99 protein-coding genes, 1 tRNA gene, 1 other RNA gene and 4 pseudogenes (2 of these 105 only partly in view) are annotated in these 115,343 nt (G+C 58.5%); 61 read left to right on the forward strand and 44 right to left on the reverse strand.

What is annotated here, in order from left to right:
- The 3 genes in view from QM780_RS11775 to QM780_RS11785 are tightly spaced (at most 50 nt apart) and all read left to right on the forward strand, a layout consistent with a single transcriptional unit that may run on beyond the window.
- Positions 1 to 187: the 3' portion of a DUF465 domain-containing protein gene (locus QM780_RS11775; protein WP_415070656.1), read on the forward strand. Its footprint begins 20 nt before the window's first position; the window shows 187 of its 207 coding nt (coding positions 21-207); its start codon lies beyond the left edge, outside the window; it ends in the stop codon at positions 185 to 187.
- A 50-nt stretch (positions 188 to 237) separates the two neighbouring features.
- Positions 238 to 1,257, forward strand: coding sequence for a ligase-associated DNA damage response exonuclease (locus tag QM780_RS11780; protein WP_415070657.1), 1,020 nt, complete (start codon positions 238 to 240; stop codon positions 1,255 to 1,257).
- Between the two features lie 2 nt (positions 1,258 to 1,259).
- Positions 1,260 to 3,209 carry a cisplatin damage response ATP-dependent DNA ligase gene (locus QM780_RS11785; protein WP_415070658.1) on the forward strand — a complete coding sequence of 650 codons (1,950 nt, stop codon included), beginning with the start codon at positions 1,260 to 1,262 and terminating at the stop codon, positions 3,207 to 3,209.
- A gap of 852 nt (positions 3,210 to 4,061) precedes the next feature.
- Here the strand turns inward: QM780_RS11785 and QM780_RS11790 are convergent.
- Positions 4,062 to 5,273: a pyridoxal-phosphate-dependent aminotransferase family protein gene (locus tag QM780_RS11790; protein WP_415070659.1), complete on the reverse strand. Its 1,212-nt coding sequence runs from the start codon at positions 5,271 to 5,273 to the stop codon at positions 4,062 to 4,064.
- Positions 5,274 to 5,496: 223 nt separating this feature from the next.
- Between QM780_RS11790 and QM780_RS11795 the strand changes: the two genes are divergently transcribed.
- Complete coding sequence (locus QM780_RS11795) at positions 5,497 to 6,849, forward strand: amidase (protein WP_415070660.1); 1,353 nt, start codon at positions 5,497 to 5,499, stop codon at positions 6,847 to 6,849.
- 162 nt (positions 6,850 to 7,011) lie between these two features.
- Here QM780_RS11795 and QM780_RS11800 read toward each other — a convergent pair whose 3' ends face one another.
- Positions 7,012 to 7,980 (reverse strand): 2-hydroxyacid dehydrogenase, encoded by a 969-nt coding sequence (locus QM780_RS11800; RefSeq protein ID WP_415070661.1) that lies wholly within the window; start codon positions 7,978 to 7,980, stop codon positions 7,012 to 7,014.
- Positions 7,981 to 8,168: 188 nt separating this feature from the next.
- Between QM780_RS11800 and QM780_RS11805 the strand changes: the two genes are divergently transcribed.
- The 9 genes from QM780_RS11805 to QM780_RS11845 all read left to right on the forward strand — a co-directional run bounded on the left by QM780_RS11805 (position 8,169) and on the right by QM780_RS11845 (position 17,577).
- On the forward strand, positions 8,169 to 8,543 hold the full coding sequence (locus QM780_RS11805) for a hypothetical protein (protein ID WP_415070662.1): 375 nt from the start codon (positions 8,169 to 8,171) through the stop codon (positions 8,541 to 8,543).
- 180 nt (positions 8,544 to 8,723) lie between these two features.
- Positions 8,724 to 10,346 (forward strand): Wzz/FepE/Etk N-terminal domain-containing protein, encoded by a 1,623-nt coding sequence (locus QM780_RS11810; protein ID WP_415070663.1) that lies wholly within the window; start codon positions 8,724 to 8,726, stop codon positions 10,344 to 10,346.
- A gap of 308 nt (positions 10,347 to 10,654) precedes the next feature.
- Positions 10,655 to 11,113, forward strand: a complete 459-nt coding sequence (locus tag QM780_RS11815) for a hypothetical protein (protein WP_415070664.1) — start codon at positions 10,655 to 10,657, stop codon at positions 11,111 to 11,113.
- Positions 11,114 to 11,117: 4 nt separating this feature from the next.
- The gene (locus QM780_RS11820) at positions 11,118 to 11,801 is read left to right on the forward strand and encodes a MotA/TolQ/ExbB proton channel family protein (RefSeq protein WP_415070665.1); all 684 of its coding nucleotides are present in this window, start codon (positions 11,118 to 11,120) and stop codon (positions 11,799 to 11,801) included.
- Positions 11,801 to 12,265, forward strand: a complete 465-nt coding sequence (locus QM780_RS11825; protein ID WP_415070666.1) for an ExbD/TolR family protein — start codon at positions 11,801 to 11,803, stop codon at positions 12,263 to 12,265. The genes QM780_RS11820 and QM780_RS11825 overlap by 1 nt, the downstream gene beginning before the upstream one ends.
- A gap of 18 nt (positions 12,266 to 12,283) precedes the next feature.
- A complete protein-coding gene (locus tag QM780_RS11830; RefSeq protein ID WP_415070667.1) occupies positions 12,284 to 13,006 on the forward strand; it encodes an energy transducer TonB family protein in 723 nt (240 codons plus the stop codon).
- 207 nt (positions 13,007 to 13,213) lie between these two features.
- On the forward strand, positions 13,214 to 14,056 hold the full coding sequence (locus QM780_RS11835; protein ID WP_415070668.1) for a sensor histidine kinase: 843 nt from the start codon (positions 13,214 to 13,216) through the stop codon (positions 14,054 to 14,056).
- Positions 14,057 to 14,070: 14 nt separating this feature from the next.
- Positions 14,071 to 15,990 carry an ATP-binding protein gene (locus QM780_RS11840; protein ID WP_415070669.1) on the forward strand — a complete coding sequence of 640 codons (1,920 nt, stop codon included), beginning with the start codon at positions 14,071 to 14,073 and terminating at the stop codon, positions 15,988 to 15,990.
- A gap of 141 nt (positions 15,991 to 16,131) precedes the next feature.
- Complete coding sequence (locus QM780_RS11845; protein WP_415070670.1) at positions 16,132 to 17,577, forward strand: mannose-1-phosphate guanylyltransferase/mannose-6-phosphate isomerase; 1,446 nt, start codon at positions 16,132 to 16,134, stop codon at positions 17,575 to 17,577.
- Between the two features lie 6 nt (positions 17,578 to 17,583).
- Here the strand turns inward: QM780_RS11845 and pssA are convergent, their stop codons facing one another.
- The 7 genes from pssA to QM780_RS11880 form a co-directional block, all read right to left on the reverse strand.
- The gene (gene pssA, locus QM780_RS11850; protein WP_415070671.1) at positions 17,584 to 18,495 is read right to left on the reverse strand and encodes a CDP-diacylglycerol--serine O-phosphatidyltransferase; all 912 of its coding nucleotides are present in this window, start codon (positions 18,493 to 18,495) and stop codon (positions 17,584 to 17,586) included.
- 75 nt (positions 18,496 to 18,570) lie between these two features.
- Positions 18,571 to 19,284: a phosphatidylserine decarboxylase gene (locus QM780_RS11855; RefSeq protein ID WP_415070672.1), complete on the reverse strand. Its 714-nt coding sequence runs from the start codon at positions 19,282 to 19,284 to the stop codon at positions 18,571 to 18,573.
- Between the two features lie 43 nt (positions 19,285 to 19,327).
- On the reverse strand, positions 19,328 to 20,791 hold the full coding sequence (locus QM780_RS11860) for a Do family serine endopeptidase (protein ID WP_415070673.1): 1,464 nt from the start codon (positions 20,789 to 20,791) through the stop codon (positions 19,328 to 19,330).
- 130 nt (positions 20,792 to 20,921) lie between these two features.
- Positions 20,922 to 21,107, reverse strand: coding sequence for a DUF2065 domain-containing protein (locus QM780_RS11865; protein ID WP_415070674.1), 186 nt, complete (start codon positions 21,105 to 21,107; stop codon positions 20,922 to 20,924).
- Positions 21,104 to 22,000, reverse strand: coding sequence for a protease modulator HflC (gene hflC / locus QM780_RS11870; protein WP_415070675.1), 897 nt, complete (start codon positions 21,998 to 22,000; stop codon positions 21,104 to 21,106). Before hflC ends, QM780_RS11865 begins: the two co-directional genes overlap by 4 nt.
- A 1-nt stretch (position 22,001) precedes the next feature.
- The gene (gene hflK / locus QM780_RS11875; RefSeq protein WP_415070676.1) at positions 22,002 to 23,201 is read right to left on the reverse strand and encodes an FtsH protease activity modulator HflK; all 1,200 of its coding nucleotides are present in this window, start codon (positions 23,199 to 23,201) and stop codon (positions 22,002 to 22,004) included.
- Positions 23,202 to 23,446: 245 nt separating this feature from the next.
- Complete coding sequence (locus QM780_RS11880) at positions 23,447 to 23,971, reverse strand: dihydrofolate reductase (protein WP_415070677.1); 525 nt, start codon at positions 23,969 to 23,971, stop codon at positions 23,447 to 23,449.
- A gap of 20 nt (positions 23,972 to 23,991) precedes the next feature.
- On the opposite strand from QM780_RS11880, the gene QM780_RS11885 reads away from it, so the two are divergent.
- Entirely contained in the window at positions 23,992 to 24,693 is a 702-nt protein-coding gene (locus QM780_RS11885; RefSeq protein ID WP_415070678.1) for a hypothetical protein, read from the forward strand.
- Here the strand turns inward: QM780_RS11885 and QM780_RS11890 are convergent.
- The gene (locus QM780_RS11890; protein ID WP_415070679.1) at positions 24,671 to 25,465 is read right to left on the reverse strand and encodes a thymidylate synthase; all 795 of its coding nucleotides are present in this window, start codon (positions 25,463 to 25,465) and stop codon (positions 24,671 to 24,673) included. The genes QM780_RS11885 and QM780_RS11890 overlap by 23 nt on opposite strands.
- 33 nt (positions 25,466 to 25,498) lie before the next feature.
- Positions 25,499 to 26,257 (reverse strand): lysostaphin resistance A-like protein, encoded by a 759-nt coding sequence (locus QM780_RS11895; protein WP_415070680.1) that lies wholly within the window; start codon positions 26,255 to 26,257, stop codon positions 25,499 to 25,501.
- Positions 26,258 to 26,387: 130 nt separating this feature from the next.
- On the opposite strand from QM780_RS11895, the gene ssrA reads away from it, so the two are divergent.
- The 7 genes from ssrA (at position 26,388) to QM780_RS11930 (ending at position 30,545) form a co-directional block, all read left to right on the forward strand.
- Positions 26,388 to 26,765, forward strand: a transfer-messenger RNA (tmRNA) gene (ssrA, locus tag QM780_RS11900).
- A gap of 88 nt (positions 26,766 to 26,853) precedes the next feature.
- Positions 26,854 to 27,516 carry an SspB family protein gene (locus tag QM780_RS11905; RefSeq protein ID WP_415070681.1) on the forward strand — a complete coding sequence of 221 codons (663 nt, stop codon included), beginning with the start codon at positions 26,854 to 26,856 and terminating at the stop codon, positions 27,514 to 27,516.
- Positions 27,517 to 27,533: 17 nt separating this feature from the next.
- Positions 27,534 to 27,959 carry a DUF1801 domain-containing protein gene (locus QM780_RS11910; RefSeq protein WP_415072030.1) on the forward strand — a complete coding sequence of 142 codons (426 nt, stop codon included), beginning with the start codon at positions 27,534 to 27,536 and terminating at the stop codon, positions 27,957 to 27,959.
- A 57-nt stretch (positions 27,960 to 28,016) separates the two neighbouring features.
- The gene (locus tag QM780_RS11915; RefSeq protein WP_415070682.1) at positions 28,017 to 28,445 is read left to right on the forward strand and encodes a DoxX family protein; all 429 of its coding nucleotides are present in this window, start codon (positions 28,017 to 28,019) and stop codon (positions 28,443 to 28,445) included.
- A gap of 104 nt (positions 28,446 to 28,549) precedes the next feature.
- On the forward strand, positions 28,550 to 29,941 hold the full coding sequence (fumC, locus tag QM780_RS11920; RefSeq protein WP_415070683.1) for a class II fumarate hydratase: 1,392 nt from the start codon (positions 28,550 to 28,552) through the stop codon (positions 29,939 to 29,941).
- A gap of 143 nt (positions 29,942 to 30,084) precedes the next feature.
- A complete protein-coding gene (locus QM780_RS11925) occupies positions 30,085 to 30,312 on the forward strand; it encodes a DUF4169 family protein (protein WP_415070684.1) in 228 nt (75 codons plus the stop codon).
- Positions 30,312 to 30,545: a ribbon-helix-helix domain-containing protein gene (locus QM780_RS11930; RefSeq protein WP_415070685.1), complete on the forward strand. Its 234-nt coding sequence runs from the start codon at positions 30,312 to 30,314 to the stop codon at positions 30,543 to 30,545. Before QM780_RS11925 ends, QM780_RS11930 begins: the two co-directional genes overlap by 1 nt.
- A gap of 11 nt (positions 30,546 to 30,556) precedes the next feature.
- Here QM780_RS11930 and QM780_RS11935 read toward each other — a convergent pair whose 3' ends face one another.
- Complete coding sequence (locus tag QM780_RS11935) at positions 30,557 to 30,802, reverse strand: hypothetical protein (RefSeq protein WP_415070686.1); 246 nt, start codon at positions 30,800 to 30,802, stop codon at positions 30,557 to 30,559.
- A 104-nt stretch (positions 30,803 to 30,906) separates the two neighbouring features.
- Entirely contained in the window at positions 30,907 to 31,362 is a 456-nt protein-coding gene (locus tag QM780_RS11940) for a hypothetical protein (RefSeq protein ID WP_415070687.1), read from the reverse strand.
- Positions 31,363 to 31,769: 407 nt separating this feature from the next.
- Here QM780_RS11940 and QM780_RS11945 point away from each other — a divergent pair, with 407 nt between their 5' ends.
- The 3 genes from QM780_RS11945 to infA all read left to right on the forward strand — a co-directional run bounded on the left by QM780_RS11945 (position 31,770) and on the right by infA (position 33,055).
- On the forward strand, positions 31,770 to 32,165 hold the full coding sequence (locus tag QM780_RS11945) for a YcbK family protein (RefSeq protein WP_415070688.1): 396 nt from the start codon (positions 31,770 to 31,772) through the stop codon (positions 32,163 to 32,165).
- A 295-nt stretch (positions 32,166 to 32,460) separates the two neighbouring features.
- The gene (locus QM780_RS11950) at positions 32,461 to 32,667 is read left to right on the forward strand and encodes a cold-shock protein (RefSeq protein WP_013214405.1); all 207 of its coding nucleotides are present in this window, start codon (positions 32,461 to 32,463) and stop codon (positions 32,665 to 32,667) included.
- A 91-nt stretch (positions 32,668 to 32,758) separates the two neighbouring features.
- Positions 32,759 to 33,055 (forward strand): translation initiation factor IF-1, encoded by a 297-nt coding sequence (gene infA, locus QM780_RS11955; RefSeq protein WP_415070689.1) that lies wholly within the window; start codon positions 32,759 to 32,761, stop codon positions 33,053 to 33,055.
- 66 nt (positions 33,056 to 33,121) lie between these two features.
- On the opposite strand, the gene QM780_RS11960 is transcribed toward infA, so the two are convergent.
- The gene (locus tag QM780_RS11960; RefSeq protein WP_415070690.1) at positions 33,122 to 34,423 is read right to left on the reverse strand and encodes an NTP/NDP exchange transporter; all 1,302 of its coding nucleotides are present in this window, start codon (positions 34,421 to 34,423) and stop codon (positions 33,122 to 33,124) included.
- Positions 34,424 to 34,709: 286 nt separating this feature from the next.
- Between QM780_RS11960 and QM780_RS11965 the strand changes: the two are divergent.
- Both QM780_RS11965 and QM780_RS11970 read left to right on the forward strand, forming a co-directional pair.
- Positions 34,710 to 36,096, forward strand: a pseudogene (locus QM780_RS11965) (polyhydroxyalkanoate depolymerase).
- 52 nt (positions 36,097 to 36,148) lie between these two features.
- Positions 36,149 to 36,622: an MgtC/SapB family protein gene (locus tag QM780_RS11970; protein WP_415070691.1), complete on the forward strand. Its 474-nt coding sequence runs from the start codon at positions 36,149 to 36,151 to the stop codon at positions 36,620 to 36,622.
- Between the two features lie 27 nt (positions 36,623 to 36,649).
- Here QM780_RS11970 and QM780_RS11975 read toward each other — a convergent pair whose 3' ends face one another.
- Positions 36,650 to 36,838: a hypothetical protein gene (locus QM780_RS11975; RefSeq protein ID WP_415070692.1), complete on the reverse strand. Its 189-nt coding sequence runs from the start codon at positions 36,836 to 36,838 to the stop codon at positions 36,650 to 36,652.
- 29 nt (positions 36,839 to 36,867) lie between these two features.
- Entirely contained in the window at positions 36,868 to 39,852 is a 2,985-nt protein-coding gene (gene polA, locus QM780_RS11980; protein ID WP_415070693.1) for a DNA polymerase I, read from the reverse strand.
- Between the two features lie 242 nt (positions 39,853 to 40,094).
- Here polA and QM780_RS11985 point away from each other — a divergent pair, with 242 nt between their 5' ends.
- Both QM780_RS11985 and QM780_RS11990 read left to right on the forward strand, forming a co-directional pair.
- On the forward strand, positions 40,095 to 40,412 hold the full coding sequence (locus QM780_RS11985; protein ID WP_415070694.1) for a hypothetical protein: 318 nt from the start codon (positions 40,095 to 40,097) through the stop codon (positions 40,410 to 40,412).
- 124 nt (positions 40,413 to 40,536) lie between these two features.
- Positions 40,537 to 40,613 (forward strand) — tRNA-Arg (locus QM780_RS11990).
- 401 nt (positions 40,614 to 41,014) lie between these two features.
- On the opposite strand, the gene QM780_RS11995 is transcribed toward QM780_RS11990, so the two are convergent.
- Positions 41,015 to 41,584, reverse strand: a complete 570-nt coding sequence (locus tag QM780_RS11995) for a sigma-70 family RNA polymerase sigma factor (protein ID WP_415070695.1) — start codon at positions 41,582 to 41,584, stop codon at positions 41,015 to 41,017.
- A gap of 251 nt (positions 41,585 to 41,835) precedes the next feature.
- On the opposite strand from QM780_RS11995, the gene QM780_RS12000 reads away from it, so the two are divergent.
- Positions 41,836 to 42,096, forward strand: coding sequence for a hypothetical protein (locus tag QM780_RS12000; RefSeq protein WP_415070696.1), 261 nt, complete (start codon positions 41,836 to 41,838; stop codon positions 42,094 to 42,096).
- 135 nt (positions 42,097 to 42,231) lie between these two features.
- Complete coding sequence (locus tag QM780_RS12005) at positions 42,232 to 42,927, forward strand: peroxiredoxin-like family protein (protein ID WP_415070697.1); 696 nt, start codon at positions 42,232 to 42,234, stop codon at positions 42,925 to 42,927.
- A 6-nt stretch (positions 42,928 to 42,933) separates the two neighbouring features.
- Here the strand turns inward: QM780_RS12005 and QM780_RS12010 are convergent, their stop codons facing one another.
- From QM780_RS12010 to QM780_RS12030, 5 genes are all read right to left on the reverse strand, one after another.
- Positions 42,934 to 44,172, reverse strand: a complete 1,239-nt coding sequence (locus QM780_RS12010; RefSeq protein ID WP_415070698.1) for a patatin-like phospholipase family protein — start codon at positions 44,170 to 44,172, stop codon at positions 42,934 to 42,936.
- A 30-nt stretch (positions 44,173 to 44,202) separates the two neighbouring features.
- Positions 44,203 to 44,706 carry a DUF302 domain-containing protein gene (locus QM780_RS12015; RefSeq protein ID WP_415070699.1) on the reverse strand — a complete coding sequence of 168 codons (504 nt, stop codon included), beginning with the start codon at positions 44,704 to 44,706 and terminating at the stop codon, positions 44,203 to 44,205.
- A 172-nt stretch (positions 44,707 to 44,878) separates the two neighbouring features.
- Complete coding sequence (locus tag QM780_RS12020) at positions 44,879 to 46,069, reverse strand: MFS transporter (protein WP_415072031.1); 1,191 nt, start codon at positions 46,067 to 46,069, stop codon at positions 44,879 to 44,881.
- Positions 46,070 to 46,208: 139 nt separating this feature from the next.
- Positions 46,209 to 46,694 (reverse strand): cupin domain-containing protein, encoded by a 486-nt coding sequence (locus QM780_RS12025; protein ID WP_415070700.1) that lies wholly within the window; start codon positions 46,692 to 46,694, stop codon positions 46,209 to 46,211.
- A gap of 197 nt (positions 46,695 to 46,891) precedes the next feature.
- Positions 46,892 to 47,728: a 3-hydroxybutyrate dehydrogenase gene (locus tag QM780_RS12030; RefSeq protein WP_415070701.1), complete on the reverse strand. Its 837-nt coding sequence runs from the start codon at positions 47,726 to 47,728 to the stop codon at positions 46,892 to 46,894.
- 274 nt (positions 47,729 to 48,002) lie between these two features.
- Here QM780_RS12030 and QM780_RS12035 point away from each other — a divergent pair, with 274 nt between their 5' ends.
- Positions 48,003 to 48,935, forward strand: coding sequence for a LysR family transcriptional regulator (locus QM780_RS12035; protein ID WP_415070702.1), 933 nt, complete (start codon positions 48,003 to 48,005; stop codon positions 48,933 to 48,935).
- Here the strand turns inward: QM780_RS12035 and QM780_RS12040 are convergent.
- Positions 48,928 to 49,638, reverse strand: a complete 711-nt coding sequence (locus QM780_RS12040; RefSeq protein ID WP_415070703.1) for a peroxiredoxin-like family protein — start codon at positions 49,636 to 49,638, stop codon at positions 48,928 to 48,930. The genes QM780_RS12035 and QM780_RS12040 overlap by 8 nt on opposite strands.
- Before the next feature lie 99 nt (positions 49,639 to 49,737).
- Positions 49,738 to 50,439, reverse strand: coding sequence for a peroxiredoxin-like family protein (locus tag QM780_RS12045; protein WP_415070704.1), 702 nt, complete (start codon positions 50,437 to 50,439; stop codon positions 49,738 to 49,740).
- Positions 50,440 to 51,355: 916 nt separating this feature from the next.
- On the opposite strand from QM780_RS12045, the gene QM780_RS12050 reads away from it, so the two are divergent.
- The gene (locus QM780_RS12050; protein ID WP_415070705.1) at positions 51,356 to 52,363 is read left to right on the forward strand and encodes an HAD family hydrolase; all 1,008 of its coding nucleotides are present in this window, start codon (positions 51,356 to 51,358) and stop codon (positions 52,361 to 52,363) included.
- A gap of 117 nt (positions 52,364 to 52,480) precedes the next feature.
- Here QM780_RS12050 and QM780_RS12055 read toward each other — a convergent pair whose 3' ends face one another.
- The 6 genes from QM780_RS12055 to QM780_RS12080 all read right to left on the reverse strand — a co-directional run bounded on the left by QM780_RS12055 (position 52,481) and on the right by QM780_RS12080 (position 62,536).
- Complete coding sequence (locus QM780_RS12055; RefSeq protein WP_415070706.1) at positions 52,481 to 55,618, reverse strand: efflux RND transporter permease subunit; 3,138 nt, start codon at positions 55,616 to 55,618, stop codon at positions 52,481 to 52,483.
- Between the two features lie 9 nt (positions 55,619 to 55,627).
- Positions 55,628 to 56,650, reverse strand: coding sequence for a hypothetical protein (locus QM780_RS12060; RefSeq protein ID WP_415070707.1), 1,023 nt, complete (start codon positions 56,648 to 56,650; stop codon positions 55,628 to 55,630).
- Positions 56,651 to 57,570: 920 nt separating this feature from the next.
- Positions 57,571 to 58,533 (reverse strand): ABC transporter permease, encoded by a 963-nt coding sequence (locus QM780_RS12065; RefSeq protein WP_415070708.1) that lies wholly within the window; start codon positions 58,531 to 58,533, stop codon positions 57,571 to 57,573.
- Positions 58,534 to 58,572: 39 nt separating this feature from the next.
- Positions 58,573 to 60,195, reverse strand: coding sequence for a sugar ABC transporter ATP-binding protein (locus QM780_RS12070; protein ID WP_415070709.1), 1,623 nt, complete (start codon positions 60,193 to 60,195; stop codon positions 58,573 to 58,575).
- Positions 60,171 to 61,241: a substrate-binding domain-containing protein gene (locus tag QM780_RS12075; protein ID WP_415070710.1), complete on the reverse strand. Its 1,071-nt coding sequence runs from the start codon at positions 61,239 to 61,241 to the stop codon at positions 60,171 to 60,173. Before QM780_RS12075 ends, QM780_RS12070 begins: the two co-directional genes overlap by 25 nt.
- 284 nt (positions 61,242 to 61,525) lie before the next feature.
- Positions 61,526 to 62,536, reverse strand: coding sequence for an extradiol dioxygenase (locus tag QM780_RS12080; protein ID WP_415070711.1), 1,011 nt, complete (start codon positions 62,534 to 62,536; stop codon positions 61,526 to 61,528).
- Between the two features lie 432 nt (positions 62,537 to 62,968).
- Between QM780_RS12080 and QM780_RS12085 the strand changes: the two genes are divergently transcribed.
- Entirely contained in the window at positions 62,969 to 64,084 is a 1,116-nt protein-coding gene (locus QM780_RS12085; RefSeq protein WP_415070712.1) for an FAD-dependent oxidoreductase, read from the forward strand.
- 51 nt (positions 64,085 to 64,135) lie between these two features.
- Here QM780_RS12085 and QM780_RS12090 read toward each other — a convergent pair whose 3' ends face one another.
- Both QM780_RS12090 and QM780_RS12095 read right to left on the reverse strand, forming a co-directional pair.
- Positions 64,136 to 65,035 carry a fumarylacetoacetate hydrolase family protein gene (locus tag QM780_RS12090; protein ID WP_415070713.1) on the reverse strand — a complete coding sequence of 300 codons (900 nt, stop codon included), beginning with the start codon at positions 65,033 to 65,035 and terminating at the stop codon, positions 64,136 to 64,138.
- Positions 65,036 to 65,086: 51 nt separating this feature from the next.
- A complete protein-coding gene (locus QM780_RS12095; protein ID WP_415070714.1) occupies positions 65,087 to 65,494 on the reverse strand; it encodes a Rid family hydrolase in 408 nt (135 codons plus the stop codon).
- Between the two features lie 266 nt (positions 65,495 to 65,760).
- Between QM780_RS12095 and QM780_RS12100 the strand changes: the two genes are divergently transcribed.
- Both QM780_RS12100 and QM780_RS12105 read left to right on the forward strand, forming a co-directional pair.
- Positions 65,761 to 66,600, forward strand: a complete 840-nt coding sequence (locus tag QM780_RS12100) for an IclR family transcriptional regulator (protein ID WP_415070715.1) — start codon at positions 65,761 to 65,763, stop codon at positions 66,598 to 66,600.
- A gap of 155 nt (positions 66,601 to 66,755) precedes the next feature.
- Positions 66,756 to 67,574: an alpha/beta fold hydrolase gene (locus QM780_RS12105; protein WP_415070716.1), complete on the forward strand. Its 819-nt coding sequence runs from the start codon at positions 66,756 to 66,758 to the stop codon at positions 67,572 to 67,574.
- 244 nt (positions 67,575 to 67,818) lie between these two features.
- Here QM780_RS12105 and QM780_RS12110 read toward each other — a convergent pair whose 3' ends face one another.
- The 7 genes and pseudogenes from QM780_RS12110 to QM780_RS12140 form a co-directional block, all read right to left on the reverse strand.
- Positions 67,819 to 68,739, reverse strand: a complete 921-nt coding sequence (locus tag QM780_RS12110; RefSeq protein WP_415070717.1) for a transporter — start codon at positions 68,737 to 68,739, stop codon at positions 67,819 to 67,821.
- 289 nt (positions 68,740 to 69,028) lie between these two features.
- Positions 69,029 to 69,351, reverse strand: a pseudogene (locus QM780_RS12115) (DDE-type integrase/transposase/recombinase); the annotation flags it as partial.
- 238 nt (positions 69,352 to 69,589) lie between these two features.
- Positions 69,590 to 72,964, reverse strand: a complete 3,375-nt coding sequence (locus tag QM780_RS12120) for an error-prone DNA polymerase (protein WP_415070718.1) — start codon at positions 72,962 to 72,964, stop codon at positions 69,590 to 69,592.
- A complete protein-coding gene (locus QM780_RS12125) occupies positions 72,961 to 74,505 on the reverse strand; it encodes a Y-family DNA polymerase (RefSeq protein WP_415070719.1) in 1,545 nt (514 codons plus the stop codon). Before QM780_RS12125 ends, QM780_RS12120 begins: the two co-directional genes overlap by 4 nt.
- The gene (locus tag QM780_RS12130; RefSeq protein WP_415072086.1) at positions 74,432 to 74,797 is read right to left on the reverse strand and encodes a hypothetical protein; all 366 of its coding nucleotides are present in this window, start codon (positions 74,795 to 74,797) and stop codon (positions 74,432 to 74,434) included. Before QM780_RS12130 ends, QM780_RS12125 begins: the two co-directional genes overlap by 74 nt.
- Positions 74,798 to 75,631: 834 nt before the next feature.
- Positions 75,632 to 76,873: an ATP-binding protein gene (locus tag QM780_RS12135; protein WP_415070720.1), complete on the reverse strand. Its 1,242-nt coding sequence runs from the start codon at positions 76,871 to 76,873 to the stop codon at positions 75,632 to 75,634.
- Positions 76,870 to 77,601: a response regulator gene (locus QM780_RS12140; protein ID WP_415070721.1), complete on the reverse strand. Its 732-nt coding sequence runs from the start codon at positions 77,599 to 77,601 to the stop codon at positions 76,870 to 76,872. Before QM780_RS12140 ends, QM780_RS12135 begins: the two co-directional genes overlap by 4 nt.
- 246 nt (positions 77,602 to 77,847) lie before the next feature.
- On the opposite strand from QM780_RS12140, the gene QM780_RS12145 reads away from it, so the two are divergent.
- The 7 genes and pseudogenes from QM780_RS12145 to QM780_RS12175 all read left to right on the forward strand — a co-directional run bounded on the left by QM780_RS12145 (position 77,848) and on the right by QM780_RS12175 (position 89,597).
- Positions 77,848 to 79,266, forward strand: a complete 1,419-nt coding sequence (locus QM780_RS12145; protein ID WP_415070722.1) for a TolC family outer membrane protein — start codon at positions 77,848 to 77,850, stop codon at positions 79,264 to 79,266.
- A 381-nt stretch (positions 79,267 to 79,647) separates the two neighbouring features.
- Entirely contained in the window at positions 79,648 to 80,922 is a 1,275-nt protein-coding gene (locus QM780_RS12150; RefSeq protein WP_415070723.1) for an efflux RND transporter periplasmic adaptor subunit, read from the forward strand.
- 11 nt (positions 80,923 to 80,933) lie between these two features.
- Positions 80,934 to 84,059: an efflux RND transporter permease subunit gene (locus tag QM780_RS12155; protein WP_415070724.1), complete on the forward strand. Its 3,126-nt coding sequence runs from the start codon at positions 80,934 to 80,936 to the stop codon at positions 84,057 to 84,059.
- A 46-nt stretch (positions 84,060 to 84,105) separates the two neighbouring features.
- Positions 84,106 to 85,599 carry an efflux transporter outer membrane subunit gene (locus QM780_RS12160; RefSeq protein ID WP_415070725.1) on the forward strand — a complete coding sequence of 498 codons (1,494 nt, stop codon included), beginning with the start codon at positions 84,106 to 84,108 and terminating at the stop codon, positions 85,597 to 85,599.
- On the forward strand, positions 85,538 to 86,845 hold the full coding sequence (locus QM780_RS12165) for an efflux RND transporter periplasmic adaptor subunit (protein ID WP_415070726.1): 1,308 nt from the start codon (positions 85,538 to 85,540) through the stop codon (positions 86,843 to 86,845). The genes QM780_RS12160 and QM780_RS12165 overlap by 62 nt, the downstream gene beginning before the upstream one ends.
- A 4-nt stretch (positions 86,846 to 86,849) precedes the next feature.
- Positions 86,850 to 88,827, forward strand: a pseudogene (locus QM780_RS12170) (MacB family efflux pump subunit).
- Positions 88,828 to 89,153: 326 nt separating this feature from the next.
- The gene (locus QM780_RS12175; protein WP_415070727.1) at positions 89,154 to 89,597 is read left to right on the forward strand and encodes an AAA family ATPase; all 444 of its coding nucleotides are present in this window, start codon (positions 89,154 to 89,156) and stop codon (positions 89,595 to 89,597) included.
- Positions 89,598 to 89,902: 305 nt separating this feature from the next.
- Here QM780_RS12175 and QM780_RS12180 read toward each other — a convergent pair whose 3' ends face one another.
- Entirely contained in the window at positions 89,903 to 92,083 is a 2,181-nt protein-coding gene (locus QM780_RS12180; RefSeq protein ID WP_415070728.1) for a TonB-dependent siderophore receptor, read from the reverse strand.
- Positions 92,084 to 92,327: 244 nt separating this feature from the next.
- Here QM780_RS12180 and QM780_RS12185 point away from each other — a divergent pair, with 244 nt between their 5' ends.
- The 4 genes from QM780_RS12185 to QM780_RS12200 all read left to right on the forward strand — a co-directional run bounded on the left by QM780_RS12185 (position 92,328) and on the right by QM780_RS12200 (position 96,212).
- Positions 92,328 to 94,034 (forward strand): PepSY-associated TM helix domain-containing protein, encoded by a 1,707-nt coding sequence (locus tag QM780_RS12185; protein ID WP_415070729.1) that lies wholly within the window; start codon positions 92,328 to 92,330, stop codon positions 94,032 to 94,034.
- 209 nt (positions 94,035 to 94,243) lie between these two features.
- Positions 94,244 to 95,236 (forward strand): Dyp-type peroxidase, encoded by a 993-nt coding sequence (locus QM780_RS12190; protein ID WP_415070730.1) that lies wholly within the window; start codon positions 94,244 to 94,246, stop codon positions 95,234 to 95,236.
- 130 nt (positions 95,237 to 95,366) lie between these two features.
- Positions 95,367 to 95,768, forward strand: a complete 402-nt coding sequence (locus QM780_RS12195) for a MarR family winged helix-turn-helix transcriptional regulator (protein ID WP_415070731.1) — start codon at positions 95,367 to 95,369, stop codon at positions 95,766 to 95,768.
- Between the two features lie 42 nt (positions 95,769 to 95,810).
- On the forward strand, positions 95,811 to 96,212 hold the full coding sequence (locus tag QM780_RS12200) for a DUF1398 domain-containing protein (RefSeq protein WP_415070732.1): 402 nt from the start codon (positions 95,811 to 95,813) through the stop codon (positions 96,210 to 96,212).
- A gap of 197 nt (positions 96,213 to 96,409) precedes the next feature.
- Here QM780_RS12200 and fae read toward each other — a convergent pair whose 3' ends face one another.
- The 3 genes from fae to QM780_RS12215 all read right to left on the reverse strand — a co-directional run bounded on the left by fae (position 96,410) and on the right by QM780_RS12215 (position 99,394).
- On the reverse strand, positions 96,410 to 96,949 hold the full coding sequence (fae, locus tag QM780_RS12205; RefSeq protein WP_415070733.1) for a formaldehyde-activating enzyme: 540 nt from the start codon (positions 96,947 to 96,949) through the stop codon (positions 96,410 to 96,412).
- Between the two features lie 143 nt (positions 96,950 to 97,092).
- Complete coding sequence (locus QM780_RS12210) at positions 97,093 to 98,289, reverse strand: iron-containing alcohol dehydrogenase (RefSeq protein WP_415070734.1); 1,197 nt, start codon at positions 98,287 to 98,289, stop codon at positions 97,093 to 97,095.
- Positions 98,276 to 99,394, reverse strand: a complete 1,119-nt coding sequence (locus tag QM780_RS12215; RefSeq protein ID WP_415070735.1) for an alpha/beta hydrolase — start codon at positions 99,392 to 99,394, stop codon at positions 98,276 to 98,278. The genes QM780_RS12210 and QM780_RS12215 overlap by 14 nt, the downstream gene beginning before the upstream one ends.
- Before the next feature lie 330 nt (positions 99,395 to 99,724).
- Here QM780_RS12215 and QM780_RS12220 point away from each other — a divergent pair, with 330 nt between their 5' ends.
- The 14 genes from QM780_RS12220 (at position 99,725) to QM780_RS12285 (ending at position 114,077) form a co-directional block, all read left to right on the forward strand.
- Positions 99,725 to 100,486 (forward strand): GntR family transcriptional regulator, encoded by a 762-nt coding sequence (locus QM780_RS12220; RefSeq protein ID WP_415070736.1) that lies wholly within the window; start codon positions 99,725 to 99,727, stop codon positions 100,484 to 100,486.
- A gap of 58 nt (positions 100,487 to 100,544) precedes the next feature.
- Positions 100,545 to 101,534 (forward strand): ABC transporter substrate-binding protein, encoded by a 990-nt coding sequence (locus tag QM780_RS12225; RefSeq protein ID WP_415070737.1) that lies wholly within the window; start codon positions 100,545 to 100,547, stop codon positions 101,532 to 101,534.
- A 76-nt stretch (positions 101,535 to 101,610) separates the two neighbouring features.
- Positions 101,611 to 102,702: an ABC transporter ATP-binding protein gene (locus QM780_RS12230; RefSeq protein WP_415070738.1), complete on the forward strand. Its 1,092-nt coding sequence runs from the start codon at positions 101,611 to 101,613 to the stop codon at positions 102,700 to 102,702.
- A 10-nt stretch (positions 102,703 to 102,712) separates the two neighbouring features.
- The gene (locus tag QM780_RS12235; protein WP_415070739.1) at positions 102,713 to 103,621 is read left to right on the forward strand and encodes an ABC transporter permease; all 909 of its coding nucleotides are present in this window, start codon (positions 102,713 to 102,715) and stop codon (positions 103,619 to 103,621) included.
- Between the two features lie 8 nt (positions 103,622 to 103,629).
- Positions 103,630 to 104,424, forward strand: coding sequence for an ABC transporter permease (locus tag QM780_RS12240; RefSeq protein ID WP_415070740.1), 795 nt, complete (start codon positions 103,630 to 103,632; stop codon positions 104,422 to 104,424).
- 1 nt (position 104,425) lies between these two features.
- Positions 104,426 to 105,757: a glutamine synthetase family protein gene (locus QM780_RS12245; protein ID WP_415070741.1), complete on the forward strand. Its 1,332-nt coding sequence runs from the start codon at positions 104,426 to 104,428 to the stop codon at positions 105,755 to 105,757.
- Between the two features lie 28 nt (positions 105,758 to 105,785).
- Positions 105,786 to 107,288, forward strand: coding sequence for a flavin-containing monooxygenase (locus tag QM780_RS12250; protein WP_415070742.1), 1,503 nt, complete (start codon positions 105,786 to 105,788; stop codon positions 107,286 to 107,288).
- A 262-nt stretch (positions 107,289 to 107,550) separates the two neighbouring features.
- Entirely contained in the window at positions 107,551 to 107,961 is a 411-nt protein-coding gene (locus tag QM780_RS12255; RefSeq protein WP_415070743.1) for a hypothetical protein, read from the forward strand.
- Positions 107,962 to 108,154: 193 nt separating this feature from the next.
- Complete coding sequence (locus QM780_RS12260; protein WP_415070744.1) at positions 108,155 to 109,438, forward strand: NAD(P)/FAD-dependent oxidoreductase; 1,284 nt, start codon at positions 108,155 to 108,157, stop codon at positions 109,436 to 109,438.
- Positions 109,439 to 109,502: 64 nt separating this feature from the next.
- Positions 109,503 to 110,399, forward strand: a complete 897-nt coding sequence (locus tag QM780_RS12265) for an ABC transporter permease (protein WP_415070745.1) — start codon at positions 109,503 to 109,505, stop codon at positions 110,397 to 110,399.
- Positions 110,396 to 111,232, forward strand: coding sequence for an ABC transporter permease (locus tag QM780_RS12270; protein ID WP_415070746.1), 837 nt, complete (start codon positions 110,396 to 110,398; stop codon positions 111,230 to 111,232). The genes QM780_RS12265 and QM780_RS12270 overlap by 4 nt, the downstream gene beginning before the upstream one ends.
- A 23-nt stretch (positions 111,233 to 111,255) precedes the next feature.
- Positions 111,256 to 112,320, forward strand: a complete 1,065-nt coding sequence (locus tag QM780_RS12275; RefSeq protein ID WP_415070747.1) for an ABC transporter substrate-binding protein — start codon at positions 111,256 to 111,258, stop codon at positions 112,318 to 112,320.
- 52 nt (positions 112,321 to 112,372) lie between these two features.
- The gene (locus QM780_RS12280) at positions 112,373 to 112,999 is read left to right on the forward strand and encodes a helix-turn-helix domain-containing protein (protein WP_415070748.1); all 627 of its coding nucleotides are present in this window, start codon (positions 112,373 to 112,375) and stop codon (positions 112,997 to 112,999) included.
- Positions 112,989 to 114,077: an ABC transporter ATP-binding protein gene (locus QM780_RS12285; RefSeq protein ID WP_415070749.1), complete on the forward strand. Its 1,089-nt coding sequence runs from the start codon at positions 112,989 to 112,991 to the stop codon at positions 114,075 to 114,077. Before QM780_RS12280 ends, QM780_RS12285 begins: the two co-directional genes overlap by 11 nt.
- Here QM780_RS12285 and QM780_RS12290 read toward each other — a convergent pair.
- Complete coding sequence (locus QM780_RS12290; RefSeq protein ID WP_415070750.1) at positions 114,074 to 114,874, reverse strand: DeoR/GlpR family DNA-binding transcription regulator; 801 nt, start codon at positions 114,872 to 114,874, stop codon at positions 114,074 to 114,076. The two genes, QM780_RS12285 and QM780_RS12290, sit on opposite strands and share 4 nt — an antisense overlap.
- 130 nt (positions 114,875 to 115,004) lie before the next feature.
- Here QM780_RS12290 and QM780_RS12295 point away from each other — a divergent pair.
- Positions 115,005 to 115,343: pseudogene (locus tag QM780_RS12295) on the forward strand (amino acid permease); it runs 1,246 nt beyond the window's last position.

Consider the following 115,343-nt stretch of genomic DNA (forward strand, 5'->3'; position numbering starts at 1 on the left):
CGAGCTCAGGGAAGAATTGGTGACGTTGCGTGCCGAGCACCGACAGCTCGACAGCGAGATCGTGGCCCTTGAAGGTAACCCCTCGGCTGACCAACTACTGATCAAGCGCCTGAAAAAGAAGAAGCTTGTTCTCAAGGATCGCATCACGCAGATCGAGGACAGGCTGCTTCCTGATATTATTGCGTGAACGTCGTTTCGCCGTAGCGGCGATCGCGGGTTTCGCGCGTTTAGTAGTTTATGACCTCACCATCCCCTGCCGTCGACACGTGGTTGTACCCGGTCGGATCCGGAATTTATTGCGAACCCGGCGATTTTTATATCGATCCCGGGCGCATGGTCGATCGCGCGATCATTACCCACGGCCATAGCGATCATGCCCGCGCCGGGCATGGCGCGGTGCTGGCGACCGCCGAGACGATTGCCATCATGAAAGTTCGCTACGGCGAAGACTGCGCGGGGTCGTTTCAGCCGCTGGCGCTTGGCGAGGCGATCTCGATCAATGGCGTCAGCGTACGGCTCGCACCGGCCGGACATATCCTCGGTTCGGCGCAGGTCGTGATCGAGTGGGCCGGCAAGCGCGCGGTGATCTCGGGCGACTACAAGCGCGCCGGCGATCCGACATGCGCGCCGTTCGAACTCGTAACGTGCGATGTGTTCGTCACCGAAGCGACGTTCGCGCTGCCGGTGTTCCGGCATGAGAAAGCTTCGCACGAGGCCGAGAAGCTGATCGCGTCACTCGCGGCGGAGCCCGATCGCACGCATCTCGTCGGGGCATATAACCTCGGCAAGTGCCAGCGGATGATCCGCGTGGTCCGCGATGCCGGATATGACAAGCCAATCTACCTGCATGGAGGTGTGATGGCGTTGTCGGAGCTTTATCAGAAGCTCGGCATCGATCTCGGCGAATTGCACGCCGTTTCCGAAACCGATCCGAAGTCGATGCGCGGCGGCATCGTGATGTGCCCGCCCTCGGCGCTCGGAGACCGCTGGTCGCGACGGTTCGGAGATCCGGTGACGGCGTTCGCGAGCGGCTGGATGCGCGTGCGCGGACGTGCGCGGCAGATGGGCATCGAACTGCCTCTCGTCGTTTCCGATCACGTCGACTGGCCGGAACTCATCCAGACGGTGATCGAAACGGAAGCGGAGGAAGTCTGGGTGACGCACGGGCGCGAGGACGCGCTGGTGCACTACCTAGGTTCGATCGGACGCAAGGCGCGGGCTCTGGCGCTCGTCGGATACGGAGAGGAGGCGGAATAGCGATGCGCGCGTTTGCCCGCCTGCTCGACTGCCTTGTCTATACGCAGAGCCGCAATCGCAAGGTGGCGCTGCTTGGGCATTACTTTCGCTCAGCTCCCGATCCGGACCGCGGCTGGGCGCTTGCGGCACTCACGGACGGCGTGCCGATCCGCATTCCGTTGCGGCGGATGTTGAGCGATTTGATCTCGCGCTTCATCGATCCGGTGCTCTATCGGCTTTCGCGCGATTACGTCGGCGATACGGCGGAGACGGTGTCGCTGCTCTGGCCGGATGAGCGGGCGGTCGTTTCTACGCCGAGCAAAGAGGATGCCGTGTCGCCCACTTCTCCCCTTTCGTTGGCGGGGAAGGGGCGCGGCGCCGGCAAAGGCGACAACTCAAAACAGCTGGTTTTCAATCTTACCCCCGCCCCTAACCCTGACCCTCTCCCCGCACGCGGCGAGAGGGAATCGGTGCATTCTCACCTCCCATCGACGGGTAGAGGTCGGGGGTGGGGTGATAATTCAGGGGAGGCGCCAGAGCTTTCGCTTGGCGCCGTCGTCGAAGCGATGAGCGACGGCACGACCGCGGAGCGGACCGAGCGGCTCGGCCATCTGCTCGATCAGCTCGATGCGACGGGACGATGGGCGCTTCTGAAGCTTATCGGCGGGGCGCCGCGCGTGGGTGTCTCGGCACGCCTGGCGCGGACGGCGCTGGCGGAAGCCTACGGCCGCGACGTCAGCGAGATCGAAGAAATCTGGCACGCGCTGACGCCACCTTACCTCGACTTGTTTCAATGGCTCGACGGCAACGCCGAGCGGCCCGACCCGGGCGCAAAGCCTGTTTTTCGCCCTGTCATGCTCGCGCATCCGATCGAACAAGAAGACTGGCCGCGGCTGTCACCGGAAGATTTCGCCGCCGAATGGAAGTGGGACGGCATTCGCGTGCAGATCGCGGCGCGCGGCGGCGAAGTCAAAATGTTCTCGCGCCAGGGCGACGACATTTCGGCAGCGTTTCCGGAAATTCGGAGCGCCTTCCACGGGCATGACTGCGTCGTCGATGGAGAACTGCTGGTAATGCGTGATGGCGAGATCGCGCCGTTCAACGACTTGCAGCAGCGCCTCAACCGCAAGACCGTGACGGCCAAGATGATGCAGATGTATCCGCCGCATGTGCGGCTTTACGACCTGCTGTTCGACGGGCACGAAGATTTGCGCGGCCTGTCGTTCGAAGAAAGGCGCGCGCGGCTTGAAGCTTGGCACGCGAAGCATCATCCGCGACTGACGGACGTATCGGCCCTCGTTCCTTTCAAGACTTTTGGAGAGCTTGGCGAGCTCTGGTCGTCGGCGCGCGCGGAAGGCATCGAAGGCTTGATGCTGAAGCGGCGTGCGAGCCCTTATCAGGCCGGACGCGTCAAAGGCGAATGGTTCAAGTGGAAGCGCGCGGCTCTGACGCTCGATTGCGTCCTGATGTATGCCCAGCGCGGATCGGGAAAGCGATCATCCTTCTATTCCGATTATACGTTCGGCGTGTGGAAGAGCGACGGCAACGGCGATACGCAGCTCGTGCCGGTCGGCAAGGCCTATTCCGGCTTCACGGACGAAGAGCTGCTCGAACTCGACAAGTGGATACGCGGGCACACGACGGAAGCGTTCGGTCCTGTGCGCGCCGTCGAGCCTCATATCGTGTTCGAGGTGGCGTTCGATTCCGTCCAGCCGTCGACGCGGCACAAATCAGGCGTCGCGATGCGCTTTCCGCGTATTCACCGCATTCGCTGGGACAAACCTGCGGCCGAAGCCGACACGCTGGACAGCGTCATGCGGCTTGTCGGGGGCGGAGCTATGAGGGCCGGCGGCGGCGACCAGCGGTCCTTTATCGGCGGCGAAAAGAGCAGCGACGAAAACCGCCAAGTCGATCCAGAGGGCGATTTGCCCGGGCTGGCCGATGAGGATCATTCGGACGGCATCGGGCAATGAAAGCACAAATCGTTCGAGGCCGCTGGAAATCGTTGGGCCGACACCCGGAATGAAGATCCAAATCGACATGATCTGACGAAACGCCAAAATCATGCTCAACCCGGTCGCCCACGCGGCGATCTTCCATGCGATGTCGCCGTCGCGGCAAGATGTCTCCTCGGTCTCGAAATTCGCGGCAAGCAGCGTAGCGAATGCAAGGAAGAACAGAAACGGTGCGGCTCCCAGGACGAAGCTTGAAACCTGGCCAGCGCTGAAGAAGATCGTGGTGACACAGAGATACGTAAACGATCCGATCAACCAAAAAGCCGCCGGCGCAAGCCAGCAACGGTTGAGGCTGGTGCCGCGGAGGCGATGCCACGAAGCGACCATCAGGCCGACGAGGACGATAGCGACGCCCGCAGGCTTCAGCGACGTCGCGACGCGAAATGCGGTTCCGAGGCAGGCCTCTTCTTCACATCGCGAAGCCGCGACAATGGCGAGAACCAGGAGCGGACAGACCAGGATAAATACGACGAGGGCAATCAGCCACGCGCGGATCGATCTGCGAAATTGCCAATAATGCATCGGTCTCACACCTTGCCGCGTGACGACCAATGCTACGAATACGGAGTAAACCGAGCCTGAACTCCTGGCCGTCGTCGCGCCACCAACGCGCCGGAAGCGTCAACTGAGGGCGGACCTGGTAAACTCCGGGTAAATGCCGAGCAGCGTCGGCGCGCTGCGGCCGGACGAGATATGATGGAAAACGCTGTCATGCTCGGGCTGGTCCCGAGCATCCATTTGGCAACCGCACCAGCTTCGGAATGGATCCTCGGCATGAAGCCGAGGATGACATTTGTCGGATGCGGTCTGTTATTCGGCAGCAGCTTTCGCAGCTTCTGCAGGGTTTGCCGTCTCGGCGATGTAGCTCATCGCAGCGGCGACGCCGCCCTTCTTATGCGGCACACCCGCAAGCTCGAAGCCCATCTCGACGCCCGTCAGGGCACCGAGAACCGTCAGCTCGTTGGTGTCGCCCAGATGGCCGATGCGGAACGCCTTGCCGGCGATCTTGTTCAAGCCCGTGCCGAGCGACATGTTGAAGTTGTCGAGCACGATCTTGCGATAGGCGTCGGCGTTATGGCCCTCCGGCATTTGCACGGTGGTGACGGCCGGCGAATAATACTTCGCGTCGCGGCACTGGGTTTCAAATCCCCAGGCACGGACCGCACGGCGCGTCGCTTCGGCCAGACGGGCGTGGCGTGCGAAGACATTCTCCAGGCCTTCCTCGTTGATCATGTCGATCGCTTCGGCGAGACCGTAGAGAAGGCCGGTCGCGGGCGTGTACGGGAAGTAGCCCGTGGCGTTGATCGCCAGCATGTCGTCCCAGGCGAAGTACGACTTCTTCAACTGAGCCGTCTTCGTCGCTTCGATGGCCTTGGCGCTGATCGCAGTGAACGACAGGCCCGGCGGCAGCATCATGCCTTTCTGCGATCCAGCGACCGTCACGTCGACGCCCCACTCGTCGTGGCGCAGGTCGGCGGCGGCGAGCGAAGAAATTGCGTCGGCCATCAGCAGCGCAGGATGCCCGGCCGCATCGATCGCCTTGCGGACTTCATCGAGGCGCGTCAGGCAACCCGTCGAGGTTTCGTTATGCACGACGCAGACGGCCTTGATCTTCCTGCCGGTGTCGGCGCGAAGCTTCTTCTCGATGGCGTTGGCGTCGGCTCCGATGCGCCAGTCGGTCGGGATGACATCGGTTTCGAGGCCGAGACGGCGCGCCATTGCTTCCCAGAGCACGGCGAACTGGCCGGTCTCGCACATCAGCACCTTGTCGCCGGGCGAGAGCGTGTTGGTAAGGCCCGCTTCCCAGGCGCCAGAACCAGACGACGGATAGATGATGACGTGGCCCTGGGTCTTGAACAGGCCCTTAATACCGCTCAGAACGCGGCGGCCAAGCTCGCCGAACTCAAGACCGCGATGATCGAGAATCTGGCGCGACATGGCGGCCAGGATGCGCTCCGGTACGGGGGTCGGCCCAGGGATCTGCAAAAAGTGGCGGCCCGGGCGGCGATGCTTTCTCGACATAGTTCGTGTCCTCAAGGGTCTTCTTATTGTTCGTCTCCGCGCGTGTCCTAGTACCGAACCGCGCCGGATACAATTGGCTCGGAGGCTTAATGAACGGCCTCTGCGGCGCTTTTTGTCTCGGGCGCAGGCTTGCTGAAGAAAAAATCGTTCCTCGCCATAACGAAACCCGGTTTCGTCCACATGCCACGTTGCAAGAGTTCGGCAGCCGCTGCATGTGACGGACATGGGAGCACATGAGTCGAAAAAACTTCTTCGGCTGACCGCCACGGAGGCACGCCGGGCGCTGGCAGCGGGCGACTTCACATCGGAACAGCTTGTCGGCGCTCATCTGGAGCGGATCGAAAAGCGCGATCCGGACGTGCACGCCTGGGTGCGCATCGATGCCGAACGGGCACTCGAGGCGGCACGCGAAAGCGACAGGCGGCGAGCGAGCGGCGAGGCCATGGGTGCACTCGCCGGGATTCCCGTCGGCGTCAAGGACATCATCGACACGAAGGACTTTCCGACCGAACTGGGCTCGCCCATTTTCGCGGGACGTCAACCTGCGGCGGATGCTTTCGTCGTCTCGTCGCTGAAGGCGGCGGGCGCGATCATTCTCGGCAAGACGGTGACGACCGAGTTCGCGTTCTTCGGTCCAGGTCCGACGCGCAATCCGCACGATCTCGAACGCACGCCGGGGGGATCGTCGTCCGGCTCGGCGGCGGCGGTCGCCGATTTCCAGGTGCCCCTGGCGCTCGGGACGCAAACGGCGGGCTCGATCATCCGGCCGGCCTCCTACTGTGGCGTCGTCGGGTTCAAGCCAACATTTGGATATGTCTCGCGCGCGGGAGTGTTCGCGCAATCGGCGCCTCTCGACACGATCGGCGGCTATGCGCGCTCCGTCGAAGACATTGCGTTGCTCATGGACAGCATCAGCCGTTTCGACGTCCGCGATCGCGACATGACGACGGGCGCCAAGCCGCTCCTGGCGCAGGCGGCCGCCATGGCGCGAGAGCGGCCGCCGCGCTTGGCGATCGTCAAGACGCCGGCGTGGCCGCAGGGCGACGATCAGATGCGGGCGTCGTTCGAGCTTTTCGCCTCGACCTTCAAAGGCACCGTCGAGGTGACGGAAGCGGATTTGCCGGCGGGCTTCAACAAGATCATCCGCCTGCAGCAGATCGTGCAGTTCTCCGATATTGCACGCAACTACGGTCCGATCGCGAAAGCCCATCCCGATCGCGTCTCCGCCCGGCTCAAGGAAATCATATCCGAGGGAAGCTCTTTTTCGGCGCAAAGCTACGAAGATGCGCGCATGAAGCAGGAAACGCTCTACGACGCGCTGCGGCCGATCCTCGTCAATCACGACGCCATTCTGACTCCGGCGGCGCAGGGGATCGCGCCGACAGGGCTTCAGGCTACCGGCAGCCCGATGTTCAATGGGCTGTGGACTTATCTCGGCATGCCGTGCATTTCGCTGCCGCTGCTATCGGTTCAGGCGATGCCGCTCGGCGTGCAGCTGGTCGGCGCGCGCGGCGACGATGCACGACTGCTCGGCATCGCCTCGTGGATGATGAGAGAGCGCGGGCGGAGGGGATAAGCCTATCCGTCGTCCTCGGTCGAGCGTGGCGGAGCCACGTCGTAGACCGGAGATCCAGCACAAGACTCCTCGAAGATCAGTATATTTGGAGCCTTCGGCAGTTTGCGCTGGATTCCCGAACGGCTCGGAGCCTCGCCGTTCGAGAATGACAAAACTGAGGCGTCACGCCAGTTTGAACGGCATGTCCTTGCCGGCGAAGAAGGCGTCGATGTTGTCGAGCGCTTCAAAGCCCATCTGATTGCGCGCCTCGATGGCGGCTGATCCCAGATGCGGGAAAAGGAACGTGTTCGGCAGGTCGTAGTAGCCTTCGTTGATCTTGGGCTCGCCGGCGAAAACATCGAGGCCGGCGTATCCGAGACGGCCCGACTTCAGCGCGGCGATCATGTCCTCGTCCTTGACGAGGTCGCCACGTGCCGTGTTCACGACGATGGCGCCCTGCGGCAGTTTCTCGATGACGTCCTTGTTGAAGAAGTAGCGCGTCTCCGGCGTCGACGGGGCATTGATCGAGAAGAACTGCGAGACCTTCAAGAGGCTGTCCAGGCTGTCGTGGTAGGTCGCGTTGTACTTCGCCTCGACCTCGGGCTTGGCGCGGTAAATGTCGTAATAATGGATTTCCATGTCGAAGCCGCGGGCGCGCTGCGCGAGCGCCTGACCGATCTTGCCGAAGCCGTAGATGCCGAGCTTCTTGTTATCGAGACGCTGGCCGACGAGTTGCAGCGGCTGCCAGCCCGGCCATGAGCGGGTGCGGATCATCTTCTCGCCTTCGGAGGCGCGGCGGGCGGAACCCAGAAGCAGCAGCATCGCGATCTCGGCGGTCGCGACGGTGACGCCGTGCGGGGCGTTGCCGACCTTGATGCCGCGCTTCTTGCAGGCTTCGAGATCGATGTGATCGAAGCCGATCGAGAACGTCGAGATGCACTTGATGTTCTCGGGGACCTTCTCGATCACCGGGGCCGGGCACTTCTCATTGAGCGTCAGCAGGATCGCATCGACCGATTTGGCGGTCTCGAGCATCTCCTCGACGGTGATCTTCGGGTTGTCCCCATGGGCGATGACGTCGTAGGTCGCACGCGCGCGGGCCATGGCAGCTTCAGGTAGAGGCCACGTGATCAGGATCTTCTTCTTGGACATGAGATGAGGGGTCTCCGGACATCGGACGTTGATCGCCGGACGCTTGTGCCCGACCAAACCGGGCCTGACAAGTACGGTTTGCGCCTGCGCTGCACCGCAACGTGCCGCAGGGCAACGTTTTTTTCACCATAAGCGGCGCAGGATCGAGCGTAACTACGACTTACGTTTTCGCGTCCGGAGCGGCGTCCATGCGGATGATCTTATTGGGGCTGGCCCTGCTCGCAGGGGGCAAGGTCTGGTATCACGACAACACTTATCGCACTGCGATGAGCGATGCCGTGGTCGAGGCCTATCGCGATCGCGCGATCGAAGTCTGCCGCCGGGCGGCTTTGAAGCGCGGTACATCGGGGCACGATGACGGCAACGTGTGGGGCGCGGGATCGAAGGCGGAAGCCGTCATCGGCAATCCCGACATCGGCGTGGCGATCTGGGACACGCAGAACCCGCTGTGGAACCAACGCTTCCGCGATCCGCAAGTAATCCTCATGGCGGCGAATGCGAAGGCTCGATGTGCCTACGACGTGCGCCAGGGCGGCGCGACGCTTACGGCCTTGGGCCACTAAGAGACCATTGACCCTCGTCCGACCGTCGAAACTCGGATGCAGATGCACTCGCTGGAGCCGCATCGACAACATCCTGTTCACTTTTGGTCGTGACAATAACCACTGAGTCGGCGGGATGCCGGCGAATGAGGTGCCGGGCATGTTCGCGTCGGCCGGCACCCGTGAGGATCACGCCGGGCCATGGGCGAAGACAGGGCAGTCGCGAACACACGCAAATTCGGGCTTGGGCTTGCCGGCGCCGGGTCGGCGATCGTCAGGCGCGCCAAGGCGATCGTGCTTCTGCCGCTTGCCGCCTCGCTGCTGGCTCTGCTGGCCGTCGCATTCGTCCCCGACCATTATTCTGCGTCGGCCATCATCCAAATCGATCCGCGGCCGAAACTTTCAACCGCTTCGCAAGCGGCGGATGCCACTGGCCCGGTCGGGCTGGAAGCGCAACGGATCGCGATCGAAAAAGAGATGCAGGCTTTGCGCTCGCCGTCCCTTCTCGATGACGTGGTGGAAGCGCTGCATCTCGGGCAAGACCCGGAATTCGCGACGCCGTCACTGATATGGCGGATGCTGCAGCCGTTTGCGAAGGCTGGACGCGAAACTTTCGCGCGCGAAACGCTCGCCTCGGGGCTGACGATCCGGCGGGTGCACAGTTCATCGCTGATCAACATCCGCGCCGAGTCGCGCGATCCGGTCAAAGCCGCAGCGATCGCCAATGCCGTCGCCGCTCGCTATATCGCTCAGGACCAGCCGGGCGCATCGCCGGACGAGGCAGCCCAGCAAGGAACGGCCGAGCCGACCGCTTCGGAAAAAGTCTTTCAATCCGTCCTCAACCAGTATGGGCTGACGCGCACGCTTGCCGCCGCGCGGGTGGTCGACAGCGCCCGGCCCGCTCGGCGACCGGCTGGTCCGCAGCGCCTGCGCATCGTCGCCGCAACCGGAATTTCGACGTTCCTTCTCATGCTGGCTCTGGCACTGGCGCTTGAACGGGACGCCCGCCAGCGCACACGGAAAGTCGAGAAAATGCTGGCGTGTCCGCATATGACGTCGCTGCCGTCGGTCAAGCAGACCGATGCACCGGAAATGCGGGCACGGCGCGCGCGCCTCATCATTGCGGAGCCCGGTTGCCGCTATGCCGAAGCCGTGCGGACGGCCTGCCAGGAACTGCTAGACCGCTCGAAGGATCGAGAAACGCGCGTCATCATGGTGGCGTCGGCGCTCGCGAACGAAGGCTCAGAGTCGTTTGCATCCAACATCGCACACCACTTCGCGATCGCGGGGCAAAAGGCGTTGCTCGTCGATTGCGATCTAGAGGGCAAGGGGCTGACGCGGCAACTCGCGCCCGGAGCCACGATGGGGCTGCTCGATCAGATCGCGGCGCATGGCCCGATCGAGAATGTCATTCTGCGGGACAACATGACGGGCGTGCACTTCCTTCCCGCTTGCGGTCCCGCGCCGATCCCACTTCCCGCGGCGGCGGCGCTGCGTTCGGTTGAGTTCGCGGCAGCTTTCCGGCACCTCAGGGCCCGGTTTCCGACGATCGTGATCTCGGCGCCACCGTTGCTCGAAGCGCCGGACGTGCGCGTGCTGGCCGATCTCGCCGACCAGATCGTGTTCCTGACAGCCTGGCACAGGACGCCGCGTGCGCTCGCGAAAAGGGCGGTCATGCTGCTCGAAGGACATCAGAGCAAGATCGTCGGTGCGGTTCTGGCCGACATCGCGGACGACCGCGAACCCGGTTTGATGAGTTTCGCGGCGATGTTCGACGAGATCCGGCGCGCCGCCCGCCTCCCGAAGCTCGACCGGGCAGCCTAGCGCCCCGCTCCGGCATTTCCTCCGAGTTGCCGAGCCGCAACCATGATCGGGAATTATTCTTGATCGTATTCGGGAAAAAGTCTTGATGCGCTGCGCTGGCAAAATCGGGGTTAAAAGCGCCAGCCTATCCCCTCGCAATAATTGGTCTAAATCAAAAATCCCCACCGGCGACGGATCTGCCTCGCCTTAACAATTTCACACTGGCAACGGCGAAACAAAGTAGCTACACGCGTTTTTGAAACCTCAATTCAAACGCCATGGAAAGTCTAAACGTGATCAGAACTCTGAAACGTTTCTCGATTTCTTGGATGCTTGTTCTTCCGGTCTGCCTGTGGGCAACATTGGCAAGCGCCGATCCGGATGATGACTCTCATTCGGACAAGGGACACGCGGCCGAGACTGCGGCGCCGCCGACCCCTGCGGGCCTGCACGTCGAATTGAACAAGCTCGAGCCTTCCGATAAGGGCTGCAGGGCCTATATCGTGGTCAACAACCTCGGCGATACGACGTACCAATCCTACAAGATCGACCTTGTCCTGTTCCAGACGGACGGCGTCATCGGCAAGCGGTTTTCGATCGATCTGGCGCCGCTGAAAGCGAAGAAGAAATCGGTCAAGCTGTTCGAGATCGACGCAATCCAGTGCGATAAAATCGGCTCGTTCCTCGTCAACGATGTGATGGAATGCAAGGCCGAGGGCGGGCCGGTTTCCGGCTGTCTCGATAATCTCAAAACGTCGACGCTGACCAACGTTCAACTTTCAAAGTAGTGCGATGAACCCGTTATTTTTGATGTCCGAAGAAATCGCCACGCGCGATCTCTCTATCCTTGGCCTTTTCCATCACGCCGACATCGTCGTGAAGTGCATCATCCTGGGGCTGCTCGCGGCCTCGGTGATCTGCTGGGCGATGGCGTTCGAGAAATTCGTCCGCGTCTGGATCCTCAATCGCGAAATCAGCAAGCTCGAGAAGAGCGGGCAAGCGGCGGCGCTGCCGCAGGCGCGCGCGAACAGCCTGATCGGAGCGGTTGGCGAAGCGGCGCGCACGGAATGGAGCGAGGCTGCGAGCGATGCGTCGACCGGCGAAGTGCGCGACCGGCTCGAGGTCGCGATGCGCGCCGCGGTCAAGCGCAAGCTCAAAAGCATCGAACAGGGCCTGCCGTTTCTGGCGACGCTTGGGTCGGCAGCGCCGTTCATCGGCCTGTTCGGAACGGTCTGGGGCATCATGAATTCGTTCACGGCAATCGCGCAGCAGAAGGACACGAGCCTTGCGGTCGTCGCGCCCGGCATCGCCGAAGCGCTATTTGCCACGGCCGTCGGTCTCGCTGCGGCCATTCCCGCCGTTATTTTCTATAACCAGATCACTGTCGCGCTCGGCCGCGCATCCGAACGTGTGATGCCCGCGATCGTCGGCATTGCCCGGACGATGTCGCGGCGCGGCCTGGAAGGTGCGAACTAATGGGAATGTCGGTCGGCAGCGGCTCGGGAGGTGATGACGACGACGGCTACAAGCCGCTCGCCGAAATCAACGTCACGCCCTTCGTCGACGTCATGCTGGTGCTGCTGATCATCTTCATGGTGGCGGCGCCTCTGATGGTGCAGGGCGTGCCGCTCGAGCTACCGAAAACGACCGCTTCCAAGGTCGGCGCACAGAAAAAGCCGATGGTCGTTTCGCTGGCACCGGACGGCAAGATCTACATTCGCGACGAAGAGGTGACGCGCGACACGCTCGTGCCCCGGCTCGAACAGATCAAGGCTCAGGAAGGCGATTCCGTCGTCTACGTCCGGGCCGACCGGAAGATCGCCTACGGCGATGTGATGGAGCTTCTGGGCCGGGTCGGTGATTCAGGATACGCCCGTGTCTCGCTGCTCTCTCAGCCGTCGCCGTCGTCGGCAAGTGCAGGGGCTACTGCCAACAACTAGAGACGAAAGCCGCCGGGAATGTACTTGCGAATTGCAGCCATTCTTCTGTCCCTGCTTGTTCACGGGACGATTGGCTACGCGATGCTTCCGCATTTGCAGGACACCGACATCCAAGCGATGGACGTCGGCAAAGGCATGGACGTCATGCTCGTTCAGGGCGCCAATGCGGATGTCGGCGTGACCAAGGGCGAAGCGGAAGCGGTGCACGAACAAGCCGAAATTACTCCGATGGTGGCAGCACCGCCGCCGCCGCCCGAAGAGAAGAAGCCGGATGAATTGCGCGACGTCATCGCGTCGGCGGAAAGCCCCGTCGAACAGACGGTCATCAAGGAGGACGAACCACCGCCGCCGCCCAATACGCCTCCACCGCCACCCGAGACCGCGAGGATGATCAATCAACCGGCGCAGGTCGCAGTGGTTGAGGCCGTTCAAAGCGCAGGGCAGGCTTCGGGCGGCGATGCGAAAGCATTCGGACGGTATATGAACGAGATCAACGAGCGTGTGCAGAAAGCCAAGCGGACCCCGGGCGTCGCCGCATCGGGCACGGTCGTGCTGCGCTATACGATCGGTCTCGACGGGCAGCTGCTGTCGAAAGAAATTGCTTCGAGTTCGGGTTCCAAGAGCCTCGACGAGGCGGCAGCCGCAGCGCTTGACCGGGCCGCACCGTTTCCGCCCATCCCGCCCGAAGTCAGCATCAAGCCGCTGGCCTTCACGCAGCCGTTCAAGTTCATCATGCGCTGAGACGCGACGCGGACCGCGGCAGTTCGTCAATCTGTGCCATTTTCGCGGAATTTTAAGGCGTTGCACGCCATAGTCGCCTGCTGCGCCGCGCTCGAAGATTAACCTCAGGTTAGGCAGTCACTCATAGATTACGGTGATTGCAGCCATCGCGTCGAGCGGCGTTTTATGATGTTTGGATCAGTTGGACAGGGAAAATCCAACTCCTTGATGGACGAGTACGCGTCGCTCCTGAGCGATGCCGTCTTGCGTCACCGCGCCCGAGTTGCCGAGCAAACCGCCCGCATCGAAGCCGAACTCGCGAGCAAGGTGAAATCCGAGTTCATCGCGAACATGAGCCATGAGCTCAGGACGCCCCTCAATACCGTTATCGGCTTTTCGAAGCTGTTGACGCAGCATAACGAACGACGTCTGCCCGACAAGGACATCGTCGAATACGCGGCACTTATCCATGACGCGGCCGAACACCTGCTTTCGGTCATCAACGACATCCTCGACATTTCGAAGATTCAAAGCGGGAAGTATACGCTCGATGCGCGGGAAGTGAACGTCGGCGAGATCCTTGCAGCGAGCGTCAACGCCTACAAGATGATGGCGAGCGAAGCACACGTCGATCTCAAATGCGAAATCGCCGCCGATCTGCCGGTGACGCGCGGCGATATGATGAAGTTGCGCCGGGTATTCATGAACATTATCTCCAATGCACTGAAGTTCACGCCGGCCGACGGCATCGTCGAAGTGATCGCACATCGCAGCGTCAGCGGCGGCACCATCGTCGCCATTCGCGACAGCGGTGTCGGCATGACCGCGCAGGAACTCGATGTGGCGATGACGCCGTTCGGACAAGTCGATGGCGGCCGCTCGCGATGGCGCGAAGGCGCGGGGCTCGGGCTTCCGATTGCCAAGGCGTTGATCGAGTTGCACGGCGGCCTGCTCGAAATCCGCTCGAAAAAAGGCAGCGGCACCGACGTCGTCATGGCTTTTCCGGCAAGCGAGAGCGTCACTGCAGCCTCATCGACACGCCGGTCTTCCGCAGGTGAACCCCTTTTTTGACATCCGGACCCTGAATGCAATCTGCCATCACACCGAACTTTGCGCATGAAGGCGCCGATGCTTCCATCGGCCGTATCGTGTCCGTCACCGGCTCGAAAGCCATCGTTCTTCTCGATGGCGGCAGCGGCAAGCTTGGCAGCGCATCCGACAGTCGGCCCGAAATGGGAACACTGCTCGCGATCGATACCGGGCGGACGACGGTACTCGCCATTGTCTCGGCTTTGAGCGTGCCGGTGCCGTCCCAGCGCGAAGGCGAGGGCGAAGTCTGGATCGCGGAACTGGGCCTTGTCGGAGAACTCGCCGGCGCTCAGGAAGGGACGCCATCCTTTAACCGCGGTGTCTCGGCCTATCCAGCGCTTGGCGATCGCGTGCGCCTTGCCCAGAAAGGCGAACTCGAAGCGACGTTCTGCGGCGATACGTCGGCGGCGGTCAGAGTTGGAACCATTCGTCAGGACGCAACGATCCCGGCGATGGTGCGCGTCGATGAACTGCTCGGCAAGCACTTCGCCATTCTTGGCACTACGGGCACAGGCAAATCCTGCACGACGGCGCTGATCCTGCGTTCGATCGTGGAAAAGAACCCGGCCGCGCACATCGTCCTGCTCGATCCGCACAATGAATACGCGACCGCGTTCAGCGAATGGGCGGAAGTCGTTTCCCCGCGCAACATGCAACTGCCCTATTGGCTGCTGACGTTCGAGGAGATCGTCGAAGTTCTGGTCGGCGACGGCGACCGCAAGGCGGAAATCGAAGTCCTTCAGGAACTCATCCCCGCCGCGAAAATCCGCTACAGCAACGGCCGCGCCGGAGAGCCCCCGCGGGCGCGGCGCGGGCTTGGCGATTCCAGCCGCTACACCGTCGATACACCCGTTCCCTATCGCATCTCGGATATCGTTTCGCTGATCGACGAGCGTATGGGCAAGCTCGAGAACAGACGCGATCTAGCGCCCTATCGCGCGCTCAAGAACCGCATCGAGACGATTTCGCAGGACGGCCGCTACGCCTTCATGTTCGGCTCGCGCACGGTCTACGACGGCATGGCGCAGGTTCTCGGGCGGCTGTTCCGAGTGCCGGTCAACAACAAGCCGATCACTATTCTCGAGCTGACCGGCATTCCTTCGGAAGTCGTCAACGTCGTCGTCTCGGTTCTTTGCCGCATGACGTTCGACTTCGCGCTGTGGAGCGAAGGCCAGGTTCCTGTCACGCTGGTGTGCGAAGAAGCCCACAGATACGTGCCGGTGAATGCGACGCTCGGTTTCGAGCCGTGCAAGCGCGCGATCGCCAAAATCGCCAAGGAAGGCCGCAAATACGGCGCCTCGCTTTGCATCGTGACGCAGCGCCCGGCGGAAATCGATCCGACGATCTTGTCTCAGTGCAACACCGTGTTCGCGTTGCGCATGTCGAACGACCGCGACCAGGCCATCGTTCAATCGGCCGTCGCCGATACGGGAGCCGGGCTTCTGGAATTCCTGCCGTCGCTTGGTCAGCGCGAAGCGATCGCGTTCGGTGACGGCATGGCCTTGCCGGTGCGGATCAAGTTCGACGAGCTGCCGAAGCGCGCGCTGCCGAGATCGTCGACCGCGAATTTCTCCGAGAAGTGGCAATCGTCGCTCAACGATGAAGGCTTCCTCGACCAAATCGTCGAGCGTTGGCGCGCCTCGGGTATCCCGGCGAATTCGGAAGGCGGCGCACAGCTGGCAATGATGGCCGATGCCATCGGGCTTCAGGCGGCTCAGACGGAAGCGGCGCCGGCTCACAGCTACGTTCCCGATGCGCCTGCCTATCGGCCGTCGAGCGCTCCGCCTTCGCCCTATCCGAACGCACCGGTCGGTGGCCGCCAAACGCATCCGGCAGCTTCGCCATCGGCCGCGGTGCCCAATGCGGTCGACACGCTCAGATCGTTGCGCGAACGGCTGTCGCGTTCATCGAACTGAGACAATCCACGCTATGACATTGCCCTGCTCCGAGCGTTTGCGGGTTCCCGGGCGCAGGTGCAGCTTCGCGTGCCGAACGCTCTCTTGCGCTGCAAACAGCCGGGCTCTAAACATAAATTTTGAGGTTTTGAGGGGCGGTTGATGGGCCAAATTTATCCAGTGATTTTGTCGGGCGGTTCGGGAACCCGGCTTTGGCCGCTGTCCCGCTCGATGTACCCTAAACAGTTCATTCGTTTCTTCAACGGACAAGATACGTCGTTCCTGGGATCGGCACTGGCGCGCCTGCCCGTCAAGTCGGGTTTCGAACGACCAATTCTTCTTTGCAATAACGATCATCGTTTTCTCGTTCGCGAGGAACTCGAGCGCGCCGATATCGAAGCTCGCGCCATTATCCTCGAACCGATCGCGCGCAACACGGCGCCCGCCATCGTCGTCGCGGCTTTGATCGCACTCAAGGATGATCCTGGCGCCATTCTCGCCGTCATGCCGTCCGATCACGTGATCGCCGACGAAGCGCGCTTTGCGGCGTGCATCCGCGAGGCTGCCGCCGTCGCCGATACGGGCAAGCTCGTGCTGTTCGGCATCACGCCGACGGAACCGCATACCGGATATGGCTACATCAAGCGCGGCGCGGCTTTGCCCGGCTTCGACGGCCACGCGTTCCAGGTCGACAGTTTTGCAGAAAAGCCCAACCGGGCGACAGCGGAGGGTTATCTCGCCGACGGCTCCTATCTCTGGAACAGCGGCATATTCGCGCTTCACGCCCGGACATTTCTGTCCGAGATCGAGCGCTATGAACCCAAGATTTTGGAAGCGGCGAAAGCAGCGCTGGCGGATGCGAGCGAGGACTTGGGCTTTCTGCGGCTCGACAAGACCGGATTTGCGATGTCGCCCAACATCTCGATCGACTATGCGGTGATGGAAAAAACGCAGAAGGCCGCGATCCTGCCGATCGACGTCGGCTGGAACGACGTCGGCTCGTGGTCTTCGCTGTGGGACATCGCGCCTCGGGACGACAAGGGAAACTTCATCAAGGGCGAAGCGGTGCTGGAGGATACCTCGGGCTGCTACGTCCATTCAGAAAAATCGATCGTGTCGACGATCGGCGTCAACGATCTCATCATTGTCAATACGCCGGACGCGCTGCTCGTCGCCGACAAAAGCCGCACGCAGGATGTTTCGAAAGTCGTGCAGCGGCTGAAGCAATCGAACCGCAAGGAGCAGGAGCAGCACCTCAGGAATTACCGGCCGTGGGGTTACTTCGAGACGCTCAACATCGGGCCGCGCTTTCAGGTGAAGCTTCTGCATGTGAAGCCCGGCGGCAAGCTGTCGATGCAAATGCACCACCATCGCTCCGAGCATTGGATCGTGGTGCAGGGCACGGCGCAGGTTTCGATCGGGGAGAAAGAGCAGCTCGTACGCGAAAACGAGAGCGTTTACATTTTCGCGACGCAGTGGCACCGGCTCGAAAACCCCGGCAAGGTGCCAGTCGAAATCATCGAGGTGCAGATCGGCTCGTATCTCGGCGAAGACGACATCATGCGCACCGACGACATTTATCATCGCCAGCCGGAAGAGACGAAATAAGCGATCTTACTTCGGAGGATCGGTCGGGCGAAACGCGAAGATGCGCCCGGTCGGCTGCGGTTGCGCGGACGTGTCGCCGGACGGCGTACCGGGAGGGACCGCTGCCGTGGCGGCGCCCTCACCTTCGCACTTGTCGCGGAACGCGCGCCAACTTACCGGGATGAAGGCGAGGTAGAGACACGTCAGCACGGTCAAGGTTTCGTAGGGATAGGTGAAAAGAAACGCGACGACGCCGATGGCGACGACGAAGATCGGCAGCACCCACTCGCGGCCGACGCGCTCGCCGAGCAGCTTGCCGGAGTACGTCGGAATGGTCGACACCATCATGAAGGCGACGAAGACGGTATAGACGAGGACGATTTTCAGCGCCCACTGATCCTTGGTCTGCTCAAATCCCAGCTGATAGAGGTAAAGCGGCAGCAGGACAGCGATGGCAGCGGCCGGAGTCGGCATGCCCATGAAATAGTTCGACTGCCATTTGGGCTTTTCGTCTTCGAGCGCGGCATTGAAGCGCGCGAGGCGCAGCGCGGAGGCCAGCGCGAAGATCATCACGCAGATCCAACCGGCGCTTTTCAAGTCGCCGAGGCCCCAATTGAAAATGAGGAAGGCGGGCGCAACGCCGAAGTTCACGAAATCGGCCAAGCTGTCGAGTTCGGCGCCGAAGCGCGACGACGCCTTAAGAAGACGGGCGATGCGGCCGTCAATGCCGTCCAAGCAGGCGGCGAAGACGATGGCGGCGACCGCGAGATCATAGCGGTCTTCGATTCCCATGCGGATCGACGTCAGACCGGCGCACAGTCCGAGGAGGGTGAAGAAATTGGGCACGAGCATGCGGACGGGAACGCGACGATGCCGGAACAGAGAACGGCGGCGGCGGCGGCGCGTTTCGGTTTCGATGAATGGTTCGTCGGTATCCATGGCAGCCTCCTTGCCCCATGCGAATGCGCTTCATTCCGATCTTGCGCCAGCAGCGGCGCCGTCTGCTCGAGACGTTCAGGCCCGGCGCGCCTCGCGTTCAGGCTCCGCAGACTGAAGATCCGCGAAAACCGTTTCACCCGCAACCGCGCGTTGGCCGACGCTGACAAGGGCCGTCTTTCCGGGCGGAAGATAGATGTCCACCCGCGATCCGAAACGGATCAAGCCGAATCGTTGGCCGACGCCGAGCGTGTCACCGATCTGCGAAAAGGTCACGATGCGGCGGGCCACGAGACCGGCGATTTGCACCACGCCGATATCGCCATCGGTTGGCGTCTCGATGACGATAACGCGGCGCTCGTTGTCTTCGCTGGCCTTGTCGAGGGCGGCGTTGAGGAACTTGCCCGGGATATAAAGCGAGCGGACGATGCGTCCGGCGACGGGCGCGCGGTTGATGTGGACATCGAAGACCGAAAGGAACGTCGAGATGCGCACGCGCTCTTGCGGGCCCATGCCGAGTTCGGCCGGCGGGACGACCTTGTCGATGCCCGAGATCTTGCCGTCGGCGGCGGAGACGACGAGGCCGGGACGGAGCGGCGTCACGCGCAACGGATCGCGGAAGAAGTAGATGACCCAAGCCGTCACGCCGGCGCAGACCCAGCCGAGCGGCGGATAGAGAAAAAAGAACAGCAGCGTGATCGCGGCTGCGATCGCTATGAACTTATGTCCATCGGGATGCACCGGCGAAAGCTGATCAAAAATCGTATCGAGTAAGCCGTGACCCTCGGACACCAATTCCTCCTGGCGTGAATTTCAGATGGCGTTAGCACGCCGGTTACGACACCGGTACGGCAACGAAGCGAAGGTCGCCCTTGGCGTCCTCTACCCGCAGCAGCACCGCCTTGCGGCCCGCCTTTTTCACCTTCTCGATGCTTTTTGCGACGTCGTCGGGATCGGAAACGGCGTCCTGCGCCGCCTCGACGATGACGTCGCCCGGCTTCAAACCCTTCCCGGCGGCAGGGCTTTGCGGATCGACGGATTCGACAACGACGCCTTTGACCGAGTCGTCGAAGCCGTATTTTTTGCGCAGCGCGTCGGTCAGAGGCGACAGCGACAGCCCGATGATGTCGGAGCCCTTCGGATCTTCGTCTTCGCTGTCGTCGTCGTTTTTCAGATCGCTGGCGTTGTCGTCGTCGTCCTGGAGACGGCCGACCGTCACCTGCATGGTCTGCTCTTTGCCCTTGCGCAGAAGCTCGACGTTGACCGCCTTGCCGATGGGCGCTTGCGCCACGATCTTCGGCAGACCACGCATGCTCGATACTTCCTTGCCATCGAATTTCAGGATGACGTCGCCCGGCTGCAGGCCGGACTTGGAAGCCGGGCCATCGGGGGTGACGGCGGCAACGAGGGCGCCTTCATTCTCCTGGAGGCCGAGGGTCTCGGCGATGTCGCCGGTTATGGATTGAATCTTGACGCCGAGCCAGCCGCGGCGGACCTCGCCGTACTGTTTCAGCTGGTCGATGACATTCGAGACGGTATCGGAAGGGACCGCGAAGCCGATGCCGATCGAACCGCCGGTCGGCGAGATGATCGCGGTGTTCACGCCGATCACGTCTCCATTCATGTTGAACAGAGGACCGCCGGAATTGCCTTTGTTGATGGCGGCATCGGTCTGGAGATAATCGTCGTAGGGGCCCGAATTGATGTCGCGGCTTTTCGCCGAGATGATGCCAACCGAGACCGATCCGCCGAGGCCGAACGGGTTGCCGATGGCCATGACCCAATCTCCGACCTCGATGGCATCGGAGGAACCGAACTTCACATCGACCAACGGCTTCTTCGGCGAAACCTTCAAGAGCGCGAGATCGGCCTTGGTATCGCGGCCGATGATCTTGTCGACGACGAGCTTGGAGCCGTCGTGGAAGTTGACGTCGATTTCCTCGGCGCCCTCGATGACGTGGTTGTTGGTGACAATCAGCCCTTCCTTGCCGTCGATGACGAAGCCGGAGCCGAGAGACGAAACCTTGCGGTCGCCGTGCGGGACGCCGCCCCGCTTGTTGAAGAAATCATCGAAGAAGTCTTCGAACGGCGCGCCTTTCGGCACCTTCGGCAACGGAGTGCCGGCGGGCCCCTTCACGGTCTGCGAGGTCGAGATGTTGACGACGGCATCGGAGAGCTTCTTGGCGAGTGGGGCAACCGAGGCGGGTCCATATTGGAACGTCTCCGCCCGGGCACCGACGGTCGCCAGCAGCAGACTCAATCCCAGGCCGATAAGAAGCGCCGAACCTGTCTTTAGCATTGCGAGGAACTCCAAGTCTGACCGGCACCGGTGGGATCGCCGCGGATCCATGCTAGCTCGCCCAACATCAAAGCGTGAACATGGCAAGGTAGCATACCGTGGAAGCGCGGGGATAACTTGGGGCTAGGGCTTATCCCCGGGCGAGCCAGACGACAAATACGCCAAGAGCCACTGCGGCGACGGCGCAGATTTGGATGCGGCCGGTCGAGAAAGTTGCAATCTCTTCAACGGCTCGCCGCGCCGTATGGGGCGCGGCGGCCCAAAGCAGGCCCTCCAGAACGAGGGCGATGCCGAGCCCGGCGAGGAGGTCGTTCATCTCTGCGCCGGGGCGCCCGAAGCAGCCGCCTTACCTGTAGGATCTTCAAAATACCGGAAGAATTCGCTGTTGGGCGACAGCAGCATGCGGGTGTCGTCCGGTTTCAGCGCCGTCGAATAGGCCTGCATCGAACGATAGAAGCGGAAGAAGTCGGGATCCTGACCGAAGGCTCCGGCGAAGATACGGCTGCGCTCGGCTTCGCCGTCGCCGCGAATTTCGTCCGACTTCTGCGTCGCGGTCGCCTTGATGATCGTCACGTCCTTGTCGGCGTTGGCGCGGACGCGATTGTTCTCGGCTTCGCCCTGGGCGCGAAGCTCGGTCGCCTCACGGACGCGGTCGGCGCGCATACGGTCATAGACCTTCACGAGGTTCTCCTGCGGAAGATCGGCGCGCTTGATGCGAACGTCGACGACTTCGAGGCCGTAGTCCTGGCCTTCCTTGTTCACCTTGGCGGCGATTTCCTTCATCAGGGCTTCGCGCTTGTCCTTCACGACTTCCTGAAGGGTGGCGGAGCCCAAGACGCGGCGGATTTCGGATTCGATCAGCGGTCCGACGACCTCGCGCACGCGTTCCTCGTTGCGGACGTTCTGATAGAACTTCAGCAAGTTGACGATGCGATAGCGCGCGTAGGCATCGACGATGAGACGCTGCTGATCGGCGGCGGTCACTTCCTGCTCGGTCGTATCGAGATCGAGGATGCGCTTGTCGAATTTCTCGACCGTATCGATGAACGGCACCTTCCACTTGAGGCCCGGCGTGGTGACGGCGGGAAGCGGCTCACCGAAGCGCAAGACGAGGGCCTGCTCGTTCTGGTGAACGATGAAGGCCGAGGAATAGAGCGCCAAAGCGCCAAGGCCCAAGATGGCCAGAATGAAAGCGAAGAACGAACGCATGTTATTTCGCTCCATCCGTATTATCGGTCGAGGGCTGATCGGTATTGCGCTTCTGCAGCTGCTCGAGCGGCAGGAACGGTACGACGCCCTGGCCATTGCTCTTCTGATCGATGATGATCTTATCGGCGCCAGTCAGCACCCGCTCCTGCATTTCGAGATAGAGCCGTTCGCGCGTAACGTCGGGCGCCTTCTTGTATTCGTCGTAGACCTTCAGGAAGCGCGCGGCCTGACCCGTCGCTTCGGCGACGGTCTGGTCGCGATAGCCTTCGGCGGCGGCGATGATGCGGTCGGCGTCGCCGTGGGCGCGCGGCACGACCTGATCGGCATAGGTCTGCGCCTGTTTGATCAGCGTCGCCTTTTCCTGAGCGGCGGCGGCGACGGCGCGGAACGAGCCGATGACTTCCTCGGGCGGATCTACTTCTTTCAACTGCACCTGATCGATCTTGATGCCGGCGCCGTAGTAATCGAGCGTCTTCTGCATCAACTGCTGAACGGCTTCCTGCGTCTTCTGGCGGCCGCCGGTCAGCAGCGGCTGCAGATCGGATTGGCCGACGACCTCGCGCATGGCGCTTTCGGCCACTTCGCGGACAGTCGTTTCAGGCTGAGCGATGTTGAACAGGAACTGCTTGACGCCGGTGTCGCCGTCGAGCGCGTCCTTGTCCTTTTCGAGCTTGATGCGCCAGAACACGACGAAACGGACATCGACGACGCTGCCGTCGCCTGTCAGCATCAAGCCGCTGTCGCGAGCGCCGATGACGCTGCGGCCGGCGCCGACCTCGATGGTGCGCTGCTGTGTGACTTTCGGCAGGCGGACTTCTTCGATCGGATAAGGCAGACGCCAGTGCAAGCCCGGTCCTTCCCAGCGATTGTACTCACCGAAGCGAAGAACGATGCCCTGCTCGTCGGGATTGACGCGGAAGAAGAAGCCGTAGAACGCGACGCCCGCCAACAGCAGCATCGCGATGAAGAAGATAAACGGTTTGGGCACGCCGCCTCCGAAGCCACTGCCGGTGCCGCCATTGCCACCGCCGCCACGCATTACCTGGCGCATGCGGTCCTGGCCGCGGCGCAGAATTTCATCGAGATCGGGAGGCTCCTTGCCGCCGCCACCTTGCGGTCCCCAAGGCCCTTGGCCCCACGGTCCGCCGCCTTTGCGGCCGCCGTTTCCCCCGCCACTACCGCCTTGACTACTCCAGGGCATAAATCAGGGCCTCTTTCGGATATGAGTTGAAAGTTGAGATCGTGCCCCCCTTGGCCTTTCGAGATGTCGTCGGCGCCGAGGTGACGCCCGATCTAAGAACACGCACTGCAAAGGCCTGAGCAACGTAGATAAAACCGGATTTGGCGGAGCTTATAGGGCAGCGCCCCTCGGATCGCAAATTCCCGTTCGTTTGGCTAATCGCAATTTGGGGCCTGGGCCCGCGCCTTCAAGGGCAACTTGGCCATTCAGGCGCCGGGCTTGCGGCGATCGTAAATAAAAAGGGTCGAGGGATGGTCGTCGCGCGGACCGTGCGAGAGCGTTTCCCGGCTTGTTTCCTGCCATTCGGCGGGATCGAGAGCCGGAAAATGGCGGTCGCCTTCGACATTGGCGTGAACACGGGTCAGATAAATCCTATCTGCAACGGGGAGCGTCGCATCGAAGACCGCGACGCCGCCGATAACCATGATCTCGTCGGCGCCACGCGTCTTGGCGAGGATGCGGGCCAGCGTCAGGGCATCGGTGATCGTTTCGCACGTCGAAACGCCTTCGACCTCGAACGCGGGATCGCGCGTGATGACGATGTTATCGCGGCGATCGAGCGGCTTGCCGATGGACTGAAAGGTCTTGCGGCCCATGATGATGGGCTTGTCGATCGTCAGCCTGCGAAAGGTCTTGAGATCGGAGGACAGGCGCCACGGCAGTCCGCCGTCGCGACCGATGACGCCGTTTTCGGAGACGGCAACGATGAGGGAAATGAGAAGCTCGTTCATGGCCGAGCGCATAGCATCTTTTGTTTGCGCTTTGCGACTCCCCTGCGAAGAACCGGCCGCAAAGTGCCGAAATCACAATTACCGTCATCCCGGCGAAGGCCGAGGATCCATCGGGCTGTTGGCGCGACGCTCGTCCGTTTGAGGATGACGCTCTCGCCCGGCTGCGGACAGCGACTCATGTTCTGAAACGTCGTGCTTCCGAGCGCTTCGCTTTAATCCAGAACCGAGATTCCAACATCTTTCTTGCGACCGTCATTGTGCGGAATGGAGAATCGCTGTCGGGATGTTCTCATAAAATAACTAAAGGGCTTTTTGCATCAATGATAACGAGAGCAACTATTTTAGGGATGGTGGTGTTATTCGTTTCTGCCTGCGCGAAATCTCCTGACAGCATTTCCCCGGCTTATGTAAGCGAAGTCGGCTACCAAAATTGGAGCTGTACTCAACTTGCTGAAGAAAGTTCGCGTCTTTCGACTGCGCTGGCGAGCGCCTCAGTTCAACAGGAAAATGCCCGAACCACCGACACCGTAGGCGTGATTTTGATCGGTCTTCCCGTTTCCAGCCTTTCGGGCGATAATATCGCTCCTGAAATCGCAAGGCTTAAAGGGGAAACTGAAGCCGTAAGAAAAGCTTCGCTGATTAAGTCATGCGGATCGCCTGCCGCTTCGACACGTGCGCCGCTTGTTACGTCCAGCATTTCTAAACCGCAACAGGCGCCTTGATGTGCGGGTGCGGATCGTAGCCTTGAAGCTCGAAGTCTTCGTATTTGAAATCGAAGATAGAGGTCACGGCGGGATTGATCTTCATCGTCGGTAGTGCGCGCGGCGTGCGCGAGAGTTGCAAGTCGGCCTGCTCGATGTGATTGAGATAAAGGTGCGCATCGCCGAAGGTATGCACGAACTCGCCGGGCGCGAGGTCGGTCACCTGCGCCATCATCATCGTCAGCAGCGCGTAGCTTGCGATGTTGAACGGAACCCCCAAGAAAATATCGGCGGAACGCTGATAAAGCTGGCACGACAGCTTGCCGTCGGCGACGTAGAATTGGAACAGGCAGTGGCAGGGGGCGAGCACCATCTTCGAGAGATCGCCGGGGTTCCAGGCCGTCACGATGATGCGGCGGGAATCGGGGTTGCGCTTCAGATCGGAAACAGCATTCGTGATCTGGTCGATGGTCGAGCCGTCGGCAGCTTCCCAGCTTCGCCATTGCTTGCCGTAAACGGGACCGAGATTGCCTTCGGAGTCGGCCCACTCGTCCCAGATGCTGACGCCGTGCTCCTTTAAATACTGGGTATTGGTCGCGCCGGCGAGAAACCAGAGCAGCTCAATGATGATCGATCTCACATGGAGCTTCTTCGTCGTGACGAGTGGAAAGCCCTCGGCCAGATCAAAGCGCATCTGGTGGCCGAAGACCGACAGCGTACCGGTGCCGGTGCGGTCGGATTTCGCCGTGCCGTGATTGCGCACGCGGCGCAGAAGATCGAGGTATTGCTGCATGGGGTCGAGACTTATGCGATTCTTCGGCGTCCACTAGCCCGCCGTTAGAGCGTTGTTGGGCGCCAACACCATAAGCAAAATGATAATCGAGTTGTAGACGCCATGGCAGATGACTGGCGTCAGCAGAGTGCCCGTCCGCTCGCGCAGCCAAGCGAGGTACAAGCCGATGAGCGCGATCGCGCCGAGGCCGTAAACCGAATAATTGGCGTGCAGGAGCGCCCATGACAGGGCGGTTACGATCGCAGCGCCGATAAATCCCAGCGGCGATGCTCTCAGCGCGCCGAAAATCAGACCGCGAAACAGCAGCTCTTCCGCCAATGGCGCGCCGATGCCTGCGGCCAGAAGGATGAGCCACCACGTCCGCGACTGCATCATCTCGGAAAACGGCTGAAGATCGTGGCGCAGCGCTTCGGGGTTGAAGACGAAAACAAGGGACGCGAAGCACGTCGCGAGCGAAATCAGGGCGAGCGCGGCGAGCGCGATCGTCGCGATCCCGCCGGGCGGCGCGGCGAAATTTATAATGCTCGCGCCGGTTGTGCGCCGCCGGTAGGCATCGATCAGCAGCACAGAAATGACCGTGACCGCCTGGAAAGCGAAAAGTGAGGCCGCAACTCTGCCCGTCAGCAGCGCTTCGATTTCGCCGGGCCGAAATGCTCTCGCCTCGTGGATCTGCGCCCAGCCGTCGAACAAAGACGCCGCGGCATAGCCCGCTGCCGTCGCGCCGAGGATGATTGCGCCTGCGAGAACCGCCGTGGCGATGACGCCTTTCCAGGCCTGAATTCCGTTTTCCACTGTGGTTTTACCTGGCGACTAGTCTCTGGTCCCGAGCGTACGCGATGCAACAGTTACCCTATACGGGCGCGCATTTATCGTCGCCGCCCGGTCACAGGTTTTTCGGGACCGGCAACGCTGCGCTGTCGAAACGCTTTTTTTCGTAACCGTTGCCCCCTATATTCCAAGGGCTGGCTTGCCAGCTATGGCGATAAACGCGGTCGTAATAAGCCGATCGGACCCGGGGGCGGTACCCGGCGCCTCCACCATATGCCGCCTTTCCTCGCGCATCAGGCGAACAAGGCGGCATCTGCTGGGGGCGAAATAGGATCGACGAAGGTGTAAAGGACTTTGCTTTTGCCCGGCATGATACCACCGTTATCGGGTCATTCAGAATAGTTGCCAATGACAACTATGCTGAGGCCGCTCTCGCTGCGTAATGCAGCGCGACTAGCCTGAACTTGAAGCCCTTATCCCTAGCAGGATAAGGCGCGGTCCGGAGGGCACCGGGCAACAGAAGCCCTCCACCTTGCATCTTCGAGCCGGCGCGGGCTTGACGGGGCGGCAAATCTGATTTCAGAGGTCAGATGGTTTTGAATGGAATTGAAGGCTGAGGCATGGCATCGGGGCCGTCCATAGACTACGCGAAGCTGCAGCAAGAGGCGATGCGCGGCGTCGTGCGCTCTGTTCTGCAACAGGTCATCAAGACGGGATTACCCGGCGACCATCACTTCTATATCTCCTTCCATACGCAGGCGCAGGGCGTGATCCTGTCGAAGCGTCTGAAGGAGAAATATCCAAACGAGATGACGATCGTGCTTCAGCATCGCTTCTGGGACCTGATCGTCTCGGAGGATCGGTTCGAGGTGAAGCTGACGTTCGATGGAATCCCTGAGCGCCTTGTCGTGCCTTTCTCGGCGATCAAAGTCTTCATCGATCCCTCCGTTCGCTACGGCCTGCAATTCGACGAAGAGGCGAGCGACCGCGAGAGCGCGCCGGCGCCGCGGGCGCTGACGGCGGATGCGACCTACGACGACAGTTCGGAAGCACCCCGCACACAGACGAAGAAACCGCGCACGCCACGAAAGCCGCGCGCAGACAAGGATGCGGCGAGCCGGTCTCCGCAGCTCGCGGCCGTCGAGACGTCGCAAGCCTTGCCGCCAAATCCGGAGCCAGCAACCAAAGCCGGCGAGGCGGTTGCAAAGGACGGCGATGACGCGGCGGAGAAGCAGCCCGAAGGCGCGAAGATTCTCAGTCTCGATCAGTTCAGGAAGAAATAGACCAGCGGGCTTCGATGATGAAGAAGCCGTCAAAAACCTCGAAGGAAGCGACGGCAGACGCCTCCCCGGCTCAACTCATCGACGCGCGCATCAAAGAGCTAGGCGACTGGCGTGGCACAGCGCTTGCGCGCGTTCGCGCTCTTATTCATCAAGCTTGTCCCGGCGTCGCAGAAACATGGAAGTGGCGTGGTGTTCCGGTCTGGGAGCGCGACGGCATCATCTGCACCGGCGAGACTTATAAAGCCATCGTAAAATTGACCTTTGCGAAGGGCGCTTCGCTGGCGGACCCTTCGGGCCTTTTCAACTCAAGCCTCGAAGGAAACGTTCGTCGCGCCATCGATATTCGTGAGGGCGATCAAATCAACGCGAAGGAGTTCAAGGCCCTCATTCGTGGAGCGGTGGCTCTCAATCGATCGAAGAAAGCAAAGAGCAAGAAACGATAAGCGGGCGGCTGAAGCCAGCGACGCGCGGTTCGCAAAGGCTAAACTCGGAAGGTTGCCATGAACGATATTTTCGCCTGTGAGAAGCTGAGGGATCCCCTCATCCTGTTGTCGCGCATTCTTCTGGCGCTTCTCTTCATCATTTTCGGATGGCAGAAGCTCGTTGGGTTTGGCGCGACGGAAGGATATTTCACCCAGCTCGGACTGCCGCTGCCGTTCGTCGCGACGATAATCGCAGTTGTCATGGAGTTCTTCGTTGGCGTCGCGATCGTGCTCGGGTTCTTTACGCGGCCACTTGCGATACTGCTCGCATTCTACACGCTGGCGACCGCGATCGTCGGTCACGCGTTCTGGACCATGACCGGGCAAGCCGCCATCGAGTCCGAGATCAACTTCTACAAGAACGTCGGCATCATTGGCGGGCTGTTCCTGCTCTACGTGACAGGTCCCGGCCGGTTCTCGTTGGACCGAATCTTGAAGCTCGCTTGAACAACGCAATGGAGTCGCGACGCTAAAAATGCTCGACAAAGCGGGTTCCATGCGCGACGAAGCTCGGAAAACCGGCATCCGCAAATGAAATGGGACCCGACGACATGAGCAAGACCCGCACCGAGACCGATACGTTCGGGCCCATCGAGGTCGAAGCCGACAAATACTGGGGGGCGCAGGCGCAGCGCAGTCTCGGCAATTTCAAGATCGGCTGGGAGAAGCAGCCGGCGGCGATCGTGCGGGCGCTCGGCGTCGTCAAGCGGGCGGCGGCCGAGACCAACTTCGCACTCGGTAAGCTCGATCCGAAAATCGCGGAAACGATCATCAAGGCGTCGCAGGAAGTGATCGAGGGCAAGCTCGATGCGCATTTCCCGCTCGTCGTCTGGCAGACGGGCTCGGGCACGCAATCGAACATGAACGCCAACGAGGTGATCTCGAACCGGGCGATCGAAATGCTCGGCGGCGAGATGGGCTCGAAGAAGCCAGTGCATCCCAACGATCACGTCAACATGAGCCAGTCGTCGAACGACACCTACCCGACGGCGATGCACATCGCCTGCTCCGAAGAGGTGGTTCACCGGCTTATTCCGGCTTTGCAGAAGCTGCGGAACGCCCTCAACGACAAGGCGCAGGCGTGGGCGAAGATCATCAAGATCGGGCGCACGCACACGCAGGACGCGACGCCGCTGACGCTCGGTCAGGAATTTTCCGGCTACACGACGCAGGTCGAGAACGGCATCGCGCGCATCGAGCAGACGCTGCCGAAACTGATGGAGCTGGCGCAGGGCGGCACGGCGGTCGGCACCGGCCTCAACGCACCGAAAGGTTTCGCCGAAATGGTCGCGGAGCGGATCGCGGCGATCACGCAGCTGCCGTTCAAGTCGGCGCCGAACAAGTTCGAAGCACTCGCGGCGCACGACGCGATGGTGTTCTCGCACGGCGCGATCAACACGGTGGCGGCGTCGTTGTTCAAGATCGCCAACGACATCCGGCTGCTCGGATCAGGCCCTCGTTCCGGTCTCGGCGAGCTGTCGCTGCCGGAAAACGAGCCGGGCTCGTCGATCATGCCGGGCAAGGTTAACCCGACACAGTGCGAGGCACTAACGCAGGTCTGCATTCAGATCTTCGGCAACAATGCGGCCATCTCGTTCGCAGGCAGCCAGGGCCATTTCGAACTCAACGTCTACAATCCTGTGATGGCCTACAATTTCCTGCAGTCGGTGCGCCTGATGAGCGATGCGGCGATTTCATTCACCGACAACTGCGTCGTCGGCATCGAGCCGCGTGAGGACAACATCAAGGCAGGGCTCGAGCGCTCGTTAATGCTTGTGACGGCGCTGGCTCCGAAGATTGGCTATGACAATGCCGCAAAAATCGCAAAAACCGCGCACAAGAAGGGCACGACGCTGCGCGAGGAAGCCGTCGGCGGCGGATACGTGACAGACAAAGAGTTCGATGAAATCGTGCGCCCCGAAAAGATGGTCGGACCGGAATGACGATCAGGCGACGCGCGTGTGATGTTGCGGCGGAACGGCGCTTGCCGCATAAAATGCACAGCGGCGTTTGACGGGTTTGTGCCGGTGCTCCTAAAGTAGCTGCGCATGGGGGAGCGATTTGCATCCGTTGCGGAGAGCATTTTATGACCGCCGAGATCATCAATCTCAACAAGGTCCGTAAAGCCCGCGAGCGCGCCGAGCGAGAGAAAGAGGCGCAGGAGAACAGGCTTAAGTTCGGACAATCGAAATCGGAACGCAGCATCTCCGACGCCCAGCGCCGCAAGACGCAGTCCGATCTCGACGGCGCGCGCCGCGACGAAAATCACCCGGCAGACACCGCCGACGACATCGATCCCAGCACCGCGTCGTAATGCGGCCGGAAAAGCGTTCATTCTCGATCCAGGGGCATCGGACGTCCGTTTCGCTCGAAAGCGCGTTCTGGGTGGCGCTTAAGGAAGCAGCGGCCGAAGACGGCGTCACGCTTGCCGGCTTGGTCAATTCGATCGACAAGACACGGGGAGAGGCCGGGCTTTCGAGCGCCGTGCGCGTCTGGTTGCTGGAGCGTCTCAAGTCGCGCGTGATCGGCAAAGCCGAGCCCGGCTAATTGCCAAGCGGCTAACGATTTTGCAGGCGGTGACGTTCCCGGAATTCGATATCGGGCGGGCGCGATGAGCCGGTATCGCACCATGGGTTGCCATAATAGCCGTAAGGTCCGTTGATCGGCACACAGTCGCGGTCGGCGCGGAGGCGCGGCTTCTGCCAAGTGTGCTTCGACTTGGCACGCGGCTGCTGGTTGGCCTCCAACGGCGTTACGATGCCCGAAGAGAGCGCGACGGCCAGCGCTAAAAGTAATCCTCGCATCCTCGGCCTTCAGTAAAATCTCACAGCGCCTCAGGCCATCGCCCTGGCGCCGTGACTGAAGTAGGTGCTGTCGGCGCGGACGACCATCCGCTGCGTGAAAATGCCTAAGGGAGACGGCCCCAGCTAAAGAGGCCGTAAAGCCATGCAGCAACCGCGCCGAAGCCGGCGGAGATGCAGAGGATCGGCACGATCTGGCTGACGTCGCCCTCGATCAAGGGAGATGCCTGGTGCGCGAGATAGGGCACAACGAGGAAGGACCCGATAAGCCCGGGACCGAACAATCCGAGGATGGCGCCGCGGATGGTCATCATCCCGATCGGCTTCCAGCCCAAGATCAGACCGAAGAGCGCGCCCCAGAGTCCTGCCGTAATGGAATTTGCCAGCAGCCAAGGCAGCACGAGCTGCGGAATGAGCAGGCTCGGCATCGGGCGCAGGCTCCAGGGCTCGGCGTTCCAGCCGGTCCAGTAGTGAACGAAGATCCAGCTGATCGCCTCTGAAACCGTTGCGGCCGCGACGACCCCTGCAACGAAGCCCAAAACCAGACTTTTCAAGGCATTCATGGCCGTGTCCCCTTCCCAATGTTCCCCTGATCCGTGCGACAAGTCCCCACGACTTTCTTGCTACTCCGCTTGGTCAAGCAAATCCATTGCCCGATGCTCGAAATACAGATTTCCGATGAGGGTTGTCCGCCTGCGGCAACGGTTCTGCTCGGCCTGATACGACCGGCCTCATTTTTGCCCAGCCGCTCGGGCTTTCAGTGCGCGCCGCACAATGGCGCCGTCCGTCAATCGGACCGGCGCCCCAAGCTCGCAGAGATCTTGGATCGTGGCGGCGCGTCGGGGGGCTGGCGCTCGCGGTCCCCTGCTTAACCCATCGACCGGACGTTCGAGCGTCTCAGCTCGCCGCCGATTTCCGGCATCGTCCGATCGGGCCAATTCCAAAATATCCAACAACACGAGGACTTCCCATGAGTAAGGGAATGATTGCTGCGCTTTCGCTTGTACTTATATCGACGGCGCCCACGATTGCAGATGCCCGATCGAACAGCGGGGATACATCGACTGCGTGTCTCACGTCATCGGCCCGCAACCTCCTGGCGCGCATTCGAGCGCAGTTCGGCAATGTCCAGATCGTCTCGACGTGTCGCCCGGGGGCGAGGATCGCCGGCACCAGCCATCCGTCCAGGCACGCTTCCGGGCAGGCGATCGACTTCAGGGTTCCGGGCCGCAAGGCGGAGGTGGTCCGCTGGCTTATCGCCAACCATCGCTCGGGAGGCACCATGACCTACCGCGATATGGACCACATCCATGTCGACGTGGGGCCGCGCTTCGTGTCGCTCGGTGCACCGAGCGGACGCACCTAAGGGTTGAGGGCGGCATTCAGGTGCCGCCTTCGATTTCATAGAGACGTCGTAAACGGCGCCTTGTCGAGATCGGAAACGGCCCGCATTTCAAGGCTATCCGGGGGGCGTCGGCGCCTCTTGAACGGCTGCGACGATCTTGCCTTTCTTACGGGACCAAGGCATATAAGTCGCCATCGAACACGCCTTGGCTCACTCTTCGACAGCGCTACCGCCTGCCCTAAGACGTCTCCATCGCGCGATTTGATTAGCCTCCGGCCGTGTGCCGGAGAACATGTGTTTGCTTTGGAGGCAATTGATGTCGAACGGGACTGTGAAGTGGTTTAATGGTCAGAAGGGCTACGGCTTCATCCAGCCGGAAGAAGGTGGGAACGACGTTTTCGTCCACATCTCTGCGGTTGAGCGTGCAGGTCTTCAGTCGCTTCGCGAAGGCCAGAAGATCTACTTCGAAACCGAACGTGGACGTAACGGCAAGATCGCTGCCGTGAACCTGCGTCCGCTCTAAGGATTTCGAGACCACTCCACTCTTGCGGGGAGCAGCTCGGCTGCTCTCCGCTTTTCTTATCCGGAATACAAAACAACGATCGGGAGACCGAATGGCAAAAGAAGAGATGCTCGAGTTCGAAGGCGTGGTGGACGAAGTTCTGCCTGACGCCCGCTGCCGCGTGAAACTCGACAATGGGCACGAAGTCATCGCCTACACGTCCGGCCGCATGAAGAAGAACCGTATCCGCATTCTCGCCGGCGACCGCGTGACGGTCGAGATGACGCCATATGACTTGACCAAGGGCCGCATCAACTTCCGGCACAAAGACGGACGCCCATCGGGCGGCGACGCAGCAGGCGGCGCGCAGCGCACCAGCGGCGGACCACCGCGCCGCGGCGGCCGATAATCGAGCCCGGCTCACAAACCTTCGAGGTTCGATTACGTCGCATTCAGATCTACCCGGCGCCGCGATTTAGGCGCGAGGCACGACCTCTGCAGCACGCCGCCGATGATCCGCACCAAGGCGCTGCGCGATCCAAATCCATAGGGCGACAAGCGGAACGGCGACGGCGCCCATCGAACCGGCGGCGAAGCCCAGGCCTCCACCCAAAATGGAATAAAGCCATCCGGACGCCGCGTCGCCACCGCGAAACACCACGGTGTCGATGAAGTTCTGGACCTTGTATTTCTCGGCCGGCGTCGCCAGCGTGTAGATGATCTTGATTGCGGGGTTGGCGAGCGCAAACGCGACGATACGCTCGGCGACCATTACGGTCGCGACAACGGCGAGCACGGCATCGAACGATAGGAGCACGGCTCCGATTGCGGCGGTGACGGGAAGCGCCAGCAACGCCACCGTAACGCCGAAGCGATTCAAGATGCGCGCCGTTCCGAAGACCTCGATCAGGAACGTCGCGATGCTGACGAGAAGATCGCGCCCGGAGAAAAACAGCACGCGGTCTTCGGCGGTGGTGATGGAGGTGGCGACGAGGCGGGCCTGCTCCAAATAAAAGAACGTGCCGATGACGTTGGCGATGAAGATGAAAAGCGCGATCCGCGCGAACATCGGCGTCGTGAACACCTTGATGGCGCCGTCGAGAATGCCGCCGCCGGTCGGCTCGCTTTCGCCATCGACCGCTTCCGCCGACTTTATGCGGCGCAAGCGCAAGCTGGCGGCCATGGAGGCCATCAATAGAGCGGCCGAGACGAGCATCAGATCGACTGGCGCGAAGATCCGGACGAGTCCTTGCGTCAGCAGCGGCCCGGCGAGCGCACCGGCCGTGCCGCCGGCCGAGATGAAGCCGTAGAGCCTCTTTGCCGCCTCGTGCGACCAGAGTTCCGACATCAGGCTCCAGAACAGCGAGACGACGAAGAGGTTGAAGACGCTTCCCCAAACGAAGAACGTCGCGAGCGCCCAATGGTTCTGCGGCGCGGCCCTGATCACAAACCAGAATGCTACGAGGTTCAGCGCGAAAAACGTGTAGATCGCCGGCAAAACATAGCGGCGGGGAAAGCGCGCCGCGACGTAGCCAAAGAGCGGCACAAGCAGCACCATGACGACGAAGACGACGGTGAACAGTTCGTGCAGCGAATCCTTGCCGAGCGTCACGCCGATCTCGTCGCGCACCGGGCGGACGATGTAGTAGGCCGAGAGAAGCGCAAAAAACATCGCGAACGAGGTTAAAAGCGCGGCGATCTCTCCGGCCTCGACATTTACATAGCGCTGGAACCAGTGAGCGGGGGGCGCCGAGGGCGCGGATTTTTCCGTTGGCATTGTTCCCCGCGGGACCGACAAGCGGCCCCGTCTTGGCCCAAACGGAACAATCGTTCAAGCGCGCGCGTCAGTCTTTGACGCGATGCAGCGACAATGATCGAGATCCGGCGAGTTATGCACAGTGTACCCTTCGTGCATACCCCTGCCTTTTCATTAGTCACGCGAACTATTTCTAGATTGTGACGATGTATAATCGTTCTATACTTATGCAATGCAGCAACAACATGCTGCTCTGCAATCTCGGGATTCTGGGAATGCGTAAATAAAACAAAGGCTTGGGGACGATATGAACTATTACGCCTATGAAATGGCCCACGCGTTCATGTCACCGGTTCGATTCGGCGTTCAGTCGCTTCGGCACACGCTCGGGTGGCCTCTTAACCCAATGGGCTATACGACAGCCGGAAAGAACATGATCGCGGCCTGCGAGGTGTTCGAGAACATCACCCGCCGGTACGGCAAGCCGGAATTCGGCATCAACAGCGTTAAGCTCGCCGGCCTCACGATCCCAGTCCGCGAAGAAATCGTTGCCTCCAAGCCGTTCTGTAACCTCGTCCACTTCGCGCGCGACGAAGCAGTGACGGGCAAGCGGTTCGATCCCAAAGTTCTCATCGTGGCGCCCATGTCGGGCCACTACGCGACGCTGCTGCGTGGAACGGTCGAGGCGATGCTTCCCGAGCACGACGTCTACATCACCGATTGGGCGGATGCGCGGAATGTCCCGATCGCGTCCGGACGATTTCGATTTCGACGACTTCGTCGACTATCTCGCCGACTTCATCCAGTTCATCGGCACGAACACGCACGTCATCGCGGTCTGCCAACCGGCGGTGCCGGCTCTCGTTGCAACGGCGGTCATGGCGGCCCGCAACGATCCGTGCCAGCCGGCATCACTGGTGCTGATGGGCGGCCCGATCGACACGCGGCGCAATCCGACCAAGGTCAACGACCTCGCAGCGGAAAAGTCGATCGCATGGTTCGAGAGCAACGTGATCTCGACGGTACCGTTCCCGCACGCGGGATTCATGCGCCCCGTCTATCCGGGATTCATGCAGTTGACGGGCTTCATGACGATGAACCTTGAGCGGCACATGAACGCTCACGTCGATCTCTTCAACAATCTCGTCAAAGGCGACTGCGACAGCGTCAAGCAGCACCAGACATTCTACGAGGAATATCTGTCGGTCATGGATCTGACCGCCGAGTTCTATCTGCAGACGGTCAAGACCGTATTCCAGGATCATCTGCTGCCCGACAAGAAGCTGATGCATCGCAATGAGCTCGTCGATTGCGCGGCGATCCGCAAGACCGCGCTGATGACGGTGGAGGGCGAGCGCGACGATATCTGTGGCCTCGGCCAGACCGAGGCGGCGCACGATCTGTGTATCGGCGTCGCAAACGACGAGCAGGTGCATTACGTGCAGCAGGGCGTCGGCCATTACGGTGTGTTCAACGGCACCCGTTGGCGCACGGAAATCCAGCCGCGGATTCGCGAGTTCATCCGCACCATCAATTACAAACGCCTGACCGGCAGCCAAGCAACCAAGATGCCGAAGCCCTACCGCGTGCTTAAGGATACGCCGGACGTTGCACCCGACTGGAGAGCGCCGAAAGCCAACGGCGCTTTGAACGGCGTCAACGGCAAGCACACTCCGTCAGCGGCGGGCGAATAAATCCTCCTCCCCGAGATGTTGCGCAAGCTTCGACTTTGCTAAGCTGACGCGCATGGACACTCCATCCGACTACGATGTCATTTGGCGTCTGGTAGTGGCTGTTCTGTGCGGCGGCCTCATCGGGCTCGAGCGCGATTTGCGTCGCATGCCGACCGGATTTCGCACGATGGCGATCGTCAGCCTCGGAGCCTGCGTGGCGACGTTGGCTGCCGTGCGGCATGGCGATACTGACGGTTTCAGCCGCGTCGCCCAAGGCGTCCTCACCGGCATCGGCTTTCTCGGCGCGGGAGTGATTTTGCAACATGGCAAAATTCGTCACGTCAAAGGTCTGACGACGGCCGCCGCGATCTGGCTGACTGCCGCAATCGGCTTGCTGTGCGGCATCGGCGAATTGAAGATCGCGGCCATCACGACCGTGCTTGCGATTATCGTGCTGGCGCTCGATTTCTTCGGCTCGCGACTCTGGTCGAAATTCGTAAAGGCGACCGGGGATCAAGACGAGTTCATCCCGCGCGATGGGGATTAATATAGAATCTAAAAGCCGGGCCGCGCTTTAAGGCAGTCCGTATTCTTTGCGGACAAAGTATCGCAAGAGGATCGCGACAAGCGCCCCGCAAACGGCACTCCCCACATAGGCCCATGAGCCGTTGACGATCCAGTCGCCGATATGGAAGTTCGCGCCGAAATAGATCGCGCCGACGCCGACGAAGGCGCCGATGAGTGCGGTGACTACATTCCCCATGGACCCAACTCCACTTCTCGACGGCCTCGTCAGTGCGCCTCGTCCCAGTTGTCCGCCGCCTTGGCATCGACGTGGATCGGCACAGACAGCTTGATTGCCGGCTCCGCCGCAGTCTCCATGACGTGGCGCGCGGTGGCGATGAGCTTGGAGGCATCGCCTTCCGCGACCTCGAAGACGAGTTCATCGTGAACCTGCAGCAGCATGCGAGCGGAGGAAAGCTTCGCAGCGTCGAGCGCGGATGGCATGCGGATCATCGCACGGCGGATAATGTCGGCCGCTGATCCCTGGATCGGCGCGTTGATCGCAGCGCGCTCGAGAAAGCCGCGCATCGACGGATTCTTGGTGTTGATCTCGGGATAATGAATGCGGCGGCCGAAAATCGTCTCGACGTGGCCATGCGCGTGCGCCTGCTTCTTCGTCGCGTCCATGTAATCGCGGATGCCCGGGAAGCGCTGGAAATAGGTCTTGATGTATTCACCCGCCTCTTCGCGGCTGATCGAAAGCTGGTTTGCAAGCCCGAACGCAGAGATGCCGTAGATGATGCCGAAGTTGATGGCCTTGGCGCGGCGGCGAACTTCGCCCGGCATATCCTTCACCGGCACGCCGAACATCTCGGATGCTGTCATCGCATGAATATCGAGGCCGTCGGCGAAGGCCTTCTTCAGCTGCGGGATATCGGCGACGTGCGCGAGCACGCGCAGTTCGATCTGCGAATAGTCGGCAGAGACGAGTTTCATGCCCTTGTCAGCAATGAAGGCGGTGCGGATTTCCCGGCCTTCTTTGGTGCGGATCGGAATATTCTGAAGATTGGGCTCGGAGGAAGCGAGGCGGCCCGTCGTCGTCGAAGCCAACGCGTAACTGGTGTGGATGCGGCCCGTATCCGGATTTAAGTAGGTCGGCAAGGCGTCGGTGTAGGTCGACTTGAGCTTCGTCAGCTGACGCCATTCCAGCATCGTATTGACGAGACGGCGGGCGTCACCGTGAAGTTCTTCGTTGGCGGCGAGATCGTCGAGGAGATTGGCGCGCGTCTCCCATTGACCGGTCTTGGTTTTCTTGCCGCCGGGAAGTTTGAGGCGATCGAACAACAACTCTCCGAGTTGCTTCGGCGAGCCGAGATTGAACTTATGGCCTACGAGACCGTAGATCTCTTCTTCGAGCTGGACCGTGCGCTGCGCGAACGTGCTCGACAGGCGCGAAAGAATATCGCGATCGACCTTGATGCCCGCGTGCTCCATGGCGACGATGACCGGAACGAGCGGACGTTCCAGCGTTTCGTAGACGGTTGCCATATGTTCGGCGGCAAGGCGCGGCTTCAGCGCCATCCAGAGCCGCAGCGTGATATCGGCATCCTCGGCGGCATATTCGGTCGCCTTGTCGATGGGAACGCCCGCAAACGATTTGTCGGCTTTCTTGGCGCCGGGCGCGTGCTCGATCACCTCTGAAAATGACAGGCAGGTATGGCCGAGGTGGCGTTCCGACAGAATGTCCATGCCGTGCTGGCCGCGACCGCCATCGAGCGCGTAGGACAACAGCAGCGTGTCGTCGAATGGTGCTATATCGACGCCGTACCGCTTCAGAACGAGGACATCGTATTTGATGTTCTGTCCGATCTTCAGAACGGAAGGGTCTTCAAGCAGTGGCTTGATCGCGGCGATTGCGTCTCTGACGGCGAGCTGAGGTGGCCCGTCGCTGCCGCCGCCGAAAAGATCGCCGCCTCCCGACTGGTGGCCGACAGGCACGTAACAGGCTTCTCCGGGCGTGACAGCTAAGGAAAATCCGACGAGATCGGCTTCGGTCGCGCTCAGCCTCGATGTTTCGGTGTCAAATGCCACGCGGCCGGCGCTCCGCGCTTTGGCGATCCATGCTTCCAACTCGGCGGGCGTCGTGACTGTCTGGTATCGCGAACGATCAACAGGAATGGCGCGGGCGAGAGCCGATCCGGCAGCGACGGCGGCGGCGGGGGTTGCATCTTCGGATGCCGCCTCGTCTTCCAACGTCTCGATCTTGGTTGCGAGGTCCTGCGGTTTGGACTTCAGGCTCGCGCCGACGGAGACGGCGAGTGGCGGCGGTGCCTCGGCACCCATTGCATCAGCGATGCGTTTGGTCAGCGTGTTGAATTCCATCGTGCGCAGGAAGCCCAAGAGCGGCTCGGCGTCCGGATCGCGGACACCCAGAGTTTCGATCGCGGTATCCAGCGGCACGTCGTCTTTAAGCAGCACGAGCTGACGCGAGATGCGAGCCTGCTCGGCGAACTCGACGAGTTTTTCGCGCCGCTTCGGCTGCTTGATTTCACCGGCCTGGGCGAGAAGCGTATCGAGATCGCCGTAACTGGTGATGAGTTCGGCAGCCGTCTTGATGCCGATGCCGGGAACGCCGGGGACGTTGTCGACAGAATCTCCAGCGAGCGCCTGGACGTCGATGACTTTCTCGGGCGGCACACCGAACTTCTCGATCACCTCGTCGCGGCCGATGCGCTTCGCTTTCATGCCGTCGAACATCGTGACGCCGGGGCGCACGAGTTGCATTAGGTCTTTATCGGAGGAGACGATCGTCACGTCGCCGCCGGCGTTGACGGCGAGCCTGGCGTAGGTCGCGATAAGGTCGTCGGCTTCGTAGCCCTCGCGCTCGATGCAGGCGACGTTGAAGGCTTTGACGGCATCGCGAATGAGAGGAAACTGCGGGACGAGTTCCTCCGGCGGCGGCGGCCGCTGCGCCTTGTATTTCGTATAAATGGCGTTGCGGAAAGTCTCGCGGCCGGCGTCGAAAATGACGGCGATGTGAGTGGGCGCTTCCGATACCTTGGTTTCGCGCAAGAGCTTCCAGAGCATGGCGCAAAAGCCGTGGACGGCACCGACCGGCAAGCCGTCGGAGGGGCGGGTCAGAGGCGGCAGCGCGTGAAAAGCACGAAAAATGTAGCCCGATCCGTCGATGAGGTAGACGTGGCTGCCCTTGATGACCGGGACATTTTCCGGCCGCGCGAGGTCTGAAGGAGATTCAATTTTCGTTTGCTGCATTGTTTTCACTATCGGCCGAGTCAAACGCGACCGGCTGCGGTTGCGTGCCGTTTATCGAAATGCCTCAGAGAGTGCGCACCGCGGCGAAATCGCGGCCATTTTCCCACGCTATCGGATCAATCTGTTCGTTGGGCCAGACGTCCGTTGACAGAGGGGCGCCCCCATGGCTGAAGTCCGCCCGTCGTTATGTAGGATGCCGGCCGGCAAAGTTGCAAATCGTCGCTCTCAGGAGAGTATTTGTCATGCGCACGACCGTCAAATTCGCTGCCCTCGCCCTGGCCACCGCGGCCACGGTCACCGGTTTTGCTGCCACCGAAGCCAACGCCCTGCCACGATGCCGGCCTCCGGTCGAGGGGCTCGCGTCCGCGACGGGCATTCTGGGCGCGGGAACGCAGAAGGCACGGATCGAGGCGCGGGAAAACTGGAGATTGACGGTGCGGCGGCTCTATGGCCCCCGCTATGCCGACTTCTACAATGCCCAGAATACCCAGTGGGATTGCAAGAAGGGCGCGATCCTGCTCGCCAAGTGCGTGGTGGTGGCCCGGCCCTGCCGGTATTGAGCAGAAAATCCCGAAGAAATTGCACTGGGGTGAGGCGGCGCGTCTCACCCTTTAGCTGTGACGCGACAGACGGGCGGTTGGCATTTGCGGCTGCCTCGCGAATGGGTTATCAGTCTCGGCCGAAGCACCCGTAGCTCAGCTGGATAGAGTGTCGCCCTCCGAAGGCGAAGGTCACAGGTTCGAATCCTGTCGGGTGCGCCAGCTCAACAAGTAATTGATATCGATAGAAAAATTCTCGCTTCACAAACGAGCTTAGCCATGCGTTTTGGGCTAGCGATGGTGGAAATTCGACACGTTTTCGACACGCGACATTCGACAAGTATTAGCGGTGCTTGTCTGTCTCAAAGCCAATGGCATACTCGGCCCGAAGACAGCACTCCAGATGCTCGAGCACCCAAGCAAGCCGGCAATCCAATATCGAACGGCGCCGGGTTGTCCCAATAGCCGATATGGCCCCTGCGGGATCGCGGAAGTCGCCGAAGTTCGGACCAACATCCGCTTTCGGAGGACAAACCGACGAAGTCGTCCAACTTCCAGCGTTGACCAGGAGTAGATTTTCGATGGCATCCATCGCGATCAGTGGGTATCACGCGACGCAATTTCTAGGCGGCCTCGGAACTCCATTGGGTCAGTATTTTAAGGCTTCGATGGAATACTACGCGCACTGCGACTTCGGTCATCCCCAGCCTGGTAGCGACCTCGCGAGCGGAATGGCCATCGATGCTCACCGACCGAACGATGTCTCGACTGCGGTCCGGCAACTTCTTCAGCACTATCACGAGATCATACGCGGCAATTGAACCTTGATGATCCTCTCTTCCGAGATCCAGATCGGTCAGATCGGCGGCAATTTCCGGGCGGCGACGGCGTCGACGCAAATCGTCGATCATCTTGTTGCGCGCGATTGCGGCGATCCAAGGCGTGAGCGGCATCGACGGGTCCCACGTGTGGCGCTTCAGGTGTATCGCCAGTAATATTTCCTGAACTACATCCTCGATGTCGTTGGGTGAGATTCCGACGCCGCCGAAACCTCGACGAACCATCTTTCGCAAAGCGTGCAGAAGCTCTTCAAGAAGTCTGCGATAAGCAGCCTGATCTCCGCCTATCGCCGCGCGCATCAAGCGCGACCATTCCAAGTCTCGAGCTTTGCGATCTAAAATAGCGCTTGCCATGGCGTCTTCCACTTCCGACGAAAGCCTTCAAATCCTCGCGCCGATGCTGTCGAGCACTATCCGTGTCACAGCTCATGCCGTCGTGTAGCCGGATCTGTTTTTGACAGAAGCTTTCTCGGCGAATTTACGCGCGTTGGCCAATACCTTTTGGCTATTACATCGAGAGCCCCCGAGCAGTGCCACTGGTGTTACGACCGCAGTCGCCGCGCGTTGCGCCCGGCAGAACTCACATTCTTCTTGGGAGGTAATTTATGATCAGCAAACAGATTGTCGCGGGCGTCGCTTTCATCTTGGTATCTGCGTTTCCTGCCTATGCAGGTTGCGACGAGGAGTTCGATGCGCTTTCAAAAGCGATCAGCGAGCCGGTAACGATGGCTGCTGGTCACCGAGCAGCTATGATGCGCATGGCGCTTTCAGGCTATGACAGTTGCATGGCAGGCGACAGCAAGTCATTCAGCGGTATCCGCGATCAAATAATGGCGCAGATCCGGCGGAGCCTCGGTGGCCAATAAAGGTTCGCATAATGGCGTCGACGTCGGCACCTACCTGATTATGATGCCGACGTCGCCCAAGACTTCAAACTGGACTGGTCTCGGTAGACGACGCTATCGTCGGATTGGACTTGGCCCTAGCGAACCTTCAATCCGATGAGCGATACAAATTTAGAAGACGCTTTCCGTCGAATTTGCGCGTCGGAAATTCCCCTCAGCGAGCGATTGAACGCTTTTTCGGAAGCCGTGAGGCGCTTTTCGCTGCCCTTCGCGAATGTTTACGATGATCTCGTCATCCGGATCCGCTCAGGAGACGCTGGGTTCTCTGTGCCGAAGACGGGAGAGAGAATGCCGCCGTTTGCACTTCCGGACCGTGAGAATCGGCTGCTCACTCTCGACGATTTACTTCGAGAAGGTCCTGCCGTCGTCAGCTTCAATCGCGGGCACTGGTGCGAATACTGTCTGATCGAGCTTGCGGCACTTCGCGGAACGTTGAATGAATTCGCGCGTCGAGGCGCCCGCGTGGTATCAATCATGCCGGAAATTCAGACTTATATTTCTGAAATGGCCGATCGAGACGCCTTTACGATTTTATCCGATATCGACAACGGCTACGCACTCGAATTGGGACTCGCGATATGGCTCGGAGACGATGTCCGCAAACTCTATTTGGAGCATGGCCTGGAACTGCAGAAGTATAATGCCAACGATACCTGGTTTCTTCCTATACCCGCCACGTTCGTCATCGGCGAGGATGGTATAATTATTGATCGCTTCGTCGATCCTGATTTTCGCAACCGCATGGAAATTGCGAATATCCTGTCGGCCCTAGATCACGCAGCCGCGAAATAAGAATGACTATTCATCGCAACGCGAGGCCCCGTTTTCTGTTGCCCGGCAGCATTCCGTAGGCAGCGCATCGCGTGACAACATTTCCCCAATCGTGACGGAATTACCCGGCTCGTGGAGAAAGACGCCCTCAAGCGGATCTACTTCGCGTTCCCACGGCGCCTGTCGGACGGCATGCATCGTCTGTTCGTATCCCGCCTGCCATCTTTTTTGGATGCCAGACTGACTGAAATCGACATCCTTGGTATGATCTTCGTTTTCATGCCCGGACCATAAAAGGCGCACGAAGTGCATGCGCGTCAGGCAGCCATAACCCGTCAATTCACGCACATCTTCTCGCGTTCGCAATTCTTCCGGAATATATTGAGCGAGTTCTTTGACTACGTGCCGAAGGCGATGGATCTGGGCCTGTCGCGTAATATGGGTCGCGACCCGGCTCGAGTATTGAATGTTCTTCTGTCGATGCAGCACCTCCCAGATCGTCTCGGGCTCGGGACCGACCGGATTCCACATGTGGACGGCGAAAACGAGTGAGTTCTTACGAGGGTAGTCATCGAATATCGCTTCAGCCGGTGTATTCGATAAAATACCACCATCCCAATAGAGTTCGCCATCGATGCGGACGGCCGGAAAGGCGGGTGGCAGCGCGCCGGACGCCATGATGTGCTTCGCCGTGATTTCCGATTCGAAGCTATCGAAGTAGCGCATCTGGCTGGTTCGAACTTGCGCTGCGCCGACGGTCAAGCGCGGCTTGTTTCGACGGATCAGGCTGAAATCGACAAGTTCGTTTAGTGTCGATTCCAATTCCGAGGTCGAGTAGAAGCCGGCTTTTTCTGCTCCGAGCTGCACATGCGGTCCGAAGAACGCCATCGGATTCGGTTTGTAGAAACCCGATATGCCGCTCGTCAGTGCCTGCCAATAGGAGAGACCAGAGGCGAGCTGTGGCCAAAGCATCAACGCGTCCCAAGCAGCACGCTGGGTCATGCGGCCCCAGAACTCCTGGAGCGCCGATAGACGGCTCTCCGGCTCGTTACCGACAATCAGCGCGGCATTGATGGCACCTATCGAGGTGCCTATTACCCAATCAGGTTCAATCCCCGCCTCGTGCAGGGCGTGATAAACGCCGGACTGATATGCGCCAAGCGCCCCTCCTCCCTGCAAGACGAGAACGATTTGCCCGTAGCCCGCCGTTCGGTTGTCGGATCGGGTGTTAGCTCTGGCGCCAGCATTAACTTTATGAACGAGCATCGTGGCTTCTCCTGGCCTCTTGGCGACCGCTTATTGCTTCGTGGCGACGCTGGACGTTATCGAGGCGATAACGTCTGATGCCATCTTGAATTGAGCATTACGATCGGTGATGCCGTGCCGTTTCGCGATCCAATCGAAATCGGTGTAGACCGCCCAGACCTGACCGCCCTCATCCTGCCTGACGAGCAAACGAACGGGCCAATCAAGACCGGAATCTGGATCGGACGTCAGAAACTGGATTCCCAAAGGCGGATTGCCAAAAATCAAGAGAGTAGAAGGTTTGAGCTTGATACCGGCGGACGCGCCGAGGTCAGATTGATCGACGGCGAGAAAAAACTTGATGCCCTTCTTTGCGATGTCGGCCTTGATCCGCGTTACGGTATCGTCAAAGCCATAGGCACTTTTCACTCTGACGATCCCGTCTTCGCTGGTCGTCGCAAAGGCGATCGTCTTCATGACCGCAATCGGCAACACAAACGCGACGGCCGTCGCTACGAGCAGGCCGCGAAGCGGCGTGGAGAGCTTGAATGTCATGGAATGTCTCCTGATCGATTGAACCAACGAGGCCCTAGCGGTGCCTCTCAGAGCACAATGCGGAAGTGCCGGGATGTCGGGAAATATCGATTGGCTTCGAAGTTGATAGACGTCGCGTATCGTTCCCAGCCATGTTTGAAACGTGCGGCCGAGCGTTGAACGGCACGCAATTTCATTGTGTTTTGTCGGCTCCCACATTCAGTCGCTGGGTCAACCATGCGGCGACAGCTAGCGACACTCCTATACCTGCGACGCAGGCGGACCAGCCGAAGCGATCGAATATCTGCCCGAGTACGGCGCTCCCGATGAGGCCGCCTGTAAAATAGCTCGCCAAATAGATGCCGCTCGCGGCCGCCCGGTTGGTCCTTGCTGCGCGGCTCACGAAGCCTGTCGCAAGCGCCTGGGCGAAGAACGTGCCCACAGCGACGAGCACCATGCCCGTGAGCACGGCCGGAAGCGATGGAATGACGAGGAGGGGCAAACCTGTTCCGGCGACGGCGAGAGCGATCCATAGCGCCGGCTTGTGGCCGATCTTTCGAGCAATCGTCCCGGCTATTGGCGTCGTGATGATTGACGGCAAGAACACGAAATAGATGAAGCCGAGCGTCATCATGCCAACCGAAAGGGGCGGCGAGACCAGGATAAAGTTGACGTACGTGAACGTTCCAATGAAAGCAAATAGGATACAAAAGCCGATAGCGAAGCCGGCTCGCATCTCCGGTATCTTGATATGCGACCACCAGGCTTCCGACTGGGAATCCCGAGCGGGATCGAAAATCTCCGGCATCCTGGCTCGCTCGATAGTCGCGAAGACAAGTGCCGCGCCGGCGATATTAAGAGTTGAGAAGACAAAAAAATTCGCCGCCAATCCGGCGTGATCGACAACCGCAGCAGCGACGAAGCGGCCAACGAGATTGCTGGCGACATTACCGGTAATGTAGGCGGCAAATGCACTGGCCGATTGTTCGGATGTATATCTTTCGCCGAGATACGCCAACGTTAGACCGAAGGCCGAGGCCATGCACAGTCCCTGCACGACGCGCAATGATGCGAATATTGCGAGATTTGGCGCGTAAGCGAGCAGAAATGTGGGGATCGACAGAACAAGAAGGCTCGCAAGAATTCCTGTCCGGCGATTGATGTGTTGACTCAAAAGCGCGATAGACAGTCCCCCTATAGCCATCCCGAGCGTGCAGGCGTTGACGGCGAGTCCCATAGCCGCAGGACTGACCCGATAATGAGCAGCCAACGTCGGCAGGAGTGCCTGCGTCGCAAACAAGTCGACGACGGTCAAAAATGCCAGCAGCACGATAATAAGCAATTGAAACGGTGGAACCACGGTAACGGCTGGCATCAGAGCCATCTCAAGTTCCTTGCGCGTAAGACTGATCGGCATGAACCGCGTCCTTCTGTTCGCTTGCATGTAAACCGCGCAATTTCGTCCCATTCGGCGTGTCATCTCATTCGTAAGTCGAAGGAGATGACACGCTAAATGGGGGCCATTACATATTGGAATCGTGCACGTCGGTCGCGACGTCGGCGGAGATCAATATGACGGGCTTGCTCGATGAGTTTTTCCACCAGTGCGACAGATGACTCTCAATCGAGAGATCTCCAGACTTATGGACGATCGGAACCGAGCAGGTGCTTGCATACTCAGAAATTGTGCCTGAGATGACATAAATCAGAGCCGGCCGATCATCATGGCTGTGCCAAGCAACTTCGCCACCGGGTGCAATCTCGAGGCGGCGCATGCGCAAGTGGTGATTTGCCAGCGCAATCTTCTCGTTTGCGAGATCAATCTGACCGAGGAGCTTTTCGGAGACGCCTTTGTGGGCCGTCGGGCCGGCTTTCTGTCCATCACCCGCCACAACTTTATCGGCGGGGCATTCGCCAGCGTTTGCTGCGGTTATGCCGACAAGCATAATGCTGGCGACAGCGCCCGCGACCGATAGAGGTATCCAGAACGTCTTGAAGCTTGATGTCATCGTGTGTCACTCCGAATTAGGTTGCCTAGTCGAGCGCGAAAGCGCCTTCCGCGGACACAATGGCGAGTTCGGAGGTCGGTTTTGAAATATCGATTGCGTTTCTGTTCGATAGCTCTCGGCTATCGCGCAACTCGTAACAAAAAAAGAAATGGGCCGGCACGAATGCCGACCCATCAATTAGCGCGGCCGTGAGATTGCTACTGCGCAGTCCAACCGCCTTCCACTGGCAGCGCGGCGCCGGTGATAGACTTGGCACCATCCTGGCACAGAAACACCGTCAGTTCGCCGAGTTCTTCAGTCGTCACGAATTGGCGAGTTGGTTGAGCATGAAGAAGAACATCATGGACCACTTGATCTTCTGTCAACATTCGGGCTTTTGCGGTTTCAGGAATTTGCTTCTCGACAAGTGGCGTCAAGACATAACCCGGGCATATGGCATTGGCCGTAATCCCGTGCTCGGCGACTTCCAGGGCGACTGTCTTCGTGAGACCCAAGATGCCGTGTTTCGCAGCGACATAAGCACATTTGAATGGTGACGCGACGAGTGCATGCGCAGAAGCAATGTTGACGATGCGGCCCCAACCCCGCTTCTTCATCTCTGGCACGACCATCCGGATGGTATGAAATGCCGCCGACAGGTCGATGGCGATGATGGCGTTCCATTTGGATACGGGAAATGTTTCTATCGCTTCGACATGCTGAATTCCTGCATTGTTCACAAGAATATCGATTTGACCGAACGCTGTTCGGGAATCCTCGATCATGCGCGCGATATCATCCTCATTCGACATATCGGCGCCCGAGAATGCCGTCTTGATTCTGTAACGTGTCTCCAACTCTTGTCGCAGGAGATCTAAGTCGGACGACGAGCCAAAGCCATTAAACATGACGTTTGCGCCGGCCATCGCAACGGCGCGAGCAATACCGAGACCTATCCCGCTGGTTGAGCCTGTTACGATTGCCGACTTGCCGCGCAGACTTGCGTTGGGCTTTACCCTTTCCATTACCTCAGTGACCTGCATCATCTGCTCCATAAATGATCTAAAAGGGGGACCCGGTAGGCAAGGGGGCAAGGCTACCGGGTCTCGATGGCAGACGGCGGAGGGATGGCCGCCTGCGGGCTTTGGCGAGGAGGAAGAAGTTTCAGCGAATACCAATTTCTTGGCTTTAGTCCGCACGCACCCTATCGGTGCGGAAGCTGGATCAAAAATATCGTTTGAGTTAAGTTTCAATAGCTTTTGACTATTGTCGCTATGGCCCTTGCCCGGATGGTGTTTGCCTCCGGGCCAAAGCTTCGGACTATTCCGAATGGAAATGCATCAGGTTCGATATTTTCTGGCCGTGGCGCGCGAGTTGAACTTCACGCGAGCCGCAGAGAGCTGCAACGTTGCTCAGCCCTCTTTGACGCGCGCTATCAAGCAACTCGAGGACGAACTTGGCGGGGAGCTCTTTCGGAGAGAGCGCAACCTTTCACATTTGACCGAACTCGGGCATCGAATGCTGCCGATGCTTCAGCAATGCTACGATAGCGCCAGTACAGCGAAATCTCTCGCACAATCGATAAAGAGCGGGGCTATCGCGCCTCTTGCAATCGCACTGTCAGTTACAGTCAACATCATGCTGCTGATCTCATTCTTGTCCGAACTTGTGCGCGCGTTCCCCGGCATCGAGCTTCGCTTTTATCGAGGCACCAATAACGAAGTGGCGGAGCTTTTGAAGAAGGGCGAAGTGGAGGTTGCCCTCGCAGGGCCGCACGACGAGACATGGGAGCGATTGGATTCCTGGCCGCTTTTTACCGAACCATATAGACTTGTCGTAGCCAGTGATCATCGATTGGCGTCCATTGCCGGTGCGGTTCCGCCTTCCGAACTTACGAAAGAGCGCCTGCTCTGCCGTAGCAACTGCGAGAACTCAAAGGAACTTATGCAATTTCTCGATGAACGCAGCGCCCGCCCTAAGAAAAAGCACGACGTTTGGACAGAGCAGGATCTCGCCGCGCTTCTAGAGAGCAATTTCGGCATCGGCATCGCGCCTAAAAGCTCCGTGCTCGGTATGAAAGCCAAGCAACTCGACATCGACGGCTTGACCATCGAAAGGACTGTGTATGTCTATGCTGTTGCCGGGCGCCAGCGCTCTACGGCGGCAAGCACTCTTATAAAGATGCTAAGAGCAGCGGATTGGCGGGTCATCGAAGAGCAATTGCTCAGAACGAATTCGTCAACCGTCCAGGCTGTTACCTAGACAACGACCTCAGAACACCCAGAATCTCCAAGGTATCCATTCGCCTGCGGTAATCCGGATCGATGAAGCGCGCCTTGACGAGGCCGTCATCGCCGACGATGAAAGTTGCCGGGATGGGAAGCGTCCAATTCTTGTTTCCCTGGAAAGGGGAAAAATCCCAGCCGGCTTCGATCATCGCGCGCCGCTTTTCATCTCCTACAAGAAAAGCCAAGTTCAACATCAGCGCGTAACCATTGTCGATATCCGAAAGGATCGGAAACTTCGCGCCGCACTGGAGACCTAGTTCGGCATTGAATCGCTCCGTTTCCGGCGTGATGGCGACAAGCTGGCCGCCGAAACCGCTCACTTCTTCGTCGATAGAGGCAAGCGCTTGCGCATTGATGCGGCAGTAAGGGCACCAATGTCCGCGATGAAAGGCAATTACGAGGGGGCCTGCCTCGATGAACCTTCCGAGGCTCTGAAGCTTCCCGGTTTGATCGGGCATCATAAAATCCGGCATCGGCTCGCCGGGTTTGGGCGCGTTTTCGCCCAAGCCGGCTTCTTCGAGCCGAGCCACCATCCTGTCGACGATGTCTGCGAATTCTGCGCTTAAGTTGCGTACATCATCAGCAAACGCTTTTAGGCGCACAGGCAACGGCGCATTCATGTTCTGGCAGCGCGCCGTGCACTCCTTCAGTGCGTCTGACAGGGCCTTTTCGGCCATTCATTTTTTCCTGACAAGCTGTCGGAAATCCGACTCCGGGCATACCGCAGTTTGACGTCTATTCTTCTAGTTTTAAATCGCAGTCTACTCAACAGTGCTTCAGCGCGGGCCGGTGTTGAGAGCCGCAAGAATTTCGTCGATTTCCATGCGCTTCCTGAAATCGGGATCGACAAATCTCGCTAAGACAGTGGAATCTCGTCCGACAACGAAAGTAGCGGGAAGCGGCAAGAACCAGCCGTCGTTTCCTTGGAATGCATCGAGATGGTAACCACGTCCCCGCATCAAACTCTTCAGGTTCTCTCCAACCCACATCGCAAGGCCAAGAGAGAGAGCATAACCGTTGTCGATATCGGTCAAGATCAAGATGGCGTCGCGCGTCATGGCTCTCAAGTCGCCCAAGAGACTCTGCCGATCGGGCATGATCGAAACTGCGTACGCGCCCGCCCGTTCAATCTCCGAATGATACTCGGAGATGGCGCTGAGTTCGATTTTGCAGAAGGGGCACCAGTGACCGCGATTAAAGCTAATCACTAACGGTCCATTGGCCACGAGGTCCTCGAGACTGACAAGCGCGCCAGACCTGGAGGGAAGCATGAACGAGGGCATCAGCGTCCCTACGGAAGGCGCATCATGTCCGACCTCGCCTGCATAGAGCCGCGCGACCAAGTCGTCGTAGGCCTCGGAAAAGGGAAAATTCAGTTCGCGGAGTTTGCTCGCATAGGCGGCCAGCCGTGTATTTAGCGGGGCATCCATCAAGCAGATGTCGGAAAAGGCTTCTGCGAGCGTGGCAGCTTGGGTCAAAGGGCAATTCCGAGTCATTTGCACGACGAGCTTCGGATGTTCGCACTTTAAAAAGCCCGCGGGCAACGGATACCAATACCTGCGCGAAAAAGGTACCGGTCATGTTACTATCTTAACGGCCCTGTTCGCCGCCGCAAAACACGCCATGCGCCGTGAAGCCGTCACCGTCTACCGGAGTGGCAACAGCACCAGTTGCAATTGCGGAAAGCGACGCGAGAAACGCAATAGCAAACTATTTCATAGGTATCTCTCAATGTTGAGTTCAATTTTTTGACCGAGCGGGCGAGAGGTTTGAAGTCTGCTCTTCGTCTTTAAGTTATGCGGTTTGAGGCTAACGACCTGAAATACCGCCTCACTCCCAAATCCATAGAGAGAAGCTATGCTCACCACTCAAGCAAAAGTCTTATCAGTCCGTGTATGCCGAAGTCGGCTAATCAAGCGGACATTGCGCAACTACCGGCATCGTCAGGATAATGAGCATTGCCCGAAATTTTCGGAGTTGCTTCGAAGAAAATATGATCATCTCCTCGTGCGCGGAGACCAAAGCGGGAAAAATGGGACGAGTTCGCTTATGTCCCGCTAGAGTGCCGATCGCAAAAATATGGGCGGCATAGCCATGCTACAAAAGCTTGGATCACGAAATCGCCGTTCCCTCGAACCGACATAAAAAGCATCGTCTGTGTAATGATAGTCTATTTCAGCGTCAAACATATCAACTTGCTGCGTTGCGATGGTCGACGCTGACTAAATTCAATTTTAACCTATAGCAGCCCGTTCGCTCGAACCATATTGACATTATCCGGACTGAAGAAGACCAGTTATGAGAATTGGCTGACAGCCGGACACTAAAAAAAACATCCGTCAAATTCTCACTCGACCATCCTGAGTCAGTCGCTTGAGCTTAGGAGTGATAGCCATGACGCAACGCATCGGCCGTCGATACTTCCTTCTCACATTGATCTCTGCTCTGACCTTTCTAACGCTTGGCGGACGCGTTCTGGACGCCGGAACGGATCCCCTTCCCTCATGGAACGAGGGCGACGCAAAACAATCGATTCTTGATTTCGTAGCCAAAGTTACAACGGCAGGGGGCCCCGATTTTGTAGCGCCGGACGATCGCATTGCAGTGTTCGATAACGATGGCACGCTGTGGGTCGAGCAGCCCATGTATACTCAGATGGCATTTGCGCTCGATCGCGTGAAGGCGTTAGCACCCGCTCATCCCGAATGGAAAAATAAGCAACCGTTCAAGGCCGTCCTAGAGGGCGATATGAAAGTTTTGGCGGAATCTGGCGAGCGCGGACTTCTTGAATTGGTGCTTGCTACCCATTCGGGCATGACAACTGACGAATTCACCAAGATCGTCACAGACTGGTTGGCGACGGCACGACACCCTCGCTTCAACAAGCCTTACGAGTCGCTCGTTTATCAACCAATGCTCGAGCTTCTCGCCTACCTCAGAGCGAACGGGTTCAAGACATTTATCGTGTCCGGCGGCGGGGTCGAGTTCATGCGCCCTTGGACCAAAAAGGTTTATGGTGTTTCGCCGGAACAAGTTGTCGGATCGTCGATCAAGACAAAGTTCGAGATGCGTGACGGAATGCCGATATTGGTTAGAATTCCGGAACTCAATTTTATCGACGACAAAGGCGGCAAACCGGTCGGCATCTATCAATACGTTGCACAACGTCCAATCGCGGCTTTCGGCAATTCGGATGGCGATCTGGAGATGTTGCAGTGGACAACAATGACGAACGGTCCAAGATTTGGACTTATCGTTCACCACACCGATGCCGAAAGAGAATACGCCTACGACCGAAAATCTCATTTCGGCCGACTGGACGTTGCGCTTGACGCGGCCGTTGCGAACAAATGGACGGTCGTCGACATGAAGAAGGACTGGAAGGTTATTTTTCCCCCATAGTCGAGGCTACCTAGCGTGCCAACCGCCTGAAACGATCATGCGGCGCCGACACCGGTTCTCGGATTTAAACGAGAGTGTCAGAATACGGATTTTTGGGGCTGATACGGCACGACGGCATTAGAGCGGGCGCATCTTCTCTGCGGTCGCTTGCTTCGGAGGTGCTGGTGATCGCTTCTTCGGATATTCGGAAATCTTGAGTACCCGACCGAGACGGATCAGCGCTTCTGGTAACACGCCGAGATTCAAGAACGTGGCAGTCGCCAAACCACCAAGTATCGTGATTGCCATCGGGGCTTCGATTTCGTGTCCCGGGCGCCCAAGGCCTAAAGCAAGCGGAACTAATCCCAACGCTGCCATCAAAGCTGTCATGAACACCGGCGCCAATCGCTCGGCAGCAGCCGATCGGATCGTCTCGGCGCTCCATCCTTTGCCCTCGTCGTCCGCGAGATGTTCGACGTGAGCAAGCATCATGACTGAGTTGCGCGCCCCGATTCCAAATACCGTGATCAATCCGACAAGGCTTCCGAGCGTCATGCCGATGTTGCTTGCCACGATCGCCGCGATGCTTCCAATGAGGCAGAACGGCAAGTTGATAAGGACAAGAATGGCAAGGCGGCGCCTACGAAACGCAATCGATAAAACCGTGACGATCAATGCAGTACTGAGTGCCGTCAGGCCCGCCAGCCTCAACTGGCCTTCTCTCTCGGCTTCGGCTTGGCCGGTGAACGATATGAAGACGTCCTTGGGCAACTCCAGCTTTTCAACACGCGCCCGGGCTTCGCTCACAAGGTTGCGTAACGAATAGCCTTTGGCGCCGTTGAATGTAACCGCTACGCGGCGCTGTGCTCCATCGTGCTGGATATTGGAGCGACCTTCGGTCAGCGTAATCGAAGCAACGTTCTTCAACAAAGTCTTTGTATGCACGTTGGCGATCATCAACGTCGAGAGCGCATCTATACGATTGCGATCATCGGGAGACAGAATGACAACGACATCGATTGTTCGGGACCCTTCGTACGTCTGCCCGACAGTCGTTCCGGCGAACGCAGTCTGAATGGTGTCGAGCGCATCACGAGCAGTCAGTCCGTAGTTGGCGAGAGCAACCGGATCGAGCTTGACAGAGAGAGTGGGAACCGAAGCCGTTCTCGGCATTCTAAGATCTGTAACGCCCGGAATGTCGGCGACCGCCTCCTGGATATTGGCTCCTGCTTTTTCGAGTGCGTCCAGGTCGGTGCCCATCGCATTGATAACAACTTGCGCTGTCTCGCCGCTGAGGCTCTCGCTAATCCGGTCGCCAAGAAACGTGAGTGTTTCGGTCCGCACCTCCGGAAACGCCCGAAGAGTATCGCGAATGATGTCTTGAGCTTCTTCTTCACTTTCCGAATGGACCGGCGTCAACTCGATGTGAAACTCGCTCCGATCGACGCTCCAGGTGTCCTCGCCTGCCTCGGCACGGCCAATCTGATGCGCCACCGTTTCGACGAATGGAAGTTTGAGCAGAGCCGTAGTGATGCGTTCTCCGACTGCCACCACGTCGTCTGTCGAAGTTCCCGGCGAGGCCATCGCCATTTGCAATACGAAATGCCCTTCGCGGAATTGTGGAATGAGTTCGCTGTAAAGGAACGGTATGACGCCAATGGCGGCAATCACGCTTACCGCGAGGGTAAGAAGGGTAAATCCCCACGCACGTCGCACGACATCGAGGACTTTGATTTGCGCGGCTTTTAGAACCGTAAGAAGGGGGGATTCTTTAGTGTCTTCCGCATTCGTCAGAAATAACGCGCATAGCGCCGGTGTCACGGTCAGCGCGACGAGCATCGATGCGAGGACTGCGATAATGAACGTGAGTGCCATTGGGCCGATGAAGCGACCCTGCACGCCGCCTGCAAACAATACCGGAAAAAACGCGAATATGACCGCGAGAGTACCATAAAGCATGGACCCGCGAATTTCGATCGACGCGTCTTCGATGACTTTCAGGCGATCAGCGTTTGGTCCTGCAAGCCGCAGACGTCGAGCAATATTCTCGATGTCGATAATTGCGTCATCGACCAACACACCGAGCGCCAGCGCGAACCCGCCGAGTGTCATCGTATTGAGCGACTGACCAAATTCGCTAAGGATGACGACCGCGGCCAGCAGGGAGAGCGGTATCGCAAGGAATGAAATCAGTGATGCGCGAACGCTGCGAAGGAAAGCATACAATACGACGAGGATCAGCGCGGAGCCGATGGTCAGAGCGGTTTCGAGATTTTTGAGAGCGCGGACGACGAACGATGCGGGTCTATGGAGCGCCGGATACAATGTTATACCGCGCCGTTCTAAGGCGGGCGTCAACTCAGCAAGGGCAGCCTCCGTCGCAGTCGTCGCCTCAAGAGTGTTGGCGCCGAATTGCCCCGAAACAGTGATGAGCACGCCGGCCTGCCCCATAATCGTCGCGTCACCGATCTTCGGAGCCGGACCAATCGTCACTTTCGCCAAGTCTTCAACGAGAACGGGTCGATTGTTCTGCATCGTGACAACCGCTTCGCCGATGGTCTGCGGACTGGGCGATGGAGATGGCGTCTCGATGGTAATTCGCTGCGCGGTTGTTTCGACCACGCCGCCGCCTCGAAGTGCAATCGCCTCACTGACTGCGTTCGTGACGTCGTTTACGGTAAGGCCAAGAGCGGCAATTCGTTTGAGATCAGGCTGAACCTGGACCTGCCGGATCGCCCCGCCGTAAACAGTTACGCGAGCGATGCCGGGAACAGCTAAGAGCCGAGGTTTAATTGTCCAATCGGCGATATCTCGAAGTGTGTACGGATCCACTTGGTCGGACACGATGCCGAGCTTGAGCACATCCATCGTACTCGACGTCAGAGGCGTGAGTTTCGCTGGCCCAAATCCCGCAGGAAATTTTCCGTTGAGCGTTGTAAGGCGTTCCGAAATACCATCTCTTGCGGCGCTGGCATCGACGTTTCCCTTGAAGGAGATCAATACGACGGAAAGCCCGTAAATCGATTCCGATCGAACCGAGTCGATCCCCGGTGCGCCGATGATCGCTGTTTCTATGGGCCGGGTTATGATTTGCTCGACCTGCTCCGGGGCGAGGCCTGGCGCCTCAGTTTGAATGGTGACTTGCGGAGGCACGAACTCGGGAAAAACATCGAGTGGCGCTCGCATCGCGAGAAATGTCCCGGCGACGAGCCAAAAGATCGAAAGCAGTGCAACGAAGCCCCGATAACGGATCGACCACCGGATGAGGGCATTCATGCTCGGCGCCTAGTCTGGATCTGCTCGCGGAGCCGTATGGTTTTGCGCGACCGGAGATGGCGCGCCGGGCTTCTTGACTGCGTCCACCGGTACTTGAGCCTCCCCACCCCCATCGTCATCATCGTCGAGGCTGCCGGGTGTCGCTTCGCGCGCGAGCAGTATCGACGCACCTTTGATCACGACGCGGGTCCCGGCCTCGAAGCCGCTCTTGACGAGGAAGCCTTCCTCGACAGGCGCGTCCAGAGACACTTCCCGTCGCTCATACTTTTCAGGCCCCATTTTCACATAGCACCAGGACTTTCCCGCATAGACGACTATCGCCGCGCCTGGGATGATCACGCCTACGGGGCCGTCGGGGTTGTCGGCGATGACTCGAGCGCGATCTCCGGCCCGCAAGCCTGGGCCAGCATTTATAAGTCCAAAGAAAGATACGCCCGGCATCGCGAGATTCCCGGACGGAGCGGCCCATATCTCATCGACGTTCGTTTCGGGGCCGCCGCGCAATGGCATCACGCGGACGTTGTGAAGCATTCCGTCCGCTGTATCGGAGAAGTCCAAACGCAGTATCGCCCGAGATCCGTTGGCGATATTGGCCATTAAAGCTTGACGAGACTCCGCGCTCAAGAAAGGCGCCTTGTCTCCCCACGTTTGTTGAAGGCGCGTAACCGCGAGCCGCAAAATCGATGAGTTAATGCCTTCTTGCCGTACCGCGTTTTCGATCGTTTGTCTCGAAAGCATCGTCGACATTTTGAACCGCTCGAGCTGCCCACGACTGAAGTTCTCGGCGACGGTAGCTGATCGAATGTCGGCGTCGAGTTGCAAGAGTCCGTCCGGGTTGAGGACGGTTCCAATGCCTTCAAGCTTCTGAGCTTCTTTGGCCCTGGCGAGGGGGACGGCTAGAACCGGCGGAGGAGGTACATTTTCAGACGTGGCGTCACGGTTGTCCCCCTCCTCCGAACGCAATGAAGTGCTGACTGCCCAACATAAGCTGGCGATCAGGATAGCGGCGCCTATTGAAACCGCTACTTTCACACTTCTCCTCCGATTAAGGAAAATCAACCACTTAATTCAGGAATAATTCCTGCAATTTATGGGAATAATGCGCCAATGGATCGAAGTCCGCTAGGGCTTTTTGGGACAATGAGACGGATAGTGAACGCTCGGCTACCGACCGCACCACGGGCTGATCGCCGTTCGCGTCGATGATGCTCCGAGGGGATACTCATTGGACCGGGCAACTATCCGCCAGAAAAAAAGACGGGGCGGAGGGCACGCATGGAGTTTGTCGACCAGAACTCGGCAGGCGATGAGTAACTGCGCTTGAGGGAGGTGCAAGGCCGGCCAGTTCCTATTCGCCAGTCGCGGTGGTATGGGGCTGACAACAAGGCAGTATGCGCGGCTCGTTCAGGAGTGGGTTCCGAGCATCGGGTTCAGCCCGGCCAAGTTTGAGACGCACTCGCTCCGTCGCACTAAGGCCGTGCTGATCTAACGGCACACCGGAAACTTGCGAGCCGTCCAGCTCTTGCTCGGAAACTCGAAGATCGAGAGCACTGTGCGCCACCTCGGCATCGAGATTGATGACGCAATTGAGATAACCGAGAAGATCGACATCTGACGCGACACCTCCGCAAAAGGACATTGTCGGCGACGGCTTCCGCATCGCCGACAACGGGGCGTCGATGACCGCTATTGGGATGAAGCAGAAATTAGATGGCCACTTCAATGATATAAGTGTTCGCACTTTCATTCTGTCCGGCGTGCCAGCTAAATTAATAGGTTAGCTTGTGTTGCCTAGCTCTCTCAAACTGAGATTGAGCCAAATCATAGCAGCATAATAGCACGGGAAGCGCCAAACCCTGGCACTCAGGATCGTAGTCCCGCTTCGCTACGCTCGCTCCCGTGCTCCATCGAAATGGGCTGACTGAGGAATGCGTGTGCCGACAGACGCTCTTCTATTCGTGACTGCGCCGGAAGCGATCGAGAATGACGGCGAGAATGATGACGACGCCGACCGCGAGCGTTTGATAGAAATCGGATATGCCGATCATGTTCATGGCGTTCGACAGCATGCCGAGGATCAATACGCCGTAAAACACCTGTAACATGCTGCCGCTGCCACCCGTCAGAGCAACGCCGCCAAGAACGACTGCGGCGAGGGATTGAAGCGTCAGGGTCGGTGCCGCCACGGGCTGCGCTGCTCCGACCCACGCTGTCATGACCAATGCGCCGATGCCCGAAGTCAATCCGGCAACGAGGTACACGAGCATCGTGTAAAAGCGGACGTCGATGCCGGATTTCTCCGTGGCGGAACGGCTCGAACCGATGGCGTAGACATAGCGTCCGAAAATCGTGCGGCGCAGCAGGAACCAGCCCGCGATCATCGTTGAACTGGCAATAAGGATGGTTGAGGGAATGCCGAACACTTGCCCGAAACCGATTGTGTCTGTTAGCGCATCGGGCACATTGTAGATTGGCACGCCGTTCGAAAGAATGAGAGCAATGGCCTGTGCGATCGACATCATGCCAAGCGTAACGATCAACGGCGTTGTTCTGAAATAGGCGATGATGAAGCCGCTGGCGAGACCTGCGAGACCACCGGTCAGAAGCATAACGGCGATACAGCCGCCGATGCCAACGTGTGGCAATGCCGTGATACCCGCCACGCCAGCAAGCGACATGACCGCAGCATTGGAAAGATCGAGGCCGCCGCTGATAATTGCGAAGGCTTGTCCGGTGGAGGCGATTGCCAACGGTGCGATCTGACGCGCCAGGTTTTCGAAGTTGCTCCAGCTAAAAAAGCGCGGCTCGATGGCGCCTGCGGTAAGGGCGAGCAGAACGATAAAGATTGGAAGTACCAGATCACCCATCTTGATGGACGATGGCCACGAGATACGTTTCATAGGCGCAGCGGACATAGCGTCGTTCGATTGCACAGTTTTCATAATTCATCCAAGTTAAACGGAATGGCGCGTGCCTTCGATCGGCCTCATCTCTCCAAGCACGTCTGCAATGATGGCTGGTTCATCCGAGAATGCCGGCGCGACGTATTCGTGAACGACGACGCCGTCGAACATCGTAAAAACCACATCGCAAAGGCTCAGCGTCTCGCCGAGATCGCTTGATGCGAGCAGCACAGAAACGCCCTCGCTCGCCCGTTTGCGAAGCAGACGGTGGATGTCGTTCTTTGCGGCGATATCGATGCCAGCAGTCGGATCTTCGAGGACCAGAAGCTTCTTCGCGTGGCTGAGGCATCTACCGAGTAGAACCTTCTGCTGATTGCCGCCGCTCAAGCTCGTAATGGCGTCTTGCTGTTTGCCAAAGCGTACGCCGAGCGCTTCAAGCTGCTGCTCGGCTGCTACGCGCTCGGCTTTAAGCGAGATGATGCCACAGCGGCTGAAGCGATTGAGCTGAGTGAGCGTCAGGTTTTCTCGTATCGCGCGCGTCGAAAGCAATCCGTTGCTGGCGCGGCCGGATGGCAAATATCCAATGCCAATCTTTGCGGCCGCCGCAGGCGTAGACGGCGCGTACTCAAGACCCTCAAAAAACATTTTCGGCCCGGCTGACCGTTCGAGCCCCACGAGGGCGCGCACGAGAGCTTCGCGTCCGCAGCCGACAACGCCATAGAGACCAACGATCTCGCCGCGTGCGATTTGAATTTCTGACAGGCCTCCTTCGCTGGAGGGCAAGTCACGAAGGACGAGAAGTTTGTCTTTGGCACGCTCGCGCAAACGGCGCAGGTTCGATTCTGGCGCCGGCTTCCCGGTGAGCTTCTGGAGCACGTATTCGCCATCTACATCGTCATCCATCAGGAATGAATCAATGAGAGCGCCGTCCTTCATGATGCTGACCCGGTCTCCCGCCTCGATGACCTCTTCAATGTGATGTGTAACGAAGACGATGGTGGTACCGGCGGCCTTTGCCCGTTCCAACATCTCGAAGAGCTCCCGCTTTTCGACAGCTCCGAGCATTGCAGTTGGCTCATCCAAGATCAGGATACGAGGCTGCAACGCCAGCGCTTTGGCAATCTCGATCAGCTGTTGCATAGCGATCGGCAACGACCTTGTCGGCGTATCGAGGTCGATGTGCAGGCCGAGTTCATCCAACAGTTGACGGCAGCGGGTGCCTTCCTTTCGGGTTTGTAGAAGAGCGAAAGGATGTGAGCCACGCTCGTCGCCGAGGCATATATTTTCGCGTACGGTCAGATCCGGAGCGAGCGAAAGCTCCTGAAAGACGATCACGATCCCGCTCTTGCGGGCGTGCGCGACAGAACGGAATTTGATGGGTGAGCCGTCGATGAGAATAAAACCCTCATCGGCATTGTAGAGGCCGCCGACGATCTTTCCGATCGTCGACTTTCCAGCCCCATTTTCGCCGAGCAAACAATGAATCTCACCCGGAAAAAAAGACAATGATACGTCACGGAGAGCGCTCGTCGCGCCAAACCGTTTTGAGACATTTCTAAATTCGACCGTCGGTAGATGAGAGGTGGTTGCGCCGGCGGAGCGCTTAACACCGTCGTTTTGTAACGTGCCTGGCATCGGCGCCCCCCGTCTTACTGCATGGCCTGGACAGACCATTCCTTCGGCGGGAGCTCGTACATATTGAAGGGATAGGTATCGGCGTTCGCGTGCGTAATCATCGTTATGGGAACCATCAACGCCGGATAGGGCGTTCCGTTCTTCGTAAGGTTCGGCGTCGGCAGTCCCTCGTTCTCGCGGATCGCGTATTGGACGATCAAACGACCCATGATGATTCCGGCTTCCGAGCAGATGGCGAGGAGGCGATCATCTTTCAGCATTGGTATCGCTTCGCGAACGACCGAGCTCGAGACGACTTTAATCGGCTTCTTAAGCTGCTTTCCTGCCTGTACCGCTCCCATGCCGAGCGATATTTCGGGGGTGTAGACGTATTGAGCATCAGGATTTTTCAGCAGAAGATCCGAGGTCTGAGACAATCCCTGCTCGATGCCGAGACCGCCGCCAACGGCGCCGTCGATGACTTTCAAGCCTGCGCAGTCTTTCGCTGCTTCCAGAAAACCGGCGTGGCGCAAATGCGCCCACTCGGCGCCAGCGGGGCCGGGAAGGGCGATGACCGACGCGTCGGCAGATCCTTTGTTCTTACAAACGACATCTTCGAGCGCGGCACCAATCGCTTTATCGTCCTGGCCGACTCCGAATGCGACGGCAGAGCTGTTGACTGGAATGCCGGCGGCGACGACCTTGACGCCCGACGACTTCAGATTGCGCAGAATGGCGTTATAGCCATCGAACGCCGCGGCACCGACGACGACGACGTCGGCGCCAAGTGATTTTAGGGTTTCGATCTGAGCGAACTGCTCTTTGACGTTGCCGTAAGCACCAGCGACGGATACCTGCAGAATCTGGACTTTCGAGCGTTTGGCTTCATCGACGATGCCATATGCGATGCCCTTCCAGAAGTCATCGTGCAGATGGACGAGAGTGACGCCGATTTTTAGCGGCTTCGTTGCGACAACCGGTTCGATGATCCCGCGGAGTCTGTCGGGTTCGTCGGCTTTCGACGGAGCGGAAGCGAGAACGGACAGTCCCAGTGCGATCGTGGAGATCATCCGCATGCGTTTGGGGATCAGATCAAGGCCGGTCAAAGCACGTCTCCTTTTCTAAGATAAAATCTGGATTTCACTTCGCCGGCTGCGCTTGAGATTGCGTCCGACGACTAACCTCTTCCGTTCGAGGGTGACGGTCCCTAAACCGCACCGCGATGAGTGCTCCGAGGACGCAACGTGATGCGCCCTCGGTTTTCCCCGGATCGATCTCCCCGGCGACCAAATGTGGGTGGAGCGCCTCAGGGGAAACCGCGAACTCATTGTCAGGTCGAAGGCAGATGCTGTGTCCCCGATGCGTGAACCGGAACAATTGACATCATTTTTCAGGCTGCCTTGGCGAGAGATGGATCGTAGGCGATGTAACCCATGCCGCAGATCCACTCGACGACCGGCTCGTACCCGATGACGTGTGCCGGCGCGCCGCCCATAGCGCCCATGACCGCCATCCAATTGAGGATTTCATGGCCGCCGTGACCACCGCCCTCCTCAACATCCTCGTACGTCATGGTGCAAAGCTTATCGACATCGCCCTTGGCGAAGGCTTCGAGGATCTCGCGATCCCAATGCGCATTGACGAGGGGATGCTGAATACGCAGCGGCCACTGCATCTTCGACGCCATCTCGATTTCATACTGTGCGAGATCGGAATAGAGGCTCGGATCTTCGAGCGCCACCTGTCTGCCTTCGGTCTGATAGCGCTTCATGCGCATCAGGAATTCGTCGTCCTCCGGCGCGCCCTCGGTCCAGACCGGAGGCCAGTGCGAAAGTCCGCCGGTGGCCAGGAAGGCAACGCGCAGATCAGCCGGAAGCCCATCAACGATCTTGCGGACGGCGGCGCCGAAATCGTAGGCGCGGCGCATCGACGGCAAAGGCGGCGAGAAGACATTAGTGTAGATGGGCAAAACCGGAATGTCGAAATTCGGCGTAAGGAATTTGAGCGGCACGAGCAAATTGTTGCCGTATTCGATCTCGCCCATGCGGGCGACGTCGAAATTCATGCTGATAAGAGCGCGCAGCACGGCTTCGCCCAACTCGGGCTGGCCGTCGATGACGACCTTTTCATCAAACTTCAGGGCTTCCATCATATAGTCGGCGGGGCCACTGTGGGTCTGAAAAATACCGACGGCGAAGGTCGGCATCAGATTGCGGAAGTGGTTTTCGAAATGGTCGTCAAGAAAAGCGATGATGACGTCAGGTTTCGCTTCCTTCAGGCGACGCGCGCATTCTGCGTGGGCTGAAGCGATGCTGTCCTTCATTTCTTTGCTCGGGGCGTCGGGCCAACCGAGCACGCCAGGGGCGTGAGACATACTCAGTGCCGTTACGACTTTTGCCATCGGAGACTCCTATTTCTCGTCTTTGCAATAACGCTGCGCGCCTGGAGCGGCCGGAAACTGCCGATCCAAAAGATAGCGATTGATGTGGGCTGGATGCGGGATTTATCGGATCGTGGAATTCTTCTCCTTGCTCTGTTGTGTTGCCTGAAATTTCCGCTGTGAGACGGGCAATCGGCTCAATTAAACGGCAGAAACTCTCGCACGCTTTTTGTTGAGACCGGATGGACAGGTCGCCGCTTCGATTGACATCATCGTCATGCTTTGGAGAGCGGGAGAGAATGGCGACGCCGCATTCCGGATCACGGAATTGGCCGTGCGCAGGCGACCTCGGCCGCGGTATGCCGCAGCGAAACTTCAATTAGCTGACGTCACTATTCGCGTGCAAGCGGATGACGTTTTGCAAAAGTCCGCATCCTATGGAGATAGCCGAGAATGGCCAAGACCGTTGAAATCGCCGGAGCAGGACTTGCTGGTTTGTGCGCCGCCGCCCGATTCTCTCAGCTCGGTTGGAAGGTGACGCTTCATGAGCGTGCAAAAGACCTTCGCATGTTCGGCGCTGGAATCTGGCTATGGGAAAGCGGTCTCAAGACGCTTTCGATTCTGGGAGCTTACGATCAAGCTGTGGCCAGAGCTCGGCGCATCCAAGAATGGCGTATCGTCGATTCCCGTGGCCGTACGTTAATGTCTCGTCCGACGCCCGATCACGATCGTATGCTTCTGCCTCCGCGGGCCGACCTTTATCAGGCGCTCATCGACCGTTGCGTGGCGAATGGTGTTGAGATCATCACCTCTTCGATCGTTACGGAGGTTCGGCCGGAAGGCGTTCTGGTGACGGAAGCCGGCGAGCGAAATGCCGATCTCGTTTTGATCGCGAATGGAGCGTATTCGGTGCTTAGAGAGCAGATTCTCGGCACCGCATGGATGGACTTCGGCGTCGAAGCCGGGATCCGCATGATGATTGGCAACCGCCCCGATGATCCGACGGATGTCATCACCGAATATTGGAACGGGCCTTGGCGGCTTCTCTATAACCCTTGCACCGAAGGCGAGAACTATATCTTCCTGAGCGCACCTGTGAACGACGAGCGGGCGCGCGTTCTTCCAGTTGATCGCGCACTTTGGGCCGAGAAATTTCCGGCCGCCTCGGACCTCATTGAGCGTTTCTCCGAAGCAAGCCGTTGGGATCGGCTCGTCAACGTCCGTTGCCGGCGCTGGTCGCAGGGAAAGGTCGCCATTATCGGGGACGCAGCCCATGCGATGCCGCCCAATCTCGGTCAGGCGGCGAATACGGCGTTCACGAACGTCATGGCTTTGGCTCTCGCGGCCGACAGGGCGATCGATATGCCATCGGCTCTCGTCGGCTGGGAGCAGCAACAGCGCTCGCTGACCAATCATGTCCAGTGGTGGTCTTATCTCTACGGCTACGTTCTCAATCGTTGGCCGAAGAGCATCGAATCGCTAAGATCAGACGTTCTGAGTACAATGTCGAAGACCCAATGGTTCGACGAAGCTTTGAACCGCGGCGCGCGCCACTTGCCAGTGGGCTGAGTGGCGGCGGCCGCCTAGTGAAAGCAAACGAAAGATCGGAACGCGCCGGTATCAACCGGCGCGTTTTACTGTATTCCTGATCTTGCCGATGCCCGTGATTTCGCATTCAACGACATCACCGTCCTGCAGGAATCGCGGAGGTTTGAAACCGATACCGACGCCCTCAGGAGTGCCCGTCGCGATGATGTCTCCGGGCGAAAGCGTCATGACCTTCGAGATCGTTTCGATCAATACCGGGATATCGAAGATCAGATCGCGGGTGCTTGCGTCTTGGCGAACTTCGTCGTTCACACGACAGATAACGCGCATGTCCTGATAGTCGATCTCGTCCGCCGTCACGATCCATGGGCCCATCGGACAGAAGCCGTCGACGCCTTTCCCAAGGAACCACTGCTTGTGTCGCTGTTGCAGATCGCGCGCGGTGACGTCATTGACGATCGTGTATCCAAACACATGCGACATGGCGGCTTCGCGAGAAATTGCGCGGCCGCCTTTACCGATGACGACCGCAAGTTCGCATTCATAGTCGACGGCCTCGTCCAGCCCCGCAATCAAGGGGATGTTGTCAGCCGGCCCGCTGATCGTGGTTGCGGGTTTGGTGAAGACGATCGGAACGTCCGGTATCGCGTCCGCCGACGGGCCGCTGCTTGAATCGAAGCCGCTCTTGGCAAATTCGTTCGCGTGCGCACGATAATTTTTTCCAACGCACAGGATGTTATGCGGCGGCGACATGATCGGGGCCGCGAGGGCTTCGAGGTTTAGGGGGTGGCCCGTCTTGGGATCCGGAGCGGGTTTTGCTTCGGCCAGATAAGCTATCCCGGCGGCGAGATTCCCAGCCACTTCAGGCGGAAGGTCTTCGAAAAGCACAGAGAGCGGCCAATACATCCCCAGCTCCGCATCGATAAGAGCCGAGACGTCGTTCGAGTTGTGTTTGATCGTTGCGAATTTCATTTCGTTTGGATGCCTTTGGGCGTTTTGATGGAATCGAAAATTGTTCGCACGTCACAATGCGGCGACGGCCGAGACCTCGATGCGAAACTCGGGGTGGACCAATCTGTCGATCATCAAAAGCGTGTTGGGTGGATAAGCGCCATCGGCAAAGAATTTCGGAAATTCGCGAAGGCGATAGGCCATGAATTTCGGAATTTCATTGGCGTCGATCATGTAGGTTGTGAATTCAATGACGTTGTTCCAGTCGGCGCCACAGCTTTTGAGCGCCGCGTGAAGATTGGCGAACAACTGTACGCACTGCCCATCGAAGTCCTCGGGCGGAACAGCAACGCCGTCGCGCGAGACCCCAACCTGACCGGCGATGAAGATAAACTCGGATGCCTTGACACGGGTGATTTGCGAATATTGGCCAAGCGGCTTTCCGAGCGTCGCAGGACTGAAGATTTTGATTTCGGCCATTCTGAATCCTTTGCCAGTGAGATCAGCTTGTCGCCAAATAAAGTGGCAACGCAGGCATCCAGATGCCTACGAGAGAGGCATGCACCCGCGGAAAGCCATTGTGGGAAGGGTTTCTGCATCATGGAAATTTCGCTGGTGCGACTTGATCGCTCGGCTGTCCAATTGACATGATTGCAGTTCCACGACATCCTTTTCAAAATGAAGAAAAACGAATGATAGGTGGGGTGGGAAATCGTCGTCGGCATTATGTCCTGGTAGGCAAAGAGATGGGACGTGACGTACATGAAGTGCCAGCGCAGCGAGAACCGCGTCGTCCGGCGAAGCCGAAGCGCGTGGACGGCGATCTCGTTCAGTCTCTGAACCGAGCCATCGCCATTCTCGAAATTTTGTCCGAAGGCGGCTGTCGGCTTAAAGACGTATCGACAAGAGCCAACCTTCCTCCGTCCACGACGCACCGGCTTCTGACAACGCTCGAGCAGAAGAGACTTGTCCGCTTCGATCGCGAAGAGAATCTGTGGGATATCGGCAGCAACTGCTTCGCCATCGGTGCGGGCTTTTTGCGCCGCAAACACTTCATGTCGATCGCTGTTTCTCGGATCGAATGCCTGGCTGTGCAGACCGGCGCGACCGTTAGCCTCGGCGTGCTCGAGAGCGGCAGCATTTTGCTCGTTAAGCAGGCAAAGCGTCTGCAGATAACGCCGGCTGTGCCGCCGGGAAGCAGTTTGCCCGTGCATGCGACCGCGATGGGAAAAGTACTCCTTGCGAGCTCGTCGGATCCACGGATTTCTGGAAGTTTCAGCTTGGGGACGCTGGCTCGCCTGACCGATCGCACGATCTGCGATCCTTCCATGCTGGCGCGGGAGCTTCATACCGTGCGAGCGGGTGGTATCGCCATCGACGACGAAGAAAGCATGATGGGACGCCGTTGCATTGCGGCGCCTATCCATGACGAGCTCGGTGATTGCGTTGCTGCCGTGTCGGTTACGGATACGAGCTCTCAGTTGACCAACGAGGCCGTTCAACAGCTGAGCGCGCATGTTTCTGCGGCTGCAGCAGAGATCACCCGAAACTCGGGCGGCTTCCTCCGGCGCAAAACCGGATTTTGACAGCTTCGAAGGCGGTAAGCCGTCCGGCCTTACCGCGCGTCCGCTTCAAGCGTGCGACTTTCAATCGCTGAATTTTCCGCAATCTGGGAAAGCCCTCACATCGCGTGCGTCTGCGCGATTAATGGGGCTCCAGGGATATGCGGAGCAGAAATCACGTGCCATTTTTTCAAGGACTTAAATTCGAATTCGAAGATATTCCGGTTCATGTTGTGGAAGGTGGGAAGGGGTTTCCATTACTGCTCATCCATGGATCGGGGCCGGGAGCGTCGACCTACGCGAATTGGCGTCTGATCCTCGAGCCGCTGATGGCGCGATATCAGATTTTCGGGATGGATCTGATCGGCTTCGGCGCCTCCGGACGGCGGACGAAGAAGCCCTATTTCGACATAGATTTCTGGCTGCGCCAGTGTCGGGCTATGATTGATCGTATGCCAGGCGAGAAAATCGGCGTCGTCGGTCATTCCCTTTCGGCAGCTTTGGCTCTGAAGCTGGCTGCTTCCGAGCCGCGCATCGCCAAGGTGCTGACGACCGGATCCATGGGCGCGCCGTTCCCGGTCAACGAAGGAACGGTTCGCTGTTGGAGCTTTCCTAATGATCGTGCAGACCTTGTCGCGCTGGCGGAAACGCTGATCTACGATCGTAAGCACATTACAAACGCTTACATCGACAACCGAGTTGCGACACTGTGGGAAGATCAGTCCTACAAAGATTATTTCATGGCGATGTTTGCAGGCGATCGGCAGCGGTTCGTCAACGAGGCGCTCGTCTCGGAAGATGAACTCAAGCGGATCAGCGTTCCCGTCACGATGCTGCACGGCCGGAATGACACGGCATTTCCGCCAGAGGTGACTTTGAAGATTGCTGAATCGCTGCCGCAGGCTGACGTTTCGCTTCTTGCCCGTTGCTCGCATTCGATCGCGCTGGAATTTCCAGAGAAGCTGCTTTCCGCCTGTTACGCGCTTTTCGATGCCTGATGTGTCGTTGTCGAAAATCTGGGGTCCGGGCGGTCTGCTCGGCTCTCGCGATCGTGTCAGCGGTTTCTTTTGTTCACGGACGTCACGGCGGCAACAGCGAGAATTGACGCTTGCGCCGCGCGCAGGACATCGTCGAGTACGAAACACTTACATCGACGACAGCAGCGGTCATCACCTTTTAACGGCCGCGTCTCGCCCCCGACGGGTGAGGGAACGAGACGCAGGCCTAACCTCGGTGCTTGCTCTATTCTTTAAGAGGGTTGCCCAGAGGAACGCTCAATCGTACCCAGCCGATGTTCGAGCTGATCGTATTTTTGGCCAGGACGTCGAAGGTTGCCCAAGCCGAGACTTGGAAGTCGCCAAAATTATATGATGCGTACGGACCGATGCCGATTTCGCTCCACTTGTTGCCACGGCCGTTGAACGAACTGGCGGGAACCACCTGCCCGTTGACCTTGTCGTTCTCGAACTGCTGCACAACGTAGCCACCGGCGCCCAGCGACCAATTTCCGAATGCCTTCGTCGCGGTAAAGTCGATGCCGAAATCATTGCCGCTCTTGTAGTTGGTATCCGAGTTCTCGGAATTTATGTCGAGAACCGCATTAGCCGTAAAATGGTACCCATCCTTGAGATATGTGATCGCTGCCGTCGGCTCGAACGTAAAGTAGCCGTTCGCGGCTTTTGTGCCGGTCGGGCTATAGGTTCCGTTGGGAAGATAAAACGCTGCACCAGCGCTGAAGAAATATCCGCCGCCGAGGTTCCACGACAGATTGACCGGCGAGACAATCGTATTGAACGCACCGCTTTGCCAGTCCTTCGTGCCGCCGATTTCCTTGGTTACGCCTTTGTAGGGCTGAACGATGTAACCGTAGAGCTGGCCTCCAAACATCTCGAGCGACGTCGATAACAGAAGCGTTTCCGACACTTCAATTTCATTGAGCTTTAGCGGCGTTTTCTGGCCGCTTCCGTTTTTGAGATCCCCTTGCAAATAGAAAAGCGTTGTTGACGAGTATAGTCCCGGCGGCGGGGCGGCACCCGCTGGAACGCCGATGGTCACACCACCCAATAACGGCGTGACCCCCTCGGTCGCATGCACCGGTTCACTTGCGTAAATCGCGGCAACCGACACAAAGGTCGTTGCCGCTATCAAACGCTTCATTCTCATGATGACATCCCCCAAAGCTCTCAAAAGATCGCGTTGAATCGCGGGGTAAATAAAGAAGGGGTTTTGAGGCGATTGGGACGATAATTTCGCGATGTGGAATAAGAGGAGCTCGACCCGAGAGGTCGTGAATCGGATTCAGATTCTTTCGGCGGCAATTAATCTGCATACTAATGATATCGTCGCGGCGCGATCGAAGTCATTGCCGCAAATCGGGCGATCGTTGCGTGCGGCAAGACTGTCCGTCGTCGAATGCTTTGAGACAGTTTAGGGCGTGACGTATCGGAGACTTTGGCTCATCAGTTTTCAATCTAAGCGGTTTTTGGACGACACGAGCGTGGTCGCACGCCTGAGGCCGTGAGCGCCAGCGGCAACGTGTCAGTCACGTCTTCCGCTTCATCGTGGTGCATAGCTTCCAGGCGATGATGTAACGCGAGTAGTCGTCGAGGATCGTCGACAGATAGAACCGGCCCATGACCTTGAGATACATCGGCTGCCTTTATGACGATAAAAGGCCGGGCTGGTGATGAGGTCGTGAGCCTTGAGAAGGCGATAAACAGAAGCTTCCGAGACGAAGTAGCGCTCTGTATCGGTGAACCGCGTACTCTTGGCCCGGAGCTGGTCTTTGATTATCAAACGACCTTAACGACGAAGCAAAAGTTCTCATCTTCATCCTCTCCGGCGCGCCATGCCGACCTGAAGGCCGTATTGTACCTCGCTTCAAACAGCGATCTAGGCGCAAGTCGGCGCTGACTTCTGCTTTTGATCTAAGAATCGACGCATGTGATGCATGTGATGCATGTGATATAGAGCGATCGTCGGCCAAGAGCTAACTGCGGACATTAGTCCCGGATCAACGGAAATCACGGGACACAGGAAGGATGCGCACGTTGCGGGGGTGCCGTGTGCGGGGATGCTGCGGGTGCTGGAACCCGTCCGCACCTGTGAGCTCGATCGTCGAGGCATGACCGTCTGACAGAGCTAACAGCTCAGTACTCCGGTCGTACACTCTTGCGGCCATCAAGTGTGCAACGCCATTAGCACTGATTTGCATTCGGCCTTCGACCATCAGCAGGCGTGCGCTCATCACCTCACGACGAAACTTCTCGAATTGGCGTGCCCACAGTACGATATTGACAATGCCGGTCTCGTCCTCAATCGTGATGAAGATAGCATTGCCTTTGCCCGGACGCTGACGAACCAGAACGACGCCAGCCACGCGCACCCAAGTGCCGTCGGAACGTTGGTTGGCTTCAACGCATGTCTCAACTCCGTTGCAAACGAAGACACTGCGCAGGCAGCCCATCGGATGGCCTTTGAGTGACAGACGCGCCGTCTGATAATCGGCCGCAACATGCTCGCTCAGCGGCATATCCGGCAGATGTGACGGTGGCTCCTTCGCCAGTTCTCGCTCGCGTCCAGCAGCGAATAACGGCAACTCATCCGCATCAGGTAAACACCGCGCCGCCCACAGTGCATCGCGTCGATTGATGTCGACCGACTGGAAACAATCGGCGTCCGCAAGCACGCGAAGCGCCTTTTGTGGCAAGGCAGTGCGTAAGGCAAGGCAGTCAATATCGGCATAACCGTTCCCGCGCCGGTTGACTACAACCTCGCTCCATGCCTTCTGCATGCCGTCGAGCTGGCGGAATCCAAGTCTGAGGGCAGTGCGGCCGTCAGAGCCGACAACAAGTGTGTTGTCCCAGACGCTCGCGTTAACGTCGACGGGATGGACCTCGACGCCATGCTCGCGAGCATCCCGCACGATCTGGGCCGGCGCATAAAATCCCATTGGCTGGGCATTGAGCAGCGCACAGGCGAAGGCGGCCGGATAGCGACACTTGATGAATGACGACACATAGACGAGGCGAGCAAACGAGGCTGCATGACTTTCGGGAAAGCCGTACTCGCCAAAGCCTTTGATCTGATCGAAGCAGCGTTGCGCAAAGCTGCGCTCATAGCCGCGCTCGACCATTCGCTCGACCATTTTCGTCTCGAATATATGGATGGTCCCGACATTGCGGAATGTCGCCATGGCGCGACGAAGACCGTTCGCATCGGCATCGCTGAACTCGGCCGCGACCATGGCGAGGTGCATCGCCTGCTCCTGGAATAACGGTACTCCTTTAGTTCGCGACAGGATGGGTTTCAATTCGTCGGGATCATAAGGTGGTGCCGGCGAGGGAAACGTTATGGGCTCGATTCCTGAGCGTCGGCGCAAGTAAGGATGCACCATGTCACCCTGGATCGGCCCGGGCCGCACAATGGCGACTTGGATGACAAGATCGTAGAATTCTTTCGGCTGCAGTCGTGGAAGCATGTTGATCTGCGCCCGACTCTCGACCTGGAATACGCCGATGGAGTCGCCCTTCTGCAGCATGGCGTAAACATCACCCTGCTCTGGTGGCACGGTGGAAAGATCGTAATCGGCGCCTTCGTGCACGCGCATCAGATCGAGCGCCTTACGGATACAGGTAAGCATTCCAAGAGCCAGCACATCCACTTTCATCAGTCCGAGCGTATCGATATCGTCCTTGTCCCACTCTATGAAAGTGCGCTTCTCCATTGCCGCGTTGCCGATGGGGACGAGGGCATCAAGGCGTTCGCGCGCGAGAACAAAACCTCCGACATGCTGGGAGAGGTGACGAGGAAAGCCGAGAATACGGCTGGCGAGCATGACCGCGCGTCGGATTACGGGGTTTTGCGGGTCGAGCCCGGCTTGGCGCAGATGCGCGTCGGGGATCGAAGAGCCCCAGCTTCCCCATTGGGTGTCGGCGATGCGCCCAGTGATGTCCTCGGAAAGCCCGAGCACCTTGCCGACATCGCGAATAGCGCTGCGTGGACGGTAGCGGATGACGGTGGCGACGAGACCAGCTCGCTCCCGGCCATAGCGATCGTAAATGTATTGGATGACTTCCTCACGCCGCTCGTGCTCGAAGTCGACATCAATATCCGGCGGCTCACGCCGCTCGCTCGAAATAAAACGTGCGAACAGAAGATTGCTTCGCGCTGGATCGACCGAGGTGATGCCGAGCACATAGCAGACAGCGGAATTTGCCGCCGAGCCGCGCCCCTGACACAGGATGTCACGACGCCGAGCCTCTGACACGATGTCATGGATTGTGAGGAAATAGGGCGCATACTTTAGTGTATCGATGAGAGAGAGTTCATCGCGCAATTGCATCTCGACCTTTTCCGGAATGACTCCCGCATAGCGGACTTTGGCTTCTCGCCACGTCAGATGCTCGAGCCAGCCTTGCGGCGTCCATCCTTCAGGTACCGGCTCGTCCGGATATTCGTACTTGAGGTCGCCGAGCGAGAACGCCACCTGCCACAGTAAGTTCTGCGTCGCTGCCATCGCCTCGGGAACATCCCGAAACAGATTGTGCATTGTTGCAGGGGCTTTCAGATGTCGCTCGGCATTAGCTTCCAGGAGACGACCGGCGCTTTCGATCTTCAGTCCTTCACGGATGCATGTCAGCACGTCTTGGATCGGCCGTTGCTCCGGTGTGTCGTAGAGCACATCGTTGATCGCAATGAGCGGAACGCCACTCGTGACAGAGAGCCGGCTCAAAGCGGCGAGCCGGCGACGGTCATCGCTGCGAAAATGCCGGGCGATCGCGAGCCACACGCGATCACGAGCCGTCTCCCGCAGAGACGTGAGAAGCGTCGGCAGTCTCTCAAGCTCTCGCTCGGGTGGGATGACGATCAGCAAGAGGCCCGCCGCACTAGCGAGAAGATCGTTCAGGCAAAGCTTACAATCTCCTTTTTTCGCCTTGAGCTTGCCTTGGCTCAATAGCCGGCACAGTCGTTCCCAGCCTTGCTGATCTTGGGGATAAGCGACGACATCTGGCGTGCCATCGCAGAAGACGAGGCGAGCGCCGACTGCGAGGCGAAAGGCAGTCGCGCGTTGTTTGATGGCCTCGGACACCTCTGCCCATTCGACCTCTTTTTCGCTGACGATCCAGGTATGCTCGCCAGGTCCCGAGCCATCACGTACTTTCTGTGGGGCAGGCAAGCCATTCTGGCTCAAATCCCGGAGCGCACCGAAAGCCCGGACGACTCCTGCGACGGAGTTATGGTCGGCAATGCCGATCCCGGTGTGGCCAAGCATCAATGCACGAATGACGAGGTCTTCCGGCTGGGAGGCACCCCGCAGGAATGAAAAATTTGTAATGGTGACGAGTTCTGCGTAATCGGAAGCGAGGCGTTCTGGGGCACAAGTCATTGGAAGAGCCCATGCAGGAACCATTTTCCCGATGATGGTACCGTTGCCGTCGCGTCGGCTCTGAAAATCCAGAAGCGCTGCCCCTCTTTGCTCTCAACGCGAAAATAATCCCGCGTCCCGTAGTCGGACGGCGCCAGCCACCATTCGTCCGCGATCCGCTCCGGGCCATTTGCCATGCCGAGGTGATGCAGGACACGGCGCCAGCGCAGCCGGACCGGATCATCGTTGTCGTCGGTTTCAACTTCGATCGCTTGCGGCTGGCGGTAAAGCAGAATAGGCCGGGAGCAATTTGATCCCCAAGCGATCCAATCTTCGCATCTGGATTGAGAGAAAGAACCGCTCGCGGCCGACACGACCACTTGCGCACGCTCAGGAATGTGGTTGTCGCCGGGCAGCATCCGGGTGATGCTATGGGGACCGAACAAGGTAGAGAGGCGATCGGTAAACTGCGATATCTGATCGTCCTGTTCCACGTGTGCGTCGAGTGTTGTCTGACTCTCTATGTATTGCTCGGTTCGCAAGACCATGAGGCGGATGACGTCGAAGCCGAAACCGGGATCAAGCGGATCGACGAGTGCGCTCAACCGGTCGCGCAAGAGCCGCATGACGACTGTTGGATCGCGTGTCGGCAGACTGGTTTCGACGCAGATGCGGCACACCGTGCCATCGGCTCGCAGGAACTGCACCTCGAAGGCTCGCCCTCCCTCACCACGCGCGCACAATACATCGCCAGCTTCGGCGACCAACCGGACAAGTATGGTTTGTATCATGTCTTGACTGAGGACAGGTTCGACGCAGCGATGCTCCACCCGACATGGCGACACAGCCCTCACTGGAGAGATGCGTCGGTCTTCTTCGCCGAGCACGCGTGCGAGTTTGACAGTGAAAGCCGGAGTGAATCGGGCCGTAAATAAGACTGAAGGACGGTTGGCAACATCGGCAATTGTTTTGAGACCAGCCCGTTTCAAAGCGAGAGCATCTTCTGGTGCGCACTCGATAGCGGCGACGGAAAGGGTGCGCACCAACGCACTGTCGGTGGCGAAGCAGGGGCTGATGCGGGCGAAGCGGGCTAGTGCACGAGCCATGTCGGGGGTTGGTGCAACGGCCAGCCTCACTGAAGATGCTCCGGCAGCTTGCAAAACGGTTTGGAGGCGTTCGGCGAGCCCTGCTTCTCCTGCGAACAGATGCACGCATCCAGTGATATCGAGCGCTAGGCCGTCGGGCGTATCCAGAGCAACCGAGGGCGTGACGACCCCTGCAACATCGGCGAGATGTTCGAGGTAAGCGGCATCCACCGCCCGATTGGCAACAAGCGCACGAAGCTGGGGAACGCGCGCACGGGCATCCGCGAGTGTTAGATTAGGCAGCAGACCGCAAGATTGCGCACGGGCGTCGACAGCGCTCAGCCGCGAAGTCCCACCCGCTTTCTCAACAAACACGATAGGACGATCGTCGTCGCTCCCAGTCTCATGCCGCCAACGATCCGCTGCCAGAAAGGGCAGCCATAGACATAGATAGCGCCTCGAAACATCGCTGGTCATGATTCCACCTCACGAAGCCGCGTTTTCCGGCCTGCCCGGTTGGGTGCTTGAGCACCGTTACATCAAAAACAAGTCGCTCGACTGCATCGGGGGGCGCCGTTTGCGCCGCTGCGCGCGGCATCCAGCGAACCTGAGCGGCATTGGCCATAGAGATGCCAGCCAGTTGGATCAGAACGATGGGAACACCGGATTTTTCTGCCGCGAGCTTCAGACGGCGGCTGGCCGTCAGGTCTAAAGGCCGGATGGTTTCGAGCAGAACGGCCCCGAGCGCTTGGCAGCGTGCGCCCTCCAATGTTGCGCGCAGAGCCTCCGTGTGCGTACGCATCCGGGCCAGGATGAGCCTGTCAGGAGCAATTCCGAGACATGCTAGCCCTGGACCATAAGGCTCACCCGCTTCGATCTCGGCGGCAGCTTCTCGTACCCAGAGCAGATCCGCATGGTGGCGTAGGGCGTGCGCGAGCGAAAGCGATGCGAGAGCCAACCCGAAGCCTATCGCAGAGCCAGGGTGCCCGCGCCACGCAACGACCTCACGCAAGACGACGGCTGGAGAAGGATTTATGAGGGTTGATAGCAATGGCATACCGACTTGAATTTTTTGTTCTCTTTTTGTTCTACGACGGGTTCGCTACTTTGTCCAGCCGTCAACAGGCGCGTTAGCTCAAGGGCGGCGCTCGCCGGGCTTGCGAACCCGGATCCAACGGGGCCGGCTAAGAAGAAGAGTGATCAGAGGAGCACTTTACGTCGAAGCTCTGCGCCGCAGTTAACGCCCGCTCTCGGCGAAGGAGCCCGTTGGAGATCCACAAGATGGCCCCACGCTCGGAAGCATCACGCACGCAACCGAGAGATTGTTGAAAAAATTTCGATAATAAACGTGCGCACTTTTATCCTATACGGCGCGCCATGCGGCCTGAGGGCCACTGCTTAGCATCTGTCAAATCGTGCTGGGGGCGAAAGTCGGCCGTTCTATCAATGGCCGCTGGCCAGCCCGTGTTGATTCAATACGCATGTCGAGGAAACTTGGCGCGATGGTCGCGGCATCTCCGGCGGCTCGATCGCCGGCGACCTTCTCCACTGTCCGCTAGGTTGGACAGCGGACACCGCGGCTCTCGCGTAATCTTTGCCCGAGCTACTCCCCGATGATCGGCAGCTCGACGCGCTGTATAAGGCCCTTAGATTGACTGTTTTCGACGATCAATCGTCCGCGGGCGCGAGAAATAATTTCATGGGCGATGGTCAATCCTAGGCCCGACCCGGGAATGCTTTTGCGGCGCGCAGGATCCACTCGGAAAAACGGCTCGAAGATATTGTCCATGAGATGAGCCGGGATGCCTGGCCCCTCGTCCTCGATCAAGACATGCGCCGTTCGCGATGCCATTTGCATTCTTATGCGAGCACAGAGGCCATGTGTTGCGGCGTTGATGGTTAGATTGCGAAGCGCGCGCCTCAGTGCCAAGCGGTTGGCGGAAACCAAAGCCGGTTCGCTCGATTGAAGTGTGATATCGTGTCCCTGGTCTTGGAGTTCGCCGACAATTTCCTCAATGAGGGTGTCGAGACGGACGTCCTCAGGCATTTTCTTACCCGTTTCTTCTCGGACGAGTTCAATCGCGCTGTCCGCAATGCCCTCGAGTTCCTCGATATCCTTGAGCCACATTGCGCGATCTTCGTCGTCGGCGACAAACTCCGCCCTCAGCCGCATGCGGGTGATCGGTGTGCGGAGATCGTGACCGGCGGCAGCCACGACTCGCATGCGGCTTTCAATTGCTGCTTTGAGGCGCAGTGAAAGCGAGTTCAGCGCTTTTGATGCAGCTTTTACCTCGGCCGGTCCTTCGACTGGTAACTCCGGCAAAACGTCGTCCGATCCGACCGCCTCTACCACTTGCTCCAGGAGCACTAGAGGCCGAACCATCCGATTTGCTACGAAAACTGCAATGGCCGTTGCTCCAAATGTAATGAGCGCAAGCCAAGTGAGCATAACACCCCATATTCCGCTTCGTGGTGGAAGGTCGGAAATGGGCATCAAGAACCACTGCCCGGTTGCTAACGGAATCGAGACGACATCCGGGGAATCCGAATTGAGCCTGGACACTGAAGCAGCGAGGTCAGAGCCGCGCTTTCGAAGCTCCTCACGCAGCCAGTCGGTCTTTTCCGTGGATGTTTTTCCCCCTGCCGGCGCAGAAGCCAACGCAACGGCGTTCGGTGCTTCCTTGGCCGCCTTTTCGAGCATCAATACCTGCTCCGCGATGGGGCCCATTGTTTGGTGTGTCCCCGGCGGTCGTAGCAGGAAAAGCAAAACGCCCGTAAGCGCGCCGACTACGAGCACGATCGCAACGACAAGGAGAAGCGCAATTTTCGTTCGCAGCCTGTTCATGAGCCAGTATCACTCACCTCAACTTTAGCGGCGAACTGGTATCCGCCGTTTCGGACTGCCTTGAACAAATTCGGCGCCCCGGCATCACCGAGTTTGCGGCGAAGGCGGCTTACAAGCACGTCAATTGAGCGATCAAGAATTTCACCGCCGTTCCCACGCGTCAGGTCAAGAAGTTGATCGCGAGACAAAAGGCGACCTGGGCGATCCAGGAACGTCTGCAGGAGGTCGAACTCCGCACCTGTCACTTCGATTTTGGTGCCATCGGGCGCTAAGACGTTTCGGAGTTGTGGATCGACCGAAAAGCCGTCGAAGTGATAAGTTCTATTCGCACGGTTCTGTGCGATCGGCTCCGATCGGCGGCGCAGGACCGCACGAATTCGCGCGACAAGCTCGCGCGGATTGAATGGCTTGCCGAGATAATCATCGGCGCCGATCTCAAGCCCGATAATGCGATCGACGTCTTCCTTCAGTGCCGTCAGCAAGATGATGGGTATTGTGGATCCCGTTGCTCTGAGATCCCGGCAGATGTCCAATCCGGAGCCGTCGGGCAGCATCAAATCGAGAACGACAAGATCAACGTGCTCGAGCGAGAGCTTCTGCTCGAGTTCACGTTGATTGGACGCCAGCGGGACTTCGAACCCTTGATCCTTCAGATATCGCGCCAAAAGGATGCGGATTTGCGGATCGTCATCGACGACGAGAATGCGGGTCGTTTGCGGCATCACCATTGCGGTCTCTTCTTCGAACCCCGATTTAGCGATACGCGCGGCTGTTGCGAAGCGCAAATTGCAGCAGATCCCGCTTTGCGTAAGAGGCTAAAGCAGATCGCGACGAAATGAACGATCTGGCATTTGTGCATAAAAACATTCAGCAATACTTCGAAACACCTCGAAACGCCCCTTCTGCTACATTGATCACGAAAATCACAGGGGGCCGCGCGGGCTGTTGCAAGCCTCTTATCGCGCGGGGCGAGAATGACGCTTGTTCGGCGCCAATATTTGGCTTTCGCGGCACTGGTAGCAACATTTTCTGTTTCGACAGAAGTTAGGGCCGAAACACTTCTTGAGGCTTTGAAGGCGGCTTATCAGTACAATCCGAGCCTGGAAGTCGTCCGCGCCCAGCAGAGAGCAAAGGACGAAGATATAGCGATAGCCAATGCGGGGTATCGTCCAGACGTATCGTTCTCTGCCAATGTGGGTAGGCTCGGTTCGAAAGTCGTCACACCGACGGCAACGGGCCGATCTACTACTTCGCCGCGGGGGTATTCGGTTGATGTAACTCAGCCGGTATTCACGGGATTTCAGACGAGAAACGCCGTCAACGTTGCTGAGGCGAATGACCGCGCCGGGCGCGAAACGTTGCGCAGCACAGAACAGCAAGTTCTCCTCGATGCGGTCACAGCCTATGGCGATGTCACCCGCGACCAGAATCTTGTGACGCTCAATGAAAATAATCTCAAATTTCTTGATGCTGAACTCAGAGCCCAGCGAGACCGAGCTGCGGTCGGCGAGGTTACAAAGACCGACGTAGCGCAATCCGAAGCGCGCCGAGCGCTTGGACAAGCCGATCTCGATCTTGCGCGTGCGAATTTGAAGTCAAGCAGAGCTGTGTTCCAGCAAGTGATCGGGCATTTTCCCTCGCACCTCGTGGAAGCCGATCCAAATAACAGGATTATTCCTCGGTCTTTGCGAGATGCCGTAGCGATAGGGAGCAAAGAAAATCCTGGCGTCGTTCAGGCCCTTTATGCTGAGCAGGCGGCCCGCTTCACTGTCGATCAAACGCGCGGGCAACTGTTGCCGCAGGCGCAGGTCGAAGCAAGCTTCACTGACAATTTCGACGCCACGGACAGCACGGATCCCGAAGAAATTTACGACGAGGAAAAGTCTGCTTCAGTCGTCGGCAGCGCAACTGTTCCCCTTTATGCCAACGGCGGCAAAGTTTTTGCTGATATTCGCCAGGCGAAGCATAATCACGTTGCCGCGCTGCAGAAAGTTGAAATTGCCCGCGCATCCGTGAAGTCTGAGGTGGTGCAAGCATGGTCGAACCTGCAAAGCTATCGTGCGCAGGCCAAATCCGATAAGGCATCTATATCCGCGAATACCACAGCATTAAATGGAGTTCGCGAGGAGGAGCGTGTGGGGCAGAGGACGGTTCTCGACGTTCTCAACGCGCAACAGGAATTGCTGCAGTCGCAAGTGTCTTTGGAAACGACGAAGCGAGATATTCTCATCGCGTCATACACGCTCATATCCAACATCGGCCGCCTTAGCGTCTCCAGGCTTGGTGTTGCGACCGTCGTATACAATCCCGAAGTTCACTATCAGGAGGTGCGAACGCAAGCGTGGGGCACCGATATCACGCACGATGACTCGCGCAGTCTTCCGACAAAATGACGACCGCGAATTATAGATCCGAGAAAGGTGCGGTAAAGGAACTTTGGCCTACTTCAGGCCACGTGATATCTGTGCGGATAGTTGAGCTGTTGGTCGCTCACATTTCTCTTTCTTCGCATCGCGCTAGTCACAAGTCCCCGGAGTCCCCGGCCGCGCAAATTGTAGCAGGTCGCCGTTTCTGCGAGCGGCAGCAATGTTGAGATACAAAAAACCTATCCGCAGAAATGTTCAGACACATAACGTCCGCATGGCGCAATACGACCGGACTACAGCTCTCGCTATGGGGAAGGCAACGCGCAGATCGTGATTCGCGTCTGTCGCGCTTATGCGTGCGGGAGTCCCGATTTTTGTTCCAGGACATCCGTCGGAAGGGGTTCAATCGTGGGGGTGACATCGGATGAGGCAAGCAGACAGGAACGGTTGTTCATCACCGTGTTCGGCGCATTCCTTTTGCTGAGTCTCTCGGCCTGCAATTCGAACACGAAGAGCGTAAGCGATAATGCCGTCTTGCCGCGTAGCGAAGTGAGCGTCGTTACGCTTCATCCCCAATCGGTCGCAATCACTGCCGAATTACCCGGACGCACCACTGCGTCGCTGACGGCCGAAGTACGCCCGCAAGTTGGTGGCCTCATCGAAAAAAGACTTTTTCGAGAAGGAAGCGAGGTCAAAGCCGGAGACGTTCTCTATCAGATCGAGCCGGCTAGCTATCAAGCCTCCTACGATAGCGCGCTCGCCGCTCTTCAGAAGGCCGAAGCGACCGTCCCGAGCGCCCAATCCAAGGTCGATCGCTATAGGGGTCTAGTAACGCAAAATGCTGTCAGTCAGCAGGATCTGGATGATTCGGTGGCGACTCTTGCTGAGGCAAAAGCCGACGTCGCCGCCGCCAAGGCGAGCGTGGAAACGGCAAAAATCAACCTCGACTACACGAAGATTACTGCTCCGATATCTGGACGGATCGACAAATCGTCGTTGACGCCGGGAGCTTTGGTTACGGCGAGCCAGACCACGTTGCTCACGACGATCCGTACAATCGATCCGATCAACGTCGATGTCACTCAGTCCGCCACAAATCTCATCAATCTTAGCCAAGCCATTAAGGCGGGACGAATCCGGGTTTCCGGCAAGGATGTCCAGGTAAGGCTGAAGCTGGATAACGGAACGCTCTACCAATATTCCGGCACGCTGGAGTTTTCCGAATCCTACGTCAATGAGACGACGGGTACGTTTACTGTACGCGCCGTGTTCCCCAATCCGGAACGCCTCTTACTGCCGGGAATGTATGTGCGGGCAATCGTTGAAGAGGGGATCGCCGAGAATAGCTTTCTTGTCCCGCAGCGGGCGGTAACCCGCGATGTGAAGGGCGAGCCCGTTGCGATGTTCGTCGGCCAGGACGGCAAAGTCGAACAGCGTGTGCTCACGATTGGACGCAATGTCGGCAACAACTGGCTTGTCGAAACGGGCGTGAAAAACGGTGACAAGGTCATCGTCGAAGGAATTCAGCTCGTGCGAGCAGGTCAAGACGTAACACCTGTCGAAGTCACGATTGACGACACTTCGGGCGAAGTGCGCGAACGCCAGCAAGGCTCCCTGGAAGCAGGAACCCGCACGAATTTTGCGCTTGGGCAGGTCGGTCATAATACGACGCAGCGAGATTAGTCGGGGCCGTAATGTCTGCTTTCTTCATTAATCGGCCGATTTTCGCGTGGGTCATTGCCATCGTCATCATGCTCGGTGGCCTGCTTGCCTTGAACTCGCTGCCGATCTCGCAGTATCCCCAAATCGCGCCGCCGACCGTACGCATCAGTGCGACCTATGCGGGTGCCGATGCGCAAACGGTCGAGAATTCGGTGACGAAAGTCATCGAACAGGGCATGACCGGCATCGATAATCTCGACTACATGACCGCAACTTCGACGTCGACTGGGGCTGCGCAAATCACGCTGACGTTCACGAACGCGGCCGATCCAGATGTCGCTCAAATGCAGGTGCAAAATAAGCTTCAACTCGTGCAGGCGCAGCTGCCCAGCGTCGTCCAGAGCAACGGAATAACCGTTACGAAATCTTCGACCGGATTTCTCATGGTCGTCGGGTTCGTCTCGAAAGACGGCAAGCTTAGCTCCGAAGAGCTATCTGATTATGTCGACAGCTCGCTGAACGACACGCTGCGTCGCGTAGAAGGTGTTGGCGAAACGCAGCTTTTCGGCTCGGCGTTCGCGATGCGCATTTGGCTCGATCCTGACAAGCTAGCAAAATACAAGCTCATGCCCGGCGATGTCGCGGCCGCAATCGAAGCCCAAAATACCCAGGTTGCCGCGGGACAGCTCGGAGGGCTTCCGGCACGCAAAGGCCAGCAACTCAATGCAACGGTGACGGCCCGCAGCCGATTGGAAACGGCGGAACAGTTCCGCAATATCATCTTGAGCAGCGCCACCGACGGATCGCTCGTGCGCCTGAACGACGTCGCAACAGTTGCGCTCGGCGCTGAGGACTATACGACGTCGTCGCGTTATAACGGTATGTCGGCAACGGGCCTCGGAATCAGCCTGGCAACGGGTGCGAACGCGATAAGCACCGCGGAAGCCGTTAAAAAAGCGATCTCTAAACTTGCACCAACCTTTCCGCCTGGCGTGGATGTCGTCTACCCCTACGACACGACTCCGTTCGTAAAGCTCTCAATCGAAGACGTCGTAAAGACCTTGCTCGAGGCGATCGTTCTGGTCTTCGTCGTGATGCTGGTGTTTCTGCAAAATTTACGCGCCACTTTCATTCCGACCGTCGCCGTTCCCGTCGTTCTCCTCGGAACGTTCGCCGTCCTTGCGGCCTTCGGATACTCGATCAACACCCTCACCATGTTCGCCATGGTTCTGGCGATCGGCCTTCTCGTCGATGATGCCATTGTCGTCGTCGAGAATGTCGAGCGTGTCATGCGCGAAGAAGGACTCTCGCCTGCGGATGCGACGCGCAAATCCATGAGCGAAATCACCGGAGCTCTCGTCGGCATCGCGACGGTTCTGTCGGCCGTCTTTCTACCGATGGCGTTCTTCGGCGGATCCGTAGGCGTGATTTATCGGCAGTTCTCGGTCACGATCGTTTCCGCAATGGTCCTATCTGTTCTCGTCGCGCTTATTCTGACGCCGGCGCTCTGCGCAACCATTTTGCGTCCTCATCGCGAGCCCAATAGATTTGCTTCCTGGTTCAACCGGACGTTCGATTTCGGCGCGGAAGCCTATCAAAGTGGTGTCGGCGGAATTATTTCACGGCCGTTGCGGTTTCTCATGATTTTCGCTGCGATCGCCGTCGCGATGGGACGGATGTTCGTAAAGCTCCCATCGTCATTTTTGCCGGAAGAAGACCAAGGCATTATCATCACGAGCGTCCAGCTGCCCGTCGGCGCGACTCAGGATCGAACCCTGCGCGTTCTCTCACAAGTTACAGACCACTATCTGACGAACGAGAAAGATGCGGTCGATGGCGTCATGACGGTCGCGGGCTTTGGCTTCGGCGGGCAGGGCCAGAACGTCGGCATGGCGTTCGTCAGCCTGAAGGATTTCGCTCTGCGCAAGTCACCAACGCTCACCGCGAATGCCGTAGCGGGCCGAGCCGTGATGGCATTCTCCAAAATCAGAGATGCCCAAATCTTTGCCTTGAACCCTCCGGCGATCCAGGGGATGGGAAACAACAGCGGCTTCGATCTCTATGTGCGCGATGTAACCGGCGACGGGCACGAGAAGTTGATGGCCGTGAGAAATAAGCTCATTGCACTTGCCTCCCGCAGTTCGCTGCTCTCGGGAACCCGCCCCAACGGTCAAGAGGATACGCCCCAGCTCTCCGTAGACGTCGATGAAGACAAGGCGAGCGCACTAGGGCTCGGTATCGGCGATATCAACACGACGATAGCAACGGCCTGGGGCAGCAGCTATGTGAACGACTTCATCGATCGAGGGCGAGTTAAATCGGTCTATCTGCAGTCCGCGCCTGATTTTAGAATGCAGCCAGAGGACCTCGACCGGTGGTATCTGCGCAATTCGTCGAGCAGCATGGTGCCGTTTTCGGCGATAGCTTCGAGCCATTGGACTTTCGGTTCGCCACGGCTGGAGCGCTATAATGGTGCATCTGCCGTGGAGATCCAGGGATTGCCGGCGCCAGGAGTGAGTTCCGGCGACGCGATGGATGAAATCGACAAGCTGACGAGCCAACTACCCGGTGGCTACGATCACGAATGGACAGGCATCTCCTATCAGGAGCGACTTTCGGGAAGCCAAGCCACTTCTCTCTACGCGATTTCGATTTTGGTTGTCTTCCTCTGCCTTGCAGCTCTCTATGAGAGCTGGTCCATTCCTTTTGCCGTGATGCTGTCGGTTCCCATCGGAATCTTCGGGGCACTTCTGGCAGCACTGCTCTTCAATCAAACGAACGACGTCTATTTCAAGGTCGGATTGCTGACGACAATTGGCCTTGCAGCCAAGAACGCGATTCTAATCGTGGAATTCGCTATCGAGAACCAGGCCCACGGTATGGGGCTTATCGAAGCGACAAGAATGGCTGCAAAGCAGCGTCTTCGTCCAATCCTCATGACGTCCTTCGCGTTCATTCTTGGCGTTGCGCCTCTGGCGATTGCATCAGGCGCAGGATCTGGTGCGCAGAATGCCATCGGCGTCGGTGTTATGGGCGGGATGATTGCGGCGACCGGGATTGGAATCTTCTTCGTTCCACTGCTGTTCGTCCTCGTTCGTCGCATTTTTGGGCGAAAGGAAACGACGGATCCGGTGAAGGAGAGCTTCGGCCGTGCGTGAAGCGTTGGGGAACGCCGTCGAGATGGCTGCAAGATCGGGGGATCTTATGACGAATAGCTTCATCGTGCGTTCAAGGCGACGTATGCGCCTACGCGCGGTCCTGCTCGTGTTGCCCAGCGTTCTTGCCGGCTGTGCGGTTGGCCCCGACTACGCAACGCCACTGCTGCTGTTGCCTTCCCAATGGGGGAGTGCCAAGCAGGCGCAGCATAAGGCGCCGCGCCTCAACAATTGGTGGTACGGGTTGCACGACGCGACGTTGAACGACCTTATGGAGCAGGCGGTTGCCGGCAATCTCGATGTCGCGACAGCAAAAGCGAACATCCGCGAAGCGCGTGCCACCATGCGTCAGGCGCGCGGAACTCTCTTTCCGGTCATTGATGGTGTCTCGTCTTCAACATGGAGCGAAGCGTCATCGGACGGATCGACATCTGGCGTTTCGACTTTCAGCCGGCAATTCCAGAAAGGTTTCGATTTAAGCTGGGAGCTCGATATTTTCGGCGCCAACCGCCGCGGGCTAGAGGCCGCCGTTTACGGCACCGAGGCGGCAAACGAAGAGCTGCGTGCCACGTTGTTGACGCTTGTCGGTGACGTGGCCTCCTACTACGTCGATGTGCGTGGCTACCAGGAAAGAATCGCACTTGCGAAGCGCACGGCTGCATCACAACGATCTACCGCGGCATTGACGCGGGCCAAGTTCCAAGCCGGGACGTCTTCGGCGGTCGACCTTGCAAATGCGGAAGGACTGGCCGCGGGCACCGAGGCCAATATTCCTGAGCTGCAAGCTAGCCTCGCAGAATCGATACACAGGTTGTCAGTCCTGACAGGACAGCCGCCATCGGCTCTGCTCCCGCGCCTGGAGAAAACTGCGCCCGTTCCAAGTACCCGCATGAACGTTCCAGTCGGGATTCCGGCGGACGTGCTGCTCAATCGCCCTGACGTGCGTCTCGCGGAGCGCCAGCTTGCACAGTACACCGCTAAAATCGGGCAAGCCGAGGCGGCTCGTTATCCAAGCGTGAGCCTAACCGGAGACATCTCAACCTCGGCGACGCATTTCGGAGATCTCTTCAAGAGCTCGACGATCAGCTGGACGTTCGGCCCTTCCGTGACCGTCCCGATTTTCCATGGCGGGCAACTTAAAGCAGCCGTCGAAATCGCAGAGGCCGAGCGAGACACATATTTCATTGCCTATCGATCATCCGTCTTGACGGCTCTTGAGGACGTCGAGAATTCGCTCGTTGGGCTCTCTCAAGAGCGGATTCGCAATCGAAAGCTGAAGGAATCGGCGAAATCGTATCGGCAGGCCGCTACCCTATCGCGCGCACTCTATCAATCTGGATCGACAAGCTTCCTCGATGTCCTCGACGCTGAGCGGTCGCTTTATTCGGCCGAGGATACGTTGATAGAGAGCAACGTATCGATCGTGAAAGATTATATTTCACTGAACAAAGCGCTCGGTGGCGGTTGGGACCGCCCTGTCGATGCTTCGCGGCCGGAAATCACCGACAAAAACACGGGGCCTCACTTTGCGTATCGATCGTGATTTCACAGTTGCGACACCGACAGAACGTGGGCACCGCTTCTTTTGGGCATTGGGGTTCGTGGTGATCGCTGCCACCGCGATCTTTTGGGGTATGAGATATTCCTCGACCAGCCAATCACCGAGCGTCATGACTGCGGTGGTTGCCCGAGGAAACGTCGAGGAGACGGTACTCGCAACCGGAACGCTAAAGCCCGTTAAACTCGTCGCGGTCGGCGCGCAGGCTTCGGGCCGGATCACGACTATCAAGGTTGTTCTGGGCCAAACGATAAAAAAAGGCAGCCTTATTGCCGAAATCGACTCGATGACGCAGGCGAACGCGCTTCGAACGGCTGAAGCCAGCCTCGAAAACATTCGGGCGCAGCGAAGGGAGAAACAGGCGACACTCACCTACGCCAAGTCTTCTCTCGCGCGACAAGTAAAAACTCTAGCGCAGAGTGCATCCTCCCAAGCCGACTACGATTCCGCGGTAGCCACGCTCGATACGACAAGTGCACAGATTGCAGCGCTCGATGCACAAATTACCGAAGCCGAGGTCGCGATCGAAACAGCCCGTGTCAATCTCGGATATACCAGGATTACCGCACCGATTGATGGAACCGTTTTGTCGATCGTGTCTCAGGAAGGCCAGACGGTAAACGCAACGCAATCGGCTCCGACAATCGTCATCCTTGGTCAGCTCGACGTGATGACGGTCCGAACCGAGATTTCGGAAGCGGATATTGTCAAGGTCGAGCCGGGACAATCCCTTTATTTTACGATACTCGGCGATCCCGACCGTCGATACGATAGTAAGCTTCAATCCATCGAACCGGCACCGGAATCGATCACCAGCGATTCAAGCTTCAGCTCGTCGGGATCATCGAATTCTTCAAGCTCATCCTCTTCGAGCTCTTCGTCGTCGGCGATCTACTACAATGGCGTTTTCGATGTCCCGAATCCCGACGGCCGTCTCAGAACTTATATGACGGCGGAAGTTCACATCATTCTCGGGCAGGCTAAGGATGTTTTAACCGTGCCATCCTCAGCGCTGACAAAAGCATCCGATGGAACTTACTCAGTCGGCGTCATCGACGATAGCGGCCGCATTTCGAGACGCGATGTCGAAGTGGGTCTCAACGACAAGGTCATTGCCGAAATCAAATCCGGTTTGAAACTTGGCGAACGCGTCGTCACGGGTGAGCTTTCCGCCGAGGCGGCTTCGACCTCGAATTCTAGGTCGGGACCACCGCCGCCGATGGGCTTTTAGGATCATGACGGCACCCCTCGTCGAATTGCGGAAGATACGACGCGAGTACCCGTCGGGAGACGGTGTTCTGGTGGTCTTGAAAGATGTCGATCTCGTCATCAATCGCGGCGAGATGGTCGCCATCATGGGCGCGTCGGGTTCGGGAAAATCGACGCTGATGAACATTCTCGGCTGTCTCGACCGGCCGACGTCCGGGAGTTATCGGATCGATGGCATGGAGACGTCATCGCTCGACAGCGACGAACTCGCGGCTCTACGGCGTGAACATTTCGGGTTCATTTTTCAGCGCTACCATCTGCTCAGCGATCTAACGGCCCTCGGCAATGTCGAGATGCCGGCAATTTACGCGGGTCAGTCGGTCCAAACCCGGAGGTCGCGTGCGCTTGGCCTCCTTGCCGATCTGGGGATGGAAAAGCGCGCTCATCACCGACCCGGTCAGCTGTCAGGCGGTTAGCAACAGCGCGTTTCGATTGCGCGCGCGCTCATGAATGGTGGCAACGTCATTTTGGCGGATGAACCCACAGGCGCGCTCGACAAGCACAGCGGCGAAGATGTGCTTCGCATTCTCGGTGACTTTCACGCCGCCGGTGAGACGGTGATCATCGTCACGCACGACTTAGCGGTTGCCCAGCGGGCGGAACGCATCGTCGAGATCAGTGATGGTGAAATCGTATCCGACCGCGCAAATCCAAAGGCAATGCCTCGCGCGGCAGTTGAAAGTCAGGCTCATGGGACGGCCACCGCCGCGAGAAGCAGGCATGAGAATTCGCGTTTGTCCGATCTGGCGCGCCTTGGCGAAGCGATGCAAATGGCAATTCTTGCGATGAAATCGCACGCGCTCCGAACATTTTTGACGATGCTCGGCATCATCATTGGGATCGCGTCGGTCGTCTGCGTTGTTGCGTTGGGGCAAGGGTCGCAACAACGTGTCCTCGCCAACATATCGAGTTCTTGGGACGAACACGCTCGAGGTATTCGCAGGCAAGGATTTTGGCGATATGCGCTCCGGCAAGATTACCACTCTGGTCGTTGCCGACGCGGACGCACTCGCAAAAAACGCTTATGTCGCTGCGGTCACACCGACAGTTTCGACTTCAAGCACCATCCGCTTTGGCGCGATCGAGGCAACCGCGCTCGTCAACGGCGTCGGTGATACCTATTTCGTTGCCAAAGGAGCGAAGCTCGCCGCGGGACGATTTTTTGATGCCGACAGTGTCCGCCAGAGGGCGCAGGACGTCGTCATTGATGAAAATACCCGAAAGACGCTTTTTGGTCGCGGCGATGTTGATCCGATCGGCAAAGTCCTTCTGATCGGCAAAGTGCAATGCCGGATCGTCGGTGTAATGCGGCCGCAGCAGGGCGGGTTCGGATCCAGCCAAAATCTCTCAGTTTATTTGCCTTACACGACGGTTCAGACTCGGTTTTTAGGGAATACGTCGTTACGCAGCATAACGGTCAAGGTTGCGGATGACGTATCGACCAACCTCGCCGAGCAGGCTGTTACCAATTTTCTCGTTCAAAGGCATGGCACCAAAGATTTTTTCATCCTGAATACAGACGATATTCGGCAGACCATCACGAGCACGACCAAGACGCTGACACTACTGATCGCGACCATTGCGATCATTTCTCTTATCGTCGGTGGCATCGGCGTCATGAACATCATGCTCGTGTCGGTATCGGAGCGCGTCAGCGAGATCGGTGTGCGGATGGCCGTTGGCGCGCGGCAAAGGGACATTCTTCAGCAGTTCCTGATTGAAGCCGTTTTGGTTTGTCTGACCGGCGGCTTCCTCGGCATTGCGTTGGCATTAGCGGTTGGAGGTGCCTTCAATCTGCTGAGCGGAAATTTCCAGCTCATTTATTCAACAGCGTCGATGCTCGTCGCTGTCTTGTGCTCCAGCCTCATTGGAATCGTATTTGGTTATCTCCCGGCGAGAAATGCGTCGCGGCTTGATCCGGTCGTTGCACTGGCGAGAGTGTGAGCAGCTTTTCCCTGATCGTTGCCCAACACCTAAAACTCAAACTCACACCAGATAGACGCTTCGACTTTGCTTGAGAAAAATTCTGCGCGAGTTCAAAACGCTCGAAAAGAAAACTTCGACGGCTGCAGATCGTGAGAGTTTCGCGAACGATCTGGAAAGCAAGACGCGGGTTGATGCGCCAAAGCGTGAAACGCCGGCTGAAACGATAAAATACAAAATAAAATCATCGGGAAATAGCCGGGAGCCGCTTGTGGTTTAAAAGACATCCGAGGGGCTGTTCCCTTTCAACATCTGCAAAATGCCTCACCGGAATGAAGGCCGCACATATGCGCAAAGTTCTCCTCATTGGTGTGCGGGGAGTTGGGAAGACAACGTTGGCGCGAGCCCTTGCCGGGAAACTGGGTGCCGTCCACTTGAACGGCGACGAGTACAGCGCAGTCTCCTTCGATTCCGGTCGCGCTGAGGTTGATCTATTGCAGCAAGCGCGACAACTCGGTTGGATAGCCGATCAAATCGCAAGAGCTCGCCAGTTTGTTGTTGTGGACTTCGTTTGCTCATCGGAAGCAAGTCGAATAGCTTTTCAAGCTGGAAGGCAGGCTTTTGTAGTGTGGGTCGATCGCGTGAAAGTCGATCATGCGTCCGGTTGTGGAGGGCAGTTCGAAACTCCTGCAACCTATAACGTTCGCGTGACTTCGCCAGGGACTGTCGAGCAATGGGCATCCCGCATCGAATCCGCGGTTCGCAGAAGCGTTGGCGCCGGCTTCGTTTGATTCTTGGCCTATCTACCAAGCAGATAGTCTTTATCGCCACGAGTGCCGAGCCACCGCAATATCGTGTTCTTTCAAATCCGCAAGGCATTGACCGCCTGATCAGAAGTCGATTGCGCGCGATTTACGAGCACCAGCGAAGCTCCCGATGTAACAAACCGTTACACTTTGAAGTGCATAGAACATCGCAAGGAGCCCAAAGTTTTGTAGCCAGCAGAAGCAAATCGACATTGCAGGACGGCCGAAACGAAGGTCAGCTACGCGACAAAAAAGCTGACTTCTACCAACGCAACTCGACGCCGTGACCTCTACCAACGATATCGCACACTACCGATCACGGTGCGGCCTTGGTCGAGATAGCAATAGTCGTCCGAACAAACATCGACCTGCTTGTTGGCGATATTGTTGGCGTTCACCTGCAGATAAGCTCCGCGCAGGCTTGGATCGAGACGCACGAGATCGTAGTGGACTGCCATATCGAACAGCGTATGGCCGGCGTTCTTATAAGTATTTGCGTCGTCGCCGAAGCTGGAGCCGATGTAGCGGACGCCGAGGCCGAAGCCGAGGCCCGCGGCCGGACCCGTTCGCAATGTATAATCGCCCCAGAAAGACGCCGTGTTGAAGGGTGTGCTGGAGAGGACATTGCCCTTGTAGCCGTTGTCGTTATCCTCGATGCGCATATCGATGTAGGAATAGGAGGCAAGCAGGCTCAGGCCGTTGTCGAGCGTCGTCGTACCTTCAATCTCGAAGCCGCGCGAGCGCAGCACGCCAGTTTGGACGGAACCGCATTCGACGACGCCATTGATTTCCGCGCACGTATCTTGAACGCCATTTGTCTGCTGAATATCAAACACGGCAGACGAGATGGACGCGTTGTAGCCAGGAACAAAATACTTGAAACCGATTTCCTTCGATTCAGACTTCGCGGCATCGAAAGGCTTGCCAGTGATGAAGTCCGTCCCTGAGTTGGCGACAAAACCGGTGCCGTACGCAATATACGGCGCAAAGCCGGAATCGAAGAGATAGCTGAGACCCGCTCGACCGGTCCAAGCCGCATCGCTTTGCTTGAGAACGTCACCGTCCGTGTCGGTATCGGTATCGACCCAGTCGTGACGGCCGCCAAGCGTCAGGACCCAGCGATCGAGCTTGATCTGGTCCTGCAGGTAAGTGCCGGTCAAAACCTGATCCTGATGTGTCACCGTCTGAATCGCGGGCGTGGGGATATGCGTTTGACCGTAGTTGTAATTGATGAGTGGCGGAACGATGCCGCCGTCCTCGATCGGATCGCCGAAACCCATGCCTTCCCTGTACCAGACATAGCCGACGTCGACTCCGGCGAGCGCCACATGCTTTAGCGGTCCGCTCGAAAAGCGCGCCTCCAACTGGGTATCGGAGACGAAATTGTTCACGTCGCTGACGATAACGCCGTTGTTCCGTGTCCAGACATTCGGCTCGATCTCTTCGGAGATATCGATATACCTCCCGGTCGAGAAGAGGTTCGAATAGCGCGCTTTCTGGCGGAACGTGAAGACGTCGTTGAAGCGGTGTTCGAACTCATATCCGACGCGTTCCTGCGTCTGATCAAAAAGCTGGAAGTTCGGGTCGCCGGACCAGATATCGGTGCGACGCGCGTGGCCGGAACTATAGTCGTTATACCAAGCGGTGTTGGCGCCTGTCGTGGCGTTCATGTATTCGCCGAGGATAGTCAGCTTGGTGTTTGGATCGATCTTGAATGTCAACGCAGGCGCAAGATAAACGCGATCATCCGGTGTGCCCATCAGCTCGGTATTGCTGTCGCGGACGAGGCCGGTAAAGCGATAAAGGACATTGTTGCCGAGCGTCGTCGGGCCGGAAAAATCGAAATTACCTTGGTAGCGATCGTAGCTGCCGATCTGAACCTCAAGCTCACGAAATGGCGTTTCGGTCGGACGCTTGGAATACATATCGACGATGCCGCCGGCATTGCTTGCGCCATAAAGCGACGATGTCGGGCCGCGCAGAATAGTGATGCTGTCGAGACCATACGGTTCGGTGCGGAACTGCCCGAAGCCGCTGCTCATCTGCCGCAAACCGTCGCGATAGATGCCGGTGTAGGTTGCGTCGAAGCCACGAATAAAAAATGTATCGAACCGCGGGTCATAGCCCGACTGGTTGACGCGAACACCCGGCACATATTGAATCGCATCTCCGAGGTTCTGTGGAGCGCGATCCTGCATTTGCTGGCGGGTGACGGTGGAGATCGATTGCGGAATCTCCTGCAAGGGAGTGTCCGTCTTCGTAGCGGCGCTGGTCGTTTTCGCGACGTAGCCATTCGTCGATCCCGGCGGCGTGCTAGAGCCGTCGCTGACCGGAAGCGGTTCCTTCTCCGCAGCAGTCTTGGCGACCTGCGATTTGGCGGCGGTCGACTTCGTCTTAGGTTTTGGTGGTGATTTCTTCGGCGTGCTCGTCTGCTCACTTTCGCTCTGAACGACCACGTCCGGCAGCGGCATGGGCGCCGGCTCCTGAGCACTTACGGTTTTCGCGAGCGGAAGCGAGGACGCAACAAGGCTCAGCGCCCACGCGTGAGCGCTTGGTCGTTTCGAAAGCATAATTCCCCCACACGGTAAAACGTGACTGCCACCCCGCAGTCACACCCCGGCCGAGGTAGGGTATCGGCTGAATCTTTACTATTCAAGTCAATAATGGCCGGGGTAGTATCGACTTCGATTTCATTGTGTCGGCAGAGGGCTTGGAGTGCGCGGCTTACTTGTTATCGTCCATCGGTGGGCCGGTCTGTTCATTGCAGTTTTTCTGTTTATCGCTGGCGTCACCGGGTCAGTGATCTCGTGGGATCACGAACTGGACGAGTGGCTTAATCCCGACCTATTCGACGCGACGCAGGCCGGAACGCCCCTGCCGCCGCTTGAATTGGTGGCGCGCTTCGAGGCTGCCAATCCGCATGCGCGTGTGACCTATTTTCCGCTTTCTTATGAGCAAGGAAAATCCGCAGACCTCTTTGTTGAGCCGCGTATCGATGCTGATACGGGCCGTCTTTACGAACTCGATTACAATCAAGCGTATGTCGAGCCGGCGACCGGCGAGGTTCTGGGTACGCGCTTTTGGGGAAGAATTTCCCTGGATCGTAGGGATATCCTGCCATTCCTCTACAAGTTGCACTATTCGATGCATATCCCCGATTTCTACGGCTACGACCGATGGGGCATCTGGCTGATGGGCATCGTCGGTATCGTCTGGACGTTCGATTGTTTCGTTGGACTGTTGTTGACGTTCCCGCCGTCTCCACAAAAGCGGTTGACGCCAACGCCAACGGCGGCGCGTTTCTCTCGCGATAAATCCTGGTTGTCCCGCTGGGCTCCCGCTTGGCAAATAAAACGCAACGCCAGCGCATACCGTCTCAATTTCGATATTCATCGCGCAGCGGGTTTATGGACATGGCTCTTTCTCTTGATCCTTGCGTTCACGTCCATTTCGATGAATTTGGGCGACGACATCGTCCGACCGCTTCTTGGCAAGATCTCGACGCTGACCGCCGATGCCGAAGCTTCGCGAACGCCGGCACCGATCGACAAACCCATTCCCGCAGCATTGTCGTTCGCGTCGATCCTCGATCGCGCTTCGGACGAAGCCGCAAAGCGCTCTTGGCAGGAGCCCCTTGGAAGCACCTTCTATAACCAGCAAACCGGCGTCTACGGCGTTTCGTTTTTCGAAACGGGGAAGGAGCATGGCGAGTACGGACTAGAGCCAAGGACGCTGTATTTTGACGGCAATACCGGCACGTTGCTCGGCGACAGCGTTCCCTGGGCCGGTACGGCCGCTGACATCTTCATGCAATTACAATTCCCGCTGCATTCGGGACGGATCGCCGGCCTGCCGGGCCGCATATTGTTGACGATCATGGGTATCGTCGTCGCCGTGCTTTCCTTTACCGGCATCGTTATCTGGTTCAAGAAACGGTTGGCGCGTTTGAAGGGATCAGATCAAAAACGAGTTACGCGCGCGATCGGAGTCGCCGGAAAGGCCCGAATTATTGCGGCCGGAACCTATCGGTTTTTCCTCGGCGCCGGGGATCAAAGCAAACTGCGCCAGCGACTAACCGCGCTCGGCATAATGGCATCCGAGATGAGCGACGCTCCCGGACCGCTGCCTCTGAGACGGATTGCGCTTTGGTGCGGCGAAGCCGCGTTGCTGATTGTCAGAGTGCTCTTCGTAGGCGTTGGATCGATATTTGCTCGCGGTCGCCGCTTGCTGGCGCCAGCATCGGCGTCGTTGGCGAGCCTTGTCGCTGTGACATTAACCCGAAATTTCTGGCGAGCCGGAATGCACGATGCGGCGTACTATCTGCGCACGCTGAGATTTTTATGTAGGTATATGAAAGTGCGAGGTCTCAGCTTCACCCAAAAGCTGAGTTCGCTGCTTGTCACTTCGTCGCGACGGATCTGAAGACGATGCACAGCGGGCTGCATTGAACCAGCGCCGGACCAGACGAAGATGAGAACTCTTCGTCATGATACGTAAGCTCAATACGCCTCCCATGTTGGCGGTCTGGCGCTGCGGCGAGGCAACATGATACAGGGACATATTGAACGTGAATGCCGACCGGACTCTGCGGCTTAGCGTTTGTATCCCTGTGCGAGAAGGAAGAATCCGGGATGACGGGCAAGAATTGGGACAGAGTTCCGATCGACGCGCAAAGCATCGACGCACCGCTGTCACGGGCAGCCGTATTTCTCGTCGTCACGGTTGGAAGCGAACCGGAATCGCTTGCAAGGGTCTGCGCAGCCCTCGATGGGCTTGACGATCTCGTCAAAACGGTCGGCTTTCGCGATCTTTCCGCCCGCCTTTCCTGCATCGTCGGGATAGGGAGCGAGCTCTGGGACCGCCTCCACTTCGACAAGCGGCCGCAGGAGCTCAAGGTCTTTGCCCCGGTCAAGGGCCCAGTCCATTCGGCGCCTTCTACACCGGGCGATCTGCTCTTCCATATCCGCGCCGAGCGTCGTGACTTCTGCTTTGAGTTCGAGCGGCTATTGCTCGACAGCCTCGGCGACGGCATCACCGTGGTCGACGAGGTCGCGGGCTTTCGGTATTTCGATGCGCGAGATCTTCTTGGTTTTGTCGACGGCACGGCGAATCCGACCGGCCTCAATTTGCCCGCCTCTGCGCTCGTTGGCGATGAAGATCGCGACTTCGCAGGAGGCAGCTACGTAGTCATTCAGAAATATCTGCACGACCTCTGTGCGTGGACGAAGGTGCCAACACCTCTCCAGGAAGCGATCATCGGCCGCACGAAAATCGACAACGTCGAAATCGACGATGACGATGCACCTCGCAAATCGCACAAGTCGCTCGCGACCATCGTCGATACCAATGGCCACGAGTATGACATCCTGCGGGACAACATGCCCTTCGGCCGACCGGGACAACGCGAGTTCGGCACCTATTTCATTGGCTATTCCCGCTATCTTTGGGTCATCGAGAAGATGCTGGAACGCATGTATTTGGGTGATACGCCCGGGGCTTATGACCGGCTGCTGGATTTCTCGACGCCACTCACCGGCGCGACCTTCTTTGCTCCAGCTCGTCCGGCGTTGGAAGCCCTTGTGCAGGCGGCCCAGGAGAAAGTCACGACTTCATCCGGCAGCTAAGCGGCAATAAAAATATAGTTGACTAGGAAATTAATTGCATATAGTTTCCTAATCAACTAGTGAGGTATTCGTGTCACCAAAATCGTCTCCCTCAACGCTTGACGCACATCTGGGCTACTGGCTCAGGTTCGTGTCAAACACCGTCTCGCAAAGCTTTGCCCGCAAGGTCGAGCGCGAAGGAGTAACAGTCGCCGAGTGGGTTTTCCTGCGCGCCCTTTATGACGGCGGGCATGTTGCGCCGTCGCAGTTGGCGGAGGGGATGGCAATGACAAAAGGGGCAATTTCCAAACTCTCCGACCGCCTTCTTGAAAAGTCTCTGATCGAACGCCGAGACAATCCCGATGACAAGCGCGCGCATACACTTGCCCTGAACCAAAAGGGCCGAGCCCTCGTGCCGCGCCTGGCCGCACTTGCGGACGAGAACGACGAAGAGTTTTTCAGCGCACTCACTTTAGACGAGCGCCGGCGGCTCGCGCAGATTTTGCGAAAGATCGTCAACGAACGCGAACTGACAAACGTCCCGCTCGATTGAGCTCCCCTTCAATTGCTGACACTGAATGGAAAGGAGTGCGCCGTGGATGCGCAACAAACGTCTATTGCCGAAAGCTGCCTGAATGCTGCCTACGACAAGACAATGGCCTTTCCCGAAATCGTAGGGACGCTGATCAACGCCGGATTTGAAGGTTATGTCGTCGATTATCGTCGCAACACGACCACCTATTTCCTCGCCGACGGGGATGGCGTTACGCTCGAGAACCGATCATCTGAAGAGAAGGTCGCCGCGCAATTCGATCAGCCCGGAATCGTCGCACAGATAAGATGGGCACAAGCAAACCCGCCGGACTATTCTTACATGGCGTTCTGCAAGAATGTTAAGGCGCTCGGCTGCGCGGGATACATCGTCTCGTTTCTGGGCAGACGCGTGCTGTATTTCGGTCGTACCGCCGAGACGCACGTCGAACATTTTCCGCAGTGACGCAGTGGAACTTTCGGGGCGACGGTTATTTTCTTAGACTTTGGATAAGAAAAAATGCTTCCCGCCCGCGCCAGCCTGGCGCCGAGCGGAAGAATTTTCTGTCAGCACGAACGAACGACATTCGCGTTTTGACGAGCAAGAAGAGCAGATGCGATCGTCGAATGATCAAGCTGAAACGCAGCGGGCCTTCTTGCGGGTCAATAGTCGATGACGCCGTCCAATGCGTAGTGCTTGATGGTTTTGCGGTTCTTGATGAGTTCATCGATGGAGGGTTCGCTCTTCAATGCGCGCTCGATCGCCAACTTCATCGCCTTATAGTTCGTATTGTAGAGATCTTTTTTATCCAGCTCGGCATGATTGGCGCAGCGCGGATCGAGCCAGATCGTGACGATGATGCAGATTTCATCGACGATCGATTTCGGGATGACGCCATCCGAGACGCTATCGACGACAGCATCGGCAATCGCGGCTTGAACGACGCCGCCGAGCAGCTCGACATACTCGCCGGAGGCGATCGTCACCTTGGTCGTCATCATGGTGACGGGACGCGCCATCTGGTTGAGGTCGCGTATCGCGAAGAACCGCGTATGGCCGACCGACTGCCCCATCATACCGGCAAACGCGTGGCCGACGGGGCCGTTCACAGAACCGATCAGAACCTCAGGCATGGCATCGGTATATTGGCCCGGAGCCGCCAGAACCGTTGCCTCGCCAGCCTTGAAAATGATGTCGCTCATGCTTTCTCTCCGGATCGTTTGAATTCAGATGCGAAAATGGCGCTTCGCCTGATGCGAGGGATCTTGCATCAGGCGAAGGCCAACCGTTGCACCGGTGTCCTACGAGAAACGCCGGCCGCTGTCACGACCTACTCTGGAAGGCGTCAGGCGATCTTACGGATAGTTCCCGCATGCATCTCAGCCAGAAGCTCTTCGACGTTATTTTGCGTGAGCGGAACGGGGTTGGTTCCGGCGGTCGGATCGACGATTGCCAAGCGGGCGATTTCGGTCAGCCGATCCGCACCGACTCCGAGCTCGGCGATGGTCGGCGGAATCGCAATTTCCGATCTGAGTTCGAGAATCCAATCGTTAATCGCTTGAACAGCCGCGACCTGCGAAAGGGATTTTCCGCCGCCAAGACCGAGATACGTCGCCAAGCGCTGCATCTTTTCGCCAATAGCCGGCGCGTTGAAGGCGATGACGTAGGGCATCGCGACGGCGTTTGTCAGTCCGTGATGCGTACCGTAAAGCGCGCCGATGGGATGGCTGACCGAATGGATCGCGCCGAGGCCCTTCTGAAACGCGGTTGCTGCCATCGCCGCGGCCGATAGCATCTGGCCACGCGCTTCAATGTCATCGCCTGTGCGGACGGCGCGAGGCAAGTAGTCCTTGACCAATCTGACGCTCTCAATCGCGATCGCGTCGGCCATCGGATGATAGCTTGGCGCGCAGAATGCCTCGATTGCGTGAGAGAGCGCATCCATGCCGGTTCCGGCCGTCAGGGCCGGCGACAATCCTACGGTCAGTTCAGGATCGAGGATCGCGATTTTTGGCATCATCGCGGGATGGAAGATGATTTTCTTCACATGGTGATCGGCGTCCGTGATCACGGTGGCGCGGCCGACCTCGGAGCCGGTGCCAGCCGTGGTCGGAACTGCAATGATCGGCGCGATCGCTTCGGCGGCGGCGCGACGCCAGTTATCGCCGATATCTTCGAAATCCCATACCGGGCGCGTCTGGCCAACCATGAGGGCGACGGTCTTGCCGACGTCGAGAGCGCTTCCTCCACCGAATGCGACGACACCATCGTGTCCACCCTGGCGATACGCGGCAATGCCATCGGCGAGATTGACGGATGTCGGATTGCCCTGCAGCGCGTCGAACACGGACGTCTGAAGTCCTGCGCGGGCGAGATCATCGACCGCCGACTGGACCATCGGCAGCTTGGAGATCCCTGGATCGGTAACGAACAACGGGCGCGAGATACCTGCTTCCTTGCAGGCGACCGGCAGCTCCGAGATCCGTCCTGCTCCGAACCAGATTTTGGTTGGATAGCTCCAATTCGCGTTAGCGATCTTCATGTCTTGACCCTTCTGGTTTGCGCGGAGAGTTCATGTGCTCGCAAAGCGTTCTCGCGATTTCGATGAGCGCGTCACGAGCCTTGGGAACCCCACCGGACATTGCGGTGAAAGCGTGTGGCAGCGATGGATATTTGAGCGTCGTTACGTCGTTGCCTTCGTTGGCGAGGCGCTGCCCGAAAGCGCTGCCTTCAGCCTCAAGGATGTCATTGCCGGCCTGAACGAGGATGGTCGGAGGCAGGCCGGAGAGGTTCTTAGCGCGGGCGACCGAGCATCTTGGATCATCGGCGTCGGAGGCATCACGCATATATTGCTCAGCAAACCAGATCATGTCGTTTCGGGTCAACGGATAGCAATTGTCGAACGCTGTCGGCGGCATTGCTGTCCTATCCATGTCTACCACTGGGTAAATCAACACCTGCAGGAACGGCATCTTTCCAGCGTTGTCGCGAAGGCATAGTGATGCGGCCACCGCCAGATATCCGCCGGCAGAATCACCGCCGACGGCGATCCGGCTCGCGTCTATGCCCAGCGATTTCGCAGAAGCCTGCGTCCAGTCGAATGCCGTCAGGACATCATCAACGGCGGCAGGAAAGCGATGCTCGGGCGCCAAACGATAAGCGACAGAAAGGATGAGACAACCGGAATGCTCCGCGAGCAAACTGCAGGCGGTATGGCAGGTTTCAAGATCGCCGAGAACGCAGCCGCCGAAATGAAGGTAGATCAACACAGGCGCAACCTGGGGCGCCGAACGCGGCCTATATAGACGCGCCGCCAACTTTCCGATCCCACTACCGATGGTCAGATCGGTCATCGAGACGTTCTTTGATGCCGGGCCATCCAACAGCGCGAGCGATAAAAACGACGGCTGTCTTCGGTCCTCGGGCCTGTCGCCTCTCGACCTGCCAAACCGCGTTACCATCCACGCATGAAATCCGGCGCGCGGATCGACGGCCGGCATTTCGGCCGCGAGCGCAGTGAAGCGATAAAAATATGAAAGGAAGGGCAGCAGAAGCTGGAAGCCGAGCCGCAATATTTTCCAGCTCGCGCGATTCCAGCCCTTCGCATCGGCGGTGAGAATGCCATCGGCTTCACCCGAGACGGCCATGCGCTCAAGCCTCAAACTTAGACGGATTTCACTACAACGCCGATGCCCACGGCTGCCTGAGCAGGCAGCATCGTTTTCGAGAAAAATATCATTTTCAACACCAGCTCCCTCGCCCTCGTATGACTTTGCCGTGCACTGATCGACTTGGCAATTTCAGGTATATTTGTAATATATCTACTTCGTCAATGTGCAAGTTTTTCCAGCAAAACCGCTATTTTTTAGTGCAGCGCAACGAACAAAAATGGTGCAATTTCGATCATAAAAAATATTGACAATATATTTTGAAGAGGCCTTTACTGCCCTCCGTCGATTGTCGCAATCGAGGTTATCGTGCCGAAGAAGAGAGAGCCGTTCCGACTGCCGCAAGCCGACGGGGAACGCGAAACGCAAGCCTCGAAGGCCTATCATGCCGTTCGCGCGATGATCCTTCGCTGCGAGCTTCAGCCGGGCTCGGTTATCAACGATCGCTATCTAATCGAGAAACTCGGCTACGGACGCACGCCTTTGCGCGAGGCATTACTGCGGCTCGCGGGAGAAAGGCTCGTGCTCTTTCAGCGCAACCAGGTGATTGAAGTCGCGCCTGTCGAAGTGTCGGAAGTCAACGATCTTTATACTTTGCGGCTGCACCTGGAGCGCCTGGCTTGGCGGCTTTGGCTGGAGGCCGCAACGAGCAAGCAGGTCAGCCGTCTTGCCCACACGTTCGACGTTGTCCCGGCTCTCGCACGCGAGGGCGACGTCGAAGGCTTGCTGCTGCTCGATTTCGAATTTCACTCGCAAGTCTACCAGGAGTGTGGAAACCCGCTGCTGACGCAGGCGCTCTACAATCTTTCAGGGCTGACGTACCGGCTCTGGTACATGACCAACACCAACGACGTGAAAGCGCAAGCGGCGACCGCGCGCTCACACGGCCCCATCATCGATGCGATTCGGCGGCGCGATGCCCGTGCTTTGGACACGGAGATCGCGCGGCATATTTCTGAAGCCTATGACGCGATCATGGACAAGTTCCGCGTCAACACGGTGAGCCGTATCGGCCAGATTCCCATCCAGCTGCTGACAAAGGAGGAAGGTAATGGACTGCGTGACGCGTAAATTACACCGTTTGGCGACAGCGGTGGTGTTGGGAAGTTTTGGTTTCTCGAGCACCGCCATGGCCGGGGGGCAACTAACGCTTCTGTGCTGGGAAGGCTATGCCGACAAAACCTTCGTAGAGCCTTTCGAAGCCGAAACCGGATGCAAGGTAAACGCCGTCTATGTCGGCACGAACGATGAGATCGTCTCGAAGGTCATGAGCGGCGGCGGTACGGCCGATCTCATTTCTCCGTCGAACGATACGACGATGCGGCTTGTGAATGCCGATGCCGTGTCGCCGATCGACGAAAGCAAGGTGCCCAATCTTGCGAACTTTCTTCCGCAATTCAAAAAGCCTGCATGGGACGTCAAGGACGACAAGCTTTGGGGCGTTCCCTACAGCTGGGGCGTCATCCGCATTATCGCCGATCCGTCCGCCGTCGATCCGTCGACGGATACGCTGGGCTTTCTCTGGGATTCAAAATACGCCGGCAAGCTTTCGGTGTGGGACGACATCGAGACCGTCTACACCGCGTCGCGCTATCTCGGATTCAAAAACACCTACGATCTGAGCGACGAACAGCTTGAGCAGGTCAAAGCCAAGCTCATCGCGATGAAGCCCAATATCCGCAAATATTGGTTCACGACCGGCGAAATGGGCACGCTCATGGAGAGCGGCGAAGTCGTCGGCGGCAATTCGTGGGAATCCACGATCGTGCAGCTGCGCGCCGCCGGCAAGAAAGTCGCCGATCTCAAGCCGAAGGAAGGCCGCGGCGGCTGGAGCGACAGTTGGATGATCGTCAAGGGAGCGGAAAGCAATCCGTGCGTCTATCCCTGGCTCAACTACATCTCGTCCGCAAAGGCTCAGGCTCTCGGCCACAAGGTGACCGGGTTCGGCTATACCAACACCAAGATGGCCGACGAGCTCGATGAAAAGACGAAAGCGGCCTACGTCGAATTGGGAATGAGCGACCCTGAAACGCTCACCAACGTCGATTGGTGGCAGCCGGTTAAACGCCGGGCGAAATATCTCGAAATCTGGAACCAGGTGAAAGCAGCGGCGCAATAAGCCGCTCACGAACTCGACGTACGCGCTGCAAGCGGCGTGCCCGACACTTAGAGCTACGATAGGACCACTGGGTGCGATGACTACTACCGGAATCGAACTTCGAAATCTTCGCAAACTCTATGAAGCTCACGGGCACGCCTCTTGGGCGGTCGACGGTGTCGATATGACAATCGGCGCAGGCAAGTTCATCACGCTTCTCGGCCCTTCCGGGTGCGGGAAGACCACGACCTTGAGAATGATCGCCGGCCTTGAAATCCCTACCTCGGGCCAAATTTTCCGCGATGGGGAGGACATAACCGACCAACCCGTTACGGATCGTGATATGCGCATGGTCTTTCAAGACTTCGCGCTGTTTCCGAACATGACGGTCGAGGAAAACGTCGCGTTCGGATTGCGCGTCAAGCGCAAGAAGGGCCAGTATTCGGAGGCGCAAATTCGACAGCGCGTCGCCGAATTCCTCGAGCTCGTGCACCTCAAGGATCACGCGCTGAAGAAGCCTCATCAGTTGTCCGGCGGCCAGAAGCAGCGGGTGTCGCTGGCACGGGCACTGGTGACAGATCCGAAGGTCGTGCTGTTCGACGAACCGCTCGGATCTCTCGATGCCAACCTTCGCAAGATTATGCAGCTCGAGCTCATCCGACTCCATCGCGAGCTCGGAAAGACCTTCGTCTACGTTACGCATGACCAGGATGAAGCCATGGCGATGAGCGACAGCATCGCGGTTATGTCGCAAGGTAAAGTCATGCAGTTCGGCACGCCGCGCGAAATTTACGACCGACCGGCCAACCGGTACGTCGCCTCATTCATCGGCCACGCGCACATCGTGAATGCGATGGTCGAAAGCCAGCAAGCGGACGCAATGACTGTTCGCCTCGAAAACGGCGACCGCGTCGGCCTGCAAGGCACTCCGACGGTCGCGCCGGGGAGCGAAGTCGGATTGATGCTACGGGCGGAGGATTTGGCATTTGCCGATGCGGGCGCGGGGGCGATCGGCGGCAAGGTCGTCGATAGCCTCTACCGCGGAGAGTACGTCGAATACGTGGTCGAACTGCTCGGCAATGCCGGTGTCGTGCACGTCCATGCGCGTACCGATTTGCCTGCCGTCGCCCATGGCACGACCGTGGCGCTGAGCGTCAACCCTACTAAGGCGCATGTGGTGGTACATTGAGATGGCGGCGATGACGACATTTGAACCCGTCGCTGAATCCGCAGCCAAGATCCGAAGCGCTCGAAGCATCGAACGCCGCAGGATGATGCTTTGGCTTTTGCCGCCGGTCGTGTGGTTCACGATCTTCATGCTGATCCCGTACGCCATGCTGCTTTACACCAGCCTTGGCCATGTCGACGATATGCGCTTCATCCCGGGATTGTCGTTCGACAATTTCGTCCGTGTTTTCACCGTCGATCCCTACCTCAGCGTCATCGTCAAATCGGCGCGGATCGGCGTGATGACGGCAGTGCTGTCGTCGATCGTTGCCTATCCGCTGGCGTTCTATCTGGCGTTTCACGTCCGTTCGTCGCGCCTGAAATTCCTGCTCTACCTGCTCGTCATCGTTCCGTGGTGGGCAAGCTATCTGGTGAAGGCGTATGCCTGGAAGACGATTCTCGGTTCCGGCGGCATCTTGAACGTCGGCCTGCAGAATCTCGGCTTGGTGCACGAGCCCGTCCGGCTTTTTCTCTATAACGAATTCAGTGTCGTCATGACGCTGACATACATTTTCACGCCATTCGCGGTGCTATCGATCTATGCGCAGCTCGAGCGCGTGCCGACGTCGCTGATCGAAGCGGCGCGCAATCTGGGCGCCGACGGCTGGATGATTTTCTGGCGCATCATCCTGCCGATCAGCGTTCCTGGTATCATCGCCGGTGCCATCATCACGTTCTCGCTGGCATTCGGCGATTTCGTCGCTCCGGTTCTCGTCGGTGGCCCGGACTCGGTGATGATTTCCAATGTGGTCATCAACCTTCTCGGCGTGGCCTTCGACTGGCCGATGGCCGCGGCGATCGGGCTCGTCATCATCACCCTCGGGCTATTGCTGATCTCGGCGTCGGGATGGCTCGAAGAAAAAACTCAAACGCGATTCTGAGAGATATCATGCGCGCTTTTGGCAATCGTCCGCTCGTGACTGCCTTGGCCATGTCGGTGTTGGCATTTCTCTATGCGCCGATACTGGTGATGATGATCTTTTCGTTCAACGACAGCCAGTATACCGGTCTGCCGTTCAACGGAGTGACGCTTCGCTGGTACCACGAACTGTTCCAGGACGATCAGATGCTGAGATCGATTTGGAACAGCGTGTTCGTCGGCGTCGGCGTTGTCATCATAAGTGTTTTGTTCGGCGTTCCCGCCGCGATCGCCTTGGATCGATATGACTTTCCCGGCAAGGGCCTGTTCCGGCGCATCGTGATGCTGCCCATCGTCCTGCCTGGCATCATTACCGGCATCGCGCTGCTCGGGTTTTATATCTCGCTTCACTTTCGTCTGTCGCTTTACACGATCATGCTCGGCCAGGGCACGGCGTTGATGTGCGTGACCATTACGGAAGTGTTCGCCCGTCTCCAGCAATTGGGGAGAAGCCAGGCGGAGGCCGCGGCCAATCTTGGTGCCAACGACTGGGAAGTCTTTCGTCACGTGACGCTTCCGAGTATTCGCTCGGCCCTGTTCGGCGCGATGCTGATCGCGTTTTCGATCTCTTTCGACGAGATCGCCGTGACGTTCCTGCTCACGGGTCGCGAGAATACCCTACCCATGACGCTGTGGTCTCTGCTGCGCCGCGAGGTGACGCCCGAAGTCAATGCCGTCGCCACGCTCGTCGTCGTTCTGTCGATCATTTTCATCGTCGCGGGAATGTACTCGTCGCGCGGGCACGCGAATGAAAGGGAGATCTGAAATGAGACTTGAGGAAGTCCGCGATATCATAACAAGAGAAGACCTGAAGACGGTCATCATCGCGGCAACCGATGCGGCGGGCGTCCTGCGCGGCAAGCGGCTAACGGTTCCTTACTTCTATCATGCCGTCGAATCCGGCCTGCACTTCGCTTCGTTTCTGATGGGAACGACGACGATGGACGAGGTTCTACCGGGACTGTTCGACACCGGCATTCCCGACGTCAAAGGCGTGATCGACCTCTCCACTTTTCGCGTGGCGCCGTGGGAGCCCAATACCGCGATCGTTCTGATGGATTGGACGATGCCCGACGGATCTCCGCATCCGCTGTGTCCGCGTTCGATGCTGAAACGGAAAGTCGCCGAAGCCAAAACGATGGGATACAGCGCATCGGCCAGCCTCGAACTTGAGTTTTACCTGCTGCCGGTTTCGATCGCGGAGGTTCGGAAAGGCAAATGGTCGGATATAGAGCCGGCGTCTCGCGACATTCACTGCTATTCGATTCTCGAAGGCCATTATTGGGAATCGATCGTCGGGAAATTGCGCGATTGCTTCCCCAACGAGATCGAAGGATGTCTGCCTGAATGGGGACAAGGCCAGTTCGAGGTCAACCTTCATCATTCCGATCCGGTGAAGATGGCAGACACCTCGGTGATGCTGAAGCTCGCCGCCAAGCAGATTGCATCGCAGGCCGGCGCAACAGCAACGTTCATGGCGAAATTCCGGGAAGATCTGTCGGGATGCTCGGGCCACATTCATGTGAGCCTGCAGAAGTCCGACACCGGCGAGGCCATCTTCTTTAATGCCGAAAAGCCGTTGCGCCTCAGCGATACCTTCCTCAACTTCGTGGCCGGCAATATCGATGTATTCGGCTCTTCGATGATCTTCTACGCGCCAAACGTCAATTCGTATAAGCGCCTGCAGTCGATGACATTCGCCGGAACGACGCGGAACTGGGGTGTCGACAATCGGACGGTGGGCTTCAGGGCGATCAACGAGACGCCCAAGAGTACGCGCCTGGAAGTGCGCATGGGCGGCGCTGATATGAATCCCTACTACGGGCTGTCGGTTGCGCTTGGATCGGGACTGCGCGGCATTCGCTTGGGCCTGACGCCGCCTCCGGCCGCGAGCGGCAACGCTTATGAGGACAATGTCGAGAAAGTTCCCACGACGTTGTCGGCGGCGGTCGCGCGGGCACAAGGGGACACCGCGATCCGCGAGGTCCTGTCACCCGAAGTCGTCGAGAATGTTCTACGCATCGCGGATTTCGAGCTGGGCGTATTCGAACGCACCGTGACCGACCTCGAGCGGCGCCGGTACATGGAAACCGTCTAGGCGGCGAGTACACGAGAAAGCAAATTCAATGAATATCGAAGTGCAGCCCCAAACGGGGACAGCCGATGACGTTCAGTATTTCGACGTCATCATCGTGGGAGCCGGCATATCCGGCATTGGCAGCGCGCATTATCTGAAAAAGGATTGCCCGCAGCTTTCGTACTTGCTGCTCGAAACGCAGGAGACGTTCGGCGGAACGTGGCACACGCACCGCTATCCCGGCATTCGGTCCGATAGCGATCTTTATACCTTCGGCTTTAGTTTCAAGCCGTGGGTGGAGGCGCCTGTGGCCACCGCTGACCGCATCCTCGCCTATTTGACCGCAGTCATCCAAGAAGACGATCTCGAAAAGCACATTCGTTATCGCCATCGCGTCCTGTCGGCAAACTGGGACAGCAAGCGGAAGCGGTGGAACCTCGCGGTTCGAAACGAGCAGTCCGGCGAAACGGTTCGCTTCGAGACCAACTTTCTCTGGATGTGCCAGGGATACTACAGGCACGACGAAGGCTACACGCCGGACTGGCCGGGCATCGACGACTTCAAAGGCCAGATCGTCCACCCGCAGACATGGCCTTCCGATCTTGATTACGAGGGCAAGAATATCCTCGTGATCGGCTCTGGCGCGACGGCTGCAACTCTTGTTCCCGCGATTGCCGACAAGGCGGGACACGTCACGATGCTGCAGAGGTCTCCGACCTATTTCAATCCCGGCACCAATGCCGACGCGCTCGCCGATCAGCTGCGCGCGCTGGAAATCGACGAAAATTGGATTCACGCGATCGTGCGGAAAAAACTGCTCAAGGAGCAGGAGGGAAGACTTTCGCGCGCGCAAAACGAGCCCGATGTCGTCGCGAAGGAAATGATCGCAGCGGTCCAAGCGCATCTTGGGCCATCGGTCGATATTGCCACGCACTTCACGCCTCGCTACCGGCCCTGGCAGCAGCGGGTGGCGTTCATTCCGGAAGGAGACTTTTTCGAGCCGTTCCGAAAGGGCAAAGCATCCATCGTCACCGACAGAATTCGAAAGTTCACGGCGGAAGGCGTGGAATTGGAATCGGGCCGGGCCGTCGCGGCCGATATCATCGTCACCGCGACAGGGTTCCGCCTGTGTGTGCTGGGAGACATTGCGTTCTCGATCGACGGCGCGGCTTTGAACCTCGCCGATACCGTCACTTACCACGGCATGATGTTCACGGGCGTTCCCAATCTCGTTTGGGTGTTTGGCTATTTCCGCTCAAGCTGGACGCTTCGCGTGGAGCTCATTGCAGAATTCGTCTGCCGTCTCCTCAATCACATGCGCGCCATCGGCAAGGAGATGGTGACGACCGAACTGCGCCCACAAGATAAAGACGAGCCGCAACTGCCCTGGATCGACGATGATAACTTCAACCCGGGCTATCTCATGCGCGACATGCACCTGATGCCGAAGCGGCTCAACAAGCCGGAGTGGCAGCATACGCAGGACTATTTCGCAGAGTGCATCCGGCTGCCGCAAATCAGCTTCTCGGATCCCGCCTTTCATTTTTCATAAGGCTTCGCGGCGCGTCGACCTCACTAATTTACGATGACGCCGCGGCTCCGGCGGCGCGATGCAGGACTTTGCTCCAGCAGCATGTCGACGAGCATCAAAGAAAAGTGAACAATTTCATCGAACAAGTTCACTTTTATTGAGCCCGCTCGGCCATATGTGAGATCTACGCGATCTAGAGCCAAGCTTGCGAGATGCTTGAGACGGGGCGCACGCAGGATTTCGGGTCGCGGATGTCAAACCATCCAGACACGGAGACTCCGATATGCCTCGTCTGAAAATCACAAGCGCCGCCGCAGTCGCATCTATTTTGCTGCTCGGCTTGCCAATCTCGGCCTATGCGTTGGTCGATGACTCCACGAGCATGGTTTCACAAACGCCGCCCTCGGTGATCGTGTTCAATCAGAAGCCCAAAGAGGGCGAAATCAACGTCACTTACGCCTACCTGCCGTCGGCTGGGCATCTTGTCATTCACGGCTCGAATAGCTCAGGAAAAGCCAATGACTCGGTTATCGGCAGCACGAAGCTTGATGCGGGTGCGCACAACAACGTCACTGTGAAGCTCGACAAGAATGTCGCCGACGGGACGTCTCTGTGGGCGTCGCTGACCAATGCGGATAAGCGGCCATTCTGGAAAACGTCGCTGCCGCTGCAGAACGAGTTCCTGATCAAGTAATACGCGGCGATTGCCGGACACGAATGTAACTTCGACAAATGCGCCGGGATGGCATGCGCCCGGCGCATTTTTTGATTGCCGAGCGAAATCGTCGTTTGTGGCCGAAACCTGCGATCTTGTTCGGCGCTTTACAATCTTTCATAAAAATGAAAATCTTACCTCTCGCTTCATTCACCACGAGGGTGCGAACATCGTGACCGCTTTCACGCCTGTCTCCGCTTGGACCGAAGCTCCCGCGCCGGCGATTCCGGCCGATCCGCTTCAATCCAACGAAAGCTGCGATTTGGCGATCGTCGGCGGCGGAATCCTGGGGCTCAGTTCAGGTCTTCATGCGGCGCGGCAAGGGCAGGCGGTGCGGATCGTCGATGCGGCCGGCGTGGGAGATCGCGCATCGGGGCTCAATGGCGGACAGGTGATCGCCAGTCTCAAATACGATCCCGATTGGCTCATCGCCCATTTCGGCGAGAAGCGCGGCGGGGCGCTGGCGCAGTTCGCGGCATCGACGGCCGACGCCGTCTTCGAACTGATCACGCGCGAGAAGCTTGCTGTTCCGCGCGAGGCGCGGGGTTGGATACAGGCGGCGCATTCGGAAGCGGCCATGCGGGCGGCAGAGACACGCGCCAAACAATGGATCGCCCACGGCGTGCCCGCGAAGATCCTCAACGTCGAGGACGTCACGCGACTAACGGGCGCAAAGGGCTATCTCGGCGGATGGTTCGATCCCAGAGGTGGAGCTATCCAACCGTTCGCTTACACGCGGGAACTCGCGCGCATCGGCACAGCAGCGGGCGTTCGCATTGCAGAAAACACGCGAATCCGGCGGTTACAGCGAGAAAACGCTGCCTGGGTACTCGAAGCATCCGACGGAAAAATGCTGCGCGCCAAGACCGTGATCGTTGCAACGAATGCGTATGCCGATGCGCTCGTCCCCGGACTCGCGCGAACATTGCTGCCGTTGCATTCCTTCCAGATCGCGACCGAGCCGCTATCCGAGACCATCTTGGCCTCGATCCTGCCGGAGGGCCAAGTCGTCTCGGATTCGCGACGCATCGTCGTCTATTATCGCCGGGGACCGAACCGGCGCATGCTGCTGGGCGGGCGCGGATCGATGTCGGAGCCCACGGATCCGAAAGCCTGGGCACATCTCGAACACGCGCTGAAGCGGCTCTATCCAGCGCTTTCCGACGCGAAAATCGAAAAGCGCTGGTTCGGCCATGTCGCGATGACGCTCGATCATCTTCCACATGTGCACGAACCGGAGCCCGGGTTGATCATTGCGGCCGGCTGCCAGGGGCGTGGCGTCGGCTTGATGACGGCGCTCGGGCCTCGGCTCGTCGATTATCTTGCGACCCGCGACGCGGAGCGAATTCCGTTTCCTATCACGCCGATACGGCCAATCCCGTTTCACGCATTCCGCAACATCGGCATCAGCGCCGCGATCGCATGGTACCGGCTGGTGGACATGCTTGAACGCTAAGGTTCAGGCGATTGACATTTTCGTAATTGTGAAAAACTATGTCCAAAGTTCAGGATTCAAAGTTATGAGCGTTTCCGCCGACACTGATTGCGCGATTCCGGCGGCCTCGGAGCGGCATCGTCGGCTGTTCCAGTTCGGCATGTCGGCTCCCGGCGCGTTGGCGACATCGATCCTGGTCCTGTTCGCGCTCGGCGTCGTGCTGTTTCTGAGCTTCAGGACCAACGACGGCTCGCTGTTGGGCGGCGCATTCACGCTCGAGAATTTCGTCGGCGCCTTGTCCGATCCGCTTTACGCGACGGTCATTCTAAGGTCGCTCGCGATTGCGGGCTTCGTGACGCTAGCAACGGTGATGACCGCTTACCCCGTTGCTTATTATCTGGCGTTTCATGCCGGAAAGCATCGCGGCCTGCTGCTCTTCATCGTGACGCTGCCGTTCTGGACGAGCTATCTGCTGCGCGTCTTTGCCTGGAAAGTCGTGCTTGCCTACAACGGCGTTCTCAACTCCGCGCTGCTGACCACGGGCATCACGTCAGAGCCCATTCTGGCGTTTCTCAATACGCCGTTGGCCGTCGTCGTCACGCTCGCTCATGCGTATGCGGCCTTTGCGATCCTGCCGATTTATGTGGCGCTCGAGAACGTGCCGAAATCGTTGATCGAAGCAGCGGAAGATCTCGGCGCGCGGCCGTGGACGATTTTCCGCCGCGTCATCCTGCCGATTTCGATGCCCGGCGTATTGGGCGCCGCCCTCGTCGTCTTCGTGCCGACGGTCGGCGACTACGTGACGCCGGCGCTGGTCGGCGGCCCCAACAGCACGATGATCGGCTCGATGATCCAGGCGCAATTCGGCAAAGCCAACGATTGGCCGTTCGGCGCCGCGCTGTCCGTGATCGTAATGCTCGTCATCCTCGCCGTGGTTCTTATCGCACGGTTCGCCGACCGGCGTTTCGGGAGCCGGACATGAACGGGCTCGCCTCCAGGAATGCGACGTGGCTCAGAGGCTATCTCATCGCCTATGTCGTGTTTCTTTATCTGCCGATCGCGATCATCCCGATTTTTTCATTCAACAACTCAATCCAGGCGGCGTTTCCGCTCTCGGGCTTCACGTTCGAATGGTATCGAAGCCTGCTCGACAATGAAAATCTGCATCGTGCCTTCGAGACGAGCCTGATCGTGGGCCTGGCGGCAGCGTTTCTCGCAACCGCAATCGGCGTTACCGTCGGCTACATGGAGATCGCTGGCGGGGACCGGGTTTCTCGCGCGATTTCGGCGCTTGCGCGGCTTCCCATTCTCATACCCGGCGTCATCGTCGGAATTGCCCTGCTCATTCTCGTCAATCTTGCTGGACTTGGTCCGTCGCGGATCGCCATCATCCTGGGGCACACTCTGGTCGCGCTGCCCACTGCCGTCGTCATCATGCGCAGCCGCTTTCAGTCGCTACCCAGAAGCTTCAGCGAAGTGGCGATGGATCTCGGCGCGCACGAATGGACGACGTTCCGGCGCATCATCCTGCCGCTTGCCGCGCCCGCAATTGCCTCGTCGTTCATGCTGTCGTTCCTGACGTCTTTCGATGAATTCATCGTCGCGTTCTTCCTTTCAGGAACGGAGCCGACGCTGCCGCTGTTCGTGTGGGGACAACTTCGTTTTCCGAAAGCGCTTCCGAGCGTCATGGCGCTTGGCACCGTCATTCTTCTTGTTTCGATCGTCATTGCGACGAGCGCTGAAATCATCCGCCGGCGCGGTGGCGGGCGCGACGATCTACCGGTCACTGCCAAAGGAAATCTGCCGATTTCTTGAACATAACCAGGGAGTATCAAGTCATGCAGGGAAATAGATCGCGAAAAATTCTGCAGAGAGCTGCCGGCTTTCTGTCATTCGTTACGGCGCTGGCCGCGCCTGCACTCGCCGCCGACAAGCTGACGTATTTCACCTGGTCCGGCTACGAATTGCCGGCTTTCAACAAGAGCTTCCTCACCGCGCATCCGGACGGCGTCGACATCTCGGTCTTCAGCGACGACGACGAGGCCTTCACCAAGGTGAAAGCGGGCTTCCATCCCGATCTGGCACATCCCTGCTACGACAAGATCGCGCGCTGGAACAAGGAAGGCTTGCTGCAGCCGATCGACACCAAGCGCATCAAAAACTGGGACACGATTTTCCCGGTGTTCAAAGATCTTCCCGACATCCAAGCCGGAGACGGCAAAGTGTGGATGGTGCCCTGGGACTGGGGCAATACCTCGATCCTCTATCGGACGGATCTCGTGAAAGATCCCGCACCCTCGTGGAACCTGCTGTGGGATAAAACCTACGCGGGGCGCATCGCGACAATCGACGCCGTCCATGACACGCCCGTCGTTGCTGCCATCATGGCTGGCGTCAATCCGTTCGACATGTCGGCCGCGGACGTCGAGAAAGTTGCGGCGAAGCTGCGCGAACAGCGACCGCTGCTACGTTCCTATACGACGGACATGACGTCGGTCGAGCAGTCGCTCGCGAGCGGAGAACTGGTCGCGGCAATGACGTGGAACGCTTCGGCGACCACATTGAAGAAACAAGGCGTCAAGGTCGAGTTCATGAAGCCGAAGGAAGGCATGCTGACTTGGGCGTGCGGATTCGTGATGTTGAAGGATGCGAAGAACGTCGATCTCGCCTACGACTTCATCAATAGCCGGCTCGAAGGCGATTCCGGCAAGGAGCTCATCACGCAATACGGCTACGGCAGCGCATCGAGCGCGGCGTTCGCCCTCGTTCCGAAAGAAGAACTGGATCGACTGCAGCTTCCATCCGACCCCAACGTCGTGCTGAAGAGCACGGTTTTCACCGGGCCGATGAAGCAGAATGACGACCTCGCCAAGATGTTCGAGAAAGTGAAGGCCGGCGGCTGATCGCCGTCAGTCCAGTATCGCAATGCCGGATTTTCAGAGAAAGGCAACGCACGTGGGGCGCACGAAGACAACGAAAGCACGCGAGGACGCGTTAGATCCGTCTCCGTCGGAGGCTGACGTCCGTCTCGGCCGACGTATTCGCGCGCTCCGGCTCGAACGGAAACTCGGCATCACGGAAGTGGCTCAGCGCGCCAACATATCGGTGGGGGCGCTGAGCCAGATCGAACGCGGGTTGACCTCGCTCAGGATCCGCGTGCTGTGGCCGCTGGCGGCGGCGCTCGGTGTCGAGCCGCACAGTCTTCTTGCCGACGACGAAGGTAAGAACGGCGATCTTTATGTGGTTCGCGCCGCCAGCCGAAAGGATGTTCCGGTTCGCTCCGACGGAATGCGCAAAGAGCTGCTATCACCTCCGGGCTCTGTGCTTACAGGGCTGCTCGTGCACGTCGAAGCCGGTGGTGGCACCGGCGAATCCTACAGTCATGCCGGCTACGAGTTCGGTCTGGTAAAGAAAGGCCAGGTCGAGCTGACGATCGATAGCGTCGTCTATCTTCTGAAGACGGGCGACAGCTTTGCGTTCAAGAGCACGCTGAAGCACTCGTTCCGCAACGGCGGCAAGGAAAAGTGCGAAATCGTCTGGATCAATACCACCAAGGCGACCGAGATTCGTCATGGCGAATGATCCGCTGCTGCGTCTCGACGGAGTTTCCAAAGTTTTCGACAACGGCACGATCGGTCTCGACAACGTCACGCTCGACATCGCGCATGGAGAGTTCGTCAGTCTTCTCGGCCCGTCAGGATGCGGCAAGACCACCAGCCTGCGAGTGATGGCAGGTTTCGAGGAACCGACGAGCGGACGCGTGCTTCTCGATGGGGCCGATATAACGGCGTTGCGTCCCTACGACCGGCCGCTCAATACCGTGTTCCAGGATTACGCGCTTTTTCCGCATATGAACGTCGCGGAGAACGTCGGTTTCGGCTTGTCGCTACGCAAGCTTTCGCGGGGGGAGACTGACAAGAAAGTAAAGGAGGCGCTCGAACTGGTCGGCCTCGGCGACAAGATCTACGCGCGCGTATCGAACTTATCCGGCGGCCAGCGTCAGCGCGTCGCCCTTGCACGTGCGCTGGTCTGCTCGCCGCGCGTTCTTCTGCTCGACGAACCGCTGTCTGCGCTCGACGCCAACCTGCGTGAGCAAATGCAGATTGAGTTGAAGCGGCTGCAATCGCGGCTTGGCACGACGTTCGTCATGGTCACCCACGATCAGGGCGAGGCGCTGTCGATCTCAGATCGCATCGTCGTGCTCAACCGTGGAAAGATCGAGCAGATCGCCTCCCCGGCTGAGCTTTACGATGCACCGGCGACGCGGTTCGTCGCCGACTTCATCGGGTCAATGAATGTTCTCGATGCCGAGATTGTGGAAGTGACGCCCGAAGGCGCACGCGTCGCGGCCGGAGCAATGATTATCGATGTTCCGGCCGACTGCGCGCGTGGGGCGCTGCAACGGGGTGCATCCGCTTACGTGTGCCTGCGTCCGGAAGAGCTTACCGTCGATGCGGTTGCGTCGGAACGGACGGTCGCCGCGCAGGTCACATCAACGGTCTTCTACGGTCCGTTGCTTCGACTGTTCGTGGAAATCGCCGACGGACAGAAACTGATGATCGACTTGGGCCGACGGCGATCGAGCGAGACGTTCGAAAACGGCGCCACCGTTCATGTCAGTCCTGTTCGCGGTGCGGGCCGCATCCTCGGAAAGACCTAAGGCAGATGGTGGGCTTCGGCGGGCTCACGGGCCAGGATCAGCTCAGTCGTTGCATCCGCCAAAGCGCCGACAATTTCCGGCGGAGGATTGGAGTCGGTCACAATGCGGGCAATGGCGTCGAACGCTGCGATCTTGAGGAGACCGCCGCGGCCGAATTTCGATGCGTCGGCGAGCACCGTCACCGAGCGCGACTGCGCGATCATCGCGCGCGCGACATCGGCTTCTCGAACGTCGAAATCGAAAATGCCCGAGGTTTCAACGGACCCGACCGCAAGAACGGCATGAATAGCGTGAAAGCGCTCGATCTGCTCGACCGCAAGCGGCCCAAGATTTTCCGTTCCGTCGGCGCGATACTCGCCACCGATCAGGTATGTTGAGTTCGACGGGCTGCGCGCAGCGAGTGCAGCGATGGCGGTCGAATTGGTAATCACCGTCAGGCCGCTCGCAGACGACAGTTCCTCCGCGAACCACAACGTCGTCGTTCCGGTATCGACGAAAAGAGTGTCGCCCGGCTGAAAGAGTGCGATCGCGCGGCGCGCAATTGCCCGCTTGGCGTCAGCGTTCTCCTGCAGGCGACCCTGAAACGAGCCTTCAACATCGACATCGGCGAGCCTCGGCTCGGCGACCGTGGCACCGCCGTGAATTTTGCGGACGCGGCCGCGCTCGGCGAGATCGGTGAGGTCGCGGCGAATGGTTTCCCGTGAGGTTCCAAGGAGTTCAGCCAACGCATCGACTGTCACGCGCTCGCGCGCGCGTACGACCTGTTCGATCCGCTGACGTCGTAAATTAGGACGCATAGGTCCTGCCCGTTCGGTCATTTTATTTGACTGTTCACCTAAGATGTCGGAGCATATAAACAAATTCGTTGCCCGAATGGGCAAATTTTCGTCCCACTGATCCGGTCCCATTTGCAACTGGGGGTTGAGCATGACGCACGATGAAGACACTAAAGTTCTTCACTCGATGGGCTACGCGCAAGAACTGTCGCGGCGCATGGGTGGATTTTCGAATTTCGCCATCTCGTTTTCGATCATCTGCATCCTTGCGGGCGGCATTACGTCGTTCCCCCTCGCTATGGCAACAGGCGGCGCATTCCAAGCGACGATCGGCTGGATCGTGGGCGGCCTGTTCGCGCTTCTGGTTGCGACCTGCCTTGGGCAGATCGCGTCGGCTTATCCGACTGCGGGTGCGCTCTATCACTGGTCTTCGATCCTCGGCGGTCGCGGCTGGGGATGGGCAACGGCGTGGATCAATCTCCTCGGTCTC

It is taken from the genome of Hyphomicrobium sp., assembly GCF_047600905.1.
Classification (GTDB): Bacteria; Pseudomonadota; Alphaproteobacteria; order Rhizobiales; family Hyphomicrobiaceae; genus Hyphomicrobium_B.

Coding starts and splice junctions, on each gene's coding strand:
- QM780_RS11780 (WP_415070657.1), top strand. CDS start 238: ATGACCTCACCATCCCCTGCCGTCGACACGTGGTTGTACCCGGTCGGA.
- QM780_RS11785 (WP_415070658.1), top strand. CDS start 1,260: ATGCGCGCGTTTGCCCGCCTGCTCGACTGCCTTGTCTATACGCAGAGC.
- QM780_RS11790 (WP_415070659.1), bottom strand. CDS start 5,273: ATGTCGAGAAAGCATCGCCGCCCGGGCCGCCACTTTTTGCAGATCCCT.
- QM780_RS11795 (WP_415070660.1), top strand. CDS start 5,497: ATGGGAGCACATGAGTCGAAAAAACTTCTTCGGCTGACCGCCACGGAG.
- QM780_RS11800 (WP_415070661.1), bottom strand. CDS start 7,980: ATGTCCAAGAAGAAGATCCTGATCACGTGGCCTCTACCTGAAGCTGCC.
- QM780_RS11805 (WP_415070662.1), top strand. CDS start 8,169: ATGCGGATGATCTTATTGGGGCTGGCCCTGCTCGCAGGGGGCAAGGTC.
- QM780_RS11810 (WP_415070663.1), top strand. CDS start 8,724: ATGGGCGAAGACAGGGCAGTCGCGAACACACGCAAATTCGGGCTTGGG.
- QM780_RS11815 (WP_415070664.1), top strand. CDS start 10,655: ATGCTTGTTCTTCCGGTCTGCCTGTGGGCAACATTGGCAAGCGCCGAT.
- QM780_RS11820 (WP_415070665.1), top strand. CDS start 11,118: ATGAACCCGTTATTTTTGATGTCCGAAGAAATCGCCACGCGCGATCTC.
- QM780_RS11825 (WP_415070666.1), top strand. CDS start 11,801: ATGGGAATGTCGGTCGGCAGCGGCTCGGGAGGTGATGACGACGACGGC.
- QM780_RS11830 (WP_415070667.1), top strand. CDS start 12,284: ATGTACTTGCGAATTGCAGCCATTCTTCTGTCCCTGCTTGTTCACGGG.
- QM780_RS11835 (WP_415070668.1), top strand. CDS start 13,214: ATGGACGAGTACGCGTCGCTCCTGAGCGATGCCGTCTTGCGTCACCGC.
- QM780_RS11840 (WP_415070669.1), top strand. CDS start 14,071: ATGCAATCTGCCATCACACCGAACTTTGCGCATGAAGGCGCCGATGCT.
- QM780_RS11845 (WP_415070670.1), top strand. CDS start 16,132: ATGGGCCAAATTTATCCAGTGATTTTGTCGGGCGGTTCGGGAACCCGG.
- pssA (WP_415070671.1), bottom strand. CDS start 18,495: ATGGATACCGACGAACCATTCATCGAAACCGAAACGCGCCGCCGCCGC.
- QM780_RS11860 (WP_415070673.1), bottom strand. CDS start 20,791: ATGCTAAAGACAGGTTCGGCGCTTCTTATCGGCCTGGGATTGAGTCTG.
- QM780_RS11865 (WP_415070674.1), bottom strand. CDS start 21,107: ATGAACGACCTCCTCGCCGGGCTCGGCATCGCCCTCGTTCTGGAGGGC.
- hflC (WP_415070675.1), bottom strand. CDS start 22,000: ATGCGTTCGTTCTTCGCTTTCATTCTGGCCATCTTGGGCCTTGGCGCT.
- hflK (WP_415070676.1), bottom strand. CDS start 23,201: ATGCCCTGGAGTAGTCAAGGCGGTAGTGGCGGGGGAAACGGCGGCCGC.
- QM780_RS11880 (WP_415070677.1), bottom strand. CDS start 23,971: ATGAACGAGCTTCTCATTTCCCTCATCGTTGCCGTCTCCGAAAACGGC.
- QM780_RS11890 (WP_415070679.1), bottom strand. CDS start 25,465: ATGCAGCAATACCTCGATCTTCTGCGCCGCGTGCGCAATCACGGCACG.
- QM780_RS11905 (WP_415070681.1), top strand. CDS start 26,854: ATGGCATCGGGGCCGTCCATAGACTACGCGAAGCTGCAGCAAGAGGCG.
- QM780_RS11910 (WP_415072030.1), top strand. CDS start 27,534: ATGAAGAAGCCGTCAAAAACCTCGAAGGAAGCGACGGCAGACGCCTCC.
- QM780_RS11915 (WP_415070682.1), top strand. CDS start 28,017: ATGAACGATATTTTCGCCTGTGAGAAGCTGAGGGATCCCCTCATCCTG.
- fumC (WP_415070683.1), top strand. CDS start 28,550: ATGAGCAAGACCCGCACCGAGACCGATACGTTCGGGCCCATCGAGGTC.
- QM780_RS11925 (WP_415070684.1), top strand. CDS start 30,085: ATGACCGCCGAGATCATCAATCTCAACAAGGTCCGTAAAGCCCGCGAG.
- QM780_RS11930 (WP_415070685.1), top strand. CDS start 30,312: ATGCGGCCGGAAAAGCGTTCATTCTCGATCCAGGGGCATCGGACGTCC.
- QM780_RS11935 (WP_415070686.1), bottom strand. CDS start 30,802: ATGCGAGGATTACTTTTAGCGCTGGCCGTCGCGCTCTCTTCGGGCATC.
- QM780_RS11940 (WP_415070687.1), bottom strand. CDS start 31,362: ATGAATGCCTTGAAAAGTCTGGTTTTGGGCTTCGTTGCAGGGGTCGTC.
- QM780_RS11945 (WP_415070688.1), top strand. CDS start 31,770: ATGAGTAAGGGAATGATTGCTGCGCTTTCGCTTGTACTTATATCGACG.
- QM780_RS11950 (WP_013214405.1), top strand. CDS start 32,461: ATGTCGAACGGGACTGTGAAGTGGTTTAATGGTCAGAAGGGCTACGGC.
- infA (WP_415070689.1), top strand. CDS start 32,759: ATGGCAAAAGAAGAGATGCTCGAGTTCGAAGGCGTGGTGGACGAAGTT.
- QM780_RS11960 (WP_415070690.1), bottom strand. CDS start 34,423: ATGCCAACGGAAAAATCCGCGCCCTCGGCGCCCCCCGCTCACTGGTTC.
- QM780_RS11970 (WP_415070691.1), top strand. CDS start 36,149: ATGGACACTCCATCCGACTACGATGTCATTTGGCGTCTGGTAGTGGCT.
- QM780_RS11975 (WP_415070692.1), bottom strand. CDS start 36,838: ATGGGGAATGTAGTCACCGCACTCATCGGCGCCTTCGTCGGCGTCGGC.
- polA (WP_415070693.1), bottom strand. CDS start 39,852: ATGCAGCAAACGAAAATTGAATCTCCTTCAGACCTCGCGCGGCCGGAA.
- QM780_RS11985 (WP_415070694.1), top strand. CDS start 40,095: ATGCGCACGACCGTCAAATTCGCTGCCCTCGCCCTGGCCACCGCGGCC.
- QM780_RS11995 (WP_415070695.1), bottom strand. CDS start 41,584: ATGGCAAGCGCTATTTTAGATCGCAAAGCTCGAGACTTGGAATGGTCG.
- QM780_RS12000 (WP_415070696.1), top strand. CDS start 41,836: ATGATCAGCAAACAGATTGTCGCGGGCGTCGCTTTCATCTTGGTATCT.
- QM780_RS12005 (WP_415070697.1), top strand. CDS start 42,232: ATGAGCGATACAAATTTAGAAGACGCTTTCCGTCGAATTTGCGCGTCG.
- QM780_RS12010 (WP_415070698.1), bottom strand. CDS start 44,172: ATGCTCGTTCATAAAGTTAATGCTGGCGCCAGAGCTAACACCCGATCC.
- QM780_RS12015 (WP_415070699.1), bottom strand. CDS start 44,706: ATGACATTCAAGCTCTCCACGCCGCTTCGCGGCCTGCTCGTAGCGACG.
- QM780_RS12020 (WP_415072031.1), bottom strand. CDS start 46,069: ATGGCTCTGATGCCAGCCGTTACCGTGGTTCCACCGTTTCAATTGCTT.
- QM780_RS12025 (WP_415070700.1), bottom strand. CDS start 46,694: ATGACATCAAGCTTCAAGACGTTCTGGATACCTCTATCGGTCGCGGGC.
- QM780_RS12030 (WP_415070701.1), bottom strand. CDS start 47,728: ATGGAGCAGATGATGCAGGTCACTGAGGTAATGGAAAGGGTAAAGCCC.
- QM780_RS12035 (WP_415070702.1), top strand. CDS start 48,003: ATGGAAATGCATCAGGTTCGATATTTTCTGGCCGTGGCGCGCGAGTTG.
- QM780_RS12040 (WP_415070703.1), bottom strand. CDS start 49,638: ATGGCCGAAAAGGCCCTGTCAGACGCACTGAAGGAGTGCACGGCGCGC.
- QM780_RS12050 (WP_415070705.1), top strand. CDS start 51,356: ATGACGCAACGCATCGGCCGTCGATACTTCCTTCTCACATTGATCTCT.
- QM780_RS12055 (WP_415070706.1), bottom strand. CDS start 55,618: ATGAATGCCCTCATCCGGTGGTCGATCCGTTATCGGGGCTTCGTTGCA.
- QM780_RS12065 (WP_415070708.1), bottom strand. CDS start 58,533: ATGTCCGCTGCGCCTATGAAACGTATCTCGTGGCCATCGTCCATCAAG.
- QM780_RS12070 (WP_415070709.1), bottom strand. CDS start 60,195: ATGGTCTGTCCAGGCCATGCAGTAAGACGGGGGGCGCCGATGCCAGGC.
- QM780_RS12080 (WP_415070711.1), bottom strand. CDS start 62,536: ATGGCAAAAGTCGTAACGGCACTGAGTATGTCTCACGCCCCTGGCGTG.
- QM780_RS12085 (WP_415070712.1), top strand. CDS start 62,969: ATGGCCAAGACCGTTGAAATCGCCGGAGCAGGACTTGCTGGTTTGTGC.
- QM780_RS12090 (WP_415070713.1), bottom strand. CDS start 65,035: ATGAAATTCGCAACGATCAAACACAACTCGAACGACGTCTCGGCTCTT.
- QM780_RS12095 (WP_415070714.1), bottom strand. CDS start 65,494: ATGGCCGAAATCAAAATCTTCAGTCCTGCGACGCTCGGAAAGCCGCTT.
- QM780_RS12100 (WP_415070715.1), top strand. CDS start 65,761: ATGGGACGTGACGTACATGAAGTGCCAGCGCAGCGAGAACCGCGTCGT.
- QM780_RS12110 (WP_415070717.1), bottom strand. CDS start 68,739: ATGAGAATGAAGCGTTTGATAGCGGCAACGACCTTTGTGTCGGTTGCC.
- QM780_RS12120 (WP_415070718.1), bottom strand. CDS start 72,964: ATGACTTGTGCCCCAGAACGCCTCGCTTCCGATTACGCAGAACTCGTC.
- QM780_RS12125 (WP_415070719.1), bottom strand. CDS start 74,505: ATGACCAGCGATGTTTCGAGGCGCTATCTATGTCTATGGCTGCCCTTT.
- QM780_RS12135 (WP_415070720.1), bottom strand. CDS start 76,873: ATGAACAGGCTGCGAACGAAAATTGCGCTTCTCCTTGTCGTTGCGATC.
- QM780_RS12140 (WP_415070721.1), bottom strand. CDS start 77,601: ATGGTGATGCCGCAAACGACCCGCATTCTCGTCGTCGATGACGATCCG.
- QM780_RS12145 (WP_415070722.1), top strand. CDS start 77,848: ATGACGCTTGTTCGGCGCCAATATTTGGCTTTCGCGGCACTGGTAGCA.
- QM780_RS12155 (WP_415070724.1), top strand. CDS start 80,934: ATGTCTGCTTTCTTCATTAATCGGCCGATTTTCGCGTGGGTCATTGCC.
- QM780_RS12160 (WP_415070725.1), top strand. CDS start 84,106: ATGACGAATAGCTTCATCGTGCGTTCAAGGCGACGTATGCGCCTACGC.
- QM780_RS12165 (WP_415070726.1), top strand. CDS start 85,538: ATGCTTCGCGGCCGGAAATCACCGACAAAAACACGGGGCCTCACTTTG.
- QM780_RS12175 (WP_415070727.1), top strand. CDS start 89,154: ATGCGCAAAGTTCTCCTCATTGGTGTGCGGGGAGTTGGGAAGACAACG.
- QM780_RS12180 (WP_415070728.1), bottom strand. CDS start 92,083: ATGCCGCTGCCGGACGTGGTCGTTCAGAGCGAAAGTGAGCAGACGAGC.
- QM780_RS12190 (WP_415070730.1), top strand. CDS start 94,244: ATGACGGGCAAGAATTGGGACAGAGTTCCGATCGACGCGCAAAGCATC.
- fae (WP_415070733.1), bottom strand. CDS start 96,949: ATGAGCGACATCATTTTCAAGGCTGGCGAGGCAACGGTTCTGGCGGCT.
- QM780_RS12210 (WP_415070734.1), bottom strand. CDS start 98,289: ATGAAGATCGCTAACGCGAATTGGAGCTATCCAACCAAAATCTGGTTC.
- QM780_RS12215 (WP_415070735.1), bottom strand. CDS start 99,394: ATGGCCGTCTCGGGTGAAGCCGATGGCATTCTCACCGCCGATGCGAAG.
- QM780_RS12225 (WP_415070737.1), top strand. CDS start 100,545: ATGGCCGGGGGGCAACTAACGCTTCTGTGCTGGGAAGGCTATGCCGAC.
- QM780_RS12230 (WP_415070738.1), top strand. CDS start 101,611: ATGACTACTACCGGAATCGAACTTCGAAATCTTCGCAAACTCTATGAA.
- QM780_RS12235 (WP_415070739.1), top strand. CDS start 102,713: ATGACGACATTTGAACCCGTCGCTGAATCCGCAGCCAAGATCCGAAGC.
- QM780_RS12240 (WP_415070740.1), top strand. CDS start 103,630: ATGCGCGCTTTTGGCAATCGTCCGCTCGTGACTGCCTTGGCCATGTCG.
- QM780_RS12245 (WP_415070741.1), top strand. CDS start 104,426: ATGAGACTTGAGGAAGTCCGCGATATCATAACAAGAGAAGACCTGAAG.
- QM780_RS12250 (WP_415070742.1), top strand. CDS start 105,786: ATGAATATCGAAGTGCAGCCCCAAACGGGGACAGCCGATGACGTTCAG.
- QM780_RS12255 (WP_415070743.1), top strand. CDS start 107,551: ATGCCTCGTCTGAAAATCACAAGCGCCGCCGCAGTCGCATCTATTTTG.
- QM780_RS12265 (WP_415070745.1), top strand. CDS start 109,503: ATGAGCGTTTCCGCCGACACTGATTGCGCGATTCCGGCGGCCTCGGAG.
- QM780_RS12270 (WP_415070746.1), top strand. CDS start 110,396: ATGAACGGGCTCGCCTCCAGGAATGCGACGTGGCTCAGAGGCTATCTC.
- QM780_RS12275 (WP_415070747.1), top strand. CDS start 111,256: ATGCAGGGAAATAGATCGCGAAAAATTCTGCAGAGAGCTGCCGGCTTT.
- QM780_RS12285 (WP_415070749.1), top strand. CDS start 112,989: ATGGCGAATGATCCGCTGCTGCGTCTCGACGGAGTTTCCAAAGTTTTC.
- QM780_RS12290 (WP_415070750.1), bottom strand. CDS start 114,874: ATGCGTCCTAATTTACGACGTCAGCGGATCGAACAGGTCGTACGCGCG.